The sequence below is a fragment of the Micromonospora antibiotica genome (genome assembly GCF_017599305.1).
GTDB classification, from domain to species: domain Bacteria; phylum Actinomycetota; class Actinomycetes; order Mycobacteriales; family Micromonosporaceae; genus Micromonospora; species Micromonospora antibiotica.
The window spans coordinates 1-115,343 of sequence record NZ_JAGFWR010000004.1 but is presented as its reverse complement, the minus strand read 5'-3'; the positions used below and the strand labels follow the sequence as shown (position 1 = coordinate 115,343).

Sequence of the window (115,343 nt, the reverse complement as noted above, 5' to 3'; positions counted from 1 at the left end):
TACCCCTGCATCTGCTGGGGGTTGGTGAAGTCGATGAGTGGGTCGACGCTGATGAACTGGCCGATGGCGGGGTCGTAGGAACGCGCTCCAATGTGGGTCAGTCCGGTGGGGTCGCTCTCACCGTCGATGTCGCCACCGACGAAGCCCTTGTCGTTGGGCCAGGCGGGGTTTGTGCCGCGCGGTGCGCCGTAAGGGTTCTGCCGGCGTTTGGTGACCGTCTGGTTGCCGGCGCTGATGGCGGTCTCTTGGGTGCCCTGGTGGTCGCCGATGATCCACGTGACGCCAGTGTTCTGCCGCATGGCGCAGGTTTGGCCGGCGTAGCTGTAGTAGCGGGTGGCGGTCTTCTGCTGGGTGGCAGCGGTGTAGCGGATTTCGGTGCCGGGCAGGTAGAGAGTGGCGCCGGTGGGGTCGCGGGCGATCAGTCTGTCGCCGTCGCCGTCGTACAGGTAGCTGTGGTTCTTTCCGCTGTCGGTGACTCCGGTGAGGTGGCCCTCGATGTCCCAGGTGAGGGTTTCACTGCCGGCACCTGGTGGGCAGGTGTTCGTGGCGGCGGTGGCGTTCGGGCGGCAGGTGGTGCTGCCGTTCTCGTCGTACCGGTAGTTCTTGGTGCCCGCGCCGAGCCCGGTGGTGGTGATGGCGCTGACGGCGTGCGGGCGGGTCGTCCCCGAGGGGTAGGCGTAGCTGCGGTCCGTGGTCCCGGCGGGAGTGATGGTGCGGTCGCTGCGCAGGTTGCCCGCGGTGGGTGTGCCTGCCGTGTCGAAGGTCCAGGTGGACCAGTAGGGCGCTGGCCCGGCGAGTTGGTTGGCCTGGGGGGTGACGGTGCAGTCGCCGGAGGTGGGGGTCCATGCCTGGGTGAGGCGTCTCAGGTGGTCATGGTTGAAGCACTGGACGTCGGTGGTGCCGCCGGCGGGTGTGTCGGCGATCCGTTTGATGTTGCCGGCGTCCTCGTAGTCGTAGTGGACGTCCGAGACGTACTGGGGGGCGATTTGGCGGGCCGTGGTGGCGCGCTTGAGTCGTCTGGTGGCGTCTTCGTACTCGAAGGATCGGTCGACGTAGTTCTGGCCGGTCTGCTGGTAGCGGATTAGTCCGAGTTCGCCGAACTCGGTGTAGGTGGTGTCGAGGACGTACTGGCCAGCGTTGGGGTAGTTGGTGGTGAGTTGTTCGGGGAGGCCGGTGATGGGGTCGTAGGTGTGGGTGAGTGTCTCGCCGCCGAGTCCGCCGGCGTTGGGGTAGGTCTCGGTGTCCAGGCTGCCGTCGGGCTTGTACTGGCGGGTGAAGATGTAGGTGCCGGACAGCCCTGTCTCGGCGGGGGGGATGACGTAGTCCTCGCCGGTGGGCTGGTAGAGGGCGGTGTATCCGCGGATGCGGATCTTGTACTCGTCGGTGCGGCTGGTGCCGGTCCACCGGCTGGTCGAGGCGAGTTGACCCTTGGCGCCACTCGGGTCGTATGCCCAGGTGGCGCGTTTGGTGTTGCTGGCGATGGTGTTGTCGTAGAGGCCGGTACGTCGGCCGAGCAGGTCGTACTGGTAGACGAGCTTTTCGTTGAGGGCGCGGGACCGTGCGTCGGTGACCTCGGTGATGTCGCCGTAGTCGTTGTAGCTGGTGGTGGTCAGGCCCTTGTCGGGGTCGGTGGCGGAGGTTTGCCGGCCCCGGATGTCGTACTCGTAGGTCCAGGGGTTGTCGGCGCTGTCCTTGACCTGAACCAGCTGGTTCTTCCGGTTGTAGGTGTAGAACGTGGCGTCGTAGGCGGACGAGGTGCCGCTGGTGAGGTGCTGGCGTAGTTCGGTGGTGTTGCCGCGGGCGTCGACGATCGTGGTGGTGGGGGTGCCACCCGCCGGTGGGGTGACGTAGGTTCGGTCGCCGCCGTAGCGGGTTTGGGTACGCCATTTTTCGGTGAGCGCGTTGTTCACCGAGGAGCGGAGGATGGTCTCTGTGACGCGTCCTGCGCGGTCATATTGGGTGACGGTCTGGCCCTTGATGCGCCACTCGTCGATCGTGTGCAGGTTGATGCCGGGGGTCAGGTAGTTGTCGTAGTGCTGGTCGGTGGTCGTGGTGGCTCGGCCAGCGGCATCGTAGGTCTTCTCGGTGAAGATCGTGCCGCTGCCGGCCTTCGCGGCGGTTTGGGTCTGGCGTTCGCGGAGCAGCCCGTCATAGAGGGAGAAGGTGCTGACGTAGTTGCCGGCGGGGTTGAGGGCTCTGGTGGTGACGGCGTTGACCCCGTTGGCGTTGCGGAGGGTGTAGCTGAACTCGGATGACGGTGAGTTCGGGTTGCTGGACTTCGGCCGGTTGGGAAGCCACACCTTGGTCAGTCGGCCGTGGGCGTCGTAGGTCAGGTCGGTGCGCTTGAGGTTGATGTCGATGTTGCCGGTGGTGCTGCCCCAGGCACCTTCGATCTCGGCGGTGGTGGTCCATGTCTGGGTGCCGAAGGTTTGCACGGTGTCGACCTTGGTGACAGGTCCACCGGCGGTGGGGGTGTACGTGGTGGTGGTCTTGTTGCCCCGGACATCGGTGGCTTCGAAGAGGCGGCCGTAGGGGTCATAGGTGGTTTGGCTGGTGGTCAGCCAGGTGGTGGTGCCGCCGTTCGACGGGCTCCAGCCCTTCATCTCCTCGGCGGTGGTGAGGTTGCCGGCAGTGGGTGCGGTGCCACCGCTCTGTCCGTCGGCGTAGTAGGCGTTGCCGTCGTAGCTGCTTCGGGCGTCGCCGATGATGTCGTCTGTGGTGGTGGGGCTCTGGGCGCATGGCAGGGCGACGGTCTGTACGCGGGCTGTCAACGCCAGGAGGTTGAGGTTGAGACGTTCCGGGAGCAGCTTCCGGGGGTTCTGGAGCGTTACCAGCGTCGGACATCCCGGTTGATCGGCCAGGTCGTTGCAATGGCGCGGGATTTGGCCGGCCGGGGAGGTGCTCGGTTGTTGTCGGTCCTGGCGGTGGTCGTGTCCCGGCAGACCGCCCTGCGGGTGCTCTGGGTACTCGGGGTGGACGACCTCGCGCTGTGCCGGCGTCGTCGTTACGCCACCGTCCTGATCGACGTGGTCACCCGCCAGCGCATCGATGTGCTGCCCGACCGTAAGGCTGCGACCCTGGAGACGTGGCTGCGTGAGCATCCCGGTGTCGAGGTGGTGTACCGGGACTCCTCCGGCGCCTACGCCGAAGCGGTCCGCCGCGCTCTGCCCGACGCGGTGAAGGTCGCCGACCGCTGGCACCTGTGGCACAACCTCGCCGAGGCCGTCCGAAAGGACGAGACCGACCCGACGACGAATCGCCTGCTGTCGTTGCGGATCCGGCTCGGGTCACCCCGTCTTTGCCACCCGCTGGGGACTCCGGCGCGGCACCACTGCTGGTGTAGCAGGCACTTTCGAAGCGGGGCAGCCAGCTGTATTGACGACGATCCGGGAGTTCGTGACGATCAACGCATGACGGTGGACACCGCGACGGCAACGACGACCAGGCGCTACTTGCGGAAGACAGCGCTTGTGCCGTTCACAGCTGGCGCGCTCACCGGTCGGGGCTCGGTTGCCGCCGTGGCCGCCGAGAAGCCCTTCGGCGGCGTCGCTGACGCGTCCACGTCGCGGCGGACTGTGGCGGGGTCACCATCGGTGCGGCTCCACCCGCCGACGGCTGGGCCGGCCGCCCACGGTGGCCCCGTTCGGCGGACCCGGCAGCTTGATCTGGCCGACCGGCTGCCCGACACGCGCCGCGAGCCGGTACCTGCGCTGATCGCCACCTCTCCTCGACGCAGCAACTGAGGGGCCAGGCGGCTCGCCGTGTCTCCCGCATGCAGGCTTCTGCACGTGAGACTCCAGGGCCTCCGGACAACCCGCCACGGCGAGACCAACCGGGGCGCAGTGACACGACCCGGCACCGCGGACCACGCAAACCACGGGACTGGGGACGACCGGCTCACCGCACTGACCATCACGGTGTCGCACGACCGCCGCATCGGTTGGCGACACGCGACCGGCAATGGGCGCTACCCACCCTCGACACCCTTCACCTGCGTACAGGAGATGAGTTCCATGGAAGGCATCAGCGATGTCGTGTCGGGTCATGCCCGACGCATCCCCGACCGGGTGGCCCTGCGTTTTCTGGGCACCGGCGACGCCGACGGGCGGGTCGAGGAGTGGACCTACGGGGAGTTGGATCAGCAGATCCGTACGGTTGCTGCGGGCCTGGCGCGCACGAGAGCCTCCGGCCCTGTCCTTCTGCTTCAATCGTCGGGACTGGGCTGCGCCGCAGCGTTCCTCGGCACTCTCCGGGCGGGTCGTGTCGCCGTTCCCGTACCACCGCCGGACGAGCGACGCCACCAGCCCACGCTGACCCGGCTCGAGCGGATCGCCGCGGACTGCGGCGCCACGACGGTCATCGCGACCGCCGACGTGGCGCGGCGCGACCTGGGGAGCCTCACCGGCCTCGAGCGGGTTCTACTCGACGCAGGCGACCAGTCTGTTCCGGAGGGGACCGTCGATGGTGGCTCAGCCGACGGCATCGCCTTCCTGCAGTACACGTCAGGGTCGACCGGCGATCCGCGCGGAGTGGTCGTGGGTCACGACCAGCTCGCGCACAATCTCTCCTGCCAGCAGAGGATGTGGGAACTGGGATCGGACGACGAGTTCGTCAGCTGGCTCCCCACCTACCACGACATGGGACTGATCGCGGGAATCCTGTTGCCGCTGTCGTTGGGCGCGACCGTGACGATGATGGCCCCCGAGGCGTTCGTGCAGCGGCCGATGCGTTGGCTGGAGGCCATCGCCCGTTACCGCGGCACCTTCAGCATCGCGCCGAACTTCGCCTACGACCTGTGTGTCAGGCGCAGTGAAGCGACCCGTGTCGCGGGGCTCGACCTCTCGTCGTGGCGGGTGGCAGCAAACGGTGCCGAGCCGGTGCACGGACCGACCCTCGACCGGTTCGCCGAACGGTTCGACGCTGCGGGCTTCGATCCGGTGGCCCTCACTCCGGCCTACGGTCTAGCCGAAGCGACGTTGATGGTCTCGTCCGTACCGCCCGGGCGGACCGCCCGTCGGGCCGCCGACCGCCGCCGCAGCGTGTCCTGCGGCGTCCCGGCGCCCGGTGTGGAGGTCCGTGTCGTCGACCCTGTCACGGCCGAGCCGTGCGCCGACGGAGTCACCGGCGAGATCTGGGTTGGCGGTCCCAGCATCGGTCGGGGGTACCACAACCGCCCGGAGACGACCGAGCAGATCTTCCACGCTCGTACGGCGGACAGGAGCGGTGGTCGATTCCTCCGGACCGGGGACCTGGGTTTCCTGGATGATGGTGAGCTCTTCGTGACCGGCCGGCTCAAGGATCTGGTCATCGTCGGTGGTGCGAACCACTACCCGCAGGACATCGAGCGGGTCGTCGAGGCGGCTCATCCTGGGTTGCGGGCGGGATGCAGCGCGGCGTTCGCCGTCGAGGAGGCTGCCGAGGAGCGGCTCGTCGTTGTCGCCGAGGTCGCCGGTGGGCACGACGACGATCACGAACAGATCGTGCACGCCATCCGTGACGCGGTGTCCGACGCCGAGAGGATCCCGGTGCATGCGGTGGCGCTGATCGCGCCGCGGTCGATCCTCAAGACGTCCAGTGGCAAGATCCGGCGCGCGGAGATGCGGGAGCGTTATCGGGACGGGCTCCTGCATCCGGTTCACGACTGGACCGCGAGTGAACGCACCCCGACGGCGATCCGCACCTGGCTTCGCTGGCACGTCGCGCTGCGCACCGGCCGTGATCCGCAGCAGATCGCCACGGACGTCCCGTTCCGCGCACTCGGCCTGACGTCGGTTGCCACTGTGGAGCTCGCAGCCGCACTGGCAACCTTCCTGGAACGCGAGATAGCGCCGACGGCCCTGTACGAGTTCTCCACGATCGAGGCGCTCAGTGCGCACCTGACCGGTTCCCATGCCGCTGCGGCCATCGTGCCGGTACCCGGCCGGGAGCAGGAGCCGATCGCGATCGTGGGCATCGGCTGTCGTTTCCCCGGCGCTGCCGGCCCACAGGAGTACTTCCGCCTGCTCGCCTCGGGTACGGAGGCCATCGGGGACATCCCACCGGACCGCTGGGACGTCGAGGCGCACTACCACCCGGGCACTCCCCGGCCGGGCAAGATGTACGTCCGGCGCGGTGGCTTCCTTGACGAGGTCACCGGCTTCGACCCCGAGTTCTTCGGGATGTCGGATCTTGAGGCGCGTTACCTGGACCCGCAGCAGCGCCTCCTGCTCGAACTGACCTGGGAGGCGTTCGAGGACGCGGGCGTACTCCCCCCGGACGTCGCGGGCACCACGGCCGGAGTCTTCGTCGGCATCACCACGAGCGACTACGCCGATCTGATGCGCACGCAGGGGGTGCACGCCGGTCCGTACTCGGGCACGGGCAACGTGTTCAGCCTGGCCGCGAACCGTATTTCGTACACCTTCGACCTGCGCGGCCCGAGCATCGCGCTGGATACCGCCTGCTCGTCGTCGCTGGTGGCGATTCATCAGGCATGCCACAGCCTGTGGCGCGGCGAGAGCGCCCTCGCCCTGGCCGGTGGGGTCAACCTGATGCTGTCTCCGGCGACGACGGCCGCGTTGTGCCAGAGCGGTGCGTTGTCACCGGACGGACGCTGCCACACGTTCGACTCCCGGGCGAACGGATACGTGCGCGGCGAGGGTGCCGGGCTGGTCCTGCTGAAGCCGCTGAGCCAGGCGGTCGCCGACGGCGACCGGGTGCACGCGGTGATCCGCGGCACCGCGGTCAACCAGGACGGCCGCTCCAACGGCCTGTCCGGGCCCAACCCGGAGGCGCACGTGCGGGTGATCCGGTCGGCGCTCGACGCGGCCGGTCTGCGCCCGGGTGACGTGCAGTACGTCGAGGCCCACGGCACCGGTACCGCGCTGGGCGACCCGATCGAGGCCGGCGCCATCGCGGCCGCCCATGCCCCGGCGTCGATGCGGGTGGGGTCGGTCAAGACCAACATCGGTCACCTTGAGGCCGCGGCGGGCGTCGCCGGCCTGATCAAGATAGCGCTGGCCATCGAGCACGGCGTGTTGCCGCCCAGTCTGCACTTCGCACAGCCGAACGAGCACATCGACTTCGCGAAGCTGCGCATGAGCGTGCCCGTCACGGCGGGGCGGTGGCCGCAGTCGCCCGGCGAACGGTCGGCCGGCGTCAACAGCTTCGGCGTGGGCGGTACGAACGCGCACGTCATCGTGGCCGAAGCACCGGGGCCGGCCACCGTCGCGAACAGCGGTCAGGCTCGCCTGATCGTCCTGTCGGCCCGCTCGCCGCAGGCCCTCGAAACTCTGGCCGAGCGCACCGCGCGTAGTGCCGCAGGCAGTCCCGCATCGATCGACGACCTCGCCTACACGGCCGGGCTGCGACGCACGCACCACGAGCACCGCATGGCCGTGGTCGCGCGAACGCCGGAGGAACTGGCCGAGCGGCTCACGCCACCGCACCCGGAAGCGGTCACCGGCAGGGTCGTCGCCGACCAGCGCGTCGTGTTCATCTTCCCCGGCCAGGGCTCTCAGCACCTCGGTATGGGGCACGGGCTCTACCGGGCCGACCCGGCTTTCCAGAACGCGTTCGACGACTGCGCAGCCGCTCTGCAGCCACACCTGGCGTGGCCCGTACGGGACCAGTTCTTCGCTGTCACCGAGCAGGATTCGATGCTCGACCGCGACGACGTCGTCCAGCCGTTGCTGTTCGCTGTGCAGGTCGCTCTGGCCGCAAGCTGGCGTTCCCGCGGCATCGAACCGGCTGCCGTGGTCGGACACAGCATGGGTGAAGTGGCCGCAGCCTACGTGGCGGGCGCGCTCACCCTCACCGAGGCCGCCTGGGTGACCGGCCTGCGCGCGAATGGGCTGGCCACGCTGCGTGGCCAGGGGGCGATGGCCGTCGTCGGGCTCGCCGGAGACGACCTGACCCGAGCCATCGAGCCGTACGCGACGCTCCTGTCGTTGGCGGTCAGTAACGGGCCGGAGATGTCGGTCGTCTCCGGCGACGTCGACGCCATCGAGCAGCTGATCGCCGATCTGGCCGAGCGCGACGTGTTCGGCCGCCGGGTCAAGGCCAACGGTGCCGGCCACTCGCCGGTGGTGCAGCCGGTCGCGGACGAGCTGCGAACGGTCCTGGCCACCCTACGGCCCCGGCCGGTCACGGTTCCGATGTACTCATCGGTTACCACGGCGTCGCTCACCGGCACCGAGCTCGACGGCGCCTATTGGGCGGCGAACATCCGCGAGCCGGTCCTCTACCACCAGACCGTTCAGCGGCTCTGCGCCGACGGCTACCGCCTCTTCGTCGAGATGAGCCCCAACCCGACCCTCACCCTACCGACTGAGCAGGTGATCGGACCCGAAGGCCACGCGGTCGCCTCCCTGCGGCGCGGGCGGCCTGATCCCGAATCCCTGCTGGAGGCGCTGGGGGCGCTGCACGTGTACGGCGTACCGGTCGACCTCGGCCAGTTCTTCGACCGTCCGCGCCCGGTGGTCTCGATGCCTTCCGGACCCTGGAAGCGCACACCGCACTGGTTCGGGCCCCTCGCAGCGCACGCGCCCGCCGAGGCCGTCGACCAGTCGCCGAAAACCACCACCGAGGTGGTCCGCGCCGCGTTCTCGGGCGTGCTGCGAACGCGCGTCACCGGCGGCGACGACAACTTCTTCGCCCTCGGCGGGAGCTCGCTCATGGCCGCGCAGATGATGCACGAGCTGCGCGCGACGCTCGACTGTGACATCCCGGTGCGGCTGCTGTTCGACAACCCCACGGTCTCCGCGTTCACCACCGCGCTCGACAGCTTGCGCGTGACCGGGCCGGCAGCCGTGTCACGGCCCGTGCGCGTTGACCAGGACGACTTCCCCCTGACCATCAATCAGGAGCGCTACCTGCAGGCCGAACGCGCCGGAGGAACACCGTTTCTGGTCACCCAGCATCTCGACCTGGCCGGCCCGGTCGACCCGGACGCCCTGGCCCGTGCCATCGACCGACTCATCGCTGTGCACGACGGGCTGCGCACGGTGTTCACGGCCGGGGACGTGGTCCGACAGCGGCACGCGGCGGCGGACCCGGTGGCGTTGCCGATCACCGACCTCACCGCCGCGGCCGACCCGCAGGCCGAGCTGGCGCGGGCCCTCACCGAGGCCGAACGGCCGTTCGACCCGTTCACCGGGCCGCTGTATCGGTTCGGGCTGGTGCGTCTGGCCCCGGATCGGCACGTCCTGACCGTCGTGCTGCACCACCTGATCACCGACGGCTGGTCGGCCGGCGTGCTGTTCCAGGATCTGGTGCTCGGCTACGAGGACGCCTCCCCACCCGCCGCGCCGCCGCTGCGCCTGGCCGACTACGCGCAGTGGGAGCGGTCGTTCTACTCCGGAGTCGTCCTCGACCAGCAACTGGAGTACTGGCGAAAGAAGCTGGCCACGACCAGCGTGCCCGCGCTGCGTCTGACGCGGGACGAGCAGCGCGTTCCCGGCCGGCAGCGGGAGCTGGGGCTGCGAGAGGTGGAACTGGACGGCGAGGTGGCCACCGGAATCGAGCAGACCGCCCGTGAGGCCGGGGCGACCACGCAAATGGTGATGCTGACGGCGTTCATGCTGGCGCTGCACCGGCAGTCCGAGCACGACGAGATCACGGTGCCGATCAACGTGACCGCCCGCGAGGCGCCCGAGCTGCAACGGGTCGTGGGTTTTCTCTCCCAGCTGCGGCTGATCACCGTCGACCTCGGCGGCGGGCCCGACCTGCGCGAGGGCCTGCGGAGGGTTCGCGAGGCCGTATTGACCGCCGGGGAGGAACAGGGACTGTCGATGAGCCAGTACTTCCACCTGGCCGGACGGCCACAGGAGGACATCCCGTACCGGATCTCCTTCAACCACCTGCCCGAGGTCGCGCTGCCCACCACGGTCGGGGCGGCCACGGTGACGCCGCTGGCCCGGCAGAGCGGCTACGTGTTACCCCGCGATCTGGTCGTGGTTGTCCGGACGATGAACGGGCGACTGCGCCTGTCCTTCGGGTACGACCGCGGTGTCATCGTCGAGGAGGGGCTGACCCAGTTGATGGCCGACACCCAGCAGATCGTGACCGCGATGACGAGGGACCTGGAAGGGGCGGCCCGATGACCGCCGACGAGGTGCGTACCCGGATCGCGGAGCTGGACTCCCGGCTGGCCGATGCGCGAGACGGCGGGTCACCACGTGCCGTCGCCCGGCAGCGGGAGGCCGGCAAACTGACCGTGCGCGAACGGATCGGTCTGCTGTTCGACCCCGGCAGCTTCGCCGAGATCGACGCACTCGTGCGCAGCCGCCCGGACCCCGACTCGACGCGCGCCCGGCCGTACGGCGACGGCATGGTCATCGGGCACGGTCTGATCGAGGGACGGCCTGCTTTCACGTACGCGCACGACTTCACCGTGCAGGGCGGCAGCATGGGTGAGGCCAGCGGCGGAAAAGTACTCAAGGCCATGGATCTCGCCCTCCAGACCGGCTGCCCGATCATCGGCCTCAACGACTCGGGTGGGGCACGCATCCAGGAGGGTGTGGCCGCCGTCGGCTTCTATGCCGAGCTGGTGCGGCGCAACGTCGCCGCGTCCGGCATCGTGCCCCAGCTTTCGCTGATCCTGGGCCCGTGCGCCGGCGGGGCCGCGTACTCGCCGGCGATCACCGACTTCGTCATCATGGCCGAGCGGACCGCACACATGTTCGTCACCGGCCCCGACGCCGTACGCGCTGCCCTCGGTGAGGACACCGACATGGACACACTGGGCAGCGGCCGGGTCAACGCCACCATCTCCGGTAACGCCCACCATCTGGCGGCCGACGAGGCCGACGCCATCGCCTTCGCGCGGCGGCTGCTCGGCTACCTGCCCAGCAACCACACCGAGCCGCCGCCCGACGGTCCAGCCTGCGACACCAGCGCCGACGTACCGGCCCTCGCGGAGCTGATCCCGGGCTCCTCCCGGAAACCGCTGAACGTGGCCGCGGTCATCGAGAACCTCGTCGACCCCGGCTCGTTCCTGGAGATCCAGCCCCGCTACGCCCGCAACATGCTCTGCGGCTTCGCCCGCATCGGCGGACGGTCAATCGGGATCGTGGCCAATCAGCCCACCCACAAGGCGGGCGTCATCGACGGGCGCGCCGCCGAGAAAGCCGCCCGCTTCATCCGCTGCTGCGACGCGTTCAACGTCCCCATCGTGACCCTGGTCGACGTCCCGGGCTTCATGCCGGGCACCACCGAGGAGCATGCTGGGATGATCCGACGCGGGGCGAAACTCGCCTATGCGTTCGCCGAAGCCACAGTCCCGCGAATCACCCTGGTGCTGCGCAAAGCATACGGCGGCGGATACGGTGTCATGGGCTCCAAACACCTCGGCGCCGACATGAACTTCGCCTGGCCCACCGCCGAGATCGCCGTGATGGGCGCCCATGCCGCGGTTGACATCCTGCACCGCGCGGAACTCGCCACCGCGGCTGAGCCGGAACAGGCCCGGGCCAAACTGATGGAGGACTACCAGGCCAAGTACGGCTCGCCGTACCTGGCCGCCGAACGCGGCTTCATCGACGCCGTCATCCCACCGGCGGAGTCCCGCAGGCAGATAGCGGCCGCCCTGCGCCTGCTCAGCCGGAGGCCGCTCGCGGAGCGGACCACGAAGCACGGCAATATTCCGCTCTAGGGTCTCTCCACGGGGTTACTCGACGCCGACGGCGCTGACCGGCTCAACACCCGTACCGACGAGAACACACGGTTCTTCGGTATTGAGATCAGTGCGGTCGCATCGGCGAGTCAGTGCCGGCGCCTCTCATGCGTCTGGTCGTGCGGCCGAACGACTGGGGCAAGAAGGTCAAGGTGATGGCCAAGGGCGACACTGTGGCAAGCGACCGAGCATTGGCCTACCGAGAATTCTGGACGAGGTTCCTGGAGACGGTCAATGACCGCAAGCTCGGGTGGACGACGTCGACCAAGGGCTCGCCACAGAACTGGCAGCCCCTGCCTACCGGCATGAACGGCATGTCGTACACGTGCACGTTCGGCCAATCCGGCCTGGCCGCATCGCGGAGTACCGCAAGGGTGACATCGGCAACGGAGAGGGACTGTAAAACGAACGGTGTAACTCCTGATCAAGGAGCAGCATCTGATGACGGATGTCGTGATCACCGAGGTCGATACTGACCAGGTGGCGAAGCGTGGACCGGCGGGGCCGGTGGGAGACGGGGTCGACGATCAGCTCGTCGCTCAGGTGGTGGAGCAGGCCCGTGCGGCGGGTCTGCAGCTCACCGGCGAGGGTGGGCTGCTGCAGCAGTTGACCAAGCGGGTCCTGGAAGCAGCTCTCGACGGTGAGATCACCGATCACCTGGGCTATGACAAGGGCGACCCGGCCGGGAACAACGGTCAGAACTCCCGCAACGGGGTGCGGGGCAAGACGGTGCTGACGGAGGTCGGCCCGGTGCAGATCGCGGTGCCCCGCGACCGCGACGGCAGCTTCGAGCCGCAGATCGTGCGGAAGCGTCAGCGCCGGTTGTCCGGGGTCGAGGACATGGTGAACTCGTTGTCTGCCAAGGGATTGACCACCGGGGAGATTCAGGCCCACCTGTCCGAGGTGTACGGCGCGGACGTGTCCCGGCAGACGATCTCCATGATCACCGACAAGGTCGTCGACGGGATGACCGAGTGGCAGAACCGGCCCCTCGACCCTGTCTACCCGGTGATCTTCCTCGACGCGGTGCACGTGAAGATCCGCGACGGGAAGGTCGCGAACAGGCCGATCTACGTGGCTCTGGCCGTCACGGTCGACGGCAACCGGGACATCCTCGGGCTGTGGGCCGGCGACGGCGGTGAGGGCGCGAAGTTCTGGCTCAGCGTCCTGACCGAGCTGAAGAACCGGGGTGTCGGCGACGCGTGCATGGTGGTCTGCGACGGGCTCAAGGGCTTGCCGGACGCGATCGGGCAGACCTGGCCCGAAGCGGTCGTGCAGACCTGCGTCATCCACCTGCTGCGGACGTCGTTCCGCTACGCCGGCCGGCAGCACTGGGCCGCCATCGCCAAGGCGTTGAAGCCTGTCTACCCGGCGTCGACCGAGGCCGCCGCCCGGGAACGCTTCGCCGGGTTCACGCAGGCGTGGGGCACGAAGTATCCGGCCATCATCCGACTGTGGGAACAGGCGTGGGCCGAGTTCGTCCCGTTCCTGGCCTTCGACGCCGAGATCCAAACCGTCATCTGCTCCACCAACGCCATCGAGTCCGTCAACGCCCGGATCCGCCGAGCCGTCCGAGCCCGCGGCCACTTCCCCAACGAGGGCGCCGCACTCAAGTGCGTCTACCTCGCGGTGATGAGCCTGGACCCGACTGGGCAGGGCCGCCGACGATGGACCATGCGCTGGAAACCCGCCCTGAACGCCTTCGAGATGGCCTTCGAAGGACGCCTGACCACAGGCCGCAAGTAACCCTCACAAACCCGAGTTACACCGTTCGTTTGACAGACCCTGGCCCGGCCGGCACCGTGTGGCTGACGCCTACGGGCCCTACACCGAAAACACCACTATGATGAGCCCTTTTCAGCCTGGCGTTGCAGCTCAGGGTGGGTGCAGCAAGTCCGGAGATCGATGAGGACGAGACTTCAGGTAGGACAGCAGTCGACCAGGATCCAATGCTCCGACCGGGAGCCTCGCCTGTGCTGTCTTACCCCTTCCGCTGTCCAGCCGCACCCTGAACCACCTGGCTGACCTCATCCGCCGGCACCGCAACCAGCATCGATCCCGGTGGCGGCGTCTCGACCCGGGCCGGCAGGCGCTGCTCGCCCTGGCCCGCCTGCGCAACGGCGACACCTACACCCGGCTCGCCGCCGGACCCACCGTCAGGGTCACCACCGCGTGACGCTACGTGCAGGAAGCGGTCGACTCTTGTGGGCTCACCGGCACTGCCGGGCTCGGCGGGCAGCACCGGATCACGACGCAGCAGCCCCGCGCCTGGAAGATCCTGACCAGGCTCCGCTGCCCTGCTGCCCACGCCGCGCCACCGCGATCGTGCAAGCCATCCTCGTCCTGCAACACATCGAAGCCAACCGCTACGCAGGGCGAAAGGGGATCGATGCTCCACATCCATCGTCCGGTCCTGCCCTCGGCGACGGCACCACCGCTTCCCGCCGCATTATCGGTAGCCGCAAAAATGGCTTGTACCACACCTTGAATACGGTGGCGAACGCTATCTAGAATCGCTGGCGTGGCTAATCAGATCGGGGTCGACCCGAAGCTTCTGGCCTATGTCCGGGAATTCTCGCTCAGAGAGGACGACGTCCTTCGGGCGCTACGCACGCACACCGGCGAGCTTCCCGGCGGGCAGTCCCTGCAGGTGATGGCCGAGGAGGGACAACTCCTTGCGCTGCTGGTGTCCCTGGTCGGGGCCACGAGGGTGCTGGAGGTGGGCACCTTCACCGGCTACAGCACCCTGTGCATGGCCCGGGCGTTGCCACCGCACGGCCGACTGGTGACCTGTGACATCAGCGCGCGGTGGCCGGAGATCGGTGCCGAGTACTGGCACCGCGCGGGAGTCGCCGACCGCATCGAGGTACGCATCGGTGCGGCCGTCGAGACCCTTGACAAAATGCTCAACGAAGGCACCGGCAGCAGTTTCGATCTCGTTTTCATCGACGCCGACAAAGCGAACTACCCGCAGTACTACGAATTCGCGGTGCAACTCGTACGCCCGGGTGGACTGGTGGTGGTGGACAACACGCTGTTCTTCGGCCGGGTGGTCGACCCGACCGCCGGTGATCCGGACACCGCCGGGGTGCGGCGGGCCAACGCCATGATCCGCGACGACCAGCGGGTGGATGTGTGTCTGCTTCCAATGGCCGACGGCATCACGTTGGCCCGGCGGCGGGCCGGCTGATCTCCACACCGCGGTCCGGCCGGTGAAGGCCGGGTGCGGGCGGTCAACCCGCGCCGACGGTCGCCGGGCCGGCCAGGTCGGGGGCGGTCAGGTGGAACGTCGACGGTGCCGGTTGCCGGCGTGCCGCCAGGTGCAGTCGCTGGACGGCCCGGTCGCTGTCGACGGCGATGCGGTCCCGGCATGCGCAGGGCTCCTCGTCGAAGCCGGCGAACCGGTAGGCGATCTCCATCATCCGGTTCCGGTCGTTGGGCCGGAAGTCGGCGATCAGGTGCACCCCGGCTCGGGCGGCCTGGTCCACCAGCCAGGTCAGCAGGACGGTGCCGGTGCCGAAGGACACCACCCGGCACGAGGTGGCGAGCAGCCGCAGGTGCCACACCCCGGGGTGTTTCTCCAGGACCAGCACACCGACCGCGCCGTGCGGCCCGAATCGGTCGGTCAACGTCGTGACCAGGACCTCGTACCGGGGGTCGGCCAGCAGGGCCCGCAACGCCTGGTCCGGGTAGTGCACTCCGGTCGCGTTCATCTGGCTGGTCCGCAGGGTCAACTCCTCGACCCGCGACAGGTCCGCGGCGTCGGCCCGACGGATACGCATCACCAGTTCCAGCGAACGCAGGAAGTCCTCCGCCGGGCCGGTGAACCGGGCCTGCTCGTCTGCCCGCCGCTGACCGGCCTGGTACATCTGCCGGCGTCGCCGGGCGTCCACGGTCACCGACGTCGGAGTGAACTCCGGCCGGTCCAACAGGGCTGTGGCCGCGCCGGCGTCGTAGCAGCGTACCTGCGGGAGGTGGAAGGCGACCTCGGCCCGTTCGACCGGTTGGTCGTCGATGAAGGCGACGGTGCCGAGCGCGAAGCCCAGCCGGTCGGCGATCCGCTGGACCGCGTCGGACTTGCGTCCCCACCCGATCTGCGGTGCCACGAAGTACTCGGCGACGCCGAGCGCGCACAGCCGGGCCCAAGCCGGCTCGTGGTCGTTGCGGCTGCAGACCGACTGGAGGATGCCCCGGGCGTCCAGCGCGGTGATCACCGCCCGGATCGGGTCGGGGAGCACGACCTGTTCGTCCTCCAGCAGGACACCCTGCCAGAGGGTGTCGTCCAGATCCCAGACCAGGCACTTCACGGTCACGGGTGGGACCGTCGGGAGCTCGTCGGTCACGTCGACTCCTTCGTGGACTGCCGTTCGTCGGCAGCATGGGATGAGTGGGCGGGCGATCGGCGCGGCGGTGGGGTCACCGGCGGTTCACCGCGTGGTCGGCCAGCATCAGCTGACACATCTCGGTGCTGCCTTCGATGATCTCCATGAGCTTGGCGTCGCGGTACGCCCGGGCGACGGGGTGCCCGTCGACCGCACCGGCCGACGCCAGGATCTGGACCGCGTCGGCGGCGGCCCGGGTGGCGTGCCCGGCGCTGACGTACTTGGCCAGGACGGTGGCGGTGACCACTTCGGGTGAGCCGGTGTCCCAGCAGCGGCTGGCGTGCTCGCAGACCCGGGTGGCCACTTGCTCGGCGGCCCACAGGTCGGCCAGGTGCCGGGCGACGAGCTGGTGTTGGGCCAGCGGGCGGCCGAACTGGTGGCGGGAACCGGCGTGTGCGACGGCCGCCGTCAGACATGCCCGCAGGATCCCCACGCAACCCCAGGCGACCGACATCCGGCCGTAGCTCAACGCCGTGGTCACCAGCAGGGACAATGACTGCCCGCCGGCACCGAGCAGGCTGCTGGTGGGCAGCCGTACCGCGTCGAACCACACGTCGGCGTGTCCGGCCGCCCGGCATCCCAGGGGATCCGCCCGCCGGTGCACCCGTACCCCCGGGGTGGCCCGGGGCACCACCACCACGGCTCCCTGGTCGCCGAGTCGGGCGAAGACCAGGAGCAGGTCGGCGTGGTCGGCGGCGGTCACCCACACCTTGTGGCCGTCGAGGCGCAGGGTGTCGCCCGTCATGGTGACGGTGGTGGTCATCGCCGACAGATCACTGCCCGCCTGCGGTTCGCTGAAGGCTACGGCGGCCGTGTCCGTGGCGGCCAGGCGGGGCAGCAACGACCTGGCCTGGGCCCGGTCGGCCAACCGTTCGATGGTCCAGGCCGCCATGGCCTGGGAGGTCATGACGCTGCGCAGGGAGCTGCACAGGCTGCCCACCTTGGCGGTGAACTCGCCGCTGTCCAGGCTGCTCCATCCGGCTCCGCCGTACCCGGTCGGGATCTGGGGGGCGAGCAGGCCTGCGGTGTTGAGTGCGCGCACCACGTCCACGGGCAGCCGGCCCGCCCGGTCCCAGTCGCCCGCCCGGTCGCCGACCAGGCGGGCGGCGAGCATGGCGGCCTGGGCGGGCGTGACGGTGGGCGCGGTGGCGGCGACGGTCTCAGGCACCGTGGTCGCCGGGTTCGCTGTTGCGGAGCCGGTCGACCAGGGCCACCATCCGGCGCACCGTGCGGAAGTTGTCCAACCGCAGGTCGGTGCCGCGCACGGAGACCCCGTACGTCTGCTCCAGGTGCACCACCAACTCCATCGCGAACAGGGACGACAGCCCACCGGTGGCGAAGAGGTCCGTGTCCGGCGGCCAGGTCCGCCCGGTACGCGCCGTCAGGAAGCGCACCAGTTCCGGCGCGGCGGTGTCGAACCGGTCACCGGTGTCCGACACCTCCTGGTCGGATGGCACAGTCATCACAGGTCTCCCTCGTAGTGGTAGAAACCCCGTCCGCTCTTGCGGCCGAGGTGGCCCGACCGGACCTTGGTCAGCAGCAGCTCACAGGGGCGGCAGTTCTCGTCGCCGGTGCGTTCGTGCAGCACCCACAGGGAGTCGACCAGGTTGTCCAGGCCGATCAGGTCGGCGGTGCGCAGTGGACCGGTCGGATGTCCCAGACATCCCTGCAGGAGTTTGTCGACGGACTCGACGCTTGCCGTGCCGGCGGCCACCACCCGGACCGCACTGTTGATCATCGGGTGCAGGATCCGGCTGGTGACGAAGCCCGGGGCGTCCTCGACCACCACCGATTCCCGGCCCAGGGTGGTGAGCAGCCCGCGTACCGCGGCCAGGGTGTGCGGACCGGTACGTGGGCCGCGGATCACCTCGACGGTCCGGATCAGGTAGGGCGGGTTCATGAAGTGGCTGCCGATCAGGTCTTCCGGTCGTGCCACCGACCGGGCCAGTTCGCCGATGGGGATCGAGGAGGTGTTCGACACCACCGGGGTGCCTGGTGCCACCAGGGCGGAGACGTCCGCCAGCACCTTCGCCTTGGCGTTGGGGTCCTCGGTGACCGCCTCGACCACCGCAGTGAGGGGGCCGGTCCGCCCTGTCGAGACGTCCGCGAGGGACACTCCGACGTCGAGCACGCCGGGTCGGGTGCCCTCCGGTAGGGCACCCATCAGCCGGGCCGTCCGGACCTGCCGGTCGACCCTGTCGGTGGCCTCGGCCATGCGACGGCGGTCCACGTCGATCATGGACACGGCGATCCCGTGCCCGATCGCCAGTGCGGCGATGCCCGTCCCCATCACTCCCGCGCCCAGCACCGCCAGTCGTTGCGCGGCACCCGGCGTGGTGTTCTGCCCCGTCAAGAGGGTCTCCCTTCGTTGCCGCAACGGCACCGACACGGTTCGCAGGCCACGGCGGCCACGGTCACACCTCGGAGCGGCCGGCCTTCCGTTCGTCGACGGACGATCCGTTGGCGACCGGCCAACCGTTGACAACTGACGATCCGTTGACAGCCGGCGAACCGTTGGTGATGGACGTCCCGGTGGCGGCGGCGTCGGTGGGATCGCCGGACGGGGTGGGGTCGGTGTAGAACTGCCGAGCCCACTGCCGGTACCGCCCGATCGGGCCGTCTCCCCGGGCGAGCTTCGGCTGTTCGACGTGCTCCTGGTGGTGCCACATCAGCAGGTCCGCGCCGGTGTCGACCGAGGCCACCCGTTGGGCGATCGCGCCGAGCAGCCGGGCGACGGGCATCGCCGTCGCGCGGGCGGCCCGCTCGGGCAGGAACGGCAGACCGGCCAGCTCCAACTTGGTACCGAACCGCAGTTGGATCCGACCGGCGGTGGTCGGGGTCGCGTGCAGCATGACGTAGAGGTCGCCCGCGCCGTTGGGCAACCGGGTGCGGGCCGCGATGGTGGCCAGTCCGATCACGGTGAGGGTGTAGGACTGGCGGCTCTGGCGCATGACGGTGCCCCGGGCGGTCGCGGTGACCGTGCTGATCGGCTCCCCCATCACCGGTGCCCCCTCGATGACCAGGTCCCGCAGCCCGTGCAGGGCCGGGAGGTGCCCCCAGTCGAAGGCGTTCTCGATGACGTCCTGCGGGTGACCGGCGATGTCGAAGGTGTTGTGGCTGAAGGGTTGCCGCTCGTCCATGCCGAAGATCGGCACCTGCCACTGCGGTGCGAGGCCGAGCGCGTGCCGCCACACGTAGATCGATCCGTTGGCCTCGCAGACCGGGAACTGGGTCAGGGTCGCCTTGGGCGGCGGCAGGTCGTACCCGGTCCGTACGCAGGCCCCGGAGGGATCGAAGGCGAACCGGTGGAAAGGACAGACGATCTCCTCACCTTCGAGCGTCCCACCGACGCCCAGGTGCGCCCCGAGGTGTGGGCAGCGTGGGCGGACCGCACGCAACAACCCGCGGGGAGTCCGGTAGACGACCACCTCGCCACCCATGAACGGGCGGGTGGTGATGGCCCCGGGGCGGACCTCGTCGGAGAAGGCCACGCAGAACCACCCGTTCGGGTCGGGACGCGTGGGCGGGTGGAGCCGGTCGGCCGGTGCAGCGGTGTGCCGGCGGATCTCACGGTTACGGAGCAGCTGTTTGACCAGCGACCTCATGGTTGTTCTCCTAGTGGGCGACCGGGCAGGCGTCAGGGCCCGGTCCGGGGGTCGACGGCACGGGCAGGGGCTGCGACGTGGCGACCGGCGGCGCGTCGGTCCCGGAGGTCTCCGTCCGACGCCGCAGCCGCAGGCGCAGCCCGCGGGAGCTGAGGCTGGTTTCCACCTTGGGTCGGAAGGGTTCCTCGCCGACAGGGGACAACTCCCAGCGGGCCGCCACCGCGGTCAGGGCCAGGATCGCCTCGGCGAGCGCGAACTGGTCCCCGATGCACTTGCGTGCGCCGGCGCCGAACGGGACGTAGCCCGTCCGGTCGGGTGAGGTGCCGCGCCAGCGGTCCGGGTCGAAGCGGTCCGGGTCGGCGTACAGGTCGGGCCGCCGGTGGATCAGGTACGGGCTGAGCACGAGGGTGTCGCCGCGCCGTAGCCGTACCCCGTCGAGTTCGGCCTCCTGGGCGACGGTGCGGGTCATCATCCAGGCCGGCGGGTAGAGCCGGAGGGTTTCGGTGACCACCCGGGTCGCCAGGTCGAGTCGGGGCAGGTGTTCGGGGCCGGGGAGCGCGCCTGCCAGGACGGTGTCGGTTTCGGCCTGCAGTGCATGTTGGATTTCCGGATGGGTGGCCATGAGGTGCAGTGCCCAGGCCAGGGTGATGGCGGTGGTTTCCATGCCGCCGAGGAAGAAGGTGAGGGCCTGGTCGGCCAGTTCGGCGTCGCTGAGCCGCTGCTCGTGGTCACGGCTTTCCACGTCGACGGCCGCGACCAGTGCGGAGAGCAGGTCGGCGTGGTCGGTGGGGTCGGCCCGGCGGGCGGCGACGATCTCGGTGATGGTGGCGAAGAGCCGGGCCCGGGCCTGGTCGTAGCGTCGCTTGGCGGGGGTGGGTAGCCGGCGCAGCAGGGCCGGGGTCATCATCCGGCGGAAGAAGGCGCTCACCACGGTGTTGGTGTCGGCCAGGGCCCGGCGGAGGGTGTCCGCGGGGAGGGACCCGCTGAACATCGTCTCCATGGTGGCCTGGGTGGTCAGCGTCATCATCTCCCGGGTGACGTCGAGCACCTGACCGTCGTGCCAGGAGCCGGCGGTGGCGTGGGAGGCCCGACCGAACACCGCCGCGTACCCGTGTAGGCGCTGTGGGTGGAACGACGGTTGGCACAATCGTCGTTGTCGCCGGTGCAGCGGGTACGGGCAGGTGGACAGCCCGTCGCCGATGACCTCCCGGATCCGGTCGTAGATCGGGCCGCCCTTGTCGAAGGTCCGGTCGTTGACGAAGATGTGCCGGGTCAGGGTCGGGTCGCAGATCAGCACCGCGGAGGTCGGGCCCAACCGGACCCGCACCATCCTGGGGTAGCCGGCCAGGGAGCGGATGAAGGCCAGCGGATCCCGCAACAGGGGCAATGCGTGTCCGAGGAGCGGCAGTGCGCCTGGTGCCAGGGGAATCGACGCGGTGGTCGTCGTGGTCGTCTCGGTCATGGGTTACCTCGTTCTCCGGTCTGGCGTCGTCGCACCGGGCGGTGGGCGGGTGATCTCGAGCAGGGCGGTGGTCCAGCGGAAGCCGAGGCCGAAGCTCACGACGAGGACGTGGTCCCCGACTTGCAGTGCGCCGGTGCGGAACATCCGGTCCAGGGCGAGCAGCACGTCGCAGGGGCCGGCGTGGCCGAGGTGGCGGCCGAAGGTCCAGCTGCTGTCGGTGGCGCGGCGGTGCAGCGGGGGCCCGGAGAGCACCAGGTCGAGCACGGCCGAGCCGATCGCGATGGCCACCACGTGCGAGATGTCCGCCGCTGCCAGGCCGGTCTCGCCGAGGACGGTGTCGACACAGTGCCGGGTGCGGCGTTGTAGTGCCCCGATGTGCGGCAGGAGTCCGGTCTGTTCGGCGAGGAACCGTCGGCCGTCGCCGGCGGCGGTGCCCTGCTCACCGGCGCGGGTCAGCACCTCCAGCTCCGGTTCGGTGGCTTGGGCGGTGGCCAGCAGCCGGGCGAAGCCGGTGCCCCGGGTGAGCACCGCGGCGGCGCCGGCGTCGCCGGCGACGTAGCCGATGTCGCGGACGTGGCCCCACCGCTGGTGGGGGAAGCGGGCTCCGGCGGTGACCAGGGCCGCCGGGGCGGTGGGTTGGGCGGTGAGGTGTTCGGCTGCGGTGACCAGGGCGGCTGCGCCGCCGTCACTGGCCGCGCCGACCTCGATGCCGGTGGTACGGGTGGCGCCGAGGACCCGCAGCAGGTACGGCGCGGGCGTGTAGTGGTCCTCGTCCTGGAAGGTGGCGTGGGCCAACAGGCTCACGTCGGCGCTGGGGACTTCGGCGTGGCGCAGTGCCAGCAGGGCGGCCCGGGCCGCCATCTGGGTGGCGGTCTCCCCGGTCGAGACCGCCGCCGAGGTGAACCCGTTGGCCGCCGCCATGGACGACGGACCGGCCTGGGTGCCGCCCCACGGGTCGTGCTCAGGTCGGATCGGGGGTATCCAGGAACCGGTTCCGGCGATCGTAATGTCGTGCCACAACACCGCTGTCTCCTCGGCTGTCAGGGAAGGGCCGGCTGGGGGATGTCGGCGTGCGGCCGGATCACCCTCCCGCTGTGGTCGGTGGCGTGCGCGCTGACCCCGGTGATCCGGGCCAGGACGTGGCCGTCCGTGGTCGACGCGGTCAACGCGCCGTCGGCGAACCGGCAGTGCAGCCGGATCGTCGGGTGCGCGGCGCTGAGCTGGCAGTCGTTGCCCGGTCCGCCGAGGTCCACCGCCTCGATGCCGGCCATCGGGCCGACCAGGGGTGGCCGGTCGCCGGGTGGCGGCAGGAGCAGCAGGTGCACCATCGCGTCCAGCAGGATCGCCGGTACGGTCATCCCGGCCAGGGCCGGGTTCCACGCCTCGTGGTCCAGGCGGAACGTGGCGCTCGTGCCGTCCGGTCCCCGGGCGTACCCGCCGGTTCCGGCGAACGGGCCGCTGAGGGTGATCGGCAGGTCGGCGGAGTAGACCGGCATGGTGAAGTCCGGTTCGGGGCGGTGCGCCACCTGGTCGGTCGGCGCGGGCAGTGCGGGGTGCCGGTCGGCCAGCACGACTGTCGTCTCGCAGAGCAGGTCGTTGAAGCGCAGGACCTTGCCGTTGCGGCCGACCCGGTTGGTGGTGATCCGGACTGCCACCACGGCCCGGTCCGGGGACCGGTCGGTGAGTTGGGCCTCCACGGTGATGGTGCGGGGTGGTCCGGCGGACCTGACCGTCACCGACGTCCGGCAGACCAGGTCACGGAATCCGGTGACGACGAGGTCGGGGCAGAGGTGTCCGGCTGCGCCGGCGGCGGCCTCGAGGGCGAAGGTGCCGGGGAGGACGTGCTCCCCGTTGACCCGGTGGTGGCGCATCCACCGGCCGTCCTGCTCCGCGAGGGTGTGTGGTTCCCAGGTCTTGGTGAACACCGCCCAGCGGCGGCCGCGCAGCAGCACGCCGTCGAGCAGCGGCGTGGCCAGGGACGGATCCGGTGGGGTGGGTGGTGGTGCGTCGGGTACGGGCAGTGGCAGCCGGCCGCTGGTGGTGTCGGTGCTGATTCCCCGCTGCCCCAGCAGTACGCGTTCCTCCTCCCGGATGTAGAAGACCGCCGCCCAGCTGCCGGGCCGGGTCACCGCGTCGAGGAACTGGGCGGCGCCCTGCCTGCTGCTGATGTAGGCGTCCATCCGGTTGCGGCGCAGGGTTTCCTGCATGGCGGCGCTGCTGGCGACGCCGACCTCCCGCCAGCCGCTCCAGAGGATGGCGAGTTCGCGGTGTCCCTCGGGTGCGTGCCGGTCGGCCCAGGTGCTCGCGTACGCCAGGTATTCGTTGACGGCGCAGTAGTCGACGTCTCCGGGGGCGGGGGCGAGGGTGGCCAGGGTGCTGAAGTTGCACCAGGTCCGGGGCGGCCGGCCGGCCAGGGCGCGTTTGAGGTTGCGGTAGCCGGTGGCTTTGGTGGCCCGTACCGCCCGGAAGTCGACCAGGGTCTTCGCGTGCAGTGCCCGGGAGCGCAGGTCGAGGACGGTGTTGATGAGCAGGTCGATGCGCCCGTGCCGGTCCATGACCTCGTCGAGGACCGCCCTGGTGCGGTCCGCGTCCAGAACGTCGCACACCCGGTGGTGGACCCGGTCCGGCCCGCACAGTTCGGCGAGCCGGTGCACGGTCCGGCGTACCTCCAGGCGGGCCTGGGCACGTTCGTAGGCGGTCTTGAGTTCCCGCACCGACGCGTCGGGATGTTCCCGGCGTCCGGCGGCGATGAACTCGGCCTGGGGTGGCAGTTCGTCGTCGGTCTCGGGTAGCGGGGTACGGCCGACGAGGTACAGGTGGGGGCGGTCGGTGGTGCGGGCCACGGCGTCGAGGAGTTCGGGGGTGATGCCGCGGGCGCCACCGAAGGCGACCACGATCGCGCCCGGTGGCAGGGTGGGCTCTGCCGTGCGGTGCGGTCGGGTTTCGTCGTCGGCGACGGCCAGCTCGGACCAGGTCTGTCCGTGGCAGGCCAGGGTGTGCGTGGGCACCCGGGCGGTCGCCGCCCGGGCCAGCTGTGCCAGCGCGGTCGGGGCTTGCGACGCGTCGGTGATCAGGGTGTTCCCGCTGCACTGCGGGACCTCGGCCCGTACCGAGCGGACGAGTCCGCTGAACAGGCCGGCGAGCGGGTGGGTCGTTCCCTGCGGTAGCGCGGCGAGCAGCAGCGCGGCGAGCGACCCGCCGGCCCGCAGCGCGGGCAGCGCGGCCTGGATGGTGGTGAACGCCAGGTCCTGGAGGTCCTCCAACCGGGCGGCCTCGGTGTCGTCGGCACCGTCACCGGGAGTTTCCAACCGGGCCAGGATCCGGATGTGGCGTGGAACGAACGGCAGACCGGCCAGCGTGTCGGCGGCGGCCTCGGGCGGCACGTGGGTGGCGGCGTCGACTCCTGGCTGCGGTGACCAGACGGCGATGTCCGGTCCGGTGACCGCGGCGGCGAGGTCCGCGGCGTCGGTGAGCACGATGCTCCCGGCCGGGATCGCCGGCCCGTCCGGATCCGGTGGGGTCAGCGGACGCAGCTGGAGGGTCTGCCGGCGGCCGATCGGCTGTTCGGCCGGTTCCGGGACGTCCCCGCCCGGGTCGGGGCCGGAGCCGGTCGGCCTGGTGAACCGGATCGACGGTGATCCGGGGGCGGCCGGTGACACGACGGTGTCGGTGCCGGTGACGACGGCCCGGAGCACCGCCAGCAGGGCGTCCAGGGCCAGGTAGGTGCGGTCGGTGCCGGCCGGTGCCGGCAGGGTGTGTGCCGGGTCGTCGGCGGTGCCCTCGGGTGCGGTACCGAGGGTGCCCAGGATGGGCAGGTCGTACTCCCGGGCGGTGGAGCGGCGGGCGACGGCGACGACGGCGGCGCCCTCGGCGACCGACCGACCCGCCGGTACGAGGGTGTCCAGGTGCCGGTCCCATCCGCTGATCGGTCGCAGGCTCACCGCGCCGACGAGGGCCAGGTCGCAGGACCGGTGGCGGAGTTGGCGCAGGGCCAGATCGAGGGCGCTGTGGGTGGAGTCGCGGTGGGCGTAGACGCTGGTGCCGAAGCCCCGCAAGTCGTAGTAGTTGGCGGCCCGGCCGGACAGGATGCAGGAGACGGCACCGGTGAAGTCGTCCTCGTTGAGCTCGTCGGGTATGACGTCGCCCGCGTCGGCGAGCGCCTTGGCGAGGTATTCCCGCAGTGTCTGGGCCTGCCCGGGGTCGGGTAGCAGGTCGAACGTCGAGGCGCACTCCTGCGCGTGCACCCGTAGGGCGGCGCGGGCGTTGTGCGTGGTCGGCAGGCTCGCCCCCACCAGGATCGCGGTGGTGGGTCGCAGCGCGGTTCCCGGCTCGCCGAGGTCGGCCAGGAGCGGCCCGAGGGCCTGGAGCATCATCAGGTGGGCGGGGTCCATGTGCCGCATCGTCCGGGGCGGGATCCGCACGTCGAGGGGGGACGGCAGCGGGTACGGGCTGCCGAAGCTGAGCTGCGGGGCCGGGCCGTCGCCGACGAGCCAGCCGGGCACCCGGTCGCGGTCCAGGCCGGGCAGGTGGGTGCTCCAGCCCACCACGACCAGGTCCTCGGTGTCCGTGGTGCGGTCGGGCACCGACGGTCGGGGCGCGGGTCGGGTCGACGGCACCCGGTCGGCGAGCACCACGTGGGCGTCGGCTCCCCCGAGGCCGAACGAGGACACCCCGACCATCCGGGGGCGGGCCTCGTCGACCGGCCAGGGCGCATCGGTGACCGGCACCGTCAGTCGGGTGCCGTCGCCCAGCAGCGGGTGGGGATCGGTGACCACGGTGTGGCCGGGAATCGTGCGGTGGGCGAGGGCGACCAGTGCGTGCGCCACCGACACCAGCCCGGCCAGGACACCGGTGTGGCCGAAGACCTGCTTGTTCGACGTCAGCAGGCACGGCCGGTCCCGCTCGCCCAGTCGTGACAGCAGGGAACGTAGTTCCACCTCGTCACCGACGGGGGTGCCGGTGCCGTGGGCCACCACCCAGTCCACGTCGGAGGCGTCGACGCCGGCGTCGGCCCAGGCCCGGCCGATCGCCAGTTCCTGTCCCCGGGTGGCCGGTGCGTGGATGCCCTTGCCGCGGCCGTCGGCGGCCAGTCCGGTGCCGAGGACGACGCCGTGGATGTGGTCCCCGTCGGCCACCGCGCGGGCGTACGGCTTCAGCGCGAGCATGACGGCGCCCTCACCGATCAGTGTCCCGTCGGCCGCCTGGTCGAACGGGCGGATCCGGCCGCTGACGGTGATTCCCTGGGCCCGGCAGAACAGCGTGAAGCCGATCGGTTCGATCACCGACGTGCCGCCGACCAGTGCCACGTCGCAGCTTCCCTCGCGGAGGGCCTTGACGGCGGCGTCGAGACAGAACAGGCCGGTGGCACAGGCCGCGTCGAGGGTCAGGTGTTGGGCGTCGCCCGGGATCAGCCCGCGTAGCGCGTTACGGGAGACCGAGGCGGGCAGGTAGGCCAGCGGGTCGCCGCCGTCGCCGCCGTAGTGGGCGCTGATGGCGTGGTCGGCGAGTTCGGCCAGCCAGTCGTCGCCGCCGCTGCTCTGGATGGCGTCGCGGATCAGGCGTTGGTACTCGTCGCCGAGGACGACGCCCTGGGTGCCGAGCCCGGTCTGGTCGTGGATGCCGGTGGTCGCCGCCAGCCACCGGTCGCCGGGCCGGCGGTGTACTCCGGCCAGGGCCTGGACGGTGCAGTGCCGCAGCCACCGGGTGGTGCGTGGCCAGCCGGGGTGTCCCAGGAACCCGTCGGGTTCGGTGATCGAGGCGGGGTCGGGAACGAACCCCTGCACGTAGCCGGCTTCCCGGATGTAGAAGCTGTCGGTCTCCGCCGCGCTGGCCGACCAGAAGTGCCGCAGGTCGAACGCGGACGGCTCGCTGGCCAGCAGGACGCCCTCCCGGAGCCGGTCGTAGAGTTCGGCGGGGTTGTTGGTGCCGGGCAGGACCACCCCCAGGCCGACCACCGCGATGGCATCCGGGTCGTGCGCGGCGGGGCCGGTCTCCGGTCGGCGCGGCAGCGGGTCGCGCACCGGGCGTGGTGTCGCGGCGGCGGGGGCCGGTTCGGGTACGGCGACGACCTCGGGTACGGCGACGACCTCGGTGGTCGAGGGGTGCGCCCCGGGTGCCCTGGCTGCTGCGGTGGGGCGGACCGGTGGGGTCCGGGTGGGCACACCGACCTGCGCGGCGAGTTTGCTGTGCAGTCGCAGACTCTGCATTCCGCCGATGCTGATGCCACCGTCGGCGACGAGGGTCTGCCCGGTGATGAATCCGGCGTCCGGGTGCAGGAGGTGGACGAGCAGCCGGGCCGCTTCGGGGGTGGAGATGGTGCGGCGCATCAGGTCGCTGGTGCGCGGCGAGTCTCCGAGCGCGGCGGCCGGGTCGTCGAGGTTGACGACGATTTCGCTGGCCACGGAGCCCAGCAGCACGGTGTTGACCCGGATGTCCTGGTCGGCCAGCTCCAGCGCCAGGTACCGGACCAGGGACTCCAGGGCGGCCTTGGTGACGCCGCCGGGGCCGTACCCGGGGACCGGCTGGTGGGCGCCGACGCTGGACAGACAGAGGATGCCTGCTCCCGGGCGGCCCACCATCAGCTCGGCCGCCCGGCGGGAGCAGTGGTACGCCCCCATGACGTTGGTGGACCAGGCCCGCTGCCAGTACGTGTCGTCGACGTCGAACAGGGGCAGGAACGCGCCGCCGGCCGCGTTGTTGACGAGGAAGTCGAGGCCGCCGTGCCGCTGCCGGACCAGGTCGAACATCCGGTCGATCTCGGTGCGTTTGGCCACCGAGGCCCGGATGAACTCCGCGCTGAGGCCGGCCTCCGCCAGCTCGGTACGCAGCAGTTCGGCCTGCTCGACGGAGTGGAAGTAGTTGACGACGACGTGTGCGCCGCAGGTGGCCAGTCGACGGACGATGTCCGCGCCGAGGCTCTTGGCCGCGCCGGTCACCAACGCGATCCGACCGTGCAGGCTTGGCATGTCGGTCATCGGGCGGTCGCCTCCCCCCGGGCCTGGACGACGGCTTGCGCGATCCGCCCCAGGGTGCCGACGGTCAGCAGGGAGGTGTTGGCCCGCAGGTCCGGCAGGCCGTACCGGTCGGCGACCCGGCCGAGGAGGGCGACCTGCTTGAGCGACTCCACGCCCAGGTCGGATTCGAGGCCGTCGTCGTCGCCGAGCAGCTCCGGCGGATAGCCCAGGTAGTCGCCGTACAGGGCCCGGATCTCGGTCAGCACCACCGCGAACTGCCCGTCGGCGTCCGATGCGGACGACAAGTGGTCCACGGTGGCCGGGGAGGCCGGTGTCACCGGTGCCTGCGGGGTCGGCGGCGCCAGGACGGACAGGACAGGCGGCGTCGGGGCGATTGGGGCAGCCGGGACGGTTGGGGCAGCCGGGACGGTTGGGGCAGCCGGGACGGTTGGGGCAGCCGAGACGGTTGGGGCAGCCGAGACGGTTGGGGCAGCCGAGACCGCCGGGGCGGGTGTGGTCGCCACGGGGGGCGGCAGCACGGAGGTGGGAGCCGGTCGAGCCGCGACAGGTGGCGCAGCCGCGACGGGTGGCGGGGTCGCCGGGACAGGTGGCGACGCCGGCGTCCGTACCTGCGGTGGCACCGTTTCGGTGCGGCCGGCGACCAGCGCCCGGACCGCCGCGACCGGGTCGTGTTCGCTCAGCGGTACGACCGACTGGATGCCCGGGACCGACGCCTCGACGAACCGGGTGACGACCGGCCACTCCCCGCACTCGATGAACGTGTCCGCCCCGGCGGCGTGCAGGGCACGCACCGTGTGCAGCATCCGGACCTGGGCGGTGAGCGCGCCGGCCACCAGCTCGACCGGGTCCTCGTCACCGATGTCCCGGCCCAGCCACGGTGAGGACACCCGCCACCGTCCGCCGCCGTAGGACACCCGGGGGGCGGTGGCCAGCAGGTCCCGGGCCGCCTGCGCGACCGCCGGGGTGTGGGTGGGGTGCGGAACGTCGAGGCGGACACTCGGCCAGCCGAGCGCCTCGGCCACCCGCTCCGCCTCGTCGATCTGCCGTCTCGGACCACTGAGGACACTCTGCCGGGGTGTGTTCTCGCAGGCCAGCACCAGGTGCGGGTGGCCGATCAGACCGGCGAGTGACTCCGCGCGGCGGCCGTCCACCCCGACGGCGAGCATCGTGCCCGGCCACGCCTGCCGGGTCAGTGCCCGGGACCGGGCCACCGCCAGGCGCGCCGCGTCGCCCACCGACACGTGCCCGGCGGCGGCCAGGGCCCAGAGTTCCCCGATGCTCTGTCCCACGATCGCCACCGGTTCGACGCCCTCGGCGACGAGCAGGTGGTACGTCGAGAGGCTGACCGCGAAGATCTCCAGGTACTGCACCTCGGGGCTGTAGGGGCGCTCACCTGCCACATCCTCGATCAGACGGGTGCTGATGTCGGGCAACCCCAACTCCCGGGCCGCCTTGTCGATGCGGGTCAGTGCCTCACGTACCGTCTCGTAGCGGCTGTGCAGGTCACGCAGGATGCCCGTACGGGGAGCAGCCACTGTGCCGGGCATGACGAAGACAGAATCCACCATGTGCGTCACCCTCGTTTCCGTCCCGGTGAACGGGCTCTGGCGCGCCGTACCGGCGCAGGGACAATCGACGACGTGCGGCCTACGGGTCCGGAGGGACCCTGCGGTCACCCCGGCCCGCACCGCCCGGCCGGGGCAGGTTCCCGGCCGGCTATTCCGCGATCCGCGACCGGTACGCCCAGCGGAAGACGAGCGGCTCACCGTCGCCGTCGTCGGAGCGTTCGAAATGCTCGTAGCCACCGTGGTGCGGGACCTTCACCTTCGGTGCGTCCGGCGAGATCCGTTGACTGCGAAGCTCGGGCGGAAGGCTCGCCGGGCCGCCTTCGAGTGCGATCAGAACGGTGGTGCGGGGGGTCGTGGTGTCGTCCGGCTGGGGGGACACGGTCATGCGGATAGCCTCCCCGGGGAGGACGAACGAGACATGCGTCAGCTGACCCACAAAACCGACCCAGGGTCGCCGAGTCATCCGTCATCGGGAACCCGCGTTGCGGAGCACCTCCCGGGCGATCTGGTTACGGCTGCGCAGCCCGAGCTTGTGCAGGGCGCGGGAGATGTGCGTCTGGACCGTCCGGCGGGTCAGGAGCATCGCGGCAGCGATCTCGGGCGTCGAACGGCCCTCGGCGACGAGGACGGCGACGCGCCGTTCTGTGGCGGTGAGCGCCGCCCAGCCCGACACCGGCCGGACTGCGCGGGGGCCGCTGACCCCTCGGCGTACGCCCCTGCCCCGCAGCCGCGCCTCGGTGCGACGGACGTCCCAGGTCGCGCCCATCCGGGTATACAGGCCGACCGCCTCGGTGGCGGCCGCCCGGCACTCGACGGTCGCGCCGTGGCCGGCCAGCACTACCGCGAGGTCCTCAAGGGTCGCCGCCAACTCGGTCCGGGGGCCGGCCGACCGGTAGTGCTGCACGGCTGTGCGCAGCGGCTCGGGGTCCTCGGTGGCGAGGCCCACGCAGCGCTGACGCATGGTCGCGGCCCGTCCCGGCGTCTTCTCGGCCTCGGTCCAGACCCGCGTCCGTTCGAGGACGGCCGTCACGGTCGAGGAGTCCGTGCCGGCCGACGCCATCCGGATCAGGTCCGCGAACCACGGATGGTGGGGCCCCGTCCCGGAGTCGGGGCGGTGCTGCAGCATCGTGGCGAGCAGGGCGGCGCCCCGTTCCGGTTCGCCCTGCTGTTCGGCGTGCACGGCCCGGGCCGCGAGGAGGAAACCCTCGCTGTCCTCGTCGGTGCTGCGGTCGGCCGGCGCGTCCGGGTCGGAGCGCAGGTGCGCCTCGGCGAGCGCGCGGTCGTCGCGCCGGACGGCGATCAGCGCGGTGACGCCCCGCCGCAGTAGCGCAGGCCCACCCCGGTGCAGACCCGGATAGAATGGCCCGCAGGGGTCGTCAGCCACCGGGGCCAGTGCCGTCAACGCCTCGTCCCAGCGGCCGACCCAGTAGTGCAGCATCGCCTCGGTGACGCCGATGGACCCGGCGGCGACGTCGTGTGCCCGGCTGCGGATCTCCCGGGACAGCCGCAGCACCCGCTCGGCCTCCCTCCACCGGGCCATGTTCTGCAGGCTCACCACGCGGCAGTGCAGGGCGAACATCTCCAGTTCCGGGTGGTCGGGGTGACCGACGAGGGCGGTGAGCGCCTGTTCGGCGTACCGCAGTGCGGCCGGGTGGTCACGCCGGTCGGAGCGGGTGAGGGACAGCACGACGTTGGCGCCCGCGATCGCGCAGTCGTCGCCCGATCGGCGGCCGGCGTCGAGGGCCTCACCGGCCAGTGCCTCGGCATCGTTCGGCCCGCCGGTGCCGGCCCGGCTGATCAGGGCCAGGGTGCCCAGAAGGCGTCCGCGCCACGGTTCGGGTATCGCCTGTCGGGTGAGCACCTGCCGCAGGATCAGTTCGGCCTCGTCGGTCTTCCCGCTGTTGTTGAGCGCACGGATCAGCAGCCAGTGCAGCTCGCCGTGCGCGTCCAGCCCGGTCGACGACGCGAGGGCCTCGCGGGCCCGGTCGGCGGCCTCCTCCCACCGGCCCAGCAGCTGTAGTGAGCGGGCCAGCGCGACGCTCAGCGAAGCCTGGTGCGGGTCCTGTGCCGGAAGCTGTCCGAGCTGTGCGCGCAGCAGCCGGACCGTGAGTCCCGGGTCGGCATCCGCCAACACGTGGACGGACCTGTAGAGCCAGTCGGGCACCCACCGGTTCTCGACGCCGCCCGCCGCTTCCAGTTGGTGTGCCACAGTGAGCGGTTCGGCGGCGGCGGCGGCCAACTCCCGGGCCAGGTCGAGGTGCAGCGCCCGGCGCAACGGCAGCGCGACGGCGTCGTACAGGGCTTGGCGGATCAGCGGATGGCAGAAGGTCATGCGTTCACCGGTGCCGGCGAGGATCCGGGCCGCGACGGCCCGCTGCAGCACGTCGGCGAGGACCCGCACCGGTCGCCCCAGCACGACACTCAGGTCGGTGACGGTGAACTCGGTGCCGAGTAGTGCGGCGGTCCGCAACACGTCCCCGGCGTCCGGCACCAGGCCGAGCCGGCTGGTCAACGCGGCGGTGAGGGCCGGAGATATCCGGTCGTCGTCGTCACGCAGGTCCGCGTGTCCCGCCACGACCTGGACCAGGTCCTCCCGCACCAGGACGTCGGCCAACTCACGCAGGTAGAGCGGGTTACCCACCGCCGCACCCGACCACCGGCTGAGGGTCGGGCCGGGCGGCGCACCGAGCAGCCCGGCCAGCAACTGCGAGACCTCCGCTTCGTCCAGCGGCACGAGGCTCAGCAGGTGTTCGTGGCCCCGGCCGGCGTTGGCCGGGGTACGGGTCGGCCGGGACGGGTCCTGACTGTGCGCGGCGACCAGGAGTAGGGGCAGATGCTCGGTGCTCGCGGCCAGGCGCCGCCAGACCACTGTCGATGCCTCGTCCATCCAGTGCGCGTCGTCGACGATCAGGACGGTGGGGCCCGCCGTACACAGGTCGTCGACGAGGGAGACCAGCATCTCGGCCACGGCAGCCAGGGCCGGCCCGTTGGCGGGGAAGACCGGCGGTTGGCCGACCAGGGTCTGGGTGATCTCCGCCCGGGACGGGTCGTCCGGCCGCTGCCGGACTCCGAGGCAGGCGAGCAGGACGCTCAGTGGTGACTGCTGGGAAAGTTGGTCGGCGACGGCGTGGAACACCTGGTAGCCGCGGTCACCCGCGGCCCGGGCGATGATGGTGAGCAGCGCGGTCTTGCCGATGCCCGGCTCACCGACCAACCGGAGCACCGAGCCGGTCCCCCGCGCCAGCCGGGTCAACGCTGTCTGCGCGAGGCTCAGCTCACGCGCTCGCCCGACCCATACCTCGGACCCGGACTCCGGGCCTATTCTCAGCATTCCCATCGAAGGTGAATTGCCGCCGGGAATCTCCCCGGCGACGGATATCCTCTTCCCGGCCGAAGTCGACTACCAGCACACCGTGTCGACCGGGAATCAACTCTATGGCGGGGCCGCCGCACCGGGCCCACAATACGCCGGCAGGCAGCCTTGATCGGCCTCCACCAGATCAACAAAGTGTCTGAGATCGTCCACTCCGACGCCCTACGATGAGCCATCCTGATAGGAATTAGTCGAAAAATCAAGGGAAGCTCGTCGGGTTCGCAGAGAGTCACTTCTCAGTGAACTACCAGGGCAGTTGCCGGATCGCAAAACGCGTTTCGGTCAGGTTAATTTATGATGGTCGCCCGGTCCTGCGGCGGCGGACGGGCAGCGCCGCACCACCGATCAGCCCTGCCCCGCGCCCGAAGGACGCGAGACGGCAGGATGAATTCACATCATCATCGCGAGGAATTCCCGAATTCCTACCCGCCTTCACATCGATTCCGGCAAGGTCACCGAATCAGGACGCCAATCACCACTTCGAAAGGGGCTTGGTCTCCCAAGGTCGAGTTCGATGCTACAACGCCGCCCGTCAAGCCCGATAGCCCTGAGTGAATCTTCATGCACCTTCGGTAACGACCACGGGCCACTCCCACTCCCCCGCCGTGGCCGGACCGTGTAGAACAGGCGCAGGCGGCGGGCACCGCCGGGGATGTCGAGGGTGAGGCGGTCCGCTCAGGCCACCCCCTCACGCGTGACACTGACCCGAAACGGGCGGGTGGACTCGGTGCCGCAGCCGGAGCACGGAGCTCGAAACAGCAGACTGATCGCCCGCGTTCGGTGAGAGGCGACGCGACGCGCTGACCGGACAGCGAGGACCGTAGCCCGCTGCGGCGGTCGTGCGGACGGTAGGCGGTCAGGAGGTGCGCAACGGTGCCGGCCTGGGCAGGCCAAGCTCCCTACAGTTCGGCTTCCCGCCGAGGCGGGCCGGCTCGCTGCCGAACATCTCCGGCGCGTCCTGGTCGTAGCCCCACGTCTCCGTCCGGTCGTTCACCGGATAGATCCACTCCGCCTCCGGGCGCGCGCGGCCCAGCACCTCGTCGACAAGCCGGTGGCTGTGCCCGGCGCCGTGAATGGTCCGCGTGGTGAGCAGGCCGGCGGTCAGGTGCCGGACTGCGGCAGCGAAGCGCTCGTCGGCGAACGCCGCAACCAACTGGTCGTACGGACCGGACACCCGAGCCTGGTCCGGTCCCGCGTCCCGGTAGTACGACCGCTGTTCGGTGAGGCCCGGAAACTCCCGGGCCAGGGCTCGGCCGGTCGACCAGTGCCGGCGGAGCACCGAACGCCTGACGATGACGAACCCCTCGGCCACGTCCTGGTTCGCCGGATCGAACGGTTGATGCAGAACGAACGCCTCCATCGTCCGCATGCACACTGCGGACAGTCGGCGCGGGCTGCTCTTCGTGTTCGGCAGGCAGGAGAGGGTTCAGTAATCCCGCTCCGTGGCGGCCGGTCCGGGCACCGCGACGTCCAGGTACGCCCGGTTCCTGCGACCACGGCAGAGTAGTACCCGCTCTCGCTCAGCCGCTCGAATTGGTTCTCGCCGTTGGCCACCATAGGCTTCGCCGACTCCTCGTCCCGGCCCTGAGGCCGACTACCCGAGCGCCCCAAGCGGGCGATGAAGGAACGGTGATGCTAGTAAATGCGGTGACGAGCGCGCTGCCACCGGAGAAAGCGGCAGCCAAACGGGACCAACAGCCGACGCGGAACCGCCCGCTCGGGTGGCTGTCGTCACCCGAGCGCTCCTCCCGATGGTCGCCCGGGAGGTCGGCACGGTCTATTGGACGGAAGCAGGCTGGAAACTGATGGAGACTCCACCGAGCAATCAGGAAGCAGGTGCCACAGTGACCCCGATCGAGGTCGCCGGTCGACCGGTGAACGACCCGCTTGGCGTCTTCGTCGACTACTGCAAGCAGCATGCCCGCACGGTCCGCGCCTACGACCCGCTGGCCGGCACGCACCCCGTGCTGACGCCGAAGCTCATCAAGGCAACTCGCGCACAGTACATGGGCAGCAGAACGGGCCGGGAGCAGGAGCGCCACCTGCTCCGGTTGAGCGAGACCGCACCCTGGGACGACGTCCCGCTCGACGCCCACCTCCGCGACGCCGATCCCATGCTCGACGACGGCAACTACGACTGTGCGCTTCGGTTGTACCAGCACTCGATGTAGCTGAAGATCGCGTCCTCCGCCTCGTCGCGGGTCCGCCAGGAGTCTCGGTAGACCACTTCGATCTTCAAGGTCGACCAGAAGCTCTCCATCAGGGCGTTGTCGTATCAGCCGTCGGAGAGGCGCTGGTTGAAACGCGCCGCGGCGCGGTGGGCGGCCTCGGCGAAGTCGGAACCGGACGAAGCGTAGAGAATGGCACGGGACGAGTTCGCGATCAGCCCGAACGAGTCCTGCGCCTTGCCCACCCGTAGGCACTCGTCGACATCCCCGCCCTGCGCGCCCAGACCCAGCAGCAGAATGGGCAGGTCGCCGACGGCATGCCTGATCCGGGCGAGCTTGGCCGGCTCGGTGGCACCAGCGGTCACCGCGCAGTTGCCGAGACGGTTCCAGTTGCCTGCCACCCGACGGCACACGTACTCGTACAGCGGAACGCCTTCGGAGCCGACGGGCAGGTCCTGGAACTCCCCGACCCCGGCGCAGGAGTTCGCCCCCATCACAATGACCCCTTTGTCTCCGCGCCGCAGGAACGGCTCCAGGGACTCACGGCCCATGTACGGATGCACGGTCACCACGTCGGCGCCCCAGGTGTCGAAGACAGCCTCGGCGTAGTAGAGATTCGTGTTGTCGATGTCCCCGCGCTTGGCGTCGACGATGACGACGCGGTCCGGGTGTGCCTGCTTGATATAGGCGATCGTGCACTCCAGCGCCTGGATCCCGGGTACGCCCATCCGTTCGAAGAACGCGCTGTTGAGCTTGAACGCCGCAGCGAACTCCGCCGTCGCGTCGGCGATCTCGCGACAGAAGACCGTTGCCCGTTCCGCGTCATGAGTGGCCAAGCCCGCCGGCAGCCTCGACAGATCCGGGTCCAAGCCGACACACACCAGCCGCCCCTGCGACCAGTGGCGCCGCATCAGCTCATAGATTCCGCCATCGGTAGCCACGCGTCGCACTCTAACGACCTTGTGCTGACCGCGACCGCTACCACACCCGCCCACCCAGCGACGAGCGCCTCGTAGACGCCCGCCATCACCGAGCTCGGGCACGAGTGACCAGCACGCTGGTGCTGCACCACTTCGGTGGTCGGGCCACCACCCCGGGCAGGCGATGGCCCGGCACCCCGACGCCGTCATGGCACCGCACCAGCGCCGCCCACCAACAGCGCAGACGCCGAATCAGTCAGCCACCGGCGGAAGGCCAGAGGTCGGGGTAGGTCAGTGCGGGTGCGGTGGGGTCGGCTCCCTGGCCGGAGGGTAGCTCGGGGCAGAGACGCCGGTAGGGCTCCGACCCGACGTGGTAGGCCCATTCGCCGTCGGTCAGGTTCCGTCCCGCTCGGCGGCAGAGCTCGGCGGGCCAGGTGTCCGGGGTGGGGGTGAGGCGGGCGGTGTGGTCCCAGGAGGTGGTGGCCAGCGTCCTGCCGTCCGGGCTGAAGGCCACCGCCGTGACCCAGCCGACGTGACCGGTGAGACCGACGATCGTCCGGCCACTGTCGCGGTCCCACAGGCGGGTGGTGCCGTCCCGACTGCTGGTGGCGATGGTCTGCCCGTCCGGGCTGAACGCGACGGCGTTCACCTCTGCGGTGTGTCCGATCAGGACGGACGCCACTCGACGGGCGGCAGTGTCCCACAGCAGGGCGGTGCCGTCGGCGGGGGCGATGGCGAGGGTCCGGCCGTCCGGGCTGAACGCCACCGCGTTCAGGTGGCCGGTCCTGGGCACCAGGGTGACGATGGTGCTGCCGGCGTCAGAGTCCCAGAGCCGGACCGTGCCGTCGGTCGAGGCGGTCGAGGCGGTGCTGCCGTCGGGGCTGAAGTCCACGGCGTCCACCCAGCCGGTGTGGCCGGTCAGCACGGCGGACGCACGGCGGGTGGTCAGGTCCCACAAGCGGGCCGTTCCGTCGGTGGACGCGCTGGCCAGGAGCTGACCGTCGGGGCTGAAGGCGACGGAGGCGACGCCGTCGGTGTGCCCGGTGAGGGTGGCCTTCTGTTGGCGGGTGCTGGTGTCCCAGAGTCGGATCCGGCCATCCTTGTGCCCGGTGGCAAGGGTCGTACCGTCAGGGCTGAACGCCACGGTGAAGACGAAGCCGGCCCTGGCGTCGAGGACGGCGAGCTGACCGTGCCGGGCGGTGTCCCACAGGCGGACGGTGCCGTCCCTGCTTCCCGTAGCGACGGTCCGGCCGTCCGGGCTGAACGCCACCGCGTCGACGTAGCCGGTGTGACCCCCGAGCGTGGCGACGGACCGGCTCGTCCTCGTGTCCCACGTGCGGGCGGTGCCGTCCCGGCTGCCGGTCACGACGGTAGTGCCGTCGGGACTCGTTCCCACGGCGAGCACCTCGTCGGTGTGGCCGACGAGGGTGGCCAGGGGCTGGTGCGTGGTGGTGTCCCAGATCCGCGCGGTGCCGTCCCAGCTTCCGGTCACCACGGTGCGGCCGTCGGCCCCGAACGCCACGGCCCGCACGACGCGGGTGTGCCCGACGAGGCTGGCCCGGGACTCGTGGGTCGTGGTGTCCCAGATCCGCGCGGTGCCGTCTGCGGAACCCGTGACGAGGGTCGTGCCGTCCGGGCTCAGCGCGACCGCGAAGACCTCGCCCGTGTGGCCGGAGAGGATCGTCGTCTGACGGGTCGCCGTGTTCCACAGCCGGGCGGTGTTGTCGTCCCCGCCGGTGGCCAGGATCAGCCCGGTGCGGTCGAAGGCCACCGCGTTCACCGGGCCGTCGTGGCCGACCGGCACGGGCCGGGAAAGGCTGGTGCGGGTGTCCCAGAGCCGGACGGCACCGTCGGCGTGCCCGGTCGCTATGGTCGTACCGTCCGGATGGAACGCCACCGCGTTGACTGCGGCACGACCCGTCAACGTGCCGAGGGGTTGGTGGGTGGTCGCGTCCCACAGCCGCACGGTGCCGTCGACTCCCCCGGTCGCCAGCAGGCGTCCGTCCCTGGTGAAGGCGATCGCCGTCACGGCACTGCCCTGGGTGAGCACAGCGGTCGGGCCGGCGGTCCACAGCCGTACGGTGCCGTCGTCGCCGCCGGTGGCCACGGTGCCGCCGTCGGGGCTGTACCCGACGGCGGTCACCGCGCCGGAGTGCCCGATCAGTGGCCGCGCGACGTGCATCGGGGCCGAGAGCGCCGCCTGCGCGCTGGCCACGGTCTGCGCCGTCACGGAGTGGCCGAGCCCGGCCAGCGCCAACAGGTTCGCCAGGTCAGGCTGGGTCGCCAGCACCGCGACCGACTGGGCGGCCAGGCTGTCGGCCACGGCGAGGTCACGTTGGGCATTCGCCGTGACGGTCTGTACCACGGCGAGGACGGCCAGCAGGCTTACCGTGACCAGGCCCGCGACCAGACTGCCGACGGTGACCCGCAGCCGCCGCCGGCGGCGGGCGTGGTCGCGGGTCTGCCGGGCCAGGCTGGCGGCGAGGAAATCGCGTTCGGTCCCGTTGAGGGCTTCGATGTCCCGGTCGGCCCAGCCCGCGAGCAGACTGCCCCGGTACAGGAACGCGTCGTCCTCGCCGTGCGTCGCCCAGTCGGTGGCGGCACCGGTGAGGCGGCGGTGGGCGCGTAGCGACTCGCGGTCGGCGGCGAGCCAGTCCCGAAGCGTCGGCCAGCCCCGGATGAGCGCCTCGTGGGCGATCTCCACGGTCTCCTCGCCGATCGTCACCAACCGGGCCGCCGCGAGGCGTTCCAGGACGTGCGCGGTGACGGCGTCGTCGCCGAGCTCCGCCCGGGCGACTCGCCGGCGGGTGTCTTCGGTGCCGTCGCCCAGCGCGGTCAGCCGCAGCAGGATCCGCCGGATCGCTCGGCGGTGCTCCTCGTCCAGCTCCCCGAACATCCGATCGGCCGACTGCGCGAGCGCGCCGCCCAGGCCGCCAGCCGCCTCATAGCTGGCCAGGAACAGCCCGGTGCCGCGCCGCCGCCGCCAGGTCTCCCACAGGGCGTGGGAGACGAACGGCAACACCGCCGGCCGGGACGCCGCCTCGGCGATGATCGTGGCGACGAGGGTCTTCTCCACCATCAGGCCGGTCCGGGCCGCCGGTTCGGTGACGGCGACCGACAGTTCCTCGGGCGTCATCGGGCCGACCAGCAACTGCGCGTCCTGCAGCGCCGCCACCAGCTCGGGCACGCGGGCGCAGTGCGCGTAGAAATCGGCCCGCAACCCGATCACCACCCGGGTCCGGCCGCCCACCTCGCCCGCCACCGCGAGCAACGCGCGGATGAAGGTCTCCCGCTCGGACTCGTCCACACAGAGGGAGAACACCTCCTCGAACTGGTCGACGATCAGCAGACCGTCGGCGCCCGGGGCCACCGGGTTGTCCGCCAACTCCCGCACCGGGTGGGCACCGGGGGTGATCACCACGGTCCGCAGATCCTCGTTCGCGCGCCAGGCCGGCAGCAGACCGGCCCGCAGCAGGGACGACTTACCCGAGCCCGACGGCCCGACCACCGCGACGAACCGGTGCCGGGCCAGCCGGTCCGTGAGGTCGGCGACGAGGCGGTCCCGACCGCAGAACAGGTCCGCGTCGTCGGGTCCGTAGGCGGCCAGGCCCAGGTACGGCGGCCGGTCCCCGACCTGATCGGGGGCACCGGTCGCCCGTGGCGCCACAGCGTCCAGTTCCGCGACCGCACTGCGCCAGCGGGCCGTCCACTCTTCGGGATCGCCATCGCAGGCGCGGGCGTACGCCACCGCCACTGCCAGGGTCGGCAGCCGGTCACCCGCAGCGGCCTGCGCCAGCGCGGTTGCCGAGTAGTGCGCCCGCTTGGCCAACACGCGGTACGTCGGATTGCCCGCTGACTGCCGCAGCTCCCGTAAGGCGAGGGCGAACCGCTGCGCCGGCCCCTCGCCCGGACCCACCGGCCGCTCCGGACGCGGCATTTCCCACCCCCAACGACAGATGCGAATGCTATCAGCGGCCGTCGTCGAATCGCCTGGTCGACGGTTGTTTAGTTCCCACATCCGGAAACCGGACAACCTCGAACGATTGAAGCGGCCGAATCGGTTGTCCACTGTTGTTTGTCCATACCGCACTCCCGAAGCCGGACAACCCGCCGTCCACTAGACACAGATCCGCAAGCCGCGTCACCGCGTCCGAAGGGAATCTGATGTCGTTGCCCGTCACGACCGCCACGCCACCACCGAGCGAGCCACCCGAGCCGTCGTCCTCAGCGTCGTCCTCGACCAAGCCGTCGCCGCCCGAGTCGTCGCCGCCCGAGTCCGGGCCGCCCGGCACCACGCCCGCGCCACGGCCCCGAGCGGCGATCACCGCCACCGCGGGCGCCGCGATCGTGGCGGCCGTCGCGCTGTCGTGGGACCGGCCGGGCATCGGGTGGCTGTTGACCGCTCTCGCCGTTGCCGCCGCGATAGTGGTCTCGGCCGGCAGCGGTTTTGCGTGGTCCGGTCGTGCCGCGGTCCGGGCCGGCGAGGCCGTGGCCGTGGTGGCGCTGATCGCCGTGGGCGCGGTGCGCGCGGCGGACTGGCTGTTCGTCCTGTGCATGCTTGCCGCTGGGGTGGTCGGCTGCGTGGCCCTGGCCGATCGCTGGTCGGCTGGCAGCCTGGTGGCCGCCCCGCTGCGGGTGGTCGGTTCGGTGCCGGCCGCGCTGCGATGGCTACTCAAGGACGCGATCAGGATCCGCGTTCAGGATCGGGGCGCGGCCCGGCGGACCACCATCGCCGGGCTGGTAGCGGTGGCGTTGCTGGCCGTGTTCGGGTTCCTGCTGGCCGAGGCGGACGCGGCGTTCGCCGAGGTGTTGTCCGTGCTGATCCCCTCGGTCGACGGCACCACCTGGGTGCAGTGGCTGGGGTCGGCGGTGGCCGCCGTCGTAGTGACGGCGGTCGCGGCTTACGGCCTGCTGACCGGCACGACCGTGCCCGAACCGGGGTCGCGGCTGGGACTGGTCCGCCGGGTCGAGTGGGCACTTCCGGTCGGCGCACTGGTCGCACTGTTCGCGGGCTTCGTCGCGGTCCAGGCGACGGTCCTGTTCGGCGGCGGTGAACACGTGGCGAAGACCGCCGGGCTGACGTACGCCGAGTACGCCCGGGCCGGCTTCTGGCAGCTACTGGTGGTCACCGGGCTCACCGTGATCGTGGTGGGCGTAGCGGCCCAGATCGCGCCCCGGGCCACGGTGCCCGACCGGGTGCTGCTGCGCGCGCTGCTGGGGCTGCTGTCGGCCCTGACCCTGGTCATCGTCGCCTCGGCCCTCTCCCGGATGGCGGCCTACGAGCAGGCGTACGGGTTCACCCGGCAACGGTTGCTGGTGACCGTCGGCGAACTGTGGTTGGGAGTGCTCTTCCTGCTCACCCTGGTGGCCGGGATCAAACTGCGGGGACGATGGGTGCCCCGGGCCGCCCTCGCCGCAGCCGTCGGCGCACTACTCGGCCTGGCCGTGCTCAATCCCGACGCGTTCATCGCCGAACAGAACGTGAACCGGTTCGGGAAGCACGGGATCGATGTGTACTACCTCAGCACCCTGTCCGCCGACGCCGTTCCGGCGTTGCAGAAGCTGCCGGAGCCGTACCGCTCCTGCGCGCTGGCGGCGATCACCAACGAACTGACCGGCGGCTCGGCACCCTCGTCGGGGTCCAACCGGCGCGACGCGTGGCAGGAGTGGAATCTGGGCCGCGCCACCGCCCGGGCCCACCTCGACGATGACGCCCTGGGTCCGTGTTCGGCGGCGTACGGGCGGTACGGCTTGCCTGACACTGACTGAGCCCCCCAGTCGAGCGACCGCTCGGGGGTATGTGGGCGCGACCGGGTCTGTCAAACCCCTGACCCGAGCACACGTGCCTCCTTCGGCATCCGGTTCCCGCCGGAAACGCGCCGCCCGAGTCCCGCCCCGCAGCGCGTGGCCGTCACAGTGTGCCAGTGGCCGAAGGGGCGGCCCAGACGATCGGGGTACCGCCAAGAACACGGCCCACCGGTCGTCAGCCCCCAGCCCCCGGAGCCGGTGAAAGACCATGCCCCGGCATGCATCCGGGCAGCCAGGAACGCCTGAGTCTCTGGATCCGTGGAAGAGAGCAGCACACCACGCATACCCCGGGTCATCAGCACCCGGTAGGTGTTGCGAGTGAGGCGGTCGGCGACTTCGTCACTCATGGCTGCACTGTTGCGGAAGGGTCTGCTGCACCGGCAGGTGACCCCACGGAGTACCAGGTCCTCCCAGAGAAGCATGGATACACGTGATCGCAAGGTCACAGATTGTCGCAGGTGGTCGATAAGGTCTTCTGCGAAGCTGTGGAGGCGTGCGCCGGGATGCCGCACCACGGCACAGGGGAGGGCATGCTGAAGTGGCGGACAGGACGAAACGCGGGCCGAGTCCTGACGGTGATGACGCGCAGACGTTCCACGTAGAGGTGACCGATTCGCGGCGTGCGATGGCTTACCTGGTCGCGCCCGGCTCGGACGATTACATCAGGATCATGGCAGTGCTCGAGTCGTCGGTGACCGACCTGACTCCTTCCGAGATCGCGGTGCTGGTTTCGGCCGGCGGGCCGGCGATGTCCGACACGGTGGTGCAGAAGCGGCTGGACAAGCTGAAGGACTGGACGGCGACTACCGGGCGCAGCGACCCGTCGCGAATCCGCCGGCATGCCGACATCCTGGCGCGGAACTGGCGCTGGACGGCGACGCCCGCCGGGAGACAGGTGCACCGCTTCTACACCTCAGTGCTGGCCGCCACCCCGACGATGCGCGAGATTCCGCTGCCCAGTCTGGCGCGCATCGTGGAATCGGTGGAACAGCTGGCGACCGCTCTGGCTTTACCGCGGCGCGATGACGCGCAGATCGCGGAGCTGATCGGGCGGCTGTTCACCGGCCACGACGATCTGGATACGGCGCTGGTGGGTGCGGAGGACAGCCTTGCCAGCCTGGCGGACCGTTTCGATCTCGATCAGGAAGCAACCGCCGAGCTCAAGGGGCTGCTCGTGGATTACGCCACGCATGTTGCCGGGGAACTGGAGCGCGGCGCCCAGCTGGCCCATGACGTGCTGCACCGGCTGCTGCGACCGTACTTCACGACGCTGGCCGAGATCGCGGTAGCCCAATCGCAGGCCCGCGCCCTCATTGAGCGTGGTGCGCTCACCGCTTCCAGGGGTGGCCAGGTCAGCGACTGGGCGGGTCTGACGGCGTGGTGTGATCCGCACACCGGCCGGTCGAGCAGGTTCGCGTTACGGCTGGTTCGTGCGCTACCAGGCATGCACGCCAACCTGCGACGATTGCACAGCTCGGCCGGCTACGCCACGGGGCGTGCTCGCGCGTTGCTGCTCGCAAAGGCGTGCCTCGACCCGCAGTACGGCACGGCAATCTTGCAGGCGGCCACGGGCGATCACCGGTGGCGCAAGCTATACGGGGAGTCCGACGACACGGAGCTGTCTAGCAACCCGACGTGGCGGGGCGGGCCGGCGGTGGAGCTGCCCGAGTTGTTACGCACGACAGGTCGGACGGGCGCGAGAGGCCGTGCGCCAGCGGCGCGCGACGACTCGGCGGCGCGGGCAGCAGTGCAGGCGTCGCGTGAGCTCAGGAGAGCCGAGCATGCGGCGGCGATCGAGGAGATTCTCGCGAGTGAGCCGGGCGAGCAGCTGTCACCACGCGCGGCGCAGGTCGCGCTCGCGGCACTGATGACCGCGGTCCGTGCCGGTCTGGCACCAGGTACGACCGACCGGCGTACCGGTCTACGTGATGGGTTGTCCTGCACGCTCTTTCACATCGGCGACGGAGCAGGTGTGCTGGTCGCGCCGACGTGGCGGGTGCTGCTGCCCGGCCGGATGCCGGTCTTCCACCTGCCGGGCCGGTGGATCGCCGCGCCGCGGCCGACGCGCCGCGATCCGGCGACTCGCGCGGTGATGCTCCTGCAACCGGTACCGGAGGCGGCCGCATGAGCAGTACGACGTCCGCGGGCGCCAAGGCGTGGAGGCAGCGCCGGGCGGCCGAACCGGAAACGGCGGCGGAGACCGCCGCCGTGCTGCGTCTGCTCATGGTTCAGCCGTGGCTGGTCGCCGGCCGCGACGACACCGCCATCGCCACTGTGCGCCGCAACGAGGAAGCGGTCCGTGAAGTGCTGGGACGCCTGGGTTGGGTTCTCGTGGTCGATCGCGACTTCGTCCGGCTGCGCAAGTCACCGCCGGTGCGCCGCGACGCGTGGGCGGCCGACGGTCCTGGCCCGCTGACATGTTCGTGGTTCTTCCTGCTGGTCGCGGCTGCGGAGTCGATGGCACCGCGTGTGAGCATCGGGCAGCTCGTTTCGGCGGCGCGTGGTGCGGCGGCGGAGGCCGAAGTGCCCACCCCAGACGACATGCCGCAACGTCACGCAATCTTGGCAGCCGTCAAGATGCTCGAGCGGCGCGGCGTGGTGGAAAGCCTCGACGGTGACCTCAATCAGTTTCTGCGCGACGACGACCCGCCCGTCCTGCTGGCCGTTCATCATCATCGCCTGGTTCACGTCATCGCCAACTTCAGCACCGCTGATCCGGTGCTGGACCCGGTGGGCTGGTTGGAGCAGGTGGAGCGGGAAGCGGACCCGGCCAGGCGTATGCGCCGCCGCCTCGTCGACGATACCGCCGTCTACGCCAGCGACCTTGACGCGGACGAGGCAGACTGGCTGTCGCGGCGAGTTCGTGGCGACGACGGTCTGCCGCTGGCCGAGGCGTTCGGGCTGCACCTTGAGCGCCGTGCGGAGGGGGCGGCCTTCGTGGTACCGACTGAGTCGTTCCGGTCTCGCGACGCCCTCGGCGACTGCCCGTTCCCTAGTGGGGGAACCGTCGCTCACGCCGCAGTGCTGCTGTGCGACGTGGCCGAGGCGCACGGGGTGGTGGACGCGGATCGGCCCGGTTGGCGCGGCATGCACGCCGCCGACGTCACCGCGCATCTGACGTCTTTCTCGCAGCGATACGCCGGACAGGGCTGGGCGGCCGAGCACGTTGCTAACCCGGCGGGCCTGGCAGCCGAGATCGTCACTCTGCTCAACGGCGCCAACCTGCTGCGCGTCGAAGCCGGGACCTGGTGGTTCTCGCCCGCGGCAGGCAGATGGGAGCCGCCGCCACCACCGCGACGAGACTCCCGTCGCCCATCCGGCAAATCCGCCGCAACGGCCCACCAGCAGGACATTCCGGTACTCGGGGAGGAGCTAGATGGCGGTCGGTGACGCTCCCCTGCTGTTCGGCGATGAGCTCATCGAGCCTGCGGGGCATCCCGAGCGGTTCACCGGGCGATGGCGGCTGGTCGGGGCCGGTCTGTCCAACGTCTGGCGCTACGGGGACCTACAACTAGACGCGGCGAGTGGACGGCTGCTGCTCCGTGGCCCGAACGGCACCGGCAAGACCACAGCGTTGGAAGCGCTGTGGCCGTACCTGCTTGATCTCAACCCGCAGCGCTTGGCCGCCGGCAAGGCTCGGCCTACCTCCCTGTCATTACTGATGCGCGAAGGTGCCGGCGGCAGCCGGCGCCGCTGCGGCTATCTGTGGCTGACCCTCGCCGCGCCGGCGGACGAAGGCATCCATTCCTACGGCGTACGGCTGTTGTTCAGCGAGAGCAGCTCCCCTGCGGTACGCGTCCTTCCCTTCACCGTGCCCGGACTGCCGCTGCACGATGTGCCGCTGTATGGTCCCGGTCGAGCGTTTCTGTCCGACGAGCAGTTCCGCGACGTCATCACTGGGGCGGGCGGGACCGTCTTCGCCGACGAAGATGCCTACGTCGGAAACTTGGCGACGCGACTGTGGAGAGCCAGCGAACGGGAACTAATCGAACTCGCCAACCGGGTTCGAGCCGTCCGCAATCCCACTCTGCTCGGTGACGTGTCGCCGCAAGCGGCCGCCCACGCGCTGCGGGACGCACTGCCCGGCGTCTCCGACGACGTGGTCGCCGCCACCGCCGAGGCACTGGCGGAATCGGAGGCGACGCGCACGGCTTTCCAACGCGACCGGAACGCCGCCTCAGCACTCGAACGGTTCGCGGAAGCATGGGCCGGCCACGTCGTCGACGTGGTCGGTGCAACACACAAATCGGTGACCGACGCAATGGACGCCGTCGACGACGCCGAACGCAAACAGCGGCGGGCATCCAGGAATCTCGACGCGGCCCAGGAGGTGCAGAGTCGCGCCGCGGCCAAGCTCGACATCGTGAAGAAGAACGCCGCGCAACTGGACGCCGATGTGCGCGCACTGGAAAACTCGGAACCCTACAAGGCCGCCGGCCGCCTTGGTGATCTTCAGGCGCGTGTCGAGGCGGAGCAAGGCCGAGCGGCCGACGCTCTGTCGGGTTTCCGTGCCGCGGTCGACGCCAGCCGAACCCGCGCGGGTAGCTTAGCCGCCACCGCCGCCGAGATCCTCGCGGACATCGACAACCTCGCCGACACCGCCTCGGCGACGGATCCCCAGGCCCGCCCGGAACAGCCGGTCCTGACACAAACGAGCCGGTCCCGCCAGCCGTACCCGGTCGGGGACCAGACCGTCGATCCTGGCCCCGGCGCTGTGGTGGCGGTCGAGAAGCACCGGATCGAAGAAACAGCCGAGCGGTGGAGGGCACTGGCCGCCGGTCACCAGACCAACGGCGACCAAGCTCGGCTGGCGCTAACCGACCGTCAAGAAACAGATTGTGCAGAACGCGAAGCCAAGCGCACGGCTACAGCGGCAGCAACGGCGCGCGTGCAAGCCGATCGCGAACAGCAGCGGCTCGCAGGTGCCACCAACGAGGCCCGCCACGCCGTGATCACCCTCCTCGACGGCGTCAACGGCTGGTACACCGAATACGGCAAACTCGAAACCGTCGTCGCCGACGCCCGCAGGAATGACGTCCGCGACGACGGCTCCTGGCAGGCGATCGACCTGAACAGCCTCACCGCCGACGAACCAGCCCGGACGCTGGCTGACATCGACGGCATCGCCACCCTCGTGACCCGGGCCGGCGAGGCCGCTATCGCGGCCATTCGCTTACGGGTAGGCACCGCCGTCGAAGAAGCCAAACGGCTACGCCTGGACGCCGAGAACCTGCGGGCCGAGGGGCGGCAGCTGCGTGCCGGCAAACTGCTGCCGATCCCGCGCCCCGATTGGGCCGGACCGGCAGCCGAAGGGCAGTCCTTCGCCGACGCGATCGAATGGCACCACAGCGTCACCGACCCGACGAAGCGCGCCCTCATCGAGAACGCGATGGCGGTCAGCGGGCTGCTCGGCGCGTCCCTGCAACAAGACAGCGTCCGAACCTCCGCCTGGCACGTCGAAGCCTCCGGCGACCTCGCCGAGCCAAGCCTGGCCGCGGTGCTGGTCGCCGACCCGACCCATCCGGACGCCGTTGCTGCCGACCACGTCCTGCGCCGTATCCCGCTTCGTGACACGTGCGATCCCACGATCGGCCCGACAGGCCTGGTGATCGGCCGCGACGGAACCTTCTCCGCCGGCCCCCTGCATGGGCGGCCGCCGGGCAGCCACGACCCGGCTCTGCTGCGGCCAGCCGAATACATCGGCGCAGCGCAGCGGCGCGCCGCAGCCCGAAAGTGGGCCGACGAACTCGACACCCAGGCGGGTCTGCTGGAAAGCGAAGCCCGCCGGCACGACGAGACCGCCGGTCATCTCGCCAGCGACGCCGACAGTATCGCCCGGGCAATGCGTGCTTTCCCTCCGCGTGTCGCGGCGCACGCAGCGGAAGCGGCCCGGGCTGTCGCCGCGACCCGGGTCGCGGACGCCAGGCAGGAAGCAACAGACGCCGAACAGAAAGCCGCCGAACAGGCGGAGACCGCCCGGGCACTGCGCCTGGAGTGGGAACAGCGGACCAGGACTCGCGGCCTGCCCATAGAAATCGACCAGCTGGGGTCCCTGCGGGACAACGGCGAACGCCGAGCTAAGGAGCTCCGGAAACTAGCCACGCAACTGACGGACCGTTTCGGGGCACGGTTGGCCCGTCTCATCGCCGACGTCGACGATGACCGCGAACGCAACGAAAGGCTGCGGCAACACCACGCAGACACTGCCACCACGGTTCAACGCGCCGAGCGGAGCGCCGCTGATCATCGAGCGCTCGTGCAAGCTGTCGGCCTCGAGGCGCGCGCAGCGGTGAGCAAGCATGCCGAAGTGGTCGCCGAACGAGAAGTCCTCGCCGGCGAAATGATCCGCATGCGGCAGGAGGCCACCGACGCGCAGGACGCCGTCAGGCGGCGTGGCTTCGACCTCGAGCAGGCTCAGCAGCGGGCGACCGATGCGCGCCCACCGGTGACAGCGGCTTTACGGCAGCTGCGCACCCTCCTGGAGGTCGACGGGGTCCCAGCCGTGTTGTTCGCATCCGGTACCGTCCCCTCCCCGGCCGATGCCGACACTGTCATAGCTGCGGTCGGTCAGGCTCTGCCGGGCCGGCGCACCACCAGCCGCCGAATCTTGAGAGAACGCTACGACAGCTGCCGCGCGGAACTGGCCGGTCTCTGGACACTCGACCCAGGTGACACGGTGGATAACCTCGACACCTACCACCTGACACACGACAGCATCGGCTATACCCCGCCGACCGCCGCCGACGCAGGCCTGCGGCTGCGAGACCGCGCCCAGGCAGCCCTCGACAGAGCCGAGGAATCAGCGTTACGCGAATTCGTGATCGGCCGCCTGCCCCTCGCCATCGGCACCGCGTGGGTCAGCATCGAAGACTGGGTCAAGGACGTCAACCGCAAGATGCAGAAAGCCGCAGCTTCCTCCGGCGTCGGCGTCCGCATCGCCAAGAGCCTGGCGAAAGACCTGAGCGCCGCCGAACTCACCGTCCATCGGCTCGCTTGCAAGGGATCAGTGCTCACCGCCGACCAGCAAGCCGAAGTTGGCGAGGCACTGCAGGCGCTGATCGCCGGCGCCGACGGCGCCACCATGGCCGAGAAACTCACCAATGCAATTGATGTGCGCGGATGGCTGGACATCTGGTACGAGATCGTGCGCCCAGACGGGCAGGTCAGCCGCTGGACCTCCAAGACCGGGCTGTCCGGCGGTGAACGCCGCTTGGTCGTGCTCGCGCCCATGCTCGCCGCCATCGCCGCCTACTACGACCAACTCGACATCGCCGGCCTGCGGCTCGCCGCTCTCGACGAGGTACCGGCGGAGGTCGACGAACGCGGCCGGGAAGGCCTCGCCCGCTACATCGCCGAACTCGACCTGGACCTGATCTGCACCAGTTACCTGTGGGACGGCGCCCCCGGCGCCTGGGACGGCATCGACGCCTGGGACCTGGAAGCCGGCCCCGATACGACCGTGGTCGCGTTCCCCATGCTCGTACGCGGAGCCAGCCCGCTGCCCGGCGACCCCTTCGAACAACCGGCATGATCACCACATGCCCGTGGTGCGGCACCGACTGCGCCGGCATCGACGACGGACTGTTCCGCGGCGAACACCTGGATTGGCTGTGGCATCAACTGGCGACCACCGCAGACCGCCGAGGCGACCCTGAACTGGTAACCGGCACCGCCACCGTCACCGCCCCTACCAGCGCCACCGCGCGCGCCGCCGCAACCGGCCTTCTCCACGGCCGAGCCCCTCGCAGCGGTCAGACCATCCGCGTCGACCTGGATGCCCTAACCGCGCAACTTTGGACGCACGACGAACGGCTGACCCCAGGGATGCTCGCCGCCCACGTCACCGGGCGGGCGCTAGGCACGCGGGTTCGCGACAACGCCCGACGCCGCGACACAGTAGAACGACTTCGCGACCACATGACCCGCGCCTTCGCCGCAACGGATATCGACATCACGGCAGTCTGGCCAGTTCTGAAACGCACGGGATGGGTCGCCCGGCTTGTGGCGAGCGAGAAGTCGGCACAGATCGCCGACCACGCCGCAGCGGTCATCGCGAGGTTGCCCACCGGCGGCGCACGCATAGACCGACGCAGGCTCGCCGACACCGTCACCAGGTTCCCGCACGCGCTCGACACCGGAACCCTCCCGGGCCTCGTCCTCGCCGTTCTCGTCGCGTCCGAAAGCGTCCCCGCGGGTCTAGCGCCGCGAGCCGCGTGGGCGGCGGTCGGCGTCGACTGCGACGACCTGACCGGCGGCCTGCTGGCCCTGGGAATCCACCCCGACGGCTGGACCCTGCCGAACGGCGCCGTCGTGACGCTTCCCCCGCGAGAACTGGCCCGCTGCGCCTGGCCGAAGCCGCCGTTTCGCGGTGCCCCGGTTTTCGTCACCGAGAATCCTTCGGTTGTCACCGCCGCGGCCGACCTACTGGCCACGGCGGGCCGAGCGCGTCAGTTTCGCTTGCTGTGCACGGTTGGCACACCGTCAGCAGCAGAAATCAACGCTGTCGCTCGACTGGCGGGCACCGGCTGGCAGGTGCATGTGCGCGCCGATTTCGACCGTGCCGGCCTGCAGCATGTCGCCGCGTTGCTGGACGGCATACCGTCCGCTCGCCCGTGGCGGATGACCGCTGCAGATTACCGTGAAAGCCTCGCCGAAATCCCCGCAGACGACCGCATCCGGCTACAGACCGAGCCCTTGCCACAGACGCCATGGGATCCGGACCTGCGACGACTCATGGTCGAGCAGCAAGTCGCCGCCTACGAGGAGAGTCTCATCGACGTCCTGCTCACCGATCTGACCGCAGAATCACCTTGATTGGCTCGAGCACGTCAAGTCACGACAGCGATGTCAGCGGCCCATCAGGCCCGGGTCTGGCCGGAATTCTTGGGTGGCTCAGCGGATTCTAGGGCGTGGGTCAGTGTGCGTAGCTGTGCTTCCAGGTCAGCGAATTGCCCCGGACTTCCGGCTCCCGCCACTTCGCGAAGCAGAGCGGCGAGGTATTGCTGGTGGAGGAGGTGCACTCGGTCGCTGGAGAGTCCCCATGTCCGGGCCACTTCGAGAAGGGCCACCACCTCGGCGTGACTGAGGACATGGTCGGCAAGGGCACGGTCGAGTACGTCGAAGTATGCGTCGGCGCGGGAGTCGCCGGTGGTTGCGGCCTCTACGCGGGCGGCTACGCCGGCAAGACTGATGTGGGGGTTGGGCTTGCGCGTGCCGTGGCCGGCGCCAGCCGACGGACGCACCAGGGTGGCGCCATGGCCGGTCGGCGCTGCCCATGTGAGAGGGAGTTCGAGGGGGTGGCAGCCGAGTTCGGCGAGGTCGGTGACGCCGGCCTGCCGGGCGCGGTTCAGGTACCTCTTGAGTAGCTGTGCGGTGGCCGTTGCATCGCCGAGCGCGGAGTGCGCTGCTTGTATAGGAATGCCTTCGGCAAGGCAGAGGTCTGTGAGTCGGCGGGTCGCCCCGCCGCCATACCGGTGGGACATGCTGAGGGTGCAGAGTGCGGGCCATGCCGGGACGGGGTAGCCGAGGTGGTGGAACTCGGCGTCGAGGAAGCTGAGGTCGTAGCGTGCGTTGTGCGCAACGACGATGGCACCGCGCAACTGGTTGGCGAGTTCGCCGGCGATGTCACTGAAACGCGGAGCGAGGGCGAGGTCGGCGGCGGTGAGGCCGTGTACATGGGTGGGTCCTGGGTCTCGATCGGGATTGATCAGGGTGGCCCATCGTTGTTCGATCTGTCCTGCGGGAGACAGCCGCACGACCGCGACTTCGACGATCCGGTCGCCTCGGTGTGAGGCGAAGCCGGTGGTTTCCAGGTCGATGACCGCGAAGGGGGTCTGCCCGAGCTGAGCCAGCGGCCGCATAACAGGCTGTGCTGCTGATCGACCAGGTGCAGGGGGCGCGCAACTGCGATCGTGGTTGACGGTCTCGGGGGCGAGCACACAGGCTTGCTCGGGGCGAGGCATTGCGGCCATCGACCGCAGCGCGTGCCAGGCTTCTGGTACGTCGAGGGCCCGCGCTGCGTAGGCGATGGTGAGCAGATCGTCCGTCAGGTACTGGTCGTATTTGTCTGCCGCCTTGTTCGGCACCGCCGCGGCGAGTACCGGAGGGTCGGGTGGTGTCTCGTCGGCGAGGTGCCTGATGGTTTCCCATAGCCCGGCAGGGTCGGTGCCTCGGATGGTCAGGGCGACGCCGTCGTGGCCAACCTCTAGTCCTTCTCGTGTGAGGGCTACGGCGAGGGTGTTCATGATCTTGTCCCCTCGCCAGGGGAACAGGAGGGTGTCGTTGCCCCAGCCGAGGATCGCGTGGCTGTCCAGCCCGTACCTGTTGAAGGCTGCACGTCCTTCTTCGAGGAGTGCTTGGGCCTGGCGATCGAGGTAGCGGGGCGTCTCGGTTGCTTGGTAGATCATGCGCATGCGTTGTCGGACGGCGTCGGCGACTTCGCCGCCGCTTCCTGAGAAGCCCGGGGGGCGGCCACCACCGGATCTGACCAGTTCGATGACCTTCTGCCGTGCATCGACCGCGACTATCTTCCAGCGTCGACCGCTGAAGATCAGCAGCATTCCAGGGGTGATCGGGTTGTCGACCGGCAGCGATCCGATGGTGCGGCCGTCCGCGACAAGCCGGAACTCCTCCGGGGTCGTGAAGGCGGTGTAGAAGCTGTAGTGGTTGACGAGGCGGTCGCCAACGCCGCCGGGCAGCAGAAGTCCTTGCGAATCTTGGGTGAGCAGGTCCTGCTTACCCATGCAACGCAGGAGAGCGATGAAGGTGCTCTTGTCGACGCGCGCGAACGGGCCGTGGCCGGACAATGCGTCATAGAGCTGCTGAGGTTGTGCGCCGCCGCGTTGGGCGATGACCGACAGGACCTGTTGGGTGAGGGTCGACAGGTGCATGCTCGCGGTGTCCGGTGGCTCGTACCACTTGGCGAGCAGTAGGTCGACCATCGCGACGCTTTGGACGAGCTGGCTGCGCAGCGTGTCGGTGGGGGGTGTGCGGTCGGTGAGTTCGGGCTCCGAGACGTACATCCGCAGTACGGCGGGTTGGTCGGCTCGGCGTCCGGAGCGGCCGAGCCGCTGCCGCATTCCAGCGACGCTGGCTGGCGCTCCGATCTGGGCCACCGAATCGACGGAGCCGATGTCGATTCCCATTTCCAGGGTTGACGTGCAGATGGCAGTGACCGGCGTGGTGCGGTCTTTGAGCCGTGCTTCGACGTGCTCGCGGATTTCTTTGGAGAGGTTGCCGTGGTGCGGGAGGAACTCGCTGGGGACGTTGTTGTTCTTGCACCGCCGATCGAGCATATCGGTGTAGAGCTCGACGGCGCTGCGGGAGTTGGCGAAGACGAGGTTGTCGCTTCCCCGCAGGGTACGGAAGAGGTGGTCGGCGATCCCAGCCTTGTCCCACGATTCTTCCCCGTCGTCGGCCTCAGACGTGGCGCCAGATTGAGGTGTGGCGTACGCCTGGCCGGGGGGACGGGGGGCCGCGGCGACGTAGCCCCGAAGCTGCAGTCGTATCTCTCGGGCGTCATCGTCGGACGCGATCACGGTGACGGCGTCGCCGCGGCCCGGGCGGAGGAACGCTGCCGCTGCGGTGAAGTCGCCGAGAGTGGCCGACAAGGCAATCCGCGGAATTCTGCGCCGCAGAACAAGGTCCACCCGATGCAGCAGTGATTGCAGTTGGGCGCCACGTTCGGTGCCGATGAACGCGTGCAGCTCGTCGATGACGACGTGGCTGATGTCGCCGAGGATGCGAGCGACCTTGTCGCCGTGGTTGACGAACAGTGACTCCAGCGATTCGGGCGTGATCAGCAGAATTCCGTCCGGCTCCCGCAGAACCCGCGACTTGCGTGAGCCCGCCACGTCGCCATGCCATCGGTGGACCGGAACGTCGAGCCGTTCGCACAGGTAGGTGAGCCGCTCGTACTGGTCGTTGATCAGCGCTTTGAGCGGCCCGACGTAGAGCGCGCCGATCCCGGCGACGTCATCGCTCGCCTCCCGCCGAGCCGCGGCGGCTGAGCAGATCGGCAACCAAGCTGCTTCGGTCTTTCCGCTGGCGGTCGCGGCAGCGATGATGACGTCAGTGTCGCCCGCGAGGATCGGCCGCGCTGCGCGTTCCTGCGCGTCCCGCAGCTGGTCCCAGCCTTGATCGTGGATCCACCGCTGCACCTTGGGATGCAGTAGGTGATATGCCGACGATGAGCCGGCGTCGCGTCGCGTCGCGGCCGTTGCCGTGACCTGCTGCTGAGGGTCAGAGGCGGAAGGAGGCAAGCTCGTCGTCATCGGGAGGCAGTTGGCTGGCGGTCACGGTTACGGCTGGCGTGTGAGAGAAGCTCTGGCCTCCCGTGGAAGCGGACAGTTCTTGGTGTTGTTCGTCGGCGGTCTGGCCAGTTGGTTCGCCGGCGTCGTCGAGAGGTTCCAGGTCCGGGTCCGTCTCGGCGGCGATGTGAATCGCGCCGATGAGGGACCTCCAGTCTTGTCCGGGGTTCTGTTCGAGGATCGCTAGCAGATCCAGAAAGCCCTTGATGGTGTTTCGCGGCGTGCGGAAGTAGGCGTCCCCGATGCGGGAAGCGCAGTGGTTCATGTAGGCGTGCAAGGCTTCGTCGGGCAGTAGGTAGGCCGCCGGGTCGCCGGAGGCGTAGACGTGACGCAGCTTGGCCAGCAGGACGTAGAAGTCCTCAGGTGACAGGTTGGCCAGGCGCAGAACGGGACCGGAGTAGTCGACGAGCCCGGCGGTGGCGTAGGTGTTCTCAGCCAGGCGGGACTGCAGGGCGGCGTAGGAGTAGAGGCCGCGGCGGGTGTCGAGCAGGAAATCGGGTGTTCCGCCGAAGAGGAACCCGAGGCCCGATGCGGTTCCCTGCAGGCTGTCGTTGAGGATGCGCAGGATCTGCTCGTAGTTGGCGTTGCGGGCTTGGGAGTTGGCCAGCTTGTACAGGTTGACCATCTCGTCGAGGCAGACGAGCAGGCCGCCGTAGCCGGCCAGGCGGACGAACCGGGACATCAACTTGAGGTGGTCGTAGAAGGACGCGTCGTCAACGATGGTGCGCACGCCGAGGGCGTTGCGGGCGTCGGTGCGGGTGGAGAACTCGCCGCGCAGCCACCTGACGGCGTCGATCTTGAGTTGCTCGTTGCCGGTGTCGTGGCCCTGCCAGTACTTGGCGATGGCATCGGCGAAGTCGTAGCCGCCCGTCAACTCGCTGAGCGCGTCGAGCCGGACACGGATGACCACCTGTGGATTCTGGCCAGTGTCGCGCGCCTCGGTCAGCGCCTGGGTCACGAACCGTTCGACGACGCTGGCCAGCGCACCACCGTCGGGCTTGGCGCGGGTGGCCATGTTGCGCATCAGTTCGGCGTACAGGCTGCGTGCTTGCCCGCCGGTGGCATGTAGCCGACGGTCGGGCGACAGGTCCGCGTGAACGGTGACCAGACGCTTCTCCAACGCGATGGAGCGAATCAGGTGCAGGAAGAACGTCTTGCCCGAGCCGTACTCCCCGATCACGAAACGACTGCCGGCCCCACCGTCAGCGATGCGGGTGGTGTCGGCAACAAGCGCCTGCACCTCCGCGGCCCGACCGACTTGGACGTGCTGTTGCCCGGCACGGGGCACCACTCCCGCGCGCAGCGACTGGATGATCGCGTCGCGCTCGCGGGGCCTGATACGGGCACCCTGGCCGATGGGGGTAGTAACGCTCATCGCAGTAGCTCCTGAAGCGCGTAGTCGTTGATCTCAATATCATCGTCGCCCTCGGCGACAGGTTCCCCCGCAGCATCCATGGCGACCTCGTTGAGCAGGTCCAACGCTCCAGCCGGCATCACGCCGTGCCGCTCGGCGAGGTCCTCATACGCCGAGCGGGTCCACGTCGGCTGCGTCGCCAGGGATCGCAGGAGTTCGCTGTGCACGGCATCCAAACCGGGAATGAGAGCTTGCGTGGTGGGCTGAGCTGCCGGCCCACCATTGGGCGCAGCTGATGTCGCGGCCAACTGGGGTGAAGGCGGTTCGTCGTCTGTGAAGATGGTCGACAGCAGCGCCGAGACGGCCGCCGTCTCGGCCAGCTTCACGGCGATGACGTCTTCGTCGAGAACAACGCCGGAAGCCTCTGCCGGTACTCGTTGACCATTGCCCCAGGTAGATGATCGGCGAGCTGCCGCTGCTGCGGGCGGCAACGTGTATCCCGCTGGTGCGGGCCCCGCCGCACGCACGACCACGGGCACCGCGGCTGGGGGTTGCTTCGCCCCGAAAGCGACGGGACCAGCGACCTGTTGATGGAGGCGACCGTAGATGAGGTCCGGGTCAAGGGCGAGGAGCTTGTAGATCTTCGTGAGGCTCGTGACCTCTTCCGGCGAGATGACTCCGTCGGCGGCGGCTACCGTGATCAGGAAGTCGCCGACGGTCTCACGCTGGTCTGCCCGGAGCAGCTCAATGCGTTTCTTCAGCCCGGTGAGCTTGACTCCGGTGACAGCCAGCCATCGAAGGTGCGCCTGCAGACGGGTTCTCTCGGGGACTGTCAGATGCAGCGCGGCTTCGAGGTGTGCGGTCAGGTGATGCTGTTCCTGGTCGCTGATGGTGCCGTCCGAAGCGCTAACCGCAACCGCCAGGTGCAGCAGGGTGGCGGCGGCGGTGTAGGCGGGTGTTGCGGTATGCGGGGCATCGGCGGAGACGCGGAACAGAACGGCAGGTCCGGCGGAAAGTGCTGATCCGCCGAGCCGGACGTCTGGCTCCACGCCGACGCCGATACGCCCGAGAAGTTGAGCGAGGGACACCGACTCAGCCTTGGTCATCTTCCCGGGCTGAGCAGTCGGCCAGAAGGCAACGAGTTCAGGCGCGTCGACGACAACATGGCGCTCGTCTGCCAGGCGCTCCTCGCACCAGGCGCGCAGGGCGCCGACCTGCCCTGCGCGCAGGTCCAGCAGCTCGGAAGGCAGCACGGCGGCTGCGGCGAGCGACCCACGACCATCTGGGTTGCGGCCAAGCCAACGGCTGTAGGCGTCCAGGTCGTCGGTGACGGCATCGACGATCTCGGTCAGCTTGCGGGCCGGTCCAGCGAGCTCGACGACGTCAGGCAGATCGAGCTGCACGTCAGCGCTGTCGATACCCGCACTGGCCGCCCGGTAGGTCACCCCGATTCGCGCCTTACCCGGCCTGATACGGAAGCCGTCCCTGAACCGTTCCGCGTAACGCCTGGCGAACAGACGGTCGAACTCTTCAGGGCATCGAGTCTGCGGGGTGCGTGGATACAGCGACGGCAAATACCACGCCCAGGCACGGGCCCATTCGGCTGGTACGGGAGTGCCGCCGGCGGCTAACTCACCTAACGCAAGCCGTAGCTTCATCGGGATGGGCCACCGGTCAGGCGCGAGCTCTGGTGGTCGTCCGTCGCTGGCACCGGTTTCAGCCGAGCCGATCAACTCAAGAACCTCGAGAAATTTGCGAGCGTAGGAGCGGAACGAGCCGTTGGCGCCATAGATGTCGAGGAGCCGACGAACCTCGGCTACGATCGCGGGCAACTCTCGGCGAAGGGCCCGGTCGTTCGGCATGTCGACCAGAACGCGCCGCTCAAGGCCGTAGAAGAAGAGGAAGACGTAACCAATGGGCACGGCGCCGAAGCGGCGCCCATCGGCGAGCCAGGTCAGGTAGGCGGCCCTACTGCTCGCAGGGAGCGAACCGTAGGACGGCCAGTAGTCCAACCCCTTGCCGTCCCAGTCGGGCCGATTCCTGTCAATCCGAAGCGTCGAGTCAATAAGCGCAGGCTCGATCCCACCATTGGGAGCAGTCAGATGCCTGCCGACATAGATCAAACCTCCCGGGATCGGATATCCGGCGACGGTCGTCGGCTGTCCGGCCGGAACCCAGATCGTCTGCTGGCTCGCGGTCCGTACCGGCGGAGTCACCTGTCTAGGTGTCGCCGGCTGGTGCCACGCAGACGCAGGCTGACCCGCTACCACACGACCGGCCGGGCCAGGTTTCTGATCTTGCGCTGCAACACGTCGGAGCCTGTCGAAGAAGCCCACACAACCCCCACTCCCCCATGACCAGCGACTCTTGTCGCCGTTCAGGCCTGGTATCGACCGCCTGACCTGGCCCGCCCGACTCTGCACGTTTCCGCCCGGTGAAGTGGCCCGCGAACAGAGCGGACCAAAGCCTAGGTTGTGACCCTTCGTGGCGAGGACCGTACTTTCGGTCGGAAAGTGGCACTGTTGGATCCAATGATGATCAGCCGAAGACGTAAGCCGGATACGCCAGGGGAAGCAGCGAATGCCTGGCTCCGTCGCCGACGCGTGAAATTGGGTTCAGGCACCTTTTGGTGAGTCTCGCTCACCAGTAGCTCAGGTGGGGGTGGAGATCATCGTGGCGTTGCTGCCGCACCTGGTTGGCCTGCGTCTGAAGCCGTGGTGGTCCGGGCCGTTGGAGCAAGAATCGATGCAGCGACGCGGACGGTGCGGGCGGTGTGCGGAGTCGATGGTGTCTGGTCGAGCACGGTGCACGGCCGCTACACGCGGCGGTTGACCGACGTCCGGTTGGGTCGCCACGAGGTGCTGGTCGCATTGACGGTTCGCCGGTTCACCTGCGTCAACAGCGGGTGCCAGCGGCGGACGTTCGTCGAACAGGTGCCCGGCCCGACCCGACGGTATGCCCGGCACACGGTCCTGGCGGCTGGTGAACTGGAAGCGGTCGCGGTGGCGTTGGCGGTCGACCGGGTAGCCGGTTGGCGCAGCGGCGGGCGGTATCGGTGTCCCGGACAACGTTGATCCGAATGATCCGGCGGATGCCCGACCCGCTGGTGGTGACGCCGACGGTGCTGGGCACCGACGACTTCGCCCGACGCCGACCCTGGCGGTGCTGAGAACATGTCGCGGAGGTCGTGGGTGGGGATGCATCCGCTGACGCCGTCATAGGTGCGGGGCCTGTCGCCAGGCGGTGAAGCGGGGTGCGGTCAGGGCCCACTCAACGCGTGATCCTCTCCTGGCCGTCGGGGCAGGAAAGCTATCTCAGAGGACGTCTCATTCGGCATGTTCCGACAGCCGATTCAGCCCAGACCGCAGATCGGCGGCGACGAAGCAGCAATCCCGAAACGAGCGCACGTCCCGCACCTCGACGGCCCAGAGTTCCGCCAGCTCCCGACCAGGCGCCCGCTGGTCGGAACGACAGTGGCAGGCGGCGACCCTGCCCAGCGCCGGGATGCACGTCGACCTGATCCAGCGACTGCTGCAATGGTGCCCACACCGACGACCGGGCGGTCCCGGCACGCAGCGGTGAAAGGGGTGTGAGCAGGCACCGAGCCCGTCACGCCAGCGACATGCCGCACACGCCCTTGGGCAGATCGCAAACGGCCACCGGCGTCCGCTGCGCACCCGCCGTAGTCCGGGGTGGGCAGGCGGACCCGCGCCGCGCCGCCTGGGCGAGCAGCATCCGCAGTCCTTCGGCGAGGCTGGTGAGGCGGTGGGCGAAAGGCAGCCGGACGTCGGTGTGCCGGTCGGGTGCCTCTGCGCGGAGCACGATGCCGTCGGCGTCGACGGCAACCGGTACGACCCGGGCCGCCCCGACGGTGAGCACCGGGTCGACCAGTGTGGCGAGCCGATCGAGGACATCGCCGTGACATTGGGTGAGGTGTTGCAGGTCTCGGGCCTGATCGGCGGCGAGCGGGTCTGGCTGCGCAGTGCGAAAGGCGCTGATGCTCACCGTGGCACCGCCGATGTCGCGGGCGAGGCCGACCTCGACCGGTTCGACCGCCCACAACGCGACGGGGGGCAGGTCGAGCAGAGGCATGATGGTGTCGCTGTCGCATGTGTCCAAGATGCCCGGGTCGAACCGGTGCGAGGTGCCCAGCACGTGGACTCGGGCCCACACTCGGGACCTGACGGCAACCGGGACGAGTTGTGTCACATCGAGCCGTACCGCTCCCGGCCGACCACGCGCGGCCACCAGCAGCCCGCCGGTGGGGGTCATCGGATCAACCGCGAGGACCACCGTGCCGTCGTGCAGGATGGTGTGCGCTTCGACGAGGTCGGCAGCGACATCGCCGAGTTGGAGCCGCAGGGAAGGACTGGCGGCCAGGGCGGACCGTGCCAGCACAGCGTCCGGATCGGCCCGTACGGAGAAATACGGTGCGGCGTCCGTCAGCTCCGCTGGTCGCTCGGCAGGATGGAGCACCATGTCAGTCCCCTCGGCTACGAGTAGAGGCGAGCTCAACCCAGGGACCTGACTTTAGTAGGTAAGCCTTACCTTGCCAAGCGGCATCGGTCGCACCGCCCGGCCGATCTCGGCGCTCTGGTGCAGTTGCGCCTGCGACTGTCAGGCAGGCTGATAGGTGCGACAGTCACTGGTGGTGACGCCGGGACCGACGGAGATGGACTCTGCCGTGCAGGCGAGGTTGGTGTTGTAGGTGCACTCGACACGCGCACACGCACCCACGGTGCCGGTCACCTCCGCGATCCCGGCCTGCAGCGATGACTCCACGAGCGTCGCACAGGACGCCGCATCACCCGTCGAAGCCACGGTAATCGCCGGAGCATGGCAGCCACGGTCGTTGAAACTGCACGCGGTAGCGGCGCATTCGCGAACCGGAGTCATTTGCAGCAGGGTCCTCATGGATCCTCCAATTTGTGACTGGCAGGGCGTACCCGTCCATGCATTCTTGCATGGCAGTCAGCATTTGACCATCGGCTGAAGAATTGATCCGCCACCGATCGGCACCCTGCGCTCGAATTCGTGACACCAGCCTAGCAGCGAAACTTCAGGGCGGTGGGCTTATCGCCGTTCCCGCCCGACGTCACATCGGAAGCGCGCCAGCTTAGTTAGGCAGTCCAGCCTTAGTTAGGTAAGCCTGCCTTAGTTAGGTAAGCCTGCCTTATTCGGTGTACTGCAGGCCGCCTCGATCTCATCGGAGAGGAAACGGCGAACATCCGCATTCTGCCCTGTACCATGTGTTTGCCATATTGCGGTGGGAACTTGTCGGCTCCGCCTGAAACCTTCGTGGTCACGGCACCGGCAAGAACTACCGCTACTCGACAAACCTGCAGGTCGCCAGCGACGCCCACACCCGCCTCGCCGTGGCCCCCGGCGATCCCCAGCCTCCGGGACTTCCGGCGTGCCGCCCACACATTGACCGACACCGCCGCAGGCATCGCCCAACCTGCACAACATCATCCTGCTCGGGTGACACCAACGCCGCTACCGGACAACGCCTTCAACGAGCTACGAGACGTCCTTTAGGTCAAGGCGTGTAGTCACGGCAATGCGTCCTGTGATCAGGCCACGCTGGCATCCCGGCGTGGCATTCCGGCAAACTGGGCCGTCGGTTCTGGCCGGCACGCCCGGGTTTGACGCGGGCGAAGAGACGGCGCAACTTCACCGGTCAGCAGAAACCCGGTTGCGGGGAGGGCTACGCCCGGTCGGCGTTCTGGGGTTTGGTGGCTTCGGCGGCAGCGCGTTGGCGGATCCGGGCCACCTCCGTCGAGCTGGCGAACTGCCGGGCCACCCGGGCCAGCCAGGCGCTCTCCGAGGCCAGCGAGGCGTCCACGTCCTGGAACGGGTGCTCGGCGCGGTAGTCCCGGCCGTGCGCGTGACCGACGAGGGCGGCGGCGATCACCGCCGCTTCCGCGGTGGCCGGGTCCGCCGCCGGGCCGACCCAGCGGGGCACGTCCGGATGGGCGTAGGGGCGCAGCGTCAACTGTGCGTCGCGGATTTCGATCACCCGTCGATAGAGCGCGAACTCCGCGCCGGGCAACGGCCAGCCGCCGCTGGTGTTGAGGGCGATCTGCGGCAGCGCGGCCCGCAGCGCCCGCCAGAGCGGGTCGATGCGGCGGAGCCGGCGTAGCGCCCGCAGCCAGCGCAGTGGCGCGGTGATCCGGTCGCCCCAGGCGGTCAGGGTCGCCCCGATCAGCCAGAGCAGCATGCAGACCGAGCCCAGGGTGGCGCCGATCGGCAGGGTGGTGGCCAGGGACCGGCCGGTGAGGAGGGTGACCACCGGCCGGACCCCGGACCAGGCCGCCCAGACGATACCCAGCGCGGTGCCGGTGACCACGAAGCTGAGCCCGGTCCGCAGTACGCCGGCCGGCACGTGCCGCAGATAGCCGCCCACGCTGGTGATGAAGGTGACCAGGCAGGCCGCGATGTAGCTGAAGAAGACCACGAGGTAGCCGACGACGACCGGATCCCGCGAGTAGGCGTTGACGAAGTTCAGGGTGAAGGTGGTGTCGGCGTTCGCCAGCAGCACCGCCATCACCAGGACCGCGCCGACCAGCAGGACACCGTGCCGGCGCAGCCAGCGCCGGGTGCCGGCCGGGCGGGCGATGCTCTGGCCGAGCGCGCCGAGGAAGTACGCGGCGAGCATCTCCAGGCCGTTGCCGAGCAGTCGGCTGAGGTTCGGCACCGGCTCGACGTGGCTGATCGCGATCAGGACCGGGTGGGCCATCACCGCCAGGCCGAGGCCGATGCAGAGGAAGAAGGCGGCGAGGTACCGGGTGCCGGCGGCACGCCGACGGCCGGGTACCGGGATGAGTTTGTAGGCGGCGACCACGACGGCGAGCGCCAGGGCGGTGAAGTTGAGCCAGGTCAGCATGGTGCCCGGCCCTGGTCAGCCGGTGTCGAAGATCGAGCCGAGTCGGGCCAGCCCGTCGGCGACCTCGGGGGTGACCGGGCCGGTGCCGCTGGTCGGGCTCCGGCGGGCGCGGTGGGCGATCATCGAGGCGACCAGTTCGGCTTCCTGCTCCTGGGCGGCCGAGTAGTCGGAACGGCCGAGTACCCGGCGGACCAGGTCGGTGGAGAGGTTCGGCAGCAGCAGGGCGGGCAGGGCGGCCAGCGAGCGGTCGTCGACGTGGCCGCAGAGCAGGTGTCCGACCTCGTGCAACAGGATGTGCTCCTGGTGCAGCCGGGTGGTGCTGGTGGCATAGAAGAGGTAGTCGGCCTGGTCGGTGGCGACCAGTGCACCGCACTGGCTGGCCCCACCGGGCATCGGCACCAGCTCGACCGGTCGGCCCCGCTGGTGGGCCAGCGCGTCGACGAACCGGGTCGGCTCGAACGGCGTCGGGATCGACAGCGCATCCACGATCCGCTGACACCGGCGCCACATGCCCCGATCAACCGCCATCGCGCTGCACCGGCCCGCCCGTACCGGGCCCGGGCAGCTCCACGCCGGCCGGCCCGGCGCGGCGTGCCTCCCGCCGCCCGATGGCTTCGATCATGTCGCTGATGGTGTCCAGCCCCTCCGGGGAGAGGGTGACCGCACGTAGCGCGATCTGCCGGACGGCGCTGTCGCGCAGCGCGCCGAGCAGCTCCAGCTCCTCGACGATCCGCGCGCTCTGCGCGTCGTCGAAGAAGTACGCCGCCGGCACCTGGAAGAACTGGGCGAGGGCCTCCAGGTGCCGCTTGGTGGGGTTGGTCCGCCGGCCGTTGCGCAACTGCCACAGGTACGTGGTGGAGAAGCTCTCCCCGGTGGCCGCGCGGCAGGCGGTGGCCACCTCCTCGTTGCGGTACTGCTCCCGGTCGGGGCGGCGGACCACCTCGAAGAGTCTGTTGATCTTTTCGGCGAGGGTGCCCGTGCTCGGGTGGTCCATGTGGTGCCCTCCCCTCGTCGGATCGGGTGGACCCCGTTTCCCGTGGTTGACGGCGGCGACCCCCTCGGACATCCTAGCGATTCATGATTTTTAGCTGAGATGAACGGCGTGCGCGCCGCCTTTCACACTGGCTGCGAGTTTTCCGGAGGAGGTGAACCAGATGACCGCACTTGTCGACCACACCAACGACATCTCCCTGGAGATGTTCGGTGAGCTCACCGAGGCCGACCGGACCGCCCACGGGCTGGCCGGACTCACCCCGGTGCTCGCCACCCCGACGGCGGTGGCGCTCGGCGTCGCCGTCGGCGCCGTGGCGTTCCACGCCGGCTACATGGTGGGCATCGCCCGCAACATGGCCGAGGGCACCCGGCCGGTACCGAAGTAGTCGCCCGACCCGTACCCCCAGTCAGGAGGTGATCCATGTCCGTTCTCGCCAACAGGGTGAACGCGGACCCCGCCCTCGCCGCGATCCCGATCCACAGCGACGAGGCATGCAACCAGGTCGGCGGGATGCCGGTGCTGGCCACTCCGGCGACCATCGTCACCGTGGCGGCCGGGGTCGGCCTGGTCGGCTCGGTGGCGGCGCTCTTCGGCGCCGGCTACGTCGCCGGGCGCAACCTCGGCGGGACCAGGCCGGTCCCGAAGTGATGACGCGATCGCGGTAGCAGCACCCGGGCCGGTGGACCGCCGCGGCGGTCCACCGGCCCACCCGTCCCGCCCCGCTCCTCCCCGCACCATCAGGAAGCGCTGACCCATGAAGAGAGCACCCTGGCACCGCCGGCTCCGGCCGCCCGCCACGTTCGACCGCTCCGCCGTGCTGAACTGGACCGAGCGGATCAGCTCGGTGACCCACCTCTTCGCCAGCCTGGAGTACCTCACCCGCAGCCGGGACCGGCAGCGGGGCGGGGCGAACAACTGGGCGGTCAACCGGCGTACCTTCCACGAGCACGCCCCCCGCCTGACCCGGGCGTTGGACCTGGCCGCCAACGACCGGGTGGCCACCGCGCTGCACGTCAGCCGGGCCGTCGCGGCGGCCGCGCTCTGGCTGCCGCTGGGCCGCCGGCAGCGGGTCGCCGCGAACGCGGTGCTCACCGGCAGCCAGGCCGCGCTGCACGCCCAGCACCTGTACGGCAGCGACGGCGCCGACCAGGTCTCCTTCCTGGTCCAGGCGCTCACCACCGCCGCCCGCGCCGGCCAGCGCCGGCCCGCCGTGGTCGACGCCTGCCTCTGGTTCGTCGCCCTGCAGTCGGTGCTGTCGTACACGGTCTCCGGCTGGGCGAAGCTGCCCAGCGAGACCTGGCGCAGCGGACGCGCCCTGCCCGGCATCACCCGGACCCTCACCTACGGCGACCCGCAGGTCTGGCAGCTGATGCGCCGCTACCCCCGGCTGACGAAACTCGCCGCCCACGGGGTGCTGGCGATGGAGTGCGCGTTCCCGCTGGCCTACGCCGCGAAGGGCCGCCCCGCGCCGTACCTGCTCGCCACCGCCGGGGCGTTTCACCTGGTCAACGCGCGGGTGATGGGGCTCGGCCGATTCTTCTGGGCGTTCACCTCCACCTATCCGGCGGTCGCCTACACCACCCGGCCCCGGGAACGCACCGGCGACGCGGCCGGCTTCCGGCGCGACGACACCCTGCCCGCCGTGGCGGCGGCCGCCGGTCTGGTGCTCTTCGCCGCCGGCCAGGTCGCCCGGGTCCGGCGGCGTCGGCTGATCGAGCGGGGGCGCGGCGACGAGCGCACCGTCACCACCGCCGCCGGCAACGTCCTGTCCTACCGGTACGCCGGCAACCCGCCACCCGACCGCACCACCGGTGCCGGGGCACGGCCCGGCGGGGCTGAAGCGCGGTCCGCCGGTGCCGGGGTGCGGTCCGGCGGGTCCGCCGGTGACGGGCCGGTGGTGGTGCTGGAGAGCGGGATGGCCGCCACCGCCGAGCACTGGGAGCGGATCGCCGGTCCGCTCGGTGACCGGTTCACCACGGTCACCTACCAGCGGGCCGGCTACGGCGCCAGCCGCTACCGGGGCACCGGAGAGTACCGGTTCGAGACCATGGTCGACGACCTGGTCGAGCTGACCCGGCACGTCGCCGGCGACCGCCCGGTGGTACTGGTCGGCCACTCACTCGGCGGCTACCTGGCCCTGCTCGCCGCCGCACAACTCGGCGACCAGGTCCACGGGGTGGCCCTGGTCGACTCCAGCCACCCCGCCGAACTACGCCGTTCCCTACGGCAGGCCGAGGGCGGCCGGGCGCTGACCAGCACCCTGGCCATCATGCCCGGTTCGCTGCGGGCCGGATTCGGTTCGCTGCTGCCCCGGGCCCCCTGGATCGACCGGCTGCCCGAGCCCGTCCGCCCGCTGGCCCTGGCCCAGTACCGCGACCCGGAACTCTGGGCCGCCGCACGGCGGGAGTGGCGGGTGGTGCAGGAACGCTTCTCCGACGAGAGCACCGGGCTGCCCCGGATCGACGTACCACTGGTGGTGGTGACGGCCGGGCGGACCGCGCGTGCCGACCCCGTCCAGGCCGACCTGCACGACGAGTTCGCCGCCGCGGCACCCCGGGCGCAGCGGCACCTGATCACCGAAGCCGACCACGACGAGATCCTCACCGACGCCGACCGGTCCGCGGAGGTCGTCACGATCCTCACCGCGTTCGTCGACGACGTCACCGAGCCGGAGCCGGAGGTCCGGCGATGAGCCGCCGGGTCGGCTCCGACCTGCGGCCACTGACCACGGCGATCACCGCCGGCCTGGTCGGCTGGTTCGGGGTTACCGTGCTCAGCCAGCACCCGCAACAGGTCTTCGACCGGTTCCGCCGCTACGACGTACCCGGGTTGCTCATCGGCAACTGGCGCTTCTTCGCCCCCGAACCGGCACAGCACGACTTCCACGTCCTGCACCGGGTGCTCACCGCCGACGGCACGCAGACCCGCTGGGTGGAGACCACCCACATCCCACGCCGGCACTGGCGGCAGGTGGTCTGGTTCCCGGAACGCCGGCAGGACAAGGCGATCTTCGACATCTGCGCCGACCTGATCGTGCACCTGGGCACCCCCGGCGTCGAGATCACCGCCACCGCGCCGTACGAGGTGCTGCGGGACTTCGTCGCGCACGCCGTACGCCGGCAGTACGCCGGGGCCGACGTACCCCGGGGATTCCAGTTCGTGATCGCCCGCAGCGCGGGCTACGACGAATCCCACCAGCCGGACTACCTGCTGGTCTCCCCGTTCGAACCGTTGCCGGAGGGCACCCCGAGATGACTGAGATCGCCGACAGCGGCTACGGACGCCAGTTCGTCGACTTCTACGACCAACTCTTCCCCGGCGGGACGGCGGCGGAGCCGGCCGTCGCGTACCTCGCCGGCCTGCACCCGGGCGGCGGAGCACCCACCCTGGAGCTTGGCGTCGGCACCGGCCGGGTCGCCCTGCCGCTGGCCGACCGGGTCGGCGAGATCGTCGGGGTGGACTCGTCGCCGGAGATGCTCGACGCGCTGCGGGCCACCCTCGCCGAGCGACCCCGCCCGGTCACGCCCGTGCACGGCGACATCCGCGACTGGTCCGACGACCGCCGGTACGGGCTGGTCTACTGCATCTGCGGCACCCTGTCGATGCTGCTGGACCCGCAGGAACAGCAACGGGTCGTGCAGGCCGCCGCCGCCCGGCTGGCCCCCGGCGGGCTCCTCGTGGTGGAGACCCACAACCCGCAGTTCGCGCTGGCCGTACTCAACCAGGGCCGGGCCCGGGACTCCTTCTTCGTGCCCTACCCCGGCCAGGACACCGGGCTGCTGTCGTACTCGACCATCGACGTGGCGAACGGGATCTGGCACCTGGCGCACATCTGGATCTCCGAGGGCCGGTCCCGGCTCGCCTCGGAGCTGAGCCGACTCACCACCCCCGACGAGGTCGACGGGTACGCCGAACAGGCCGGACTGGTCCCGCTGGCCCGGCACAGCGACTGGGCGGGCAACGAGTTCACCGGCACGGAACCGATGTACGTCACCGTCTACCGCGCCCCGGGTGACCGGTGAGCACCCCGGCCGCCGGCGAGCGGCACTGGCTACGCATGATCGCCGGCTACGTCCGGCCACACCGGGGGCCATTCGTGGCCGCCGCCGTGCTGCTGCTCGCCTCCAGCCTGCTCGGACTGGCCCAGCCGCTGGCCGCCAAGGCCCTGATCGACGGCCTCACCGCCGGCCAGGGGGTGGGTCGGGCGCTGGTCGTGCTGACCGGGCTGGTGATCATCGCCGCCGTACTGCTCGGGATCGGCAACTACCTGATCCTGCGCACCGCCGAGGCGGTCGCCCTGGACGGGCGGCGCGGCCTGGTCCGGCACCTGCTGCGGCTCACCGTGCCGGCGTTGCAGCGGCAGGCCCCCGGTGACCTGCTGGCCCGGGTCGCCGGGGACACCATGCTGCTGCGGCAGATCGCCAGCCAGTCCCTGATCGACATCTTCACCGGCGGCGTCATGCTGCTCGGCGCGGTAGCACTGATGGCGGTGGTCGACCTGGCCCTGCTCGGGGTGACCGCCGTCGTGGTGGTGCTCCTGGTGATCATCATGGGGTTGTTGATGCCCCGGATCCGCGCCGCCGCGCTGCGCTCCCAGGAGTCGGTGGGCGACATGGGCGCCGCCCTGGAACGGGCCCTGGGCGCGTTCACCACCATGAAGGCCTCCGGCACCGAGGCCACCGAGGCGGCCCGGATCGACGCGGCGGCGCTGACCGCGTACCGGCAGGGGGTGAGCCTGGCCCGCTGGGGCTCGGTCGCCGGCACCAGCGCCGGCCTGGCCATCCAGGTCGCCTTCCTGGTCGTGCTCGGGGTCGGCGGCGCACGGGTGGCCAGCGGCGCGATGCCCGTCTCGGCGCTGGTGGCCTTCCTGCTCTATGTGGCCTACCTGAGCCACCCGGTGATGCAGCTCGTCGGCGCCGGCACCTACCTGCAGATCGGGCGGGCGGCGCTGACCCGGATCGCCGAGATCGACGCACTGCCCACCGAACCGATCGACCTGCCCCCCGCGCCGCCGGTCAGCGCCGCCACCCCGGCGACCACCGCAACCGGTGTGCCGGCGGGAGCCGGCGGGCCGACCACCTCGACCGGGGCGGGGTCGACCCGCGGGCCGGCTGAGGTGGTGTTCGAACAGGTCTGCTTCCGGTACCCGGACCGGGACGAACCGGCCCTGCGCGACCTCACCCTGACCGTGCCGGCGGGCGGGCTGACCGCCCTGGTCGGGCCCTCCGGCTCCGGCAAGACCACGGTGCTCGCCCTGATCGAACGCTTCACCGAGCCGCAACAGGGCCGGATCCTCGTCGACGGCCGGCCGCTGGCCGACTGGCCGCTGGCCGAGCTGCGCGCCACCATCGGGTACGTCGAGCAGGACGTCGCGGTGCTCGCCGGGACACTGCGGGAGAACGTCGCGTACGCCACCCCCGGCGCCACCGACGAGGAGATCCACGCGGTGCTGCGGACCACCCGGCTCAGCACCCTGCTGGACCGGCTCGGCGGTGACCTGGACGCCCCGATCCGGCACCGGGGGCTGTCCCTGTCCGGCGGCGAGCGGCAACGGATCGCGGTGGCCCGCGCCCTGCTGCGCCGTCCCCGGCTGCTGCTGCTCGACGAGGTGACCTCGCAACTGGACGCCACCAACGAAGCCGCCCTACGCGAGGTGATCCAGGAGATCTCCCGCCGGACCACCGTGGTCGTGGTCGCGCACCGGCTCTCCACGGTCCTCGCCGCCGAGAAGATCGTCGTGCTGGAGAATGGCACGGCCCGTTCCGTGGGTTCACACCCGGAGCTGGTCCGCACCGATGCGCTCTACGCCAGTCTGGCTGCGGAACAGGCGTTGGTCTGAGGCGGGAGGGCACACCATGGGAGCGCAGGCGGCAGCCGGCGGGTTGGACGCGGTGGTGGTCGGCTCCGGCCCGAACGGGCTGGCCGCCGCGCTGGTGCTCGCCTCGGCAGGGCTGAGCGTCCAGGTGCACGAAGCCGCCGGGACCATCGGCGGTGGCACCCGGACCGAGGAGCTGACCCTGCCCGGGTTCCGGCACGACGTCTGCTCGGCGGTGCACCCGATGGCCCTCGCCTCGCCCTTCTTCCGCGCCTTCGACCTGGCCGCGCACGGCGTACGGCTGTTGCAGCCGGAGATCCCGTACGCCCACCCGCTCGACGGGGGGCGGGCGGCGCTGGCCTGGCGGGACCTGGACCGTACCGCCGAAGGGCTGGGTCCCGACGGGGCGGCCTGGCGGTCCCTGCTCGGGCCGCTGGTCCGACGCTGGTCGGGAGTGGTCGACACGGCCATGTCCGACCTGCGCCGGATGCCCCGCGACCCGCTCGCCGCACTGCTGCTCGGAATCCGCACCCTGGAACAGGGCACCCCGGCCGCGGCGGCCCGGTTCCGCACCGAGGAAGCCGCCGCGCTGCTGGCCGGGGTGGCGGCGCACGCGATCGCCCCACCGCGCCGGCTCGCCCCGGCCGGGGCCGGCCTGCTGCTGGCCACCCTCGGCCACGCGGTCGGCTGGCCGGTCCCCGAGGGGGGCAGCCGGGCGATCACCGACGCGATGGTGAACCGGCTACGGCAACTCGGCGGCCGGGTGGTCACCGGCGACCGGATCGACGACCTGGCCCACCTGCCGCCCGCCCGCACGGTCCTGCTCGACGTCTCCCCCGCCGGCCTGCTGCGCATCGCCGGCGACCGGCTCCCCGCCGGCTACGTGCGCAGTCTGCGTGCCTTCCGGTACGGCGGGGCCGCGTGCAAGGTCGACTTCGCGCTCTCCGGGCCGGTGCCGTGGGCGGATCCGGACTGCGCCCGCGCCGGCACCCTGCACCTGGTCGGCTCGGCCACCGAAGCCCGGATCGCCGAAACCGCGGTGGTACGCGGCCGGCACCCGCAACGCCCCTACGTGCTCGCGGTGCAGCCCGGCGTGGTCGACCCGACCCGCGCACCCGCCGGCAAGCAGGTGCTCTGGACGTACGCGCACGTGCCGAACGGCTCCCCGCGCGACGTCAGCGACCAGATCGTCGCCCAGGTGGAACGCTTCGCGCCCGGCTTCCGCGACCTGATCCTGGCCACCCACGTGGTGCCAGCGGCGCAAGCCAGCATGCACAACCCGAACTACGTCGGCGGGGACATCTCCGGCGGGGCGGTCACCGGGTGGCAGCTGGTGATGCGGCCGGCGGCCCGCTGGGACCCGTACCGGACCCCGCTGCCCGGCGTGTACCTCTGCTCGGCCTCCACCCCACCCGGCCCGGCCGTGCACGGCATGTCCGGACTGCACGCCGCCGGCCGCGCCCTACGGCAGCACTTCGGCATCCGCACCGCCCCCCTCGACCTGATCCGCGGCGGACACTGACCGATCCGGGCGGCGTCGACCGAGTGGGGCGGGCGTCGATCGGCGTTGTGTGCAGGACGTCGGGTCTTCTCGGGCGGGCCATACCCGATATCGCTCAGCCCGCCGCATCGATCTGTGACGAGTCACCAGGCGGCCCTTTGATACGTCGAAATCACCCGGCAGCGGCAACGGCCGCCGGACGGAGCGCTAGGCGCACCGAGGCGTGCCCAGGTCCACGCGGCGCGCACTGGTCCGACGGCTCCCGAGCACCCACTGACTCAATGGACCATCAGGTGATTTCCCCGAAGAGGTACTAAGGCTGGGACGCGGGATTGGCGGCCGGCAATGCGCTGGGCTCGGTCGACCAACCATTCCCGGATGCCCAAACACTCCCGGCGGAGCCGACATCGCGGGCCGCTCCGGCGTTGCCGGCCGACTCGATCCGTTGGTGTAGCAGGACCGCCCCGACCAGGGTGGAGGGTGCGGTCAGCAGGTACAGGGCGACGCCCGGCACCGCGAACACCGGGCTGATCGGCAGCAGCGTGAGCATCCGCAGCGACAACACCGGCAGAATCAGGAAGCAGATGCTGGTCATGCCGAAGCCGAGCGTGAAGCCGAGGTTCCGCCAAGCGAAGCGCATCTGCTCGCCGACGCCTCTCATGCCATGGTGGTGCAGCGGCACGGCGAGCACCAGCGAGCCGATCAGAAAGCCATTGAACAGCAGACCGCCTCCGAAGGCCGCGACGAGGTTCACGCCGGGGATCCACAGCAGCGGCAGAATGATCAGCCAGCCCACGTGCAGAACCAGGGTGACGATGAACGTCTGACGCAGGCAGACCGCCGCCGAGCGGTACCAGGGCGGCGCTCCCCGGCTCGTCCCGCCGGTGCGCCGGATCACGTCGCGGGTCAGGGCCGGGAAGAACGCCGCCCCGAACAGCATGGTCAGCGGCACGGTGAGCGCGGTCATCGCGCCATGGAAGAACAGGCTGACCGCAACCCACAGCACCTTGTCGACGATCCATCGCACGACCTCGGGCCAGCCGGACGTGATCCCGAGCAGTAAACCGGTGAGCCGATCGACCAGCAGCCCGACGGCTTCCTGCAAGCCCAGCAGCGCCAAACCGGTTAGCGCGAGGGGAAGCAGCACGAACGTCCAGAGGCCGGGAGTGGTGACGAACAGCCTGCCGCCGCGGAAGAAGTACCCGACACCGATAAAATACCGGCCGATCCCGGTGCCGGCCGCTTTGGCGGCGCGCAGCGTCTGGTACCCCGCGACCCCGACGGCATGCCCGGCAGCCCCCGCCATCCGGGCTGCTGTCGAACCGGCCCCGTCCCGTGCCATCGGCCCACCGGCAGCCGGCGCCGCTTGTTTCCCCGATACCACTGGCGCCAGCTGCGCACTCGACGGGACCTCGTAGGCCGGTGGGAAGCCATAGGCCGGCGGGAGGATCTGGGCGGTCGGCGGAATCGGACGCGGCTGCGGATCCATGCCTCAGGCCCTCCAGGGGTTCGATCGAGCCTCGCGGGCCGAAGACTCTCAACGGTCCGTTGGCGGTGGCCGATCCTGCGGATCGTCCGAGTTTTCGTGTGGACGACGGCATTCTCGACGCTCAGTCATGCCCGGACCACCGAGGCGTTGTCCATTTAGGACACTAGCGATCCAGGCCACCCACCCGCCACCCCGCCCACGGCACACCGCCGCAGAGATTGCCTGCCCGCTGCCGGCCTCAGCACACGGGGCACCACCGGATCGACCTGGGCCGATCGCGGATCGCCGGTGACCGACACGGGGTGCCCGAACCACCGAGGACCTGCCGGATGCCGGACCGAATTCACGGGCCGCACTGGCCACCGCGTCGTCGGATCAGCACCGAGGGCCTGCTGATGTGCGGCGGAACGACCTCGGACGTTGCCATCGCCAGCCGGACCCGCACCGAACGGTCGTCGACCAGCCGTTCAAGCTCCGCCCGCACCTCGGCTGAGAAGCAGTACGGCAGCACGGCCGCTTGAGTAGAAGCGGGGCATACCCGCTGTCATCCGCTCCTCCGAACAAGCATGGGTCTTGCCGCTGTATAACATGCGTGCATGTATGCGCTCTACGCTTGGGGAGACTTCATCGGGGCGGTCGGACTCGACCGGCGGCCTGCCTGGCTCGACCCGGCGGTGCTCCGCGGCGAACAGCAGGTCATCGACGAAAGCCTGATGATCGGCGACACCGACACGCTACTGGTCGACGGTCCCGGCACTCTCTTCCAGATCGATGATGACGACGAGAATCTCGTACCCGGTAGTGCGCTCATCGGCCGCGACCTCAGCGGTGTCACGTGGCGGGTCTCCCGCATCCGGGCAGCCACCGACGGCACTCGCGAAGACGCCCTGCGCATAGTCGCGGCAATCATGGAGGGTGGCGATTTCTACGAGGAGGATGAGCGGCACGAGTACAACTCGGTCCCGGTCGGCGAGATCGTCACCCTCTGGGAAGACGATCACGGCCAGTGGACGCTGGCCATGGTCGAGCTCTGAAACAGGGTGACCACGGACGGCACACGGCACCAGTTGGACAGGGCATCATGATCATCGTGATCAAGGGGGCCTGAGCAGGTAGGACGGGGCGTAAGAGTGCTCCGGACAGGACGAAGCTCCCGGTAGGACAGCAGCCGACCACGACTCGGAACTGCTCCCGACCTCCCCACGGATCGGTCCTCGCCGGTCTGCATGCCCTCGTGGAGAAGCGTCAAGACGCAGCACTTCGGCCGGGCCGTCGACTCACACAACCCGCTGGGGTAGTCGTCGGCAGGCCGGACATACGGTGGTCACACCGCACGCAGGTACGCGAGCGCGGAGGTCCTCCTTCAACTCATCAGCGTGCCTCTCGAGTCGGGCAGCGAGCGTGGACCGGTCGAGCCCAGCGTTTGACGTGCCGGAGGAAGCCGCGCTCATCGTCAAGGTGTTGCCTGCCAAACCCCACCGGCAGAGCGCCTCCGTCTCGCGTCCGCCGCTCCGGGTGGGCCGGTGTCCACCACCGCCGTTGCCCAGTACGACGCCCCAGTTCAGCCGTGGCGGCTGGTGGAGTTCCGTCAGGTGTTCCCGATCCGGGTCCGGTCACGTTTCCTACTCGTCGTCGATGTCGCAGTGCGTCGGACCCGTGACTACGAGGAAGCCTCCGGGGACGAGGGTTCGACATCGACCCCTTGGCCGACAGCTGTCACCAGGCGTGGTCGAACGGCGAAGCCGGCACCTCGGGATCGCTGATCTCCAGGGTGCCGGCTTCGCCGCTGAGCTCAGGTCCCGCCGTGGCCGCTCCGGGTCTCCCGACAGCCCTACAGAGGTCCGCCGGAGCAGACCGGGCGCATCACCTCCGCCCGCAACACCGGTGGCCGCGGTGCTCAGTCGAGGTCGGCGAGGTCCAGTACGAAGCGGTAGCGGACGTCGCCGCGTTCGAGACGGTCGAGGGCGTGCTGGATCTGGGCGGAGGGCAGCAGCTCGATGTCGGCGGTGATGCCGTGCTCGGCGGCGAAGGACAGCAGTTCGGTCGTGTGCCTGGTGCCGCCGGTGCCCGACGAGCTGAGCTTCCTACGGCCGAAGCTCAGTTCCATGAGGTTCACCGGTGTCTGCATGGGGAAGCCGAGCACGCTGAGGGTGCCCTCGAGAGTCAGCAGCCGCAGCAACGGCGACAGGTCGTGCGGGCCGGAGATGGTGTCCAGGATGAGGTCGAAGCGGCTGGCGCCCCGCGCGAGCTGGGTGTCGTCTGTCGTGACGAGCAGCTCGACAGCGCCGAGTTTGCGGGCGTCGTCGGCCTTGCCGGCGGTACGGCTCAGTACGGTCACCTCGGCGCCGAGGGCGGCGGCGAGCTTGACCCCCAGGTGGCCGAGGCCTCCGAGTCCGGCGACCGCCACCCGGCTGCCGGGGCCGATTCCCGCCTCGCGCAGCGGTTCCCACATGGTGATGCCGGCGCACATCAGCGGTGCCGCTGCGGCCGGGTCGAGGCCGGCGGGCAGCCGGTAGGCGAATTTGTCCCGCAGCACGTACTCGCGGCTGTATGCCCCCTTGGTAATGGTGCCGTCGAGCCGGTCGGGGCTGCCGTACGTGCTGGTCGGGCGTTCGAGGCAGAAGTTCTCCTGGCCGACCTGGCACATGGGGCAGGCGCCGCACGAGTCGACGAGGGTGCCGACGGCGACCTGGTCGCCGGGAGCGAAGCGGGTCACCGCCGCCCCGACGGCGGTGACCGTGCCGGTGAACTCGTGGCCGGGCACGACGCCTACGGCGTTCTTGTAGTGCGGCATCATGCCGTTGAGCAGGTGCAGGTCGCTGTGGCAGACGCCGCAGTAGTCGACGCGGACCCCGATGTCGTCGCTGCGTAGGTCCCGCCGCTCGAACGCCGCCCGCTGCAGGGCGACAGTGCCGTCCACGCTCTGCCATCCGATGGTCGTCCTCATGGATGCTCCTTCCAAACAAACCGTTCGGTTTTTTTGAACCTAGCCGGTCGCCACACCGGAAGCAACCGAACCGTCGGTTTGTTAGAGTCGGTCGCATGTCGTCAGGCCCCGTGACCGCCAAAGGCGCAGCTACCAGTCGCCGCATCCTGGACGCCGCCGCCGTCGAGTTCGCCGAACGGGGCATCGCCGGGGCCCGGATCGACCGCATCACCGCAGCGGCGCGCACGAACAAGGCCCAGGTGTACGGCTACTTCGGCAACAAGGACGGCCTGTTCGACGCCGTCATCGCCGACCGGGCGGACCAACTCATGAGCGTGGTCCCGTTCGACGCGGACGACCTGCCCGGATCAGCGGTGGCGATGTACGACGAAAACCTGCGCGACCCTCAGCTGGTCCGGCTGCTGACCTGGCTACGCCTGGAACGGCAGCCCACCGGCAGCCTGGGCCGGGCCACCGACCACGAGCCGAAGCTCACGCAGATCGCCCGGGCCCAGGCCGCCGGCCGAGTGCGCGCGGGCGACCCCTTCGACCTGTTCACCCTGGTCCTCAGCATGGCGTTCTCCTGGTCGGCGGCCAGCATCGTCTACGCCGCGAGCGCCGACGAACCCGAAGCGGACCACGAGCGGCGCCGCAGACTCCTGGCCGCATGCGTGCGGGACGCGATCTCACCGCGCACAGCGCCGCAGGCCTGACCCCGGTAAGCGGAAGTCCTGCTGTGCGCCCACGCGGCACAGCCCCTCTCACCACCCATCAGGGAGGCTGACGACCGAGGGGCGTCACGCCCCCTCTCGTCAGGATGGCGTCACTGCCAGCCCTTGATCAGGGTGGCGGCGTGCAGGCGCAGCTGATCGGCGGTCCATGGCGGACGGGCGGTCAACACGGTGGTCACCACCGGACCGGCCAGCTGGGCGGCGGCCAGACCGACCTGGGGCATGGCCGGAGCCGAGGCCCGGACCCGATCGAGGACCGCAGCCGTACTGGCGGCCAGCAGGTCGGCGTCGCCGACCAGGACCTGCACGGCGGGGTCGTGCTGCGCCTCGCCGAGAAGAGCGCGGTAGGCCATGCCCGCCGGTGACGTGGTGAGGAAATCGACAAGCGCCTGCAGATATGTCGTGAGGTCGGCCACCGGGTCGTCCTGGGCGGGCGTTTCCAGCGCCTCGGCCGCGTCGATGACGCTGGCCTCCAGCAGGATCTCGGCCTTGGTCGACCACCACCGGTAGACGGTCTGTCGGCCAACTCCGGCGCGTTCGGCGATGCCTTTGATGGTCATGGCCGCGTACCCGATGTCGACCAGCATGTCGTCTACGGCGTGCAGGACGGCCCGGCGGGCGCGTTCGCTGCGTGGCCGTCCGGGTGGAGCGGTCGTACTCATGACCCCACCATACCGATACACGATGCCTCGTATCTGCTAGGGTCTCCATTCCGAGGCATCGTGCCTCGAAATGACGAGGAGTGCGCCTGTGCGAACCGTCCACACCGCTGTCGTCACGGCGCGTCGCATGCTGACGCCACGAACGGTCCGCATCACGCTGACCGGCGAGTCGCTGACCACGGCCCCACCCCGCGTCGCTGCCGACCTGGAAATACTGCTCCCGGGCAGCGACCGCGAGGTGAAACGCCACTACACGATCCGGCACGCCCGACCGGAAACCGGCGAGATCGACCTCGATGTGCTGCTGCACGAGGGCCACGGGCCCGGCGCACACTGGGCGGCGACCACCCGACCCGGGGAGACCGTCCGCTTCGTCGGACCGCGCGGCAAAATGGAACTCCGGCCCGCCGACTGGTACCTGTTGGTCGGCGACGAGAGTGCGCTGCCGGCCCTGTGCGTCATCACCGAGGCGCTCGATCCCGGTCCGGTCAGCTACCTGCTGGCCGAGATCGGCGACGAGCAGGACCGCGTACCCGTCCAGGCGACCCACCTGATCTGGGTCCGCCGCGACGGCAGCCCGCCCGGCTCACCACACCCGCTCGCCGCGTACCTCGACGAGCTTGATCCGCCCGCCGGCCACGGCCGGGCCTACCTGCTCGGTGAGAGTCGCGCCGTCACCGCCCTGCGCGCCCGCCTGCCCCGGCTGGGCATCGCCGCGCACGACATCTTCATCAAGGGGTACTGGAACGCGAAGCACGATGACTGACCTCATCGCCCCGAGCGCGGGCGTGCGGTTCGCCGCTTTACGCAACCCCGACTGCCGTCCCTATCTCATCGGGACGGGCCTGGCCATGATGGCCGACAACATCGAGCACGTCATCACCTACTGGGTGCTCTGGCGCACCTTCCACTCCCCGGCCCTCGCCGGATTCCAGGTGATCAGCCACTGGCTGCCGTTCCTCCTGCTGTCGGTTGCCGCCGGCACCCTCGCCGACCGATACGACTGCCGCCGCGTCGTGCAGGCCGCACAAGGCCTGTTCATGGCCGTATCCCTGGCCTGGGGACTGCTCTTCCTCACCGGCACCCTGCAGATCTGGCACGCAGCCGTGCTGCTCGTGCTGCACGGCTGCGCCGGCGCGCTGTGGGGACCCGCCGAACAACTGCTGCTGTACGACTTCAGCCGACCCGGTGAACTGCCCAGCGCGGTACGCCTCAATGCCACCTTCCGCAGCCTCGGACAGCTCTGCGGACCGGTGGTGGGCTCGGTACTGCTGCTGCTCGGGCCCAGCACCGGCATCCTGCTCAACGTCGCGTTCTACCTGCCGCTCACCCTCTTCCTCGCCCGGACCCGCTTCACCGGACACCGCCGCGCCGCCCAGCCACCCACCACCCGGACCAGTCCCCTCTCCACCATCCTGGCTGTCCGCGGTATACGGTTCAGCCGCACTGTCACCGCGATGATCGTCATAGCCGGCCTCGGCTCGTTCTTCGTCGGCGCATCCCTGCAGTCGACGATGCCGGAGTTCGCCGAGGATCTCGGCGCCGGTCACAGCGGCGCCGCCTACGGTGTGCTGCTGTTCGCCACCGCGGCGGGTGCGGTGCTCGGCGGCCTGCTGTTCGAGGCGACCGGCTGGGTACGGCCCACCGTACGCGCGGCCGTCGCCGCCACGATCGCCGTCGGTCTGTGCACACTGCTGTTCGCCCTGACGAACAGCCTGGTCGTGGCCGTCGCCGCCCTGGCGGTCAGCGGGCTGGCAAACCTCACCGCCATGTCGATATCGCAGACCGTCGTGCAGTTGCACGCTCCCCCGGACCACCGCGGCCTGGCCCTGGGCCTCTACAGCACCTCCGCCGGTGGCCTGCGGATCGGCAGCGGGTTCACCGTCGGCCTGGCCGGCGCCGCCATCGGCCTGCACTGGTCACTCGCGCTCAGCTCGGCCGCCCTCATCGGCGGCGCCCTGGTGACCGCCGCATACGCCCGCAGCGGTCACCCAGCCGACTCGGGGTCGGCGCCCCGATGAACCTCCATCGCGCCGGCACAGTCTCACCGGGTCCTTCGTAGTCCGGCTGTTCACCGGCGACTATCCGCCCCGGACACTCAGATGATCACGATATGCCACCGGGCCATTCGCACCCGGCCGGCTTCAGCGACGAACCCTGCCCTGTTTCGACGGCCAACAATTGACCCCGTCGCCGATAGTGGAATTCACGATGTTCCGGCGACGACCACTGAGATGGTTATGGGGGATACGAGGTGAACGAGGAAGAGATCCAGAAAGGTACTCCACCTGGCAGCTCGGACGACGTCGCCGACAAAGATGCCTCACCCCCGGCCACAGGAGGTGACGAAGGGCGGCAACCCCGCTCTCCGTCGCGGCTGTGGGAAGCCGTTGTCGGAGTCTCTACCGCTGCCGGGGTGATCGTGGCGCTCGCCGTCGGCCTGCCGAATGTCCTGTCGGACAGGCCTGCCGGGTCCGACCGCCCCCCGGCGTCCGCGCCCTCGACGTCACCCCCGGCACCGTCGCCCAGCCCTCCACCGCCTCTCATGATCCTCACGCCAACGTCAACAGATGGCGCAACCGTGAAGTGTGTGAAAGACGCCTGCGCCGTCGAGGTGCGCGGCAGGACGCGCGCTGCGCCCGGGCTGCATTCGTATGTGCTGATCGCGCGCGAATGCTGCCCCGGAGACGCACCGCGGTACTACGTCCAGTGGGATTCCACGAAAGAGGTCCCCGGTGGGGACTGGGTCGCTCTGGCCTACGTCCAAAAGCCGCCCGTCAACGCCACGTTCCAGATCAAGGCGATTCTCACGACCTCTGCCGTCCGAGCGACGCCCGGCGCCGATGACCTCGTCGTCTGGTCCGACGACATGGCGAAGGCCGTCGGACTCGTCGCGGAAACGCCGACGGTCACCGTGAAAGTCACGGGCGTCGTCCAGGCGACCGCGTTCTGCGACTGCTCATAGCACCTGCTGAACATCTACCGCCACCACTACAACACCCAACGACGCCACGGCCAGCCCGTGGCGGACAACCCGAACTTCGACGACGACGGGACCTTCGTCCTCTGACCGGAGCGCTGCACGCGGCACCGAACCCGCCCGCCGACCGCCCCTTGAGCCTGATCGTCGGCGACGCCCACGGCAGTGCATTCCCAGCTGCGCCTGACCGAAGTCAGCAACATCGCCGCCACCAACCGACATCACGCCCGAGACAGCATCCGCCCGCTGGCACTACCCGGCATCACCTGACGACTTTGCCGGGCCCTGGAGTGCCAGGACCTGCACCGGAACGGAACGGTCACTGGTAGTGCCGTCGCCCAGCTGGCCGTGGTTGTTCAAGCCCCAGTCGACGACGGTGTAGTTCGGCTGTAGCGCGAGATTGTGATCGATTCCAGCGGCGATCGCCCGAATCAAGTACAGAAATCGACCGCAGGGCGCGACTTCCCCCACCGCACACACCCGCACCGGCGTCAGACGATTCACGCGAGTACCGTCGCCGAGCTGTCCATAGCCGTTGTAGCCCCACGCCAAAACGCCACCGCTACTCAGCTGCGCCAGGCTGTGAAAACCGTTGGCGGCGATGTGCCGCACCCCGTACAGGAACCGGTCACAGGGTGCGACCTGCCCCTCCGCGCACACCCGCACCGGAACGAGTCGGTGGTTATCGCGGGTGCCGTCACCGATCTGACCCTCGACGTTGTAGCCCCAGGAAACGACACTGCCGCTGCCCAGCAACGCCATGCTGTGGAAAGCGCCAGCCGCCAGGGCACTCACCCCGTTCAGGAACCGGTCGCAGGGGGCGGTCTCCCCCACCGCGCACACCCGCACCGGGATGGGACGGAAATTGTCGCTGGTGCCATCGCCGACTTCACCGGCGCCGTTGAAGCCCCAGGCGACGGCGTGGCCGGTCCCCACGACGGCCAGACTGTGCCCTTCACCTACCGCGATGGACCTGGCCCCACTCAGGAACCGGCCGCAGGGGGCGGACTCCCCCACCGCGCACACCCGCACCGGAACCGGACTCCCGGCGTAGCCGCCGTCACCAAGCTGACCGAAGGCGTTGAAACCCCAGGCGACGACAGCACCATCGACCAGCAGAGCGAGGTTGTGGTCTGAGTCGCCGCTGGCGATGGCCCTGACCCCGCTGAGAAACTGGCTACACGGTGCGACCTCGCCCACCGCGCACACCCGCACCGGAACCGAGCGGTCCGTGGAGGTGCCGTCACCAAGCTGACCTGTCACGTTCTGCCCCCAGGCGACGACCGTGCGGTCCCGGAGCAGGGCCACGCTGTGCACGAACCCGGCCGCGATGGCGATCACTCCGGTGAGGAACCGGGTGCAGGGGGCGACCTGACCTACGGCGCACACCCGCACCGGAGTGAGACTCGGGTCGAGGGTGCCGTCACCCAGCTGACCTTCACTGTTGCGGCCCCAGGCGAGGACGGTGCCGTCCGAGCGCAGGGCGAGGCTGTGGCCGTAGCCGGCGGCGATGGCGGTCACTGCGCCGAGTTCGGCCGGAGCCTGCCGGGCCACCAGTCGCTGGGCCACCGCAGGCGCGGCGGTTAGACCGGCCGGCTTCCCGTTCGCCCCAGAGACCGAGGCGTCACCGACCACCGCGACCAGAGTCAGCACCACCAGCACGCTGGTGACGGCAGCGCGTCGGGCACCGCCGATCATCACGGCGGACATGTCTTCGGGCAAGCAGAATTTACCCATCTCCCTCTCCTGACCGAGACACATTCAATTCCTGGCCACCTGACTGCCCGGACCTTGGCGGTGGTCAGGCGCACAGCTGCACGGGCCCCGAATCCGGCACGCCGCACAGGCAAGACCAGAACGGGGATAGGGGTGAGGGGCGGGAGGGATACCACGAGAATTCGAGTAGATCTCACCTCCCTGGCAGGTGGCTCAAGCAACAGGGATTCGTGACCCACAATATAGACCCGTACAACGTGGAGATAAATAGCCGAGTCGAATGAGTTAGATTCTCGCGAACGGTCGCGTATCCTTCTCGCATCGAACCACCGCGCGCCCGACCCCGGCCGCTCGACGTCGAATGCCGGCACAGACTTTCACCCGCGTCGATGACTCGGTGCGCGGCGGGATGCGACACTACGAACAACGGCCCGACCTGCCGCATCGCCAGGTTCATGCGCCAGTAGACGGCCACCAGCAGCACCCGGCCGGGAAGATCGAGGGCCACCGCCGGCCCGGCCGACGGTCAGCGATCCCGTCCCCGCCACGCTCGGCGACGAGACGGACCAGCTTGCGGAACTGGGCGGGGGCAGCCCAGCGAACGGGAGGATCCACTCCTGGCGGACTGCGGAGATCACCTGTACCCATGCTTCCTCGATGATCACCCCCAGCGGAAAAACCCGGGGGCACGAGGAGTGCGTGCCTATCAGAGAGGACGACGTGAGCAGCCAGTACATCGTCATCACCGGGGGACCCGGCGCCGGCAAGACCACGCTGATCGACAGCTTGCGGCGTGCCGGCTACGCCTGCGTCGACGAAGCGGGACGGCAGATCATCCAGGACCAGCTGTCGATCGGCGGCCAGGCGCTGCACACCGGGGACTCACGACTGTTCGCCGAGGTCATGCTCAGTTGGGAGATCCGCTCCTACCGCCAAGCCAGCCAGCATCCCGGACCCGTCTTCTTCGACCGAGGGATCCCGGACCTGGTCGGCTACCACCTCCTACTCGGCCAGCCCGTTCCCGCACACGTGACAGCCGCCGCGCAGCTGTTCCGCTACCACCAGCGCGTGTTCATCGCCCCACCCTGGCCGCAGATCTACACCACGGACAGCGAACGACACCAAGACTTCGCCGAAGCCGTGCGTACCCATGACGCCATGGTCGCCGCCTACACCCAACACGGCTACAAACTCAGCACCCTGCCGCATAGCGACGTCGCCTCCCGCGTCACGTTCCTCCAGCACCACATCTCAGCCACCGGCCGCCGATCTCCTGGCTCGCCTCGACCGGGCTGCCCCGAGTTACGAGACGCCTCTTAGTACTGCAACGGCAGTAGGCGAATCGTCTTCGGGTCGGGTTCGTTGGTCTGCCTGTGACGGACGTCGATGTTGAGCGTTGGCGTGGAGAGTTGGACCGGCTGCATGCCCGGATCGGGCCTCGGTTTCATCGGTCGTAGCCGCGTCGGCGGGCGCGGCAGTACCTATGCGGGCTGGTCTCGGGTCCGGGTCGCAAGAACGGCTGGACCCTTGCGGAGCACGCCGGTGACGTGTCACCGGACGGGATGCAGCGGTTGTTGCGGTGGGCTTCCGCAAGGATCTCGTCGTTGACGTCCTGCTCCGTCATGCTGGTTACACGTCGTCGAGTTCGACGAGGCGGTTGGCGAGTGCCAACCCGTCACGGCCGAGAGCGGAGTGCGCCCACACCGCCAGGTCCAGGGGCCAAACGGTACGGTGGCGCCGCTGACCCTGTGTCAGGGGCGGGCCGGGGCTGGGGTGGCGTGTTCGGTTCGGCAGCGGGGGCAGCGCAGTCGCGTTCCGGCAGCCGTGCGGGGCACCCGCAGTCGCTGACCGCAATCGCAGGTCAACACCGGGGCTGACGCCCGCAGATATTCGTTTCGCTCACGGCGCGGCCACCGGGCGTGGCAGCGGGCGCACCACTTCGGTGGGTAGCTGTTGTAGTGGGCAAGACCGAACGCGCCTGCGATCATCAGGGTGGCAGGGACCAGAAGACCGAGCGGCGCGAGCAGGGCGGGCACGATCCCGCCGGCCCCGTCCGATACCAATACGGCGACGACCGTGAGCACGACCAGCAGCACACCGAGCAGGGTGAATCCGAAGCCCAACGCGAAGGCCAGCACCGACGGCAGGAACACCCACATGCCGCCGGTGGCCCACCGGCGGACGCCGTACCCGCCGCAGCTAGGGCAGTTGGGCGACGCACGATGCGGCACGGCGTGCAGGACCTTCGGCGAGAGCCACTCAACGAGCCGCTTGAGGATCTCCTCGACCAGTTTGGTCGCAAGGGCCTGGAGAAACGAGTTGAGCATGGCAGCCGCCTTCCTCGTTACACGGGTCTGCCCGCGCTCAGGCCCGGGGTTGCCACCTGCCGGTGTTGGCCAACACCCAGCGTGACCGGTCGGTGCCACCCTCCGCCGCGGCGTGCCACCGCTGCGGCTTCGTGCCTCCGACCAAGGGCTTCGTCTCGCTCTAAGTGTTCGTCCTGGATTGCTAGGTGGTGAAACGGCCGTCGTCTACCCGTCAGACGTCACCTCCCAGCACGGGTGCCGGGAGACAGGCCGCCCGGCCACACCCTCTGATGCGGTGAGATGCACGATCCACGCTTTAAGGACGAGTTCCCGACGGGGTGTCGGTCGACGGTCAACATCCTGGTATACGATACGGCACGTGGCGTATCGCAATGAGGAGTCGTCAGGGGCCCGTGGTCGACCGCGCGATCCCGAACTTGAGCGTCGGATCACCGCGGCCGTACTCGAGGTCCTCGCTGAGCACGGGTACGAGGACGTGTCCTTCGAGGCGGTAGCTCGACGCTGCCAGACGTCGAAGGCCAGCCTCTACCGGCGATGGGGATCCAAGCGGGACATGGTCATCGCCGCAGTGAAGGCAGGGCCCGCCCAGCACTCGACGTCCCCGCTGCCGCAGGGGGCCACCCTGCGCGAGGACCTCCTGATCCTGGTGCGGCGGCTGGAACGCACGATGACTGCGGCCGACATCGGCACCGCGTTGATGCTGCTCCAAGCCGGGCTGAAAGACCCCGAACTGTGCGACGCCATCGAGAGCTCCGCGGGTCCCACGGGGGCCAGGCTGCCGCAGGCGGTCATCGACGCCGCGGTTGCTCGTGGCGAGCTGCCCACCGGTGCGAGCCCGTTCGCCTTCGACGAGGTCGTCGGGTCGGTGCTGCTGCTCCGTCACGCGAACGGCCTTGCGGTCGACGACGCCTACCTGTCCGCACTCGTGGACACGGTGATCATCCCGGCGCTCGTCGCCTCCGCCAACAGCGTCACCACGTTGCCCGCCGGACTCTTCTCCGGCCATCCCGAAACCCGCCCCACCAACCAACCCCAGGAGGACTCGTGACCACACCATTCGTGATCGACAACGTCACCTACCACACGATCGTCGGCGACGCCGGCGTCGACCTCAACGTCGCTGTCGGCGGCCAGGGGCCGGCCGTCGTGCTGCTCCATGGCTTCCCGCAGACCCACTACATGTGGCGTCACGTCGCCGGGAAACTCGCGACCGACCACACCGTCATCGTTCCCGACCTTCGCGGTTACGGAGCCAGCGGCAAGCCCGTCGCCGACGATCCGGGCACCTACTCCAAGCGCACGATGGGCAACGACGTGATCGCCATCACCCGTCAGCTCGGCTTTGACCACTTCGGGCTCATCGGCCATGACCGCGGTGCTCTCGTCGCGGTCCGCACCGGGCTGGACCACCCCGAAGCAGTGCGCTACCTCGGCATCCTCGACGTCCTGCCGACCCTGGACACGTGGGCCGTCCTGCACGGTGTCAACGCCAAGGTCGCCTGGCACCTCTATCTCATGGCCCAGCCGGCCGGCCTGCCCGAGAAGATGATCGCCGCCGTCGGTCCCGAGTTCTTCGGCTCCTTCCTCGACGCCTGGGACCCCACCGGCACCACCTTCACCCGCGAAGAGCGCGACTACTACGTCGACAGCTCCGTCGCCGCGATCGACTCGATCGTGGCCGACTACCGCGCGACGGCCAGCATCGACCTCGACATGGACATCGCCGACCGTGAACGCGGCGCGCAACTCACGATGCCTGTCGGTGTCATCTCCCAGGACTGGGGCTCCCAGCTCGGCTTCGACGCCTCCGCGCTCTGGCGCGCATGGGCCCCGGACCTTACCTACCAGGCCACCGGCAGCGGGCATTTCATGGCCGAGGAGAACCCCGACGAGATCGTCGCGTTCATCACCGCGCTGGCCACCCGCGCTCCTGCCGCCCGCCATCGGGGCGAAGAGTGAGCCATGTGCATCGTGGCAGCGGCCGTCCCCGGCGGCGGGGAGGACGATGACGGGCTGCGCGGTCGGGGTGGCGCACCCCTCCGGCACTACCGTCACCGAGAGCGTCTACCCGCACCAACTACGGCCGGTGCTCCTCGGCGGTGCGGTCGCCATGGATCGAATCTTCGACACTGAGGCGTAGTCACTCAGTTTGTCACCCAGCTACTAGAAGAGGGCATATCCATCGATCGGATATGCCCTCTGAGCTGCGTCGGGACGGCCGGATTCGAACCGACGACCCCTTGACCCCCAGTCAAGTGCGCTACCAAGCTGCGCCACGTCCCGATGCTCTCCGCCTGGTTTCCCCTGCGGCAGCCGGTACAGCTTAGCGCAGGATCTTCGCACCGCGCGCACAGCCCCCTGCCGCGTCGGTGTGCACCGCCACCACCCCTAAAGCGTCCTAGGAAAGGAGGGGGGCACGGAAGGGCTGCCGTCCCGGGGTGGGAGCGGCAGCCCTTGGAGGTGCCGGGTCAGCCGTGGGCCTTGCCCCGGCCGCCGGGGCCGAGCTTCTTGCGGGGGCGTACCGAGATCTCCACCGGGCTGCCCTCGAAGCCGAACTCCTCGCGGAGCTTGCGCTCGACGAAACGCTGGTAGCCGGCGTCCAGCGGCGCGGTGGTGAACAGCACGAACCTCGGCGGGGAGACACCCGCCTGGGTCGCGAAGAGGATCTTCGGGGCGCGGCCGCCACGCACCGGGTGCGGGGTGGCCTGGACCAGGGCGGTGAGCCACTGGTTGAGCTGTGCCGTGGGCACCCGGGTCTCCCAGCTCGCCAACGCCTTGCGCAGCGCGGGGGCGAGCTTGTCGACGGCCCGGCCGGTCTGCGCCGACAGGTTGAGCCGGATCGCCCAGGGGATCCGGCGCAGCTCCCGGTCGATCTCCTTGTCCAGGTAGTACCGGCGGTCGGCGTCGACCAGGTCCCACTTGTTGAAGGCGATCACCAGGGCCCGGCCGGCCTCGACGACCATGGTCAGGATCCGCTGGTCCTGCTCGCTGATCGGCTCGCTGGAGTCGAGCAGCACCACCGCCACCTCGGCCGCCTCGATGGCCCCGGCGGTACGCAGGCTGGCGTAGTACTCGGTGCCGCTGGCCTTGCCGACCCGCTTGCGCAGCCCGGCGGTGTCGACCAGTTGCCAGGTTTCGCCGCCGATCTCCACCAGGCTGTCCACCGGGTCGACGGTGGTGCCGGCGACCGAGTCGACGACCGCCCGCTCCTCCCCGGAGAACCGGTTGAGCAGGCTGGACTTGCCGACGTTGGGCCGGCCGACCAGCGCGACCCGGCGGGGGCCGCGCGGCCGGTTCTCGACGATCTTGGGCGCGTCGGGCAGCGCGTCGAGGATCGCGTCGAGGAGTTCGCCGGAGCCCCGGCCGTGCAGCGCGGAGACCGGGAACGGCTCACCGAGGCCCAGCGACCACAGCGCGGTCGCCTCCATCTCGATGGCGGTGTTGTCGGTCTTGTTGGCCACCAGGATCACCGGTTTGGCGCTGCGCCGCAGCATCTTCACCGCGGCCTCGTCCACATCGGTCGAGCCGACCATGGCGTCGACCACGAAGATCACCACGTCGGCGGTGACCACCGCCGTCTCGGCCTGGGCGGCGATCGCCGCCGCCCGGTCCTTCGCGTCCGGTTCCCAGCCGCCGGTGTCCACCACCGTGAACGAGCGGCCGTTCCACTGGGCGTCGTAGGGCACCCGGTCCCGGGTCACCCCGGGGACGTCCTCCACGACCGCCTGCCGCCGGCCGATGATCCGGTTGACCAGCGTCGACTTGCCCACGTTCGGGCGACCGACCACGGCCACCACGGGCTGCGGGCCGGTCGGCTCCTCGACGGTGACCTCCGGCTCGCGCAGCTCCACCCATCCGTCGCTCATGCCACGCCCCGCTCGGTGAGCAGCTCCCGCAGCTGGGCGACGACCTCGTCGATGCCCAGCTCGGTGGTGTCCAGTTCGACGGCGTCGGCGATCTGCCGCAGCGGGTTGACCGCGCGGGTGGAGTCGAGCCGGTCCCGCCGGGCCAGGTCCGCGGCGGTCGCCGTGACGTCGGCGGCGTCCTCGGCGCTGCGGCGTCGGGCCCGGGCCGCCTCGGAGGCGGTCAGGTAGACCTTCAGGTCGGCGTCGGGGGCCACCACACCCCCGATGTCGCGGCCCTCGACGACGATCCGGCCGGCCTGGGCGATCAGCTCCCGCTGCCGGGCCACGAGCAACGCCCGCACCGCCGGCACGGCGGCCACCGCGGAGACCGCGCCGGTCACCTCGGGGCCCCGGATCTCCTGGTCGACACCCGTCCCGTCGACGGTCACGCCGTACCCCCGGGGGTCGGTGCCGATGCGCAGCTCGACCTCGGCGGCGACCTTGCCCACCGCGGCGGCGTCGGCCAGGTCGACGCCGGAGCGCAGCACCGCCCAGGTGATCGCCCGGTACATCGCGCCGGTGTCCAGGTAGCGGGCACCGAGGTCGACGGCGAGCCGCCGCGACACGGTGGACTTACCCGAACCGGACGGTCCGTCCACCGCGACCACACAGCGCCCGGCCCGTACGTTTTCCTCCACCGTTGTCCTCCTCAGCCCGTACCTCGCGGGTCACCGGTTCCTCCGGTGCCGTTGAGCGGTCGTCCATCGTCGTCCATCATCCCGCGCCTCGCGGGTCGGCCACGCGCGCCGCCGTCGGGGGCGACGCACGCCACCCGTCGGCCCGTTGGGCCGCGGGGAAGCCTACCGGCACACGTACCCGCTGCGACTCCGGTCAGTCACCCACGGCCTTGAACAGGGCGGCGACCTCCGCGTTGGTCAGCCGCCGGATCCGCCCGGTGCGCAGGTCACCGAGCTTGATCGGACCGATCGAGGTACGCACCAGCCGGGACACCGGGTGCCCGACCTCGGCCAGCAGCCGCCGGACGATGTGCTTGCGCCCCTCGTGCAGGCTCAGCTCCACCTGGGCGGTTTTACCCAGGGTGTCCACCACCTTGAACGAGTCGACCTTCACCGGCCCGTCCTCCAGCTCGACCCCGGCCAGCAGCCGCTTGCCGAGGTTACGCGGGATCGGCCCGGCCACCTCGGCCAGGTAGGTCTTGAGCACCTGGTACGACGGGTGCATCAGCTTGTGGGTGAGGGTCCCGTCGTTGGTGAGCAGCAGCAGGCCCTCACTGTCGGCGTCGAGCCGCCCGACGTGGTAGACCCGCTGCTCGACCCGGTTGCCGATGAACTCGGCCAACTCGTTGCGGCCCTTGTTGTCCGACATGGTGGTGACCACCCCGCGCGGCTTGTTCATCGCCACGTAGACCAGGCGGTTGTCGGCCTGGAGGCGTTCCCCGTCGACGTGGATCACGGCGGTGGCGGGGTCGACCTTGTCGCCGAGGTGGGCGACCCGGCCGTCCACGGTCACCCGACGCCGGAAGATCAGATCTTCGCAGGCACGTCGGGACCCGACACCGGCGGCGGCGAGCACCTTCTGGAGGCGTTCGGCACCCTCGTACACGGGGGCGTCGGGCTTGGGGGAACGGTCATCGCGTGGCATCGGCAAGCTCTTCTACGTCGTCGGGGAGGAACGGGGCGAGCGGGGGCAGGTCGGCGACCGAGTCCAGGCCCAGCTTCTCCAGGAACATCGTGGTGGTCCGGTAGAGGAACGCCCCACTGTCCGGTTCGGCGCCGCACTCCTCGACCAACCCTCGGGAGACCAGGGTACGGAGCACCCCGTCGCAGTTGACACCCCGGATGGCCGAGACCCGACCCCGGGTCACCGGTTGCTTGTAGGCGATCACCGCGAGCGTCTCCAGCGCGGCCTGGGTCAACCGTACCGACTGCCCGTCCAGGACGAACCGCTCGACGTGGGCCGCGTATTCCGGCCGGGTGTAGAGCCGCCAGCCCCCGGCCGCCCGGCGCAGCTCGAAGCCGTGCCCGGCGGCGGTGTAGCCGGCGGCGATGTCGTCGAGCACCGGTCCGATCCGCTCCGGGGACTGTTCCAGCACCTGGGCGAGCACCAGCTCGCTGACCGGCTCGTCGACCACGAGAAGGATGGCCTCCAGTGCGCCGCGCAGCTCCGCGTCGTCGAGTTCGGGTGCCGGTGGCGGCGCGACAGCCGCCCGCCGCCGTCCCGCCGGCCGCCGCTTCGGCACGCCCACCGGGTCCCGCTCCCCCGCCGCCGCGGCGTCCGGGCCCGAGCCGAGACCAGCCCCGACCGCACCGACCCCACCCGCACCGGTCCCGTCCGCTGATGCCGGTTCAGCCGGGGCTCCGGGAACAGCCGGCTCAGCCGGGGCTCCGGAAACCACCGGCTCAGCCGGGGCTGCGGGAGCCACCGGTTCAGCAGGGGCTGCGGGAGCCGCCGGTTCGCCAGCGGCTCCGGGAGCCGTCGGGGCGGTGGGGTCTGCGGACACCGCCTCCGTCGGCGGAGCACCCGGATCGGCGGGTGGTGCCGCGTCCGCCTCGCTGTCGGTGCCGGTCGGGGCGGGCGCGGGCTGCTGCCGGGCGGTGGGGCGCTCCCACGGGGGGATCCAGGCCGCGGCCTGATCGGCCAGGGAGTCCTGGCGCTCCTCGTCGCTCATCGCGTCTCCTGCGTCGTCGCGGCTTCGCCCGCCGGGCCGGCGGACCCCGGGCCGGCGGACCCCGGACCGGTGGGGCCCGGACCGGTGGGGCCCGGACCGGTGGGGCCCGGACCGGTGGGGCCCGGACCGGTGGGGCCCGGACCGGTGGGGCCCGGACCGGTGGGGCCCGGACCGGTGGGGCCCGGATCGGTGGGGCCGTCCGGGACAGCCGCCGGGGCGGCGGATCCGCCCGGGGCGGGACCAGTGTCGTCGGCGTCGGCGGGGGTGCCGGCGTACTCGTCGACGTGCAGATCGGCGTCGCCGTCGGCGGGACCGGTCCAGCGTACGGTCAGCTCCTCCAGGGCCTCCTCCTGGACGAACGCCACCAGCCCCTCCCGGTACAGCTCCAGCAGGGCCAGGAAGCGGGCCACCACCTCCAGGGTGATCTCGCAGTCCGCGCAGAGCAGGGTGAAGGTGGCGATACCGGCCCGGCGCAGCCGTTCGGCGAGGATCGTCGCGTGCTCCCGGACGCTGACCCGGACCAGGTGCACGTGCGCGATGGAGACCTCGGGCACCGGCTTCGGGGTCATCGCCCGCACCGCCAGCCGCAGCAGCCGCTCCGGGCCGACGCCGAGCACCAGGTCGGGCAGGGCGTCGGCGTAGCGGGCCTCCAGGGTGACCGCGCGGGGGTAGCGTCGCCCGCCGACCGCCTCCAGTTCGGCGATGTGCGCCGCCGCCTCCTTGTACGCCTTGTACTGCAACAGCCGGGCGAAGAGCAGGTCCCGCGCCTCCAGCAGGGCGAGGTCCTCCTCGTCCTCCACCTCGGCCGAGGGCAGCAGCCGGGCCGCTTTCAGGTCGAGCAGGGTGGCGGCGATGAGCAGGAACTCGCTGGTCTCGTCGAGGTCCCACTCGTCGCCCATGGCGCGGATGTAGGCGATGAACTCGTCGGTGACGGTGTGCAGGGCCACCTCGGTGACGTCCAGCTTGTGCTTGCTGATCAGTTGCAGCAGCAGGTCGAACGGGCCGGTGAAGTTCGCCAGCCGGACGGTGAAGCCGGCGCTCTGCCCGGCCTGCGGCACCCCCGCCGGGTCGGCGGCGACCTCGGCAGCCAGCACGGGCGGCTGCTGCGGGGCCGTCGGCGGATCCAGCGGTGGCGCGGTCACCGGACGACCGTAGTCCACGTCCCGGACGTCGTCGCCGTCCGGGACGCCCGAGGGTGCACCCCGACCTACCGGTCGGCCTGGGCCGCGATCACCTCACGGGCCAACTGCCGGTAGTTGCGGGCCCCCGAGGAGGCCGGGTCGAGCGTCGTGATCGGGGCACCGGCCACCGTGGACTCGGGGAACTTCACCGTCTTGGTGATGACCGTCTGGTAGACCTTGTCGCCGAACGCCTCGACCACCCGCTGGAGCACCTGCCGGCAGTGGGTGGTGCGGCTGTCGTACATGGTGGCGAGGATGCCTTCGAGTTCCAGGTCGAAGTTGAGCCGCTCACGCACCTTGTCGATGGTGTCCAGCAGCAGCGCCACCCCGCGCAGGCTGAAGAACTCGCATTCGAGCGGGATGAGCACCCCGTGCGCGACGGTCAGCGCGTTGATCGCCAGCAGGCCCAGCGAGGGCTGGCAGTCGATCAGGATGTAGTCGTACTCCTTGCGCACGTTGCGCAGCACCCGGGCCAGGGCCATCTCCCGGGCGACCTCGTTGACCAGCTGGATCTCGGCGGCGGAGAGGTCGATGTTGGCGGGCAGGATGTGCAGGCCGGCCACATCCGTCTTGATCAGGACGTCCTCGGCCATCACGTCGTCCTGCATGAGCAGGTTGTAGACCGACAGGTCGAGGTTGTGCGGGTTGACGCCGAGACCCACCGACAGCGCGCCCTGCGGGTCGAAGTCGACAAGCAGCACCTTGCGGCCGTACTCGGCCAGGGCAGCACCCAGGTTGATGGTGGTGGTGGTCTTGCCCACCCCACCCTTCTGGTTGGCCATCGCGATGATCCGGGCCGGGCCGTGCCGGTCGGTGGGCATCGGCTCGGGGATCGGCTTGCGCATCGTGTAGGCGGCCGGGTCGGCCGGACCAAGGTCGGCGCCGAGTGACGCCTGCTGCTCACGGAGCTCCGACGTCCAGGCGTCGGCACGATCACCGTTGCCAGCCATGTCCTCGTTGCCCCCTCCCGACGACCACCCGGCATCGGAGCTGTCCGACGTCCTTCGCGGCGCCGCTGCGCACCCCGGTTGTCGCTCCAGGAGGTCCGCGCCGATGCCGACTCTACGCCACCGACGACCAGCGCGTTCGGCACCGGTCCGGCGTGTCGGGCGTAGCGGCCGGTCAGCGGCCCGACGGCGGGTCCGCGTCCCGGGCCCGGGGGTGGGTCGTGGCGTACACCTCGCGCAGCCGTTGCACCGTGACCAACGTGTACACCTGGGTGGTGGTCACCGAGGCGTGGCCGAGCAGTTCCTGCACCACCCGCACGTCGGCGCCGCCGTCGAGCAGGTGGGTGGCGTAGGAGTGGCGCAGGGTGTGCGGGGAGACCGCGTGCGGTCCGTCCACCGGCAGCCCGGCCCGCCCGGCAACGCGCCGCAGCACCGTCCACGCGCCCTGCCGGGTCAACGGCCCGCCCCGGGCGTTGACGAAGACCGTCGGGGTGCCCCGACCGGCGGCGACCAGGCCCGGCCGGGCCCGCACCAGGTAGGCCCGCAGCGCCTCGACGGCGTACCCGCCGATCGGCACCAGCCGGGTCCGGCCGCCCTTGCCGCGCAGCAGGGCGGTGCCCTCGTCGACGTCCAGGTCGTCGACGGCGGCACCGACCGCCTCGGAGATCCGCGCGCCGGTGCCGTACAGGAACTCCAGCAGCGCCCGGTCACGCAGCGCGAGGGCCGCCCCGTCGCCGGTGGCGGTGACCGGGCCGGCGGTCTCCAGCAGCCGGGCCACGTCGTCGACCGGCAGCGCCCGGGGCAACCGGCGGGCCGCGGGCGGCGGGCGGACGTCCCGGCTGGGGTCCGCCCCGGCCAACCCCTCCCGGACGGCGAAGCGGTGCAGCCCGCGCACGGCGGACGCGGCCCGCGCCGCCGAGGTCACCGCCAGCGGCGGGTGGTCGTCGTCGCCGGCGCGCAGCCGGGCCAGGTGCGCCTCGACCTGCCCGGTGCCGACCGACGCCAGGTCGGTCACCCCGGCGGCGGCCAGGGTGCCCAGGTAACGCTCCAGATCCCGACGGTACGAGGTGAGGGTGTTCGCCGACAGGCCGCGCTCCACGGTGAGGTGGTCGAGGTAGCCGCGCACCACCCGACGCAGGGCCGGCGCGGGTTCCGCACCCGCCCCGGCCCCGTCGGGTGCCGTCCCACGCACCCCTCGCCCGGCCGCGCGGGACACGCCGCCGGGTGCCGGGTCGTGCGGCTCGTCGGTCAGGCCAGCACCTCGGCCAGCGGGAGGGTGGCCATGCCGTGCGCCTCGGCGACCGGGCCGTAGACCACCTGACCGTCGTGGGTGTTCAGGCCCGACGCCAGGGCGGGGTCACGGCGCAACGCGTCACGCCAGCCCCGGTCGGCCAACTCCAGGGCGTACGGCAGGGTGACGTTGGTCAGCGCGTACGTGCTGGTGTGCGGCACCGCGCCGGGCATGTTCGCCACGCAGTAGAAGATCGAGTCGTGCACCTGGTAGGTCGGTTCGGCGTGCGTGGTCGGGCGGGAGTCCTCGAAGCAGCCACCCTGGTCGATGGAGATGTCGACCAGCACGCTGCCCGGCTTCATCCGGGACACCAGCTCGTTGGAGATCAACGTGGGGGCCTTCGCGCCCGGGACGAGGACCGCGCCGATGACCAGGTCCGCGTCGAGCACCGCCCGCTCGATCTCGTACGCGTTGGAGGCGACCGTCTGCAGGTGGCCCCGGTAGATGGCGTCGGCCTGCCGCAACCGGGCCACGTTCATGTCCAGCAGCAGCACCTCGGCCTGCAGGCCCAGCGCGATGGCGGCGGCGTTCATGCCGGACACGCCCGCGCCGACGACCACGGTCTTCGCCGCGTACACCCCGGAGACGCCGCCCATCAGGATGCCCCGGCCGCCGCCCTGCCGCTGGAGGTGGTACGCGCCGACCTGCGGGGCGAGCCGACCGGCCACCTCGGACATCGGGGCGAGCAGCGGCAGCGACCGGTCGGGCAGCTCGACGGTCTCGTACGCGATGCCGGTGACCTGCCGGTCGACCAGCGCGTCGGTGCACTCCTTGGAGGCGGCCAGGTGCAGGTAGGTGAAGAGCACCTGCCCGGCGCGCATCCGGTGGTACTCCTCGGCGATCGGTTCCTTGACCTTGAGCACCAGCTCGGCGGTGTCCCACACCTCGTCGGCCGTGCCGAGGATGGTGGCCCCGGCGGCGACGAACTCGTCGTCGGTGAGGCTGGAGCCGACACCGGCGCCGGCCTCGACGAAGACCTGGTGACCGTGACGGACGAACTCGTTGACGCCTGCCGGCGTGATCGCCACCCGGTACTCGTGGTTCTTGACCTCGCGGGGGATTCCGACCTTCACGTGAGACACCCTTCTCCGGGGTGCCGCACCCCGGCCTGCGCGGTGCCCCGCCGGCTCCGTTGCCGACGCGGTTCACCGGTCCCGCCGGCGGCAGTCTAGGCGGGCCGTCCTCCTGCGACGGACGGCACAGTGCCAACCGGTGCCCGGTCCACCTGACGGTGTGTCAGGCATACCGCGCGGGCCTGCCGTTCGGCGTACCCCCCATCGTCGCACCGCCCGGCCCCGGCCGCCGGACGGGAACGCCTGCGGACGCCCCGTGTCCCGTCGGCGCGACGCACCGCACCAATGGGGTGCACGCCCGCCGGCCGGCCCCCGCGCCGGCCGGCGGCGGGGACGACGCAGGGGCCGCGCGGCGTACCGCGGCGGCCCCTGTCGGCGTACCGGATCAGCGGTGCAGGGGGGTGTCGGCCCGGCGCAGCACCGACCAGCCGGCGTCGCGGGCCCGGGCGGCGGCCAGCAGCCCGGCCACGCACGGCCCGTTGGTGACCTCCCCGGCCAGCACCATGCCGACCGCCTCGTCCAGGTCGATCCGGACGATCTGCAAGTCGGCCTCCTCGTCGTGCCGCTCGTGCCGCTGACCGACGGGCACCTCGGCCAGCTCCCGGGCGAGGAACACCCGGACCACCTCGTCGGAGAAACCGGGCGAGGTGTGCACGTCGACCAGCAGGTCCCACCGGGCGGCGGTCAGGTCGGCCTCCTCGGCCAACTCCCGGCCGGCGGCCACCGCGAGGTCCTCCCCCGCGACGTCCATCAGGCCGGCGGGCAGCTCCCACAGGTGCCGCCCGACCGGCTGCCGGTACTGCCGCACCAGCACCACCTGACCGGCGTCGTCGAGGGCGACCACGGCGACCGCGCCGACGTGCCGGGCGTAGTCGCGGGTGGCGGTGCCCCCACCGGGCATGGTCACCTCGTCGGTGACCACGGTGAAGATCCGACCGGCGTACCGCTGCACCCGGGAACGCAGCTCGTAGCGGTGCTCGACGGCGCTCACGACGCGGACGACGCCGTCGCCGACGCGCCGTTGCGGGCCGCGTTCTTCGGCGTCGGCGCGCCCTTCTTCGCCGGCTCGTTCTTCGCCGGCTCGTTCTTCGCCGCCCCGGCCACCGCGTCGAGGTCCACCGGCAACTGGTCGGCCTGCGAGTACGCCACGGCCGCCTTGACGAACCCGGCGAACAGCGGGTGCGGGCGGGTCGGACGGCTCTTCAGCTCCGGGTGCGCCTGGGTGGCCACGAAGAACGGGTGCAGGCTGCGGTCCAACTCGATGAACTCGACCAGCCGGCCGTCCGGGGACGTGCCGGAGATGTGCAGGCCCGCCGTGGTGAGCTGGTCCCGGTAGGCGTTGTTGACCTCGTAACGGTGCCGGTGCCGTTCGCTGATCTCGGTGGCGCCGTACGCCTCGGCGACGATCGACCCCTGCGCCAGCGTCGCCGGGTACGCCCCGAGCCGCATCGTGCCGCCCAGGTCACCCCGACCGGCGACGATGTCCTCCTGGTCGGCCATGGTGGCGATGACCGGGTGCTTGGCCTCCTCGTCGAATTCGAGGGAGTTCGCCGCGTCGAGGCCGGCCAGGTGACGGGCCACCTCGATGGTCATGCACTGCAGGCCGAGGCAGAGCCCGAGCAGCGGCACCCCGTTCTCCCGGGCGTACCGGGCGGTGCCGATCTTGCCTTCGATGCCGCGGACACCGAACCCGCCGGGGATGACGATGCCGTCCACGCCGGACAGGGCCGACGCCGCGCCGGCCGGGGTGACGCAGTCGTCGCTGGGCACCCAGCGCAGCTGCACCCGGGCCCGGTGGCCGAAGCCGGCGGCCCGGATCGCCTCACTGACCGACAGGTAGGCGTCGGGCAGGTCGACGTACTTGCCGACGACCGCCACGGTGACCGTGTGGTGCGGCTGGTGCACCCGCTCCAGCAGGTCGTCCCACCGGGTCCAGTCGACGTCGCGGAAGGACAGGCCGAGCCGGCGCACCACGTACGCGTCGAGCCCCTCGCGGTGCAGCACCTTGGGGATGTCGTAGATGCTCGGCGCGTCCGGGGCGGCGACGACCGCCTCGGCGTCCACGTCGCAGTAGAGGGAGAGCTTCTGCTTCAGTTTCTCCGGGATCTCCCGGTCGCAGCGCAGCACGATCGCGTCGGGCTGGATGCCGATGTTGCGCAGCTGCGCCACCGAGTGCTGGGTCGGCTTGGTCTTCAGCTCCCCCGACGGGGCCAGGTAGGGCACCAGCGACACGTGCAGGTAGAAGCAGTTGTCCCGGCCCAGGTCGTGCCGGACCTGCCGGATCGCCTCCAGGAACGGCAGCGACTCGATGTCGCCGACGGTGCCACCGACCTCGGTGATCACCACGTCGGGGATCTGGCCGTCGGCGTCCGGGTCGGCCATGCCGACGATCCGGGCCTTGATCTCGTTGGTGATGTGCGGGATGACCTGGACGGTGTCGCCGAGGTATTCGCCGCGCCGCTCCTTGGCGATCACGTCGGAGTAGATCTGGCCGGTGGTGACGTTGGCCTTGCCCGACAGGTCCCGGTCGAGGAAGCGCTCGTAGTGCCCGACGTCGAGGTCGGTCTCCGCGCCGTCCTCGGTGATGAAGACCTCACCGTGCTGGAACGGGTTCATCGTCCCCGGGTCGACGTTGAGGTAGGGGTCGAGCTTCTGCATCACCACCCGCAGCCCGCGTGCGGTGAGCAGATTGCCGAGGCTGGAGGCGGTGAGGCCCTTACCGAGCGAGGAGGCGACGCCCCCGGTGACGAAGATGTGCCGGGTCGTGCGTGCTGAAGGGGCCAAGGCCTGCTCCCGTGTCGTCCGTAGCGGTCATGCGAACCGCCGTGCCGATCAAGTGATCACGCGATCCACGGGATTCCACGGTAACACCTCCCCCGGGGCTACCTGGCGTCGCACCCGACCTCGGGCTATCCCGCCCCGGCGGCGGACCGGCCGGCCGCCGCCGAGGTCCGGGCCGGACCCACCGCACCGGGGGTACGCGCCGTCGGCACCGTCGCCGCGTCCCGCCCCACCGGTCGGGTGCCGGAGGTGTCGTCCGGTGCGTCGGCGGCACCGTCGCGCGGACCGTCCGCCCCGGCACCGCCGGGCGGCGTCACCGCTGCGGTGGGCAGGTCCTTGCCGTCCCCCTCGCGGGCCGCCGCCTCCCCGCCGTCGTCGGGCCGCCCACCGTCGGGGGTGCCGCCGGTCGGGGCCGCACCGGGTGGGCCGTCCGGGCCGGGGTGACCCGTGCCGGGCAGGGTGCGGTCGGTCGAGTGGTCGAGCACCCGCAGCGAGGCCAGCGCCGCCATCGGCACCACCAGCGCCGCCGCCGCCCCGGCCACGTCCAGCGCGGCACCCCCCAGCAGCCCGGCGATGACCGCCGCCAGGGCCGTACCGGCCAGCGCCGCCCGGATCGCCGGGTAGATGCCGAACAACCGCATCAGCCCACCCCAGGGCTGGAGCAGCGCGAACCAGACCAGCAGCAGACCGACCACCGCCAGCACCGTCAACGGGCTGTTCACCAACGTCTGGAAGTTCGCCGTGCTCGACCGGTGCACGGTCAACCCGCCGGTGCCCTCACCCAGGGCGGTCAGGAACCGGCCCAACGCGCCCCGCTCCTCCACCGGCCGACGCAGGTCCACCACCGCGAAGCCGATGGTCAACGCCAACCCGGCCATGGTGGCCCAGACCAGCCGGCTGACGGTCAGCCAGCCGCCGGTGCTGATCGCGGCGGCGACCGCCACCCCGGCGGTCAACGCGATCGCGCCGATGGAGTCCGCACCCAGGTAGGGGCTGCCGATGACCACCACAGCCGACCCGCCCACCGCGACCACCACCATCGGCCGCCACTGCCGGCGGACCCGCTGGGCGAGCCAACCGGCGCTGAGCAACGAACCGGCGAGGAACACCCCCAGGCCCACGGTGCCGAGGCCGGAGAACCGGCCGCCCTCCAGCGCGGAGTAGCCGACCACCCCGTTGAGCTGCAACCGGGCCCCGCTGAGCACGTCCGCGCCGACCACCAGGGTGGCGAGGCCGGCGACCGCGCCGAGCGGGCCGAGGGTGCGGTCGTGGCCGGGGGCGAACCGGACCAGGGCGGTGCCGCCGACGATCAACGCGACCGTCACCAGCGCGAAGTAGCCGCCGGCGTGGTCGCCCCGCCACCAGGGCACCGCGTCGGCGAGCAACGCCGCGGGCACCGCCAGGGCGACGGCGATCAGCAGCAACTCCACGGTCGCCACGATCCGGCGGGACACCGGCGGCGGGCTGTGCGGGCCGGCGAGGCGGCGGGCCCGGCGCAGCAGCGGCAGCACCGCGACGGCCAGCACGACCTGGGCGGCGGCGAGCAGGGCGAAGAACCAGCCGGCCACGGCCCGCTGGGCGGCGGCCTCCCGGTCGGCGTCGGCCGGCGCGCTGATCGCGGCGGCCAGGTCGTCGGGGCGACCGTCGACCTTCACCGCGGGACGGCCGAGGAAGAGCCGCTCCGGCATCGGCCGGCCCAGCGCGACCAGCGCGGTCGGCGCCAGGTCGACCAGTTGCAGGTAACCCTCCCGGCCGGTGCTGGCGGAGGTGAGCCAGCCGTTCTCCCAGCCCGGGCCGTCGGCGACGACGACGTGCAGCCGGGCCGGCGTCTCGGTGTCGGACACCCCGGCGACCAGCACCAACGACCGTTGCGGCCGGGCGGCGAGCACCTTCGCCAACGCCTCGTCGGCACGCCGGGCGTCCGCCCGCCGGTCCGCCGGGTCGGTGCCGCTGACCGTGCCCAGGTCGACGATGCTCAGCACGCAGGAGCCGAGCAGCCCGGCCGGGTCGGCCGGCAGTCCCGGGGCGTACCGGTCGACGCGGCCGAAGGGACGGGCGGCGGCGACGGCGGCACCCGGGCCGACCGCCACCGAGCAGCGCACCGACTCCGACAGCGAACCGGGAACCGCGCCCCAGGGTTGCCGGTCGGCGTTGTAGGCGACCACGCTCTCCTGGTTGGGGAGGTTCGCGCCGATCCCGTCGGGCTGCTCGACGGTCACCGCGGCGGGCGGGCAGCCGCCGGGCTGCCGGCTGCCGTTCCAGCCGGCGTAGCTGCCCGCACCGAGGGTGAGCCAGCCGTCCACCGGGCAGGTCGGGCGGTGCGCGGAGCGGGTCGACAGCGAACCGATGGACCCCTGCTGGGCCATCCGCCACAGCGTCGGGGTGCTCTGCGGGTCGACGTCGGACCAGCGCAGCCCGGCCACCCCGGCGAGGACCACGAAGTCGGCGGTGCGTCGGGGTGGGCTGCTTTCGGGGCGGGCGGCCAACGCGGTGACGCCGAGCGCCACCACGATCAGGGTGAGCAGGACCGGGGTGAATCGGCGCAGCATCAGGCGCGTCCCGTCGAGGGGGTGTCGGTGCCGGGGACAGCCGACCCGGTGCGGCCGGGCCGACCGTCGGCGTCGAGTTCGGTGTAGAGGTCCCGCAGCGCGGCGACGGTGTTGGCCTCGGTGGGCCAGCCGGCCGCCCGGACGGCCCCCCGGTGGGCCAGGTCGGCGCGCAGGTCCGGGTCGTCCAGCAGCGACCGCACGGCGGCGTCCACCGCGTCGACGTCGCCGGCCGGGACCAGCAACGCGCCGTCGCCGACCAGCTCGGGCAGCCCACCGACGGCGGTCGCCACCAGTGGCACGCCGGCGCGCAGCGCCTCCTGGGCGAACAGTTGCCGCGCCTCCCAGTCGCTGGTCACCACCGCCAGGTCGGCCCCGGCGAGCAGGTCCGCCACGTCGGTACGGTGTCCGAGCAGGGTCACCGGGGCCCGGGCGGCGGAGATCCGGGCCGCCAGCGGCAGGTAGGCCGGGCCGCTGCCGGCGATCACCACCACCGGTGGCGGGATGCGGGTGCGCCACCGCGCGGCGGCGTCGACGAGCACGTCGTAGCGTTTCTGCGGGTGCAGCCGGCCGACGGAGAGCACCAGCGGCTGCCCGGCGGTGACACCGAACTCGGCACGGACGGCGGCGCGACGACGACGCGGGGCGGGCAGGGCCGGCGCGGCGACCGGGGCGAGCCGGGCGTCGGTGGCGCCCAGCGCGGCGGCCCGCTCCACCAGGTCCGCCGAGGCCCCCAGGGCGACCCGGGCGGACCGCGCGACCACCCGTTCGGCGAGCCGGGACAACCGCCCGCGTAGCCCACCGGCGAGCACCGCGTTGTGCCAGGTGACCACGAGTGGTACGGCGGGCCGGGCGAGCGCCGCGACGAGCCCGGCGCGCAACCCGTGGGCGTGCACCACCCGGACGTCGGTGTCGGCCAGCGCCCGGCGCAGCGCGGTGACCGCCCGGGCGTCGGCGGGGGTCGGGTTGGCCGAGATCTCCACCGGGGTGAACCGGGCCCCGGTGGCGGCGAAGTCGAACTGCTCGCCGGTGGCGGCCGGGCCGCAGACCAGCACCGGCTGGCCGGCCTCGACGAGCCCCCGGGCCACCGAGCGGACGTGTTGACCCACCCCGCCGGTGCTGGAGGCGAGCAGCAGCACCACCGTGCCCCGGGGATCGGGGGCGGACGTCGCGTCGGTCATGGGGAGAGGGTCTCCTTCCCGTCACCGGCGTCGCGGGCGACGCCGTCCTGCGGGTCACCCGCCGGTCGCCGGCCACCCAGCCGACGTCGTACGCCGGTGAGCAGCGGCCCGACGTCCCGCCGGTCCACCAGCCAGGCGACGGCGAGGAACAGCACGCCGACCACGGCCCCGGACAGCATGCCCTGCACGAGTGCCCCGGCTGTCGTCGGGGTGCCGCCGCCGGCGAGCAGGCGGGCGGTGAGCAGACCGGCCGGGGCGGCCAGCAGCGCGGCCAGCAGGCCGGCGGTGGCGGCCCGGCCGGCACCGGCGAGGGCGGCCCGACCGGCGGCCCGGGACACCGCGCCGACCAGCAGCGCCCCGAGGACCAGCATGCCGACGGAGTTCGCCAGGGTGACGGCCAGCACCCGGTCGGCGCGCGGCAGCAGCGCCGCGAGTGGCATGGCGACCAGGGGCACCAGCAGCCAGCCGGTGGTGATGGCGGCGGTGGCCACCCGGGTGGCCCCCCGGGCGTAGAGGGCCCTCGACAGCACCGCGAACAGGCCGTAGCCGACCAGTCCGGGGGCGAACCCGGCGATCGCGGCGGCGGTGGGTTCCGCGCCGAGCGGGAAGAACCGGCCGACCGGTTCGGCGGTGCCGACCAGGGCCGCCGCGCCGAGGAAGCTGAACAGCAGCACCCCCCGGGTGGTCGCGGCGACCGTCGTCCGGTAGCCCTGCTCGTCGCCGGTCGCGGCGGCGGCGGACAGGCCGGGGTACGCGGCGACCGCCAACGGCACCGCGAGCACCGCCCAGGGCAGCAGGTACATGGTCTGGGCGAGGTTGTAGACCTGCGGGGAGCCGGTGGGACCGCCGGAGACCCGGTTGAGGATGACCACCAGGGCGAGTTGTTGGGCGGTGACGGTGACCGCCCCGGCGACGGCGAGCCCACCGACCCGGGCCCGCGCGTCGGCGGGGAACGCGTAGCCGGGCCGCCAGGTCAGCCCGAGCCGACGCAGCGGGACCAGCAGCGACAGCGACAACACCACCACCCCGACGGTGGTGCCGCCGGAGAGGATCAACTCACCGGCCCGGCTGACCTGCGCGATGCTCGCGTCCCGGCCCTGGGTGACGCCGAAGACGACGTAGACCCCGACGACGGTGAGGCTGGACAGCAGCGGCGCGACGACCGGCCAGGCGAACCGGCGGTGCGCCTGGAGCACCCCGGTGAGCACGATGCCGATGCCGTAGAGCGGCAGTTGCGGGGCGAACACCCGCAGCATCCGCGCCCCGGCGGCCAGCTCCGCCGGGGACCGCCCGTCGGAGATCACCGCCACGACCGGGTCGGCGAACACCGCTACCAGCGCCGCCAACGGCACCAGCAGGGTCACCGTCCAGGTCAGCAACGCGCCGGTGGTGGCGGCCACCGTTCGCCGGTCACCCGCCGCGACCGGCCCCGCCAGCAGCGGTACGACCAGACTGGCCAGCGCCCCACCGGCGACGATCTCGAAGATGATGTTGGGGACGGTGTTGGCGATCACGTACATGCCGCCGAGGTCGCTGTCCTGGACGACCCAGGTGAAAACGGCGGTACGGCCGAAGCCGGCGAGCCGGGCCAGCACGGTGAGCACGGCGATGAGTGCGGCGGCGCCGGCCACCCGACCGACGCCGGCGAGGGGTGCCGGTCTGGTCACGTCAGTCGGATCGCCGGCCCAGCGCGTCGAGTTCCCGCAGCACCGGGGTGCGCTGGATGACCGCCGTGAAGCTGACCTTCTCACTGGCCGCGGTGAGGCCGGCGAGGACCGCGAGCAGACCGGCCCGGCCCAGCGGCCCCGTCCGGGCGGCCAGGGCCACCCCGAGCAGCGCGCCGAGCGCGTTGGCTCCGCTGTCGCCGATCATCACCCGCTCACCGAGGTCCTCGTCGAGTAGCCCGGCGGCGGCGCCGACCGCACCGGCGGCGATCCCGGCGTGCGGGCCACCGGCCAGTGGCACACCGAGCAGCACCCCGGACTTCAACGCCCGGCCGGGACGCAGGTCCAGCAGGTTGAGCAGGTTGGCGGTGCCGGCGACCACGCCCGCACCGAGCAGCACGTCGGCGGTGCGGCCGAGTGCGCCGTGACGCTGCCGGCGGGGGTGCGCGGCGACCTTCGGGTCGGCGGCGAGCAGCACGGCCGCGGCGAGCCCGGCCGCACCCACCCCGGCGACCTTGACCATGCCGGCGGTGACCCGGCCGGCCCGCAGTGCGGCGAGGTGACCGGCGAAACCCTTGGCGGCCTTCTGCTCCGGGCGGGCACCCACCACGTCGTCGTAGAGCCCGACGGCGCCCGCGCCGAGGCCGGCGACGAGCACCGCCGCGCCGGCCGGGACGCTGGCCGCGCCGAGCGCCCCCGCGCCGGACGCCCCGACGGCCAGCGCCGGTCCGGCGGCGAGACTGACGGTACGGCCCCGGAAGTTGGTCCGCTCCAGCGCCGGCCCCGCCGGGGAGGTACGGGCCTCCCGCAGCGCGTACCGGGCGGCGGCGGCTCCGGCGGCGGCGGCGAGCAGCCGCCCGATCCCGCTCACGCGGCACCGCCGGACGGGGCGGACGGGTGGTAACCGGTCACCGGGGTACGTGGTTCGTTCACTGGGGCAGTCTAGGCACCAACGTGGCGTTGTCGCCGACGCCGTACTGACCGGCCCGCTTCTCGGTGAGCTGTTGGACCAGGGCCAGGCTGGTGACCAGCTGCCCCTGCACGGTGTTGGCGTTGTCGACGGTGGAGATGGTCTGGGCCAGCACCGGGTCGCCGCGTACGACGGCCACCAGGTTGCCCCCGGCGGAGCCGTTGCCGCCGACGACGATCGCCCCGGTGCGGTCGAACTGCTCGGCGACCTTCACCACCGACTCGTCCTTCTTGGCGGAGTCCTTGTCGACGTAGGGCTGCCCGCTGACCACCACCACGGCCTCGGCCGGCCCGGTGACCTTCTCCTCGCTGGTGAGGTACCCGGCGTTGGCGTACGCGGCCAGCACCGCCCGCCGGTCGGCGTCGGTGACCGGCGGGGTGCCGGGCGTCCGGTCGAGCAGGACGCTGGCCAGCAGGGCGCTGGAGGTCTCCACGCCGTTGCCGTTGCCGGGCAGCGCCGAGGCGGGCGCGGTGGGGCGGGCGGCGGTGACGGCCAGCTCCATCAGGTTGGTGTTGTTGTCCGGGTTGATGAACTTGTCCTGTACGTCGACCCGGCCGGTCACGGTGGCCCCGGCGGTCTGGAGCATCTTGAGCACACCCTCGGTGTGCTCCCGCCCGGTGGGCAGGCTGAGCACCATGACGCGCTTGCCGGTGAGCTTGCCGGGCAGGTAGAGCTGCGCCATCTCGGCGGCGAAGTCCTCCTCGAGGTCAAGCTCCTTCTGGAGGCTGTTGACCGACTGCCGCATCTGCTGGTTGTCCTTGCGCAGCGAGTTGACCGTCTCCTTGAGGGAATCGGCAACCGGGCCGTTGAGGGCGGCCGTACCGACCACCAGGCCGATCGCCAACGCCAGGAAGACCGCGGTCAGGGACACCACGTGGTACCGGAAGTTGATCACGCTTGCAGCCTCTTGATCGGTCGGGAGCTAGAAGAGCTGGCCGAGCTGGAACACGAAATTGTCCCACCACTCGGAGACCACGCCCAAATACGCCTTGCCGACGGTGGAGACCGCCACGGCGGACGCCATCGCGGCGATCGCCGAGAGGACCAGCAGCAGCAGGGACGAGCCGGAGATGCTCTGCCGGTAGAGCCGGCTCACGCCCTTGGCGTCGACCAGCTTGCCGCCGACCTTGAGCCGGGTGAGGAAGGTGGAGGCCATCCCGCCGCGCCCCTTGTCCAGGAACTCGACGAGCGTGGCGTGGGTGCCGACCGCGACCAGCAGCGAGGCACCCTTCTCGTCGGCCAGCAACATGGCGAGGTCCTCGCTGGTGGCGGCGGCCGGGAAGGTGATCGCCGGCACCCCGAGCCCGTTGACCCGGGCCAGACCGGGTGCCCGGCCGTCCGGGTAGGCGTGCACGATCACCTCGGCGCCGCAGCGCAACACGTCGTCGGTGACCGAGTCCATGTCCCCGATGATCATGTCGGGGGTGTACCCCGCCTCGACCAGCGCATCCGCACCGCCGTCCACGCCGATCAGCACCGGCTTGAACTCCCGGATGTACGGGCGCAGCACGTCCAGGTCAGCCTTGTAGTCATACCCCCGCACCACGATCAGGCAGTGCCGACCCTGCACCGGGGTCTGGATCTCGGGTACGCCCACCCCGTCGAGCAGCAGGTCGCGTTCCTGGCGCAGGTAGTCCATGGTGTTGGCGGCGAACGCCTCCAGCTGCACCGACAGACCCTCGCGGGCGTCGGACATCGCCTTGGCGACCGTCTCGGCGTCCTGGAGGTCACCGTGCGCCACCGGCTCGTCGCCGACGAAGACGGTGTTGCCCTCGATCCGGACGGTGTCGCCCTCCCGCAGCCGCTCGAAGACCCCCTCACCGAGGTCGTCCAGGAGCAGGATGCCGGCCCCGATCAGCACCTCGGGGCCGAGGTTCGGATACCGGCCGGAGACCGACGGCTTGGCGTTGAGCACCGCCGCGACCCCGACCGCGACCAGCGAGTCGGCCGCCACCCGGTCCAGGTCGACGTGGTCGATCACCGCAATGTCACCGGGGCGGAGCCGGCCGACCAGCCGTTTGGTACGGCGGTCCAGACGTGCGGTGCCGAGAACTGAGTCCGGTTCCGCGTTCCGGGTCCGGCGCAACGTGGGTAGACGCATCGTGACCATCCTGGCATGGGAGGCAGGCATTTCCGTTGCGACATGCCTGAGCAGGGCCGCCTACCCAGGGAAGCACACCGGAGCACAGGCCGGTGTGCCTCCGCTCACAATCGTTGCGGTCAGGGCCGTCTTTCCTTGGCCGCGACGGCCAGAAGCTCCTCGGCATGGGCGATACCCAGATCCGAATCCGGCAAACCCGCCAGCATCCGGGCCAGCTCCCGGGCCCGCTCGGTGTCCTCCACCACCCGCACCCCGCTGGTGGTCACCGCGCCCCCGGTGTCCTTCGCCACCACCAGGTGCCGGTCGGCGAACGCCGCCACCTGCGGCAGGTGCGTCACCACCAGCACCTGGTGACTACGCGCCAGCCGGGCCAACCGCCGACCGATCTCCACCGCCGCCTGCCCACCCACACCCGCATCGACCTCGTCGAACACCAACGTCGGCGGACCACCCGAACCGGCGAACACCACCTCGATGGCGAGCATCACCCGGGACAACTCACCGCCGGAGGCTCCCCGCTGCAACGGCAGCGACGGCGCACCCGGGTGGGCCAGCAGCCGCAACTCCACCTCGTCCGCGCCGTCCGGGCCGACCCCGCACTCGACCCCGTTGACCGACAGCGTCGGCTCGGACCGGCCGGCCGGCCGGGGCAGCACCGCCACCTCGATCCGGGCGTGCGGCATCGCCAACCCGGCCAGCTCCACGGTGACCTGCTCGGCGAACCGGACCGCCGCCTCCTGCCGGGAGGCCGACAACCGGCCCGCCAGCTCGGCCACCTCACCCGCGAGACGCTGGGCCTCCCGGTCCAACTCGTCGAGCAGCTCGTCGGAGGTGTCCAGGTCGGCCAGCCGGGTCCGGGCCCGCTCGGCCCAGGCGATCACCCCGTCGACGTCGTCGGCGTACTTACGGGTCAACGCGCGCAACGCGGCCCGCCGCTCATAGATCGTCTGCAACCGGGCCGGGTCGGCGTCCAACGCCGCCAGATAGGTCGACAACTCCGCCGAGACGTCCGCCACCAGGGTGGCCGCCTCCTCCAACCGCCCGGCCAGCTCACCCAGCGCCGGATCGGTGCCGGCCTGCGCCTCCAGGGTGCGCCGGGCCGTGCCCAGCAGCGCCGTGGCGTCCGGGGTGTCGTCGGCCGCCTCCACCCCGCCGGCCACGCACAGGTGCGCCAGCTGCGCCGCCGTCCGCAGACCCTCGGCGTGCTCCAGCCGCTGCGCCTCGGCCTTCAGCTCGTCGTCCTCGCCGGGCTGCGGGTCGACCCGGGTGATCTCGTCGAGGCCCAGCCGCAGCAGATCGGCCTCCTGGTGCCGGGCCCGGGCGTTGCTGCGCCGGTCGGCCAGGTCGTCGACCACCTGCCGCCACCGCCCGTACGCCTCCCGCAGCGCGTCGACCAGCTTCTCGTGCCCGGGACCGGCGAACCGGTCCAGCGCGGCCCGCTGCTCGGCGGGGCGTAGCAGGCGCAACTGGTCGGACTGACCGTGCACCGCCACCACCTGCTCGCCCACCTCGCCGAGCATCGACACCGGCATGCTCCGGCCACCCAGATGCGCCCGGGACCGACCCTCCACGGTGACCGTACGGCTCATCAGCAGCGAACCGTCGTCGTCGGGTCCACCACCGGCGTCGACGATCCGGGCGTGCACGACGTCGGCCACCCGACCGCCCAGCCGCAGCCGCCCCTCGACGGTCGCCCGACCCGGCGCGGCCCGCACCCGGCCCGCGTCGGCCCGACCGCCGAACAGCAGGCCGAGGCCGGTCACCACCATCGTCTTGCCGGCACCGGTCTCACCGGTGATGACGTTCATCCCGCCGGCCAGCGGCAGGGTGGTGTCCTCGATGACGCCCAGTCCGGTGATCCGCAGCTCTTCCAGCACAGCACCCGACAGTAGACGCGTGCTGGGACAGTTGACCAGCCGGCACGGCCCATCATCCGGGCCGGGGACGGTCCGCTCTGCTGCCGCCGGGGCAGCACCGCTGGTGGACGCCCCGGGCGACACCGGTGGACCGCCAAGGGTGGCCACGAACACTCCCGTTGTCGCCGGCCGCCGGTCCCGGCTACTCCGGGCACCCAGGGCGATCCCCCGCCCGGGTCCGCCGCAGGATCAGCGGCGGCTGCCCCGCCAGCCCTGCACCGGCAGGTCGAACTTGGCCACCAGCCGGTCGGTGAACGGCCGGTCCCGCAACCGCACCACCCGCACCGGCAGCGCGCCCCGACGCACCGTCACCGTCGCCCCCGGCGGCAGGTCGTAGACCCGCCGACCGTCGCAGCACAGCACCGCCAGGGTGGTGAACGGGTCGACCGTGATGACGAACGTGGAGGTGGGCGCGGTCACCAGCGGACGGCTGAACAACGCGTGCGCGCTGATCGGCACCAGCAGCAGCGCCTCCACCTCGGGCCACACCACCGGCCCGCCCCCGGAGAACGCGTACGCGGTGGAGCCGGTGGGGGTGGCGCAGACCACACCGTCGCAGCCGTAGCGCGACAGCGGCCGACCGTCCACGTCGACCAGCAGCTCCAGCATCTGGGCGCGCTCGCCCTTTTCCACGCTGATCTCGTTGAGCGCCCACGACTCGATGGTCGGGCCACCGTCGAACTCGGCGGTCACATCGAGGGTGAGGCGTTCGTCCACCGTGTAGTTTCGCTCGACCACGTCCCGTACCGCCGTGTCGAGGTCGTCGATCTCCGCCTCGGCGAGGAAACCCACCTTGCCCAGGTTGATGCCGAGCAGCGGCACCTTCGTCGGGCGGGCCAGCTCGGCGGCGCGCAGGAAGGTGCCGTCACCGCCGAGCGCGAAGACGATCTCGGCACCCTCGGCCGCCCGCTGACCGGCCATCGGCACCACCCCGGGCAGATCGAGATCCTCGGCCTCCTCGGCCACCACCCGCACCTCGAAACCGGCCGCGATCAGGTCGGCGGCGACCGCCCGGGCGTGCTCGGTGCTCCGGCGACGCCCGGTGTGCGTCACCAGCAGCGCGGTCCGGCTCACCGACGCCACCGCCCCTCGGGCACCCGAAGGGCCCCGCCATCGCTGAGGTCCACCGGACCCGCCTCCCGTCCACCCTCGCGGGACACCGTCCCGACGTCGCACACCACGCTCACCCTGCCACCTTCCCCGAAACCGGGTCCGGCCCGGGGCCGGTCGGCCCGGCGGCCACCACGGCGTGCACCCGCTCGGCGTCGGCCGGCGGGGCGTCCCGGCGTAACCACACGAAGAACTCGACGTTGCCGCTCGGACCCGGCAACGGGCTGGCCGCCACGTCCGCCAGCCCCAGTCCCAGTCCGGCGGCGGTCGCCGCCACGGCCAGCACCGCCTCGGCCCGCAACGCCGGATCCCGCACCACACCCCCGGCGCCGACCCGCTCCTTGCCCACCTCGAACTGCGGCTTGACCATCAGCGCCAGGTCACCGTCGCTCCTGGTGCAGCCGGCCAGCGCCGGCAGCACCAGGCGCAGGGAGATGAACGACAGGTCGGCCACGGTGAGGTCCACCGCCCCACCGATCACCTCCGGGGTGAGGGTCCGCACGTTGGTGCGGTCCAGCACCCGGACCCGTTCGTGGGTACGCAGCGCCCAGGCGAGCTGCCCGTAGCCGACGTCCACGGCGACGACCTCCGCCGCGTCGGCCCGAAGCAGCACGTCGGTGAACCCGCCGGTCGACGCTCCGGCGTCCAGGCAGCGCCGGCCGGCCACCCGCAGCCCGGCGGGACCGAAGGCGGCGAGCGCGCCGGCCAGCTTGTGACCGCCCCGGGAGACGTACTCGTCGGCCGGGTCCGCGCCGGTGACCAGCAGCGGATCGGCCGGATCGACCATCGCGGCGGCCTTGCGGGCGGGCACCCCGCGCAGCTGGACCCGACCGGCCTCGATCAACGCCCCGGCCTGCTCCCGGGACCGGGCCAGGCCGCGACGGACGAGTTCGGCGTCGAGCCGGGTACGACGTGCCATGGGGTGGTTCTCTCCGGTCCGCTCAGGCCTGGTCGATGGTGGCGAGGGTCTCCCGCAACGTCTGGTACGCCGCCTCGTACTGGGCGATCTGGTCGGCCGGGGGCAGCCCCTCGGCGTTGGCCATCGCCTGGACGGCGGCGTCGACGGCGGGATGCCGGGCGTCATCGACATCATCGTCGAAGCCGACGCCCACCGACGGGCCGGGGCGGGCCGTGGGCGCGGGACCCGGACGACCGCCCAGCGGCGGGCCGGGCCTACCCGCCGAGGGCGGGCCGGGCCTACCCGCCGGGGGTGGGCCGGGGCGGAACGGGCCGGTCACGACCGGCTGCCGGTGGGGCTGGTCACGCGGCACCACCGGTGTCTCGTCGGCCGGGGCTGGTCTTCTTGACCGGTCGGGGCGGCGGTGCACCGTCGTCGGCACCGCCCGGCCCGGCGGAGCCTTCCGGCGGACCCGCCTTCCGCACGGCCTTCTTCGCTACGGCCTTCTTGGCCACCGCCTTCTTCGCCACGGTCTTCTGCGCCGTGGCCCCGGTCGCCGGGTCGCCGGCAGTCGACGGGCCGGACGTCGTCGGCACGGCGGTGTCGACCGACGGGGCAGTCGTTTCCGGCACGGCGGTGTCGACCGGCGGGACAGTGGTGTCCGGTGGGACAGTGGTGTCCGGCGCGGCGGTGGCAGCCGACGGGGCGGTCGTTTCCGGCGCGGCCGGCCCGGTCGGCGGGGTGCCCGGTCCGCTCTTCGCCTCACGCAGCTGCCGTTCCAGCTCGTGCACCCGGCGGGTCAGTTCGGCGACCTCGTCGGCGGTGGCCAACCCCACCGCACCGAGTGCCCGGTCGACCTCGAACCGGACCAGTTTCGTCAGCGCCTCCCGGTTGGCCGCCCCGGTGGCGAGGATTTCCTCGGCGAGCGACTGGAGTTGCCCGGCGGTCGCGCCGCCCGTCCCGACCAGCCGCCGGGCGGCGTCCTGGGCCCTCTTCCGGGGCGCTTCCGTCAGGCCCAGGGCCAGCTCCAGGTAGGCGCGCCACGCGTCCTGCATGACTGAGTCCTTCCGTGGGGGCAGTGTGCGGCCCTCACGCTACCGGGCGCCCCGGGTCGCCCATTGCGGTACGGTGCCGGAAACGGCGTGGCGGGTGTGAGGGAGACGATGTGGCCACCGTGGACGAGTGCCGTCAGGCGCTGCGGGATCTTGCCGACCGCCTGGACCGGCACGCCGACGTGTCCAACAAGATCGATCTGGATCGCACCCTGGCCTGCCGGATCACCGACCTGGAGACCGCCTTCCACGGTCGGATCGCCGGTGGCCGGCTGCTCGATCTCACCGACGGCGACGACCCCAAGGCAAAGATCGCCCTGGTCACCAGCAGCGACGACCTGGTCGCCCTGGTGCACGGCCAGCTCGACGTCACCAAGGCGGTCGCCGCCCGGCGGATCTCCATCAAGGCCAGCCCGTTCGACCTGCTGAAGCTACGCAAGCTGCTCTGAGCGGGCGACACCGCCGACGACCCGCCACCGGTCGGCCGACAGAAGGCCGGGGCGGCACCACCCGCTGTCGGGTCGGTGCCGCCCCGGGCCCCGCTGTTCAGCCGGCCGAGGTGGCGGCGAGGTGGCCGGAGCTGGCGGAGCTGCCCGCAGGTGGCCGGAGCTGGCGGAGCTGCCCGCAGGTGGCCGGAGCTGGCGGAGCTGCCCGCAGGTGGCCGGAGCTGGCGGAGCTGCCCGCAGGTGGCCGGCCGGAGCCGGGCCCGGGTGACCGGGCAGGCCCCGGCTCGGCCGGCCGGCCGGCTCGCTGCCTCAGAGAGCCGGTCAGGTGGCCAGTCCGAAGCCGGCCAGCACCTGCTCCGCCTCCGGCGAGGCCGGTCGGACGTCCGCACCGGTGCCCGCCGCCCAGGCGACCGCGCAGAGCGCGGCCAGCGCGTCGAGCGGCCGTCCGGCACCCCGCAACTCCACCGCCCCGTCCACCGCCGTGGCCGACCATCCACCGGCCTGCGGGGCACCGGGAACCCGGACCACCGCCGCCGGGTCGAAGAGCCCGGCCAGGTCCACCGCCACATGGGTCGGCCGCCGTTGTTCGGCAGCCGCCAACAGCTCGGGTACGTCGCTGACGCCGGTCAGCACCAGCAGGCTGTCCAACCCGGCCCGGCGGGCACCCTCGATGTCGGTGTCGAGCCGGTCGCCGACCACCAGTGACCGGCCGGTGCCGGCCCGTCGGGCGGCGGTGGCGAACAGTGCCGGCTCCGGCTTGCCGACCACCACGTCCGGTGCCCGGTCGAGGGCGTGCCGCAGGGCCGCCACCAACGAGCCGTTGCCGGGCAACGGGCCACGTCCGCTCGGCAACGTCCGGTCGGTGTTGGTGGCCACCCAGGTCGCCCCGGCCCGGATCGCCACCGACGCCTCGGCGAGGTCCACCCAGCCCACCTGCGGGCCGTACCCCTGGACGACGGCGGCCGGCGCGGCGTCGGCGCGGTCGACGGGGGTGAGCCCGACGGCGCGGATCTCGGCGCGCAGCGCCTCGGCCCCGACGACGAGCACCGCAGCACCGGCGGGAAGGCGGTCCCGCAGCACCTCGGCGGCGGCCGCAGCCGAGGTGAGCACCTCCGCCGGATCGGCCGGTACGCCCATCCCCGTGAGCAGGTCGGCGACCTCGCTGGAACGGCGTGAGGCGTTGTTCGTGGCGAACGCCACCGACCGGCCCTCGGCCCGCAACGCGCCAAGGGCCTCGACCGCTCCGGGGATCGGCCGGTCGATCAGGTAGATCACTCCGTCCAGGTCGAACACGACCAGGGCGTACCCGTCGACAAGCCGACCCCCGGCGACCTCGGTCATCGCTGGTCCGTCTCCGCGCCGCGCCCGTCCACCGGCCGGCCCTCGACCGGGGTCGGCGCGTCGTCGACCTGACCGGCCGCACCCGCACCGGGGTCGAGTCGGGTGGCCGCGGCACCCGAGGGACTGTCGTCGGCGTCGTCGCCCGCGACACCGGCGTGGGCGGCCGGCTCGTCGTCGCGGTCGACGTCGTCGCGCCGGCTCCGCTCGGCGCGCTCGCCACGGTCGTTGTCACCGGTACGATCCTCGGCGCGCTCGCGGTCGTCGTGACCGTCGCGGACCTCGTCGCCCAGGTCCGCTTCCCCGTCGGGGCCGTCCTCGGCGACATCGTCTTCCTCGTCGAAGTCGTCCTCGGCGTCGAAGTCGTCCTCGTCGTCGCGGTCGCCTTCGGCGCGGTCGTCGGGGGTGGTGTCCGCCCCGGCCGGCAGCGTGCCGGCCTCGGCGGCCGGTTCCTCGACCGGCTCGTCGTCCTCGTCGTCGCCCTCGATCACGACGCCGTCGAGTTCCAGCAGCCGCTCCGGGGCATCGGTCTCACCGTCGGCGTCCACGTCCGCGGCCCGCGAGAACCACTCCCGGGCCTCCTCGCGCCGACCCACCGCGAGCAGTGCGTCGGCGTAGGCGTAGCGCAACCGGGCGGTCCACGGCTCGGCGACCTCGGTGGTCAGCTCCGGGACCTGGAGCATCGCCACCGCGGCGTCCTTCTGCCCCAGGTCGGCGCGGGCCCCACCGGCAACGATCAGCAGTTCAACCGCGACGGCCTTGTCGAGCTTGGCGCTGTCGGCCCCCCGGAACAGATCGATCGCGCGTTCCGGTCGACCCAGGGCGCGCTCACAGTCCGCGAGCACCGCCAGGTGGCTCTGCAACCCGGTCATCCGGTGGTAGGTGCGCAGCTCGGCGATCGCCGTCTGCCACTCCCCCGCGTGGTACGCGGCCAGCCCGACCGCCTCACGGACGGCCGAGATCCGGGACGCCAACCGCCGGGCGGCCATCGCGTGCGCGAGCGCCTCCGTCGGGTCCTCGTCGATCAGTTGACCGGTGGCGACCAGATGCCGCGCGACGGTCTCCGCAACCGGCTTGTTCAGCGAGAGGAGTTCGGCACGAACGGCCGTGTCGAGGTCGCTCGCGACGATCTCGTCCGGCAGTGCCGGCGCAGCCGGACGGGCGTCGGCCTCGTCCCGGCGGTCCCGGTCGGCGCCGAACCCGCCCTCGCGGCGGTCCTCGCCACCGCGCTGGTCGTCGCGGCGCGGCCGGTCGTGGTCACGCTCGCCGCCACGGAAACCGCCTTCACGACGGTCACCGCCACCGAAGCCACCCTCACGACGGTCACCGCCACGGAAGCCACCCTCGCGGGGGCCGGAGCGGAAACCACCCTCGCGGCGGTCACCACCCTGGAAGCCGCTTCCACCCCGGCTGCCACCGAAGCCACCCTCACGACGGTCACCGCCACGGAAACCACCCTCACGGGAGTCACCGCCCCGGAAACCACCCTCACGGCGGTCACCGCCGAAGCCACCGGGCCGACGCTCGCCCCCCGCAGCGCCCTCGCGTCGATCTCCACCGCGGAAACCACCCTCGCGGGAGTCACCGCCCCGGAAACCACCCTCGCGCGGACCGGACCGGAAACCACCACGGTCCCCACCACGCGAATCATCACGACGATCCCCACCCCGGAAACCACCGGGACGGGAATCACCATCACGCGGACCAGAACGGAAACCACCCTCACGACGGTCCCCACCTTGGAAACCACCCTCACGACGGTCACCGCCACGGAAGCCACCCTCGCGGGAGTCACCGCCCCGGAAGCCGCCCTCGCGCGGGCCGGACCGGAAACCACCCTCGCGGCGATCGCCACCGCCGAAACCACCGGGCCGACGCTCACCGCCGGCGGCACCCTCGCGACGCTCGCCACCCCGGAAACCACCGTCACGACGGTCCCCACCTTGGAAGCCACCCTCGCGACGGTCCCCACCGCGGAAACCACCCTCGCGGGAGTCACCGCCACGGAAGCCGCCCTCACGCGGACCGGACCGGAAACCACCACGGTCCCCACCACGGTCCCCACCACGCGAATCATCACGACGATCCCCACCCCGGAAACCACCGGGACGGGAATCACCATCACGCGGACCAGAACGGAAACCACCCTCACGACGGTCCCCACCACGGAAACCACCCCCGCGGGAGTCACCGCCGTTGCGCGGAGCGTCGCCATCGCGTCGGAATCCACCGTCGCGTCGGTCGCCGGAACGGAAGCCGCCGTCGCGCGAGTCCCCACCGGAACGGAAACCGCTGGGCCGGGAGTCACCGGTACGGGGGCCCGAACGGAAACCGTCCTCGCGCCGGTCGCCGCCCCGAGGTCCCCCCCGCGAGGCACCGCGGTCGTCGCGGTCTCCCCGGTATGGGGGACGGTCGTCCCGCCGAGGGCCGGCGTCACGCCCCTGGGGCCGGTCGGAGCGATCTTCATATTGGCGCGGACGGTCTCCGCCCTGCGGTCCTGAACTCACAGGTAAATCCTTCCTGATTGCGCCACCGACGGCGCGACGCAGTCGAGGGCCGACCCGGATGGGGCGGCCCTCGACTGAAAGGTTGTCCGGCGGTGTCCTACTCTCCCACACCCTCCCGAGTGCAGTACCATCGGCGCTGGAGGGCTTAGCTTCCGGGTTCGGAATGTAACCGGGCGTTTCCCCTCCGCCATGACCGCCGTAACAC

The 115,343-nt window shown here is 71.0% G+C and carries 82 protein-coding genes, 1 tRNA gene, 1 rRNA gene and 6 pseudogenes (1 of these 90 running past the window's edge); 33 read left to right on the top strand and 57 right to left on the bottom strand.

From position 1 onward, the window contains the following. Positions 1-2,603, bottom strand: the 5' portion of a protein-coding gene (locus tag JQN83_RS34475) for a polymorphic toxin-type HINT domain-containing protein (protein ID WP_208566923.1). It extends 1,354 nt beyond the left edge of the window; only the first 2,603 of its 3,957 coding nucleotides appear in the window; the start codon lies at positions 2,601-2,603; its stop codon lies beyond the left edge, outside the window. A gap of 162 nt (positions 2,604-2,765) precedes the next feature. Here JQN83_RS34475 and JQN83_RS10545 point away from each other — a divergent pair. From JQN83_RS10545 to JQN83_RS10515, 6 genes and pseudogenes are all read left to right on the top strand, one after another. Next, a pseudogene (locus JQN83_RS10545) lies at positions 2,766-3,227 on the top strand (transposase); the annotation flags it as partial. A gap of 786 nt (positions 3,228-4,013) precedes the next feature. Next, the gene (locus tag JQN83_RS10540) at positions 4,014-10,082 is read left to right on the top strand and encodes a type I polyketide synthase (protein ID WP_208566922.1); all 6,069 of its coding nucleotides are present in this window, start codon (positions 4,014-4,016) and stop codon (positions 10,080-10,082) included. After that, positions 10,079-11,632 (top strand): acyl-CoA carboxylase subunit beta, encoded by a 1,554-nt coding sequence (locus JQN83_RS10535; RefSeq protein WP_208566921.1) that lies wholly within the window; start codon positions 10,079-10,081, stop codon positions 11,630-11,632. The genes JQN83_RS10540 and JQN83_RS10535 overlap by 4 nt, the downstream gene beginning before the upstream one ends. A gap of 462 nt (positions 11,633-12,094) precedes the next feature. Continuing rightward, positions 12,095-13,399: an IS256 family transposase gene (locus JQN83_RS10525; RefSeq protein WP_244252187.1), complete on the top strand. Its 1,305-nt coding sequence runs from the start codon at positions 12,095-12,097 to the stop codon at positions 13,397-13,399. Between the two features lie 247 nt (positions 13,400-13,646). Continuing rightward, a pseudogene (locus tag JQN83_RS34310) lies at positions 13,647-13,826 on the top strand (helix-turn-helix domain-containing protein); the annotation flags it as partial. A gap of 348 nt (positions 13,827-14,174) precedes the next feature. After that, on the top strand, positions 14,175-14,843 hold the full coding sequence (locus JQN83_RS10515; protein WP_208566919.1) for an O-methyltransferase: 669 nt from the start codon (positions 14,175-14,177) through the stop codon (positions 14,841-14,843). A gap of 43 nt (positions 14,844-14,886) precedes the next feature. Here JQN83_RS10515 and JQN83_RS10510 read toward each other — a convergent pair whose 3' ends face one another. The 12 genes from JQN83_RS10510 to JQN83_RS10455 all read right to left on the bottom strand — a co-directional run bounded on the left by JQN83_RS10510 (position 14,887) and on the right by JQN83_RS10455 (position 34,377). Beyond that, positions 14,887-15,996 carry an HAD-IIIC family phosphatase gene (locus tag JQN83_RS10510; RefSeq protein WP_208566918.1) on the bottom strand — a complete coding sequence of 370 codons (1,110 nt, stop codon included), beginning with the start codon at positions 15,994-15,996 and terminating at the stop codon, positions 14,887-14,889. Positions 15,997-16,069: 73 nt separating this feature from the next. Further along, positions 16,070-17,203 carry an acyl-CoA dehydrogenase family protein gene (locus JQN83_RS10505; protein ID WP_307799156.1) on the bottom strand — a complete coding sequence of 378 codons (1,134 nt, stop codon included), beginning with the start codon at positions 17,201-17,203 and terminating at the stop codon, positions 16,070-16,072. Continuing rightward, a complete protein-coding gene (locus tag JQN83_RS10500; protein ID WP_208566917.1) occupies positions 17,196-17,498 on the bottom strand; it encodes an acyl carrier protein in 303 nt (100 codons plus the stop codon). Before JQN83_RS10500 ends, JQN83_RS10505 begins: the two co-directional genes overlap by 8 nt. Further along, the gene (locus tag JQN83_RS10495) at positions 17,498-18,388 is read right to left on the bottom strand and encodes a 3-hydroxyacyl-CoA dehydrogenase family protein (protein ID WP_244252186.1); all 891 of its coding nucleotides are present in this window, start codon (positions 18,386-18,388) and stop codon (positions 17,498-17,500) included. The genes JQN83_RS10500 and JQN83_RS10495 overlap by 1 nt, the downstream gene beginning before the upstream one ends. Positions 18,389-18,449: 61 nt before the next feature. Next, positions 18,450-19,640: a Rieske 2Fe-2S domain-containing protein gene (locus JQN83_RS10490; protein WP_208566916.1), complete on the bottom strand. Its 1,191-nt coding sequence runs from the start codon at positions 19,638-19,640 to the stop codon at positions 18,450-18,452. Between the two features lie 10 nt (positions 19,641-19,650). Further along, the gene (locus tag JQN83_RS10485; protein ID WP_208566915.1) at positions 19,651-21,102 is read right to left on the bottom strand and encodes a cytochrome P450; all 1,452 of its coding nucleotides are present in this window, start codon (positions 21,100-21,102) and stop codon (positions 19,651-19,653) included. A 3-nt stretch (positions 21,103-21,105) separates the two neighbouring features. Then, the gene (locus JQN83_RS10480) at positions 21,106-22,125 is read right to left on the bottom strand and encodes a 3-oxoacyl-[acyl-carrier-protein] synthase III C-terminal domain-containing protein (protein ID WP_208566914.1); all 1,020 of its coding nucleotides are present in this window, start codon (positions 22,123-22,125) and stop codon (positions 21,106-21,108) included. Positions 22,126-22,142: 17 nt separating this feature from the next. Then, positions 22,143-28,076, bottom strand: coding sequence for an SDR family oxidoreductase (locus tag JQN83_RS10475; protein ID WP_208566913.1), 5,934 nt, complete (start codon positions 28,074-28,076; stop codon positions 22,143-22,145). Continuing rightward, a complete protein-coding gene (locus tag JQN83_RS10470) occupies positions 28,073-29,644 on the bottom strand; it encodes an acyltransferase domain-containing protein (protein WP_208566912.1) in 1,572 nt (523 codons plus the stop codon). The genes JQN83_RS10475 and JQN83_RS10470 overlap by 4 nt, the downstream gene beginning before the upstream one ends. Positions 29,645-29,792: 148 nt before the next feature. Continuing rightward, positions 29,793-30,029 (bottom strand): DUF5988 family protein, encoded by a 237-nt coding sequence (locus JQN83_RS10465; protein WP_208566911.1) that lies wholly within the window; start codon positions 30,027-30,029, stop codon positions 29,793-29,795. An 81-nt stretch (positions 30,030-30,110) separates the two neighbouring features. Beyond that, entirely contained in the window at positions 30,111-32,975 is a 2,865-nt protein-coding gene (locus JQN83_RS10460) for an ATP-binding protein (protein WP_208566910.1), read from the bottom strand. Positions 32,976-33,873: 898 nt separating this feature from the next. Next, positions 33,874-34,377, bottom strand: coding sequence for a hypothetical protein (locus JQN83_RS10455; protein ID WP_208566909.1), 504 nt, complete (start codon positions 34,375-34,377; stop codon positions 33,874-33,876). Between the two features lie 484 nt (positions 34,378-34,861). On the opposite strand from JQN83_RS10455, the gene JQN83_RS10450 reads away from it, so the two are divergent. Next, positions 34,862-35,188 (top strand): hypothetical protein, encoded by a 327-nt coding sequence (locus JQN83_RS10450; protein WP_208566908.1) that lies wholly within the window; start codon positions 34,862-34,864, stop codon positions 35,186-35,188. Here JQN83_RS10450 and JQN83_RS10445 read toward each other — a convergent pair. The 4 genes and pseudogenes from JQN83_RS10445 to JQN83_RS10430 all read right to left on the bottom strand — a co-directional run. Further along, positions 35,164-35,289: pseudogene (locus JQN83_RS10445) on the bottom strand (IS3 family transposase); the annotation flags it as partial. The gene JQN83_RS10450 and the pseudogene JQN83_RS10445 sit on opposite strands and share 25 nt — an antisense overlap. Before the next feature lie 3 nt (positions 35,290-35,292). Further along, the gene (pyrF, locus tag JQN83_RS10440) at positions 35,293-36,126 is read right to left on the bottom strand and encodes an orotidine-5'-phosphate decarboxylase (RefSeq protein WP_208566906.1); all 834 of its coding nucleotides are present in this window, start codon (positions 36,124-36,126) and stop codon (positions 35,293-35,295) included. 235 nt (positions 36,127-36,361) lie between these two features. Further along, positions 36,362-40,042: a WD40 repeat domain-containing protein gene (locus tag JQN83_RS10435; RefSeq protein WP_208566905.1), complete on the bottom strand. Its 3,681-nt coding sequence runs from the start codon at positions 40,040-40,042 to the stop codon at positions 36,362-36,364. A gap of 31 nt (positions 40,043-40,073) precedes the next feature. Then, positions 40,074-40,436 carry a hypothetical protein gene (locus JQN83_RS10430; RefSeq protein WP_208566904.1) on the bottom strand — a complete coding sequence of 121 codons (363 nt, stop codon included), beginning with the start codon at positions 40,434-40,436 and terminating at the stop codon, positions 40,074-40,076. Positions 40,437-40,452: 16 nt separating this feature from the next. On the opposite strand from JQN83_RS10430, the gene JQN83_RS10425 reads away from it, so the two are divergent. Further along, entirely contained in the window at positions 40,453-41,874 is a 1,422-nt protein-coding gene (locus JQN83_RS10425) for a DUF4153 domain-containing protein (protein ID WP_208566903.1), read from the top strand. Between the two features lie 50 nt (positions 41,875-41,924). Here JQN83_RS10425 and JQN83_RS10420 read toward each other — a convergent pair whose 3' ends face one another. Then, positions 41,925-42,260, bottom strand: a complete 336-nt coding sequence (locus tag JQN83_RS10420; protein ID WP_244252185.1) for a DNA/RNA helicase domain-containing protein — start codon at positions 42,258-42,260, stop codon at positions 41,925-41,927. Between the two features lie 257 nt (positions 42,261-42,517). On the opposite strand from JQN83_RS10420, the gene JQN83_RS10415 reads away from it, so the two are divergent. Genes JQN83_RS10415 through JQN83_RS10400 form a run of 4 tightly spaced genes read left to right on the top strand, consistent with a single transcriptional unit; the run spans position 42,518 to position 50,727 of the window. After that, entirely contained in the window at positions 42,518-44,041 is a 1,524-nt protein-coding gene (locus JQN83_RS10415; protein WP_208566901.1) for a DUF2397 domain-containing protein, read from the top strand. Then, positions 44,038-45,303, top strand: coding sequence for a TIGR02678 family protein (locus tag JQN83_RS10410; protein WP_208566900.1), 1,266 nt, complete (start codon positions 44,038-44,040; stop codon positions 45,301-45,303). The genes JQN83_RS10415 and JQN83_RS10410 overlap by 4 nt, the downstream gene beginning before the upstream one ends. Then, on the top strand, positions 45,290-49,444 hold the full coding sequence (locus JQN83_RS10405; protein ID WP_208566899.1) for an SbcC/MukB-like Walker B domain-containing protein: 4,155 nt from the start codon (positions 45,290-45,292) through the stop codon (positions 49,442-49,444). Before JQN83_RS10410 ends, JQN83_RS10405 begins: the two co-directional genes overlap by 14 nt. Further along, a complete protein-coding gene (locus JQN83_RS10400; RefSeq protein WP_208566898.1) occupies positions 49,441-50,727 on the top strand; it encodes a DUF2399 domain-containing protein in 1,287 nt (428 codons plus the stop codon). Before JQN83_RS10405 ends, JQN83_RS10400 begins: the two co-directional genes overlap by 4 nt. 44 nt (positions 50,728-50,771) lie before the next feature. On the opposite strand, the gene JQN83_RS10395 is transcribed toward JQN83_RS10400, so the two are convergent. From JQN83_RS10395 to JQN83_RS10385, 3 genes are read right to left on the bottom strand one after another with little or no spacing between them, the layout of a single operon-like run. After that, a complete protein-coding gene (locus JQN83_RS10395) occupies positions 50,772-54,185 on the bottom strand; it encodes a DEAD/DEAH box helicase (RefSeq protein ID WP_208566897.1) in 3,414 nt (1,137 codons plus the stop codon). Continuing rightward, positions 54,154-55,596, bottom strand: coding sequence for an ATP-binding protein (locus JQN83_RS10390; protein WP_208566896.1), 1,443 nt, complete (start codon positions 55,594-55,596; stop codon positions 54,154-54,156). The genes JQN83_RS10395 and JQN83_RS10390 overlap by 32 nt, the downstream gene beginning before the upstream one ends. Continuing rightward, positions 55,593-57,791: a tellurite resistance TerB family protein gene (locus JQN83_RS10385; RefSeq protein WP_208566895.1), complete on the bottom strand. Its 2,199-nt coding sequence runs from the start codon at positions 57,789-57,791 to the stop codon at positions 55,593-55,595. Before JQN83_RS10385 ends, JQN83_RS10390 begins: the two co-directional genes overlap by 4 nt. A gap of 555 nt (positions 57,792-58,346) precedes the next feature. Between JQN83_RS10385 and JQN83_RS32950 the strand changes: the two genes are divergently transcribed. Then, entirely contained in the window at positions 58,347-58,649 is a 303-nt protein-coding gene (locus JQN83_RS32950; RefSeq protein WP_244252184.1) for a hypothetical protein, read from the top strand. 535 nt (positions 58,650-59,184) lie between these two features. On the opposite strand, the gene JQN83_RS10375 is transcribed toward JQN83_RS32950, so the two are convergent. Together JQN83_RS10375 and JQN83_RS10370 are read right to left on the bottom strand one after the other, a co-directional pair. Next, the gene (locus JQN83_RS10375; RefSeq protein WP_244252183.1) at positions 59,185-60,054 is read right to left on the bottom strand and encodes a DUF2470 domain-containing protein; all 870 of its coding nucleotides are present in this window, start codon (positions 60,052-60,054) and stop codon (positions 59,185-59,187) included. Positions 60,055-60,192: 138 nt separating this feature from the next. Further along, positions 60,193-60,489 carry a DUF1540 domain-containing protein gene (locus tag JQN83_RS10370; RefSeq protein WP_208566894.1) on the bottom strand — a complete coding sequence of 99 codons (297 nt, stop codon included), beginning with the start codon at positions 60,487-60,489 and terminating at the stop codon, positions 60,193-60,195. Between the two features lie 401 nt (positions 60,490-60,890). Between JQN83_RS10370 and JQN83_RS10365 the strand changes: the two are divergent. Continuing rightward, positions 60,891-60,975, top strand: a pseudogene (locus JQN83_RS10365) (IS5/IS1182 family transposase); the annotation flags it as partial. 307 nt (positions 60,976-61,282) lie between these two features. Here JQN83_RS10365 and JQN83_RS10360 read toward each other — a convergent pair. The 3 genes from JQN83_RS10360 to JQN83_RS10350 are packed head-to-tail and all read right to left on the bottom strand — an operon-like array spanning position 61,283 to position 63,455. Beyond that, positions 61,283-62,461: an MAB_1171c family putative transporter gene (locus JQN83_RS10360; protein ID WP_208566893.1), complete on the bottom strand. Its 1,179-nt coding sequence runs from the start codon at positions 62,459-62,461 to the stop codon at positions 61,283-61,285. 15 nt (positions 62,462-62,476) lie between these two features. Continuing rightward, positions 62,477-62,989: a hypothetical protein gene (locus JQN83_RS10355; RefSeq protein WP_208566892.1), complete on the bottom strand. Its 513-nt coding sequence runs from the start codon at positions 62,987-62,989 to the stop codon at positions 62,477-62,479. Continuing rightward, positions 62,979-63,455: a helix-turn-helix domain-containing protein gene (locus JQN83_RS10350; protein WP_208566891.1), complete on the bottom strand. Its 477-nt coding sequence runs from the start codon at positions 63,453-63,455 to the stop codon at positions 62,979-62,981. The genes JQN83_RS10355 and JQN83_RS10350 overlap by 11 nt, the downstream gene beginning before the upstream one ends. Before the next feature lie 160 nt (positions 63,456-63,615). Here JQN83_RS10350 and JQN83_RS10345 point away from each other — a divergent pair, with 160 nt between their 5' ends. The 7 genes from JQN83_RS10345 to JQN83_RS10315 all read left to right on the top strand — a co-directional run bounded on the left by JQN83_RS10345 (position 63,616) and on the right by JQN83_RS10315 (position 70,792). Beyond that, positions 63,616-63,840 carry a hypothetical protein gene (locus JQN83_RS10345; RefSeq protein ID WP_208566890.1) on the top strand — a complete coding sequence of 75 codons (225 nt, stop codon included), beginning with the start codon at positions 63,616-63,618 and terminating at the stop codon, positions 63,838-63,840. 35 nt (positions 63,841-63,875) lie between these two features. Continuing rightward, positions 63,876-64,103, top strand: coding sequence for a hypothetical protein (locus JQN83_RS10340; RefSeq protein ID WP_208566889.1), 228 nt, complete (start codon positions 63,876-63,878; stop codon positions 64,101-64,103). Between the two features lie 106 nt (positions 64,104-64,209). Next, positions 64,210-66,147: an alpha/beta fold hydrolase gene (locus tag JQN83_RS10335; protein WP_208566888.1), complete on the top strand. Its 1,938-nt coding sequence runs from the start codon at positions 64,210-64,212 to the stop codon at positions 66,145-66,147. Beyond that, positions 66,144-66,710 (top strand): DUF5819 family protein, encoded by a 567-nt coding sequence (locus JQN83_RS10330; RefSeq protein ID WP_208566887.1) that lies wholly within the window; start codon positions 66,144-66,146, stop codon positions 66,708-66,710. The genes JQN83_RS10335 and JQN83_RS10330 overlap by 4 nt, the downstream gene beginning before the upstream one ends. Beyond that, positions 66,707-67,477 carry a class I SAM-dependent methyltransferase gene (locus JQN83_RS10325; RefSeq protein ID WP_208566886.1) on the top strand — a complete coding sequence of 257 codons (771 nt, stop codon included), beginning with the start codon at positions 66,707-66,709 and terminating at the stop codon, positions 67,475-67,477. Before JQN83_RS10330 ends, JQN83_RS10325 begins: the two co-directional genes overlap by 4 nt. Next, positions 67,474-69,294 carry an ABC transporter ATP-binding protein gene (locus JQN83_RS10320; protein WP_208566885.1) on the top strand — a complete coding sequence of 607 codons (1,821 nt, stop codon included), beginning with the start codon at positions 67,474-67,476 and terminating at the stop codon, positions 69,292-69,294. Before JQN83_RS10325 ends, JQN83_RS10320 begins: the two co-directional genes overlap by 4 nt. 16 nt (positions 69,295-69,310) lie before the next feature. Continuing rightward, positions 69,311-70,792: a phytoene desaturase family protein gene (locus JQN83_RS10315; protein ID WP_244252182.1), complete on the top strand. Its 1,482-nt coding sequence runs from the start codon at positions 69,311-69,313 to the stop codon at positions 70,790-70,792. A gap of 292 nt (positions 70,793-71,084) precedes the next feature. Here JQN83_RS10315 and JQN83_RS10310 read toward each other — a convergent pair whose 3' ends face one another. After that, a complete protein-coding gene (locus tag JQN83_RS10310; RefSeq protein WP_208566884.1) occupies positions 71,085-72,260 on the bottom strand; it encodes an EI24 domain-containing protein in 1,176 nt (391 codons plus the stop codon). Positions 72,261-72,856: 596 nt separating this feature from the next. Here JQN83_RS10310 and JQN83_RS10305 point away from each other — a divergent pair. After that, positions 72,857-73,294, top strand: coding sequence for a hypothetical protein (locus JQN83_RS10305; protein ID WP_208566883.1), 438 nt, complete (start codon positions 72,857-72,859; stop codon positions 73,292-73,294). 863 nt (positions 73,295-74,157) lie between these two features. Here the strand turns inward: JQN83_RS10305 and JQN83_RS10300 are convergent. Then, positions 74,158-75,207: an NAD(P)-dependent alcohol dehydrogenase gene (locus tag JQN83_RS10300; RefSeq protein WP_208566882.1), complete on the bottom strand. Its 1,050-nt coding sequence runs from the start codon at positions 75,205-75,207 to the stop codon at positions 74,158-74,160. A gap of 95 nt (positions 75,208-75,302) precedes the next feature. Here JQN83_RS10300 and JQN83_RS10295 point away from each other — a divergent pair, with 95 nt between their 5' ends. Continuing rightward, entirely contained in the window at positions 75,303-75,899 is a 597-nt protein-coding gene (locus tag JQN83_RS10295; RefSeq protein ID WP_208566881.1) for a TetR/AcrR family transcriptional regulator, read from the top strand. 110 nt (positions 75,900-76,009) lie between these two features. On the opposite strand, the gene JQN83_RS10290 is transcribed toward JQN83_RS10295, so the two are convergent. Next, positions 76,010-76,579: a TetR/AcrR family transcriptional regulator gene (locus JQN83_RS10290; RefSeq protein ID WP_208566880.1), complete on the bottom strand. Its 570-nt coding sequence runs from the start codon at positions 76,577-76,579 to the stop codon at positions 76,010-76,012. Between the two features lie 127 nt (positions 76,580-76,706). Between JQN83_RS10290 and JQN83_RS10285 the strand changes: the two genes are divergently transcribed. The 3 genes from JQN83_RS10285 to JQN83_RS10275 all read left to right on the top strand — a co-directional run bounded on the left by JQN83_RS10285 (position 76,707) and on the right by JQN83_RS10275 (position 79,544). Beyond that, positions 76,707-77,345, top strand: a complete 639-nt coding sequence (locus JQN83_RS10285) for a siderophore-interacting protein (RefSeq protein ID WP_208566879.1) — start codon at positions 76,707-76,709, stop codon at positions 77,343-77,345. Further along, positions 77,338-78,600, top strand: coding sequence for an MFS transporter (locus JQN83_RS10280; RefSeq protein ID WP_208566878.1), 1,263 nt, complete (start codon positions 77,338-77,340; stop codon positions 78,598-78,600). Before JQN83_RS10285 ends, JQN83_RS10280 begins: the two co-directional genes overlap by 8 nt. 233 nt (positions 78,601-78,833) lie before the next feature. Further along, positions 78,834-79,544, top strand: a complete 711-nt coding sequence (locus tag JQN83_RS10275; RefSeq protein ID WP_208566877.1) for a hypothetical protein — start codon at positions 78,834-78,836, stop codon at positions 79,542-79,544. Between the two features lie 267 nt (positions 79,545-79,811). Here JQN83_RS10275 and JQN83_RS10270 read toward each other — a convergent pair whose 3' ends face one another. Beyond that, a complete protein-coding gene (locus tag JQN83_RS10270) occupies positions 79,812-81,296 on the bottom strand; it encodes an RCC1 domain-containing protein (RefSeq protein ID WP_208566876.1) in 1,485 nt (494 codons plus the stop codon). 361 nt (positions 81,297-81,657) lie between these two features. Beyond that, positions 81,658-81,934: pseudogene (locus JQN83_RS10265) on the bottom strand (transposase family protein); the annotation flags it as partial. 61 nt (positions 81,935-81,995) lie between these two features. Here JQN83_RS10265 and JQN83_RS10260 point away from each other — a divergent pair. Continuing rightward, complete coding sequence (locus JQN83_RS10260) at positions 81,996-82,595, top strand: AAA family ATPase (RefSeq protein ID WP_208566875.1); 600 nt, start codon at positions 81,996-81,998, stop codon at positions 82,593-82,595. 53 nt (positions 82,596-82,648) lie between these two features. Then, positions 82,649-82,861: pseudogene (locus tag JQN83_RS32945) on the top strand (IS701 family transposase); the annotation flags it as partial. Between the two features lie 165 nt (positions 82,862-83,026). On the opposite strand, the gene JQN83_RS10255 reads toward JQN83_RS32945, so the two are convergent. Continuing rightward, positions 83,027-83,602, bottom strand: coding sequence for a hypothetical protein (locus tag JQN83_RS10255; protein ID WP_208566874.1), 576 nt, complete (start codon positions 83,600-83,602; stop codon positions 83,027-83,029). Between the two features lie 112 nt (positions 83,603-83,714). On the opposite strand from JQN83_RS10255, the gene JQN83_RS10250 reads away from it, so the two are divergent. From JQN83_RS10250 to JQN83_RS33730, 3 genes are read left to right on the top strand one after another with little or no spacing between them, the layout of a single operon-like run. Then, positions 83,715-84,650 carry a TetR/AcrR family transcriptional regulator gene (locus JQN83_RS10250; protein ID WP_307799154.1) on the top strand — a complete coding sequence of 312 codons (936 nt, stop codon included), beginning with the start codon at positions 83,715-83,717 and terminating at the stop codon, positions 84,648-84,650. A gap of 11 nt (positions 84,651-84,661) precedes the next feature. Then, positions 84,662-85,561 (top strand): alpha/beta fold hydrolase, encoded by a 900-nt coding sequence (locus tag JQN83_RS10245; protein ID WP_307799153.1) that lies wholly within the window; start codon positions 84,662-84,664, stop codon positions 85,559-85,561. A gap of 46 nt (positions 85,562-85,607) precedes the next feature. After that, complete coding sequence (locus JQN83_RS33730) at positions 85,608-85,742, top strand: hypothetical protein (RefSeq protein WP_279632713.1); 135 nt, start codon at positions 85,608-85,610, stop codon at positions 85,740-85,742. 69 nt (positions 85,743-85,811) lie between these two features. Here the strand turns inward: JQN83_RS33730 and JQN83_RS10240 are convergent. From JQN83_RS10240 to JQN83_RS10135, 22 genes are all read right to left on the bottom strand, one after another. Next, positions 85,812-85,885: transfer RNA gene (locus tag JQN83_RS10240), tRNA-Pro, on the bottom strand. Positions 85,886-86,070: 185 nt separating this feature from the next. Further along, positions 86,071-87,468 (bottom strand): ribosome biogenesis GTPase Der, encoded by a 1,398-nt coding sequence (gene der / locus JQN83_RS10235; protein ID WP_091254560.1) that lies wholly within the window; start codon positions 87,466-87,468, stop codon positions 86,071-86,073. Beyond that, complete coding sequence (gene cmk / locus JQN83_RS10230) at positions 87,465-88,145, bottom strand: (d)CMP kinase (protein ID WP_208566873.1); 681 nt, start codon at positions 88,143-88,145, stop codon at positions 87,465-87,467. The genes der and cmk overlap by 4 nt, the downstream gene beginning before the upstream one ends. 193 nt (positions 88,146-88,338) lie before the next feature. After that, positions 88,339-89,109 (bottom strand): pseudouridine synthase, encoded by a 771-nt coding sequence (locus JQN83_RS10225; RefSeq protein WP_208566872.1) that lies wholly within the window; start codon positions 89,107-89,109, stop codon positions 88,339-88,341. Then, positions 89,096-90,136, bottom strand: coding sequence for an SMC-Scp complex subunit ScpB (gene scpB, locus JQN83_RS10220; RefSeq protein WP_208566871.1), 1,041 nt, complete (start codon positions 90,134-90,136; stop codon positions 89,096-89,098). The genes JQN83_RS10225 and scpB overlap by 14 nt, the downstream gene beginning before the upstream one ends. After that, positions 90,133-91,278 carry a segregation and condensation protein A gene (locus JQN83_RS10215; RefSeq protein ID WP_208566870.1) on the bottom strand — a complete coding sequence of 382 codons (1,146 nt, stop codon included), beginning with the start codon at positions 91,276-91,278 and terminating at the stop codon, positions 90,133-90,135. The genes scpB and JQN83_RS10215 overlap by 4 nt, the downstream gene beginning before the upstream one ends. Positions 91,279-91,343: 65 nt before the next feature. Beyond that, the gene (locus tag JQN83_RS10210; RefSeq protein ID WP_067315071.1) at positions 91,344-92,267 is read right to left on the bottom strand and encodes a ParA family protein; all 924 of its coding nucleotides are present in this window, start codon (positions 92,265-92,267) and stop codon (positions 91,344-91,346) included. Between the two features lie 172 nt (positions 92,268-92,439). Next, on the bottom strand, positions 92,440-93,456 hold the full coding sequence (locus JQN83_RS10205) for a site-specific tyrosine recombinase XerD (protein WP_208566869.1): 1,017 nt from the start codon (positions 93,454-93,456) through the stop codon (positions 92,440-92,442). A 56-nt stretch (positions 93,457-93,512) separates the two neighbouring features. Further along, on the bottom strand, positions 93,513-94,628 hold the full coding sequence (gene ald / locus JQN83_RS10200) for an alanine dehydrogenase (RefSeq protein ID WP_208566868.1): 1,116 nt from the start codon (positions 94,626-94,628) through the stop codon (positions 93,513-93,515). A gap of 385 nt (positions 94,629-95,013) precedes the next feature. Beyond that, on the bottom strand, positions 95,014-95,619 hold the full coding sequence (locus JQN83_RS10195) for an NUDIX domain-containing protein (RefSeq protein WP_208566867.1): 606 nt from the start codon (positions 95,617-95,619) through the stop codon (positions 95,014-95,016). Beyond that, positions 95,616-97,412, bottom strand: a complete 1,797-nt coding sequence (gene pyrG / locus JQN83_RS10190; protein WP_208566866.1) for a CTP synthase — start codon at positions 97,410-97,412, stop codon at positions 95,616-95,618. Before pyrG ends, JQN83_RS10195 begins: the two co-directional genes overlap by 4 nt. A gap of 125 nt (positions 97,413-97,537) precedes the next feature. Continuing rightward, positions 97,538-99,958, bottom strand: a complete 2,421-nt coding sequence (locus JQN83_RS10185; protein ID WP_244252179.1) for a hypothetical protein — start codon at positions 99,956-99,958, stop codon at positions 97,538-97,540. Further along, entirely contained in the window at positions 99,958-101,136 is a 1,179-nt protein-coding gene (locus tag JQN83_RS10180; RefSeq protein WP_208566865.1) for a glycosyltransferase family 4 protein, read from the bottom strand. Before JQN83_RS10180 ends, JQN83_RS10185 begins: the two co-directional genes overlap by 1 nt. After that, positions 101,133-102,803, bottom strand: coding sequence for a murein biosynthesis integral membrane protein MurJ (murJ, locus tag JQN83_RS10175; protein WP_208566864.1), 1,671 nt, complete (start codon positions 102,801-102,803; stop codon positions 101,133-101,135). Before murJ ends, JQN83_RS10180 begins: the two co-directional genes overlap by 4 nt. Position 102,804: 1 nt before the next feature. Beyond that, positions 102,805-103,671 (bottom strand): hypothetical protein, encoded by an 867-nt coding sequence (locus JQN83_RS10170; RefSeq protein WP_204962036.1) that lies wholly within the window; start codon positions 103,669-103,671, stop codon positions 102,805-102,807. A 58-nt stretch (positions 103,672-103,729) separates the two neighbouring features. Further along, a complete protein-coding gene (locus tag JQN83_RS10165) occupies positions 103,730-104,665 on the bottom strand; it encodes a copper transporter (protein ID WP_208566863.1) in 936 nt (311 codons plus the stop codon). 27 nt (positions 104,666-104,692) lie between these two features. Continuing rightward, the gene (gene steA / locus JQN83_RS10160; protein WP_208566862.1) at positions 104,693-105,871 is read right to left on the bottom strand and encodes a putative cytokinetic ring protein SteA; all 1,179 of its coding nucleotides are present in this window, start codon (positions 105,869-105,871) and stop codon (positions 104,693-104,695) included. A 119-nt stretch (positions 105,872-105,990) separates the two neighbouring features. After that, positions 105,991-107,748 (bottom strand): DNA repair protein RecN, encoded by a 1,758-nt coding sequence (gene recN / locus JQN83_RS10155; RefSeq protein ID WP_208566861.1) that lies wholly within the window; start codon positions 107,746-107,748, stop codon positions 105,991-105,993. 228 nt (positions 107,749-107,976) lie between these two features. Continuing rightward, entirely contained in the window at positions 107,977-108,861 is an 885-nt protein-coding gene (locus JQN83_RS10150; protein ID WP_208566860.1) for an NAD kinase, read from the bottom strand. 109 nt (positions 108,862-108,970) lie between these two features. Continuing rightward, entirely contained in the window at positions 108,971-109,816 is an 846-nt protein-coding gene (locus JQN83_RS10145) for a TlyA family RNA methyltransferase (RefSeq protein ID WP_208566859.1), read from the bottom strand. A gap of 22 nt (positions 109,817-109,838) precedes the next feature. Beyond that, positions 109,839-110,135, bottom strand: a complete 297-nt coding sequence (locus JQN83_RS10140) for a hypothetical protein (RefSeq protein WP_208566858.1) — start codon at positions 110,133-110,135, stop codon at positions 109,839-109,841. A gap of 22 nt (positions 110,136-110,157) precedes the next feature. Further along, positions 110,158-110,850 carry a phasin family protein gene (locus tag JQN83_RS10135; protein ID WP_208566857.1) on the bottom strand — a complete coding sequence of 231 codons (693 nt, stop codon included), beginning with the start codon at positions 110,848-110,850 and terminating at the stop codon, positions 110,158-110,160. A gap of 110 nt (positions 110,851-110,960) precedes the next feature. Between JQN83_RS10135 and JQN83_RS10130 the strand changes: the two genes are divergently transcribed. Next, positions 110,961-111,296 (top strand): SCP2 sterol-binding domain-containing protein, encoded by a 336-nt coding sequence (locus JQN83_RS10130; RefSeq protein ID WP_208566856.1) that lies wholly within the window; start codon positions 110,961-110,963, stop codon positions 111,294-111,296. A 318-nt stretch (positions 111,297-111,614) separates the two neighbouring features. Here JQN83_RS10130 and JQN83_RS10125 read toward each other — a convergent pair whose 3' ends face one another. Next, on the bottom strand, positions 111,615-112,634 hold the full coding sequence (locus JQN83_RS10125) for an HAD-IIA family hydrolase (protein ID WP_208566855.1): 1,020 nt from the start codon (positions 112,632-112,634) through the stop codon (positions 111,615-111,617). Then, a complete protein-coding gene (locus tag JQN83_RS34085; RefSeq protein ID WP_372444007.1) occupies positions 112,631-113,677 on the bottom strand; it encodes a tetratricopeptide repeat protein in 1,047 nt (348 codons plus the stop codon). The genes JQN83_RS10125 and JQN83_RS34085 overlap by 4 nt, the downstream gene beginning before the upstream one ends. Between JQN83_RS34085 and JQN83_RS10115 the strand changes: the two genes are divergently transcribed. Continuing rightward, positions 113,624-115,132, top strand: coding sequence for a hypothetical protein (locus tag JQN83_RS10115; RefSeq protein WP_208567167.1), 1,509 nt, complete (start codon positions 113,624-113,626; stop codon positions 115,130-115,132). The two genes, JQN83_RS34085 and JQN83_RS10115, sit on opposite strands and share 54 nt — an antisense overlap. A 90-nt stretch (positions 115,133-115,222) precedes the next feature. Here JQN83_RS10115 and rrf read toward each other — a convergent pair. Continuing rightward, positions 115,223-115,339: ribosomal RNA gene (gene rrf / locus JQN83_RS10110) — 5S ribosomal RNA — on the bottom strand. Positions 115,340-115,343: the final 4 nt, after the last annotated feature.

Coding starts and splice junctions, on each gene's coding strand:
- JQN83_RS10375 (WP_244252183.1), bottom strand. CDS start 60,054: ATGGTGCTCCATCCTGCCGAGCGACCAGCGGAGCTGACGGACGCCGCA.
- JQN83_RS10405 (WP_208566899.1), top strand. CDS start 45,290: ATGGCGGTCGGTGACGCTCCCCTGCTGTTCGGCGATGAGCTCATCGAG.
- JQN83_RS10345 (WP_208566890.1), top strand. CDS start 63,616: ATGACCGCACTTGTCGACCACACCAACGACATCTCCCTGGAGATGTTC.
- JQN83_RS10490 (WP_208566916.1), bottom strand. CDS start 19,640: ATGAGGTCGCTGGTCAAACAGCTGCTCCGTAACCGTGAGATCCGCCGG.
- JQN83_RS10290 (WP_208566880.1), bottom strand. CDS start 76,579: ATGAGTACGACCGCTCCACCCGGACGGCCACGCAGCGAACGCGCCCGC.
- JQN83_RS10305 (WP_208566883.1), top strand. CDS start 72,857: ATGTATGCGCTCTACGCTTGGGGAGACTTCATCGGGGCGGTCGGACTC.
- JQN83_RS10350 (WP_208566891.1), bottom strand. CDS start 63,455: ATGGACCACCCGAGCACGGGCACCCTCGCCGAAAAGATCAACAGACTC.
- JQN83_RS10360 (WP_208566893.1), bottom strand. CDS start 62,461: ATGCTGACCTGGCTCAACTTCACCGCCCTGGCGCTCGCCGTCGTGGTC.
- JQN83_RS10390 (WP_208566896.1), bottom strand. CDS start 55,596: ATGAGCGTTACTACCCCCATCGGCCAGGGTGCCCGTATCAGGCCCCGC.
- steA (WP_208566862.1), bottom strand. CDS start 105,871: ATGCGTCTACCCACGTTGCGCCGGACCCGGAACGCGGAACCGGACTCA.
- JQN83_RS10315 (WP_244252182.1), top strand. CDS start 69,311: ATGGGAGCGCAGGCGGCAGCCGGCGGGTTGGACGCGGTGGTGGTCGGC.
- JQN83_RS10340 (WP_208566889.1), top strand. CDS start 63,876: ATGTCCGTTCTCGCCAACAGGGTGAACGCGGACCCCGCCCTCGCCGCG.
- JQN83_RS10485 (WP_208566915.1), bottom strand. CDS start 21,102: ATGACCGAGACGACCACGACGACCACCGCGTCGATTCCCCTGGCACCA.
- JQN83_RS10300 (WP_208566882.1), bottom strand. CDS start 75,207: ATGAGGACGACCATCGGATGGCAGAGCGTGGACGGCACTGTCGCCCTG.
- JQN83_RS10335 (WP_208566888.1), top strand. CDS start 64,210: ATGAAGAGAGCACCCTGGCACCGCCGGCTCCGGCCGCCCGCCACGTTC.
- JQN83_RS10270 (WP_208566876.1), bottom strand. CDS start 81,296: ATGGGTAAATTCTGCTTGCCCGAAGACATGTCCGCCGTGATGATCGGC.
- JQN83_RS10460 (WP_208566910.1), bottom strand. CDS start 32,975: ATGCTGAGAATAGGCCCGGAGTCCGGGTCCGAGGTATGGGTCGGGCGA.
- JQN83_RS10475 (WP_208566913.1), bottom strand. CDS start 28,076: ATGACCGACATGCCAAGCCTGCACGGTCGGATCGCGTTGGTGACCGGC.
- JQN83_RS10420 (WP_244252185.1), bottom strand. CDS start 42,260: ATGAGTGACGAAGTCGCCGACCGCCTCACTCGCAACACCTACCGGGTG.
- JQN83_RS10295 (WP_208566881.1), top strand. CDS start 75,303: ATGTCGTCAGGCCCCGTGACCGCCAAAGGCGCAGCTACCAGTCGCCGC.
- JQN83_RS33730 (WP_279632713.1), top strand. CDS start 85,608: ATGACGGGCTGCGCGGTCGGGGTGGCGCACCCCTCCGGCACTACCGTC.
- JQN83_RS10185 (WP_244252179.1), bottom strand. CDS start 99,958: ATGCTGCGCCGATTCACCCCGGTCCTGCTCACCCTGATCGTGGTGGCG.
- JQN83_RS10395 (WP_208566897.1), bottom strand. CDS start 54,185: ATGACGACGAGCTTGCCTCCTTCCGCCTCTGACCCTCAGCAGCAGGTC.
- JQN83_RS10280 (WP_208566878.1), top strand. CDS start 77,338: ATGACTGACCTCATCGCCCCGAGCGCGGGCGTGCGGTTCGCCGCTTTA.
- der (WP_091254560.1), bottom strand. CDS start 87,468: ATGAGCGACGGATGGGTGGAGCTGCGCGAGCCGGAGGTCACCGTCGAG.
- JQN83_RS10210 (WP_067315071.1), bottom strand. CDS start 92,267: ATGGCTGGCAACGGTGATCGTGCCGACGCCTGGACGTCGGAGCTCCGT.
- JQN83_RS10355 (WP_208566892.1), bottom strand. CDS start 62,989: ATGGCGGTTGATCGGGGCATGTGGCGCCGGTGTCAGCGGATCGTGGAT.
- scpB (WP_208566871.1), bottom strand. CDS start 90,136: ATGAGCGACGAGGAGCGCCAGGACTCCCTGGCCGATCAGGCCGCGGCC.
- JQN83_RS10225 (WP_208566872.1), bottom strand. CDS start 89,109: ATGCCACGCGATGACCGTTCCCCCAAGCCCGACGCCCCCGTGTACGAG.
- JQN83_RS10435 (WP_208566905.1), bottom strand. CDS start 40,042: ATGCCGCGTCCGGAGCGGCCGGTGGGTCCGGGCGAGGGGCCGGCGCAG.
- JQN83_RS10470 (WP_208566912.1), bottom strand. CDS start 29,644: ATGGTGGATTCTGTCTTCGTCATGCCCGGCACAGTGGCTGCTCCCCGT.
- JQN83_RS10540 (WP_208566922.1), top strand. CDS start 4,014: ATGGAAGGCATCAGCGATGTCGTGTCGGGTCATGCCCGACGCATCCCC.
- JQN83_RS10400 (WP_208566898.1), top strand. CDS start 49,441: ATGATCACCACATGCCCGTGGTGCGGCACCGACTGCGCCGGCATCGAC.
- JQN83_RS10285 (WP_208566879.1), top strand. CDS start 76,707: ATGCTGACGCCACGAACGGTCCGCATCACGCTGACCGGCGAGTCGCTG.
- JQN83_RS10310 (WP_208566884.1), bottom strand. CDS start 72,260: ATGGATCCGCAGCCGCGTCCGATTCCGCCGACCGCCCAGATCCTCCCG.
- JQN83_RS10410 (WP_208566900.1), top strand. CDS start 44,038: ATGAGCAGTACGACGTCCGCGGGCGCCAAGGCGTGGAGGCAGCGCCGG.
- JQN83_RS10465 (WP_208566911.1), bottom strand. CDS start 30,029: ATGACCGTGTCCCCCCAGCCGGACGACACCACGACCCCCCGCACCACC.
- JQN83_RS10255 (WP_208566874.1), bottom strand. CDS start 83,602: ATGCTCAACTCGTTTCTCCAGGCCCTTGCGACCAAACTGGTCGAGGAG.
- JQN83_RS10500 (WP_208566917.1), bottom strand. CDS start 17,498: ATGACTGTGCCATCCGACCAGGAGGTGTCGGACACCGGTGACCGGTTC.
- JQN83_RS10145 (WP_208566859.1), bottom strand. CDS start 109,816: ATGGCACGTCGTACCCGGCTCGACGCCGAACTCGTCCGTCGCGGCCTG.
- JQN83_RS10125 (WP_208566855.1), bottom strand. CDS start 112,634: ATGACCGAGGTCGCCGGGGGTCGGCTTGTCGACGGGTACGCCCTGGTC.
- JQN83_RS10180 (WP_208566865.1), bottom strand. CDS start 101,136: ATGACCGACGCGACGTCCGCCCCCGATCCCCGGGGCACGGTGGTGCTG.
- JQN83_RS10325 (WP_208566886.1), top strand. CDS start 66,707: ATGACTGAGATCGCCGACAGCGGCTACGGACGCCAGTTCGTCGACTTC.
- JQN83_RS10525 (WP_244252187.1), top strand. CDS start 12,095: ATGACGGATGTCGTGATCACCGAGGTCGATACTGACCAGGTGGCGAAG.
- JQN83_RS10135 (WP_208566857.1), bottom strand. CDS start 110,850: ATGCAGGACGCGTGGCGCGCCTACCTGGAGCTGGCCCTGGGCCTGACG.
- JQN83_RS10535 (WP_208566921.1), top strand. CDS start 10,079: ATGACCGCCGACGAGGTGCGTACCCGGATCGCGGAGCTGGACTCCCGG.
- JQN83_RS10370 (WP_208566894.1), bottom strand. CDS start 60,489: ATGAGGACCCTGCTGCAAATGACTCCGGTTCGCGAATGCGCCGCTACC.
- JQN83_RS10330 (WP_208566887.1), top strand. CDS start 66,144: ATGAGCCGCCGGGTCGGCTCCGACCTGCGGCCACTGACCACGGCGATC.
- JQN83_RS10455 (WP_208566909.1), bottom strand. CDS start 34,377: ATGGAGGCGTTCGTTCTGCATCAACCGTTCGATCCGGCGAACCAGGAC.